Raw genomic sequence first — 115,343 nt, forward strand, 5'->3', positions numbered from 1 at the left:
TGGTTATATTTGAAGCCAAACTAAAAATACACAAAGAATGAGTTTTTTCGCAGAAAAGAGAAGGGAAGTGATGCTGCATATTGAGGGTTACATGCTGGAAATGATGCATACTTACCTGAAACCAATTGATACCAATTGGCAGCCATCTGATTTCTTACCTGACTCTACCAGTGAAACTTTTTATCAGGATATTAAATTATTGCGTGAAAAGGCATCTGACTTGTCTTACGACCTGGTAGCTGTGCTGATTGGTGATACCATTACCGAGGAGGCTTTGCCTACTTATGAATCCTGGTTGAGCATGGTTGACGGGGTTAGCCGTAGTGAAGATGGGGGTTGGATGCGCTGGAACCGCCACTGGACTGCTGAGGAAAACAGGCACGGTGATTTATTGAATAAATACCTTTATTTGTCTGGTCGTGTTGATATGCGCCAGATGGAAATTTCTACACAATATTTAATTGCTGATGGTTTTGACATTGGCACTGGTCATGATCCTTACAGAAACTTTATCTATACCAGTTTCCAGGAGCTGGCTACAAACATTTCGCATAGGCGGGTAGCTTCTTTGGCTAAAAGGGATGGCGATAATTTATTGTCTAAAATGTGTGGTGTGATTGCTTCTGATGAAGCCCGTCATGCTAAGGCATATAAAGACTTTATGTCTAAGATTTTCGAAGTGGACCCTAGTGAGGCGATGATTGCTTTTGAGGATATGATGCGTAAGAAGATTGTGATGCCTGCACATTTTTTACGGGAAATGGGCTTAAAGATTGGGCAGACTTTTGGACATTTTACTGATGCAGCACAGCGTTTAGGGGTGTATACCGCTGTAGATTATGTGGAGATTATGCAGCAATTGATTGATGAGTGGAAGCTTGAAAGTATGAAAGATTTGAATGAAGCAGGTGAGAAAGCCCGTGACTATATTATGGCTTTGCCTAACCGATTGTTAAGGGTGGCAGACCGTATGAAGGAGCCGGGGATTGATTATAAGTTCTCCTGGATACATGCCTAACAATTTTTAAATGTGATAAAAGAAAAAAAGCCTGATTAGGCTTTTTTTCTTTTATGGCTATTTCCGTTATTGATGTTAGCGGCAAATTAATGCGTGATTTCTGTGATGGGCTCACCAACGCAGCCACTCGGCATTTGTATGTGTAGCATAGCAGCAAGTGTGGCCGCAATATCTGTCATATAATGCGTTTGATTGCTTTTTCCTGGCTTTACGTGCCAACCCATGAATACGAGTGGAATATGGGCATCGTATGGATAAATGGCGCCGTGTGTGGTGCCCGTGGAACCACCATCAAACCAGTTTGGCTGAAGAATGAAGTAGACATCACCGCTAAGTTTTGCATTGTATCCGTTAGTGATCCTTTTCTTAAACTCATCTGTTAGGGTAGTTTTGGACAGGTTAGTTAAATCTACTGCGTTTGCAATGCCTTCTTGCTTTTTAAGATAGTCTATGCTTAGCTTTTTAACTTTCTCAAAGTCGGTTTTACCGTCATCCAGCAATGGACGATTATAGATCACCTGGTTGTTCATTACGGCAACTACCAACTCTTTTTTGTTGAATTCTTTTTCCAGCAAAGAATTTAGTGCTTTTGATAAAGCTGTATTGCTGATTAGACCACCTGGTAGCTTTTTTTCTTTTAGGTAAGCCGGCACATGAGCAGCAGCATGATCTGCGGTTAGAAAAAGCAGATAGTTTCCTGTACCTATGGTTTTATCCAGGTAACTGAAAAAATCTGCCATATCTCTGTCTAATCTTAAATAGGTATCTTCTATTTCTACAGAATTTGGACCAAACATATGGCCAATGTAATCTGTAGATGAGCAGCTAACGGCAAGGAAGTCTGTAACTGAACCCTGACCAAGTTTTTCTGCTGCTATGGCCGTTTTAGCCAGGTCTAACGTAAGCGTATTGCCGTATGGCGTAGTTCGGATGAGGTCAAAGTTTTTATCGACCGCGTTTTTTAAACTGTGTGGAAAGGCGGTATTGCCTGCGCCATTCAGTTTTCCCTCCCAGGTAACATCATCTGCCGAACTTTGGGTATAGGTACTAATGGGATAAAGTGTGTTCCAGTCTTGTGCGTAGTACTTGTTAGGGAGCTTTAGTTTGTTGTAATCTGCCAGCCAGACTGGTAATTCTTTCATGTACCAGCTGCTGCTGATCCAATTGCCGATTTTACCATCGTACCAATAGGCAGCATTTGCAGCATGTCCGGCTGGTAAAATGGAACCACGATCTTTAAGAGAGATACCAATTACTTTACTTTTGAAGTTTGTAGCAAGTCTTAGTTCATCCGTAATGGTGGTTACTTTAAGGTTCTTAGGGGACATTTGACCTGCATTGGTGGAGCTGCCTACACTGGTGGCAGTGCTGTCATCTGTGCAGTACATATCGCTTTCTGTGTTGTAATCGTACCAGCTGTTTCCGATAATGCCGTTGATGGCCGGGATAGAACCTGTATATACGGAAGCATGACCACAGGCGGTATAAGTAGGTACGTAGGGAATGAAAGTATTTTCGGCAGAGAATCCTTCATTGATTAATCTTTTAAAGCCTCCGGCACTATACCTGTCATAAAAGCGGTACAGGTAATCCCAGCGCATTTGATCTACTACTAGACCAATGACTAATTTTGGACGGCTAATGGAGGCCGGGGCTGATGTGCCGGGCATTTTCTTTGCCTGGGCCGTTGCAAGGGTGTGGAATGCTATTGCCGCAGTAAATACTAGAAGTAATTTCTTCATTTTTTTTTATTGAAATTTGATTGAAGAGCAAGCCAAATATAGCAACATCTTTAAAATTGAAGATTACCCGGATGTAAAGAGTTTATAACACTTCGGCTACAACAAAGGTACTTCCGCCTACAAAGATTAAATCACCTTCTGCTGCGTTCTTTTTAGCTGCATTCAGGGCATCTATTACGGTGTTAAATATAGATCCGTTGAGGTTGAATGCCTTGGCTTGATTTGCAAGTTCTGTAGCTGGTAGTGCACGTGGAATATTGGCCTGGGTAAAGTAGTAGCTTGCATTTTTTGGTAGGATAGCTAATACACTAGTAATATCTTTATCATTGACCATACCGAATACCATGTGTAATTGTTTGTGTGGGGTATTTTCGATGTTGTAAACTACTTCTGTGATGCCAGCAATGTTATGACCTGTATCGCAGATGATCAATGGATTTTTGTCCAGGGTTTCCCATCTTCCCTGAAGGCCAGTGATTGTCTTTACCGATTTTAAGCCTCTATAAATGGCTTCTCTTGGGATAGTGTAACCTATTTTCCTTAGCTCCAAAACGGATTGTATAACGGTAACCAGGTTTTTGGTTTGGTAGGAGCCTTGAAGATCCAGGTTGATACCGCTATATACCAGTTTATTTTCTTTGTCGGTGACTGAGGTGAACAGGAAATTTGTCTTCTTAAAGGTATCTTTTGTTCCCAGTTCCTGGTCTGCAAAGGTAAGTGGGCTTTTACTTTGGCGTGCTTTGTCTTTAAATACCTGGAAACTTTCCGGATGTTTCTCTCCTATGACAACAGGTATACCTGGTTTTATGATACCGGCTTTTTCTGCTGCTATTTCTGCTAAGGTATCGCCTAATATTTTAGTATGATCAAGACTGATATTGGTGATAACGGAGAGTTGTGGGGTAATGATATTGGTTGAATCCAGCCTTCCACCTAAACCGGTTTCTATGATGGCTACATCCACTTCTACATCTTCAAAATAACTGATGGCCATGGCTACGGTAACTTCAAAGAAGGAGGGCTGAAGGTGGTCTATGAATTTATGGTTTCTGTTTACAAAGTGCTGAACATAGGCTTTGGGAACCATTTTGCCATCTACTTTTATACGTTCTCTGAAATCTTTTAGATGGGGAGAGGTATAAAGACCTGTTTTATAGCCTGCCTTTTGCAAAATAGCAGCAAGCATATGTGAGGTTGAACCTTTGCCATTTGTGCCGGCTATGTGGATGGTTTTAATATAATTTTGCGGATTGCTAAGTTGCCTTAAAATCGCAGTAATGTTAGTGAGGTCTTTCTTGATTGCCGCATCTCCGATTTTAGAGAACATTGGCAATTTTTCGTAGAGATAATCAAGGCTTTGGCTATAGCTTAACACTTATTTTACTTTAAAATTAAAGACTACAACGCCGACCTGAACATCTGGTGCGGAGTCTGACTGATTTAATTGTGCACCCATTACGGCAGCTTTACATTTTTGCCATAAATCTTTGTCACTTAATGTTGTACCCTTAACACCTGGGACAGCATTGATGACGATGCCTTGTTTATTGATGGAAATGCGGACCGCAATTTTTCCTGTCTTTTGTCCATCGTCATTTGGTGTAACGAGGTTTGTAAACCTTCTTAAGGCAATTTGCGTTTCACCAAAACCTGAACCGCCTTCACCATATTGGTTGCTAAGCGGATCTCCGTTTACACTGCCCTGATTACCGGGAGTAGTACCTGTACCATCGCCTCCGCCAGTGCCTTTATTGGCTTTACCTTTGTATAAGGCATTTTGATTAATGACAGGTTTAGCTGGTTTTGTTTCGGTACTTGCCGAAGGTGTGGCTGTACTGTTGGGTGTTTTTTTGGTGTTGATGTTTACTGCATCTTCTGTATTTTGAGTGGCAATATCTTTATCACTAACCTCAGAAACGGATTGTTCTACCGTTTGCTCTTCTGGTACTACCTTATCTGGTTGTTTGCTATTCGCATTTGGGTCTGATGAGGGTTCTTCGATGCTGGTATAATCGGTACCCATGCCGGTAACAGATGTACCGTAGTTGACTACAATTCCCCCCATACCAAGCTCTTCTGCCGGTTCAAAGCTGCTTATCGCGATAAAGTAGCTTAAGGCGATAAAAAACACCATGATGGCCGTAGAAATAGCCAGTGCCTTTGGGTAATTATTTTCTTCCTTTGGGTACGTCATTATTTTTTAGGTTCTACGGCGAGTACTACCTTCAATTTAAGTTGATTGGCTACATCAAACACAAGCATGGTATTTTCTATAGAAACGCCACGGGCCACATAGAGTACCAATGTTAAATCTGGTGATGACTGCTGATATTTCTCTACTTCGGTTTTAAGCTGTTCTAATGTTACCGGTTGTTTTTCTACAAAATACTTTAAATTCTCATCTATAGATACTGTAACGGTTTTTTGTGCATTAGATTGCTGTCCGGATTCAGACCGTGGTAATAATAGCTTAACTACTTGTGGATTGACTACAGCTGAAGCAAGCAGGAAGAACAGCATCAGGAAAAACATGATGTCATTCAGTGCGGAGGTATGTACCTCTACTGTGGCCTTATTTCTTTTTCGCAGATTCATTATTTACCTGGTTCTTCTAATAGATCAATAAATTCTAAAGCATCTGTTTCCATTTTAAGGATGATGCGTTCTACCATCATGTTTAGGATATGGTACAATACATAGGCCATGATACCAATAATTAGTCCTGTAGCTGAGGTAATCATTTTAGTGTACAGACCGCCAGAGATGGTTCCGATTTCGATTGCGCCTTTAATGGATACATCGTGAAAGATGGTAATTACCCCGATGATGGTTCCAACGAAACCTAACATGGGCGCAATTCCGGCAACGATACCCAGGATGCTGATGTTTTTTTCCAGCTTGGACACTTCCAGCTTACCTATATTTTCTATAGCAGCTTCGATATCTTTGATGGGACGGCCTATTCTCCTCAATCCTTTTTCCAGCATTCTACCAAGTGGAGAATTTGAGTTGCGACACAAAGCAATAGCACTTTCCAATCGCCCGTCTTGTATGTTTTGTCTGATCTGCAGCATCAGACTATTTTCTGTTTTGGATGCTTTGCGGATGGTTAGGTACCTTTCAACAAAAATAATGAGGGCCAGAAATGCAAGGAGTGCAAGGGGTATCATTACCCAGCCGCCTTTGAAAAGGAGATCTATAAAATGTAGTTCTTCTTGTGCCGCGGTTACAGCTGGTTTTACAAGGTTTGCAGTATCGGTAAGAAGGCTCCCGGTATCAGTAGGAACTTGTAGTAATGTGATCATATTTTTATAATGGTTTGTGTGTGTTTGTAAAGGTATACATGCCGCTAATGCCCAGCTTTTTTTCTAACGGGATGATCTGTGCATCGGCTTCTTTTTTAGTAGGGAAGGTGGCGATGCTGATTTTCATCTTTCTGCCTTTTTCGCGACTTACTATTTTAGCCCTGATGCCATATTTGGCTTTCATATCTGCTATGAAGGCTGAAGCTTCTGTGCTGCGTATGACTGATGAACCTATAACTTCGTAAGTTGTTGGTAATACAGTTGCCACAGGGATTGGTTCAGCCTTTTTTATGGTATCTGGCTTTATGCTGTCTTGTTTAAGACTTTGTGCTTTAATACTATCTTGTTTTGCCAGTGTATCTATGGAATGTTTTGCAATTACTACTGGTTTTTTTTGTATGGTATCTATTGGGGCAGTGTTTGGGATGCCTACAAGCTTTTCTATGAAACTAGGGAAAAGCAGCGAAAGTGTAAATAGGATAATCAGAAATAGCATCAAGCCCAGCACCGCTTTTAGGTAAAATGGGGTAGGTTTTTCTTCGTTCTGTTCTGCCGAGGACTTGTAGAAGTTTTTTGGCTCTTTTGCTGGTGGTGTTTCATTGATGATGAAAACGGAATCCATAATGCCTCCCGGGTTCGCTTCTTCAATTCTGTTTTCTGTGGTTACTGTTTCCAGTTCTTCTTCAGTTTCAGTTGTACATTCTTCTTCAGCACTTTCTACTTCTACATCTTCTACAGTTTCGATGATTGGTGGGTTTGATACCTCATCATTTTCTTCAAGAGCAGGATCTTTAATTTCTTCTTCCGCCGTAGCTTCTTCTTCCTCTAGATCTTCTACGGTTTCGATGATTGGAGGATTTGATACCTCATTATTTTCTTCAAGAGTAGACTCTTCAACAACAATTTCTTCTTCTGTCAGTTCTTCTATTGCAGGTTCTTCTTCGGCTTCAGTTTTATTTTCTTCTTCAAAAGCAGGCTCTTCAATTTCTTCTTCTGCAGCTTCTTCTTCCTCTAAATCTTCTACAGTTTCGATGACTGGAGGATTTGATATCTCATCGTTTTCTTCAGGAGCAGGCTCTTCAACAATTTCTTCTTCTATCTTCGCTTCTTCGGACTCTAAATCTAAGTCTTGTTCTGTTTCCAGTTCTTCTACTGTTTCAGTTGCGCCTTCTTCTTCAGGAGCAGGCTCTTCAACAATTTCTTCTTCTATCTCAGCTTCTTCGGACTCTAAATTTAAGTCTTGTTCTGTTTCCAGTTCTTCTACTGTTTCAGTTGCGCTTTCTTCTTCAGCACTTTCTTCTTCTGAATCTTCTACGGTTTCAATAGTAGGCAGTTCCTGAGCAGTTTCTGTATCTTCTTCTTTCAGATCAGTAATTTCAGAAAAATCTGGGGCTTCCTGAACTGCTAGTTCTGGTTGCTCTCCTGCAGGTATATCATTAGCGGATTCTGTTGCAGGTAGTTCTAAATTTTCATTTGCTGTTTTCGGAATTGTTACGGCAGCAAGCGAAGGTAATCCATAATAATCAGCAGAATCTGATTCAGTACCCGGCTCATAAACAATGCCTTCATCGGTTGAGACTAGTTTACCCAAGACGCCAAGTGCTGCTTGTTTATTTTCCTGAAGTTGCTGATGCAATTCATCTGCAAATTTGCCGATGAAATAGTTTGCAGAATCAATGGAAATTTTCTTTTCCTGATGGATGTACTCAGCCAATGCATTTTCTTCTGAGATATCAGTCTTGAAATGCAAAGTAAAAGAAGGTGGAATGAACGTATGTGATGATACATCATACCTTCCGGGAGATTTTTTCTTATAAAAAGTCCCTAATCCAATAACCCCAACCTCTTTACGGCTTTGAGCAAGTTTTGCCAGGTAAAGTAATATATCCATTCAGGTAAAAATAAATTTTAATTCTGTATCAAACAATTATTAATTTTAAACCTGTTAAAAAGAGTAGCTTAAACCTCCGAATAGATTGATGCCTACAGCCTGATAATATAGATATTTGCTGTACTTGGTATTGAGCAAGTTGTTTGCTTTTGCAAAAACAGAGAACTGCTGGTTAATCTTATAGCCAGCGCCAATGCCAAGGTCTACAAAGCCTTTTACACTTCTATACACTTCTATATTCTGGTCTGGAATAGTATAAGGCGATGCTGGTGCTGCAGTGTAAGTTTTAGCTTTGCTATCTCCCTGAATAGCAACAGCAGCGTTAAAGTTAAGTTTATCATTATACGTATAAGATAAATTAGAACTAGCCCTAAGCTGTGGTTTAAACCAACTTTCCAGTTCAGAAGCTGGCTTATAATCTTCTATGTTTACTTTACCGGTCCATTTAAGCGCATCACTTACCTGTACAGAAATTTCACCTTCTAAGCCCATCAATTTCATGGTGCCAAAATCATAGATGACATCAAACTTATTAAAGGCATTGAAATTATTGACAAATAAAGGCATTTGCTCTATTTCTTTGTGGTAGAACCTGGCTTTGTAACCAAAACCCGGACCTCCTGTTCCTTTAATACCTCCGCTGATGCTTAATTTTTCAACGCTATTTTGTATTTCGATGTTGCTATTCAGATAAGGGTTTTCATCAGTAAACTGCTTCAACGAATTACGGTTTACATCACCTTTAACTTCTCCAAACAATTGAAGGTAGTCTGGAATGAGAGTAAAATCTGCCGTTACCGCAGGGAAAATGCGACTGCTTGAAAAAGCGCCAAACTCTTGTACAAAGTTTATCCCCGCTGCTATTTTTACACCACTTGCCTGCAGGCGGATATAGGGGTTAATTTTTAAAAGATTATTGCTGATGCTTACTGTTGCGTCTTTGGTGTTCCCGAATTCTGCCGATGCAGCCAAACCTAAATTAAAACTGTTGATGCGTTTGTTTAAGTACCCGTTTAATGCAATGGAACTTTCTTTGGCACTAAACTTATCGCTCCACAAATAACCGTTTGCTTTAGCTGCGTAACTTAAAGCGTCTTCATCTTCTGTGTACTTATTAACTACCTCTCCCTCGGCTTCAATAAAGCTGAAGGCCTGTTTTTGAGGATCAAGGTTAGCTAAAGGATTAGCTTCATCATATCCAAAGAAAGCCAGTCCGTTTCTCTGGTAGTTAAGGCGACCGCTTAGGGTGGCCTGATCTCCAATGCTGCGTCCAAATATGCTTAATTCTTGCTGATTGGCAAGTTGGCCGGGCAGTTCGCCTTTTTGACCAAAGTGTTTAAAATAAGCACCGGCTTGTAAGGCTTCATCACGGCCTATATTCACATAGGCTTCCAATAATGACGTGCTGGCAGAACCTATGGCACCTTTAACGTAATTGTTAACCAAATCAACTGGTTTTTGAGCTGCCAGTTGCTGGGCCTGTAATTTGTTAATGTCTGAATTTAGCTCCAGTTTTCTATCCGTGATACTGTAATTAAATTTAGCTTTATAAGTTGCGATGTTACTTAAGTCAGGACTGCGTCTCAGTTTTACAGCTTCTGCAAGGATGGGTTTGTAAGGACGTACCACCTCAATTTCTTCAGCGATCTTTTTATCGTCTGTTTTTTTATCAGTGGTTTTTGGATCCTGTGCCTTTACGCTAAAAACAAATGCAGTAAGTGCCAGGGTAGTATATATAAATTTGCTCAATCTCATGTTGCTTCGTCTTATTTAATTTTCTCCAGTTTCTGTTTTGCTGTTGCTACAATTTCATCTTTACCATCATAATTGTCTATGATGCTAAGAAGTGTACTTTTAGCCTGCAAATTGTCTTTCAATGCTACGTAGTTATCTGCCAGCAAAATAAATGATTTTGCTACCCAATAATCGTAAGAAGGCATATTATTAATTAAGTCAAAACATGTTTTGGTAGATGTTTTATAATCGCGTTTTGCATATTGCACGGCTGCAAGGTTATATTTAGCTTCTGCGGCAGCCAGCGTTTTTGTTTTAGCGGTTACGCTGTTTAATGCTTTTATAGCCTGTACGGTATCTGTTTTTAATAAGTAAGCTTTTCCGGCATAAAGATCTGAGCTATTTTTTTCTTCTTCAGATGCCTTATCTGACTCTTTTACTAGCTGCACATATTTTAACATATCATCTGGCATGTTTAACGCGTCGTAAGCTTTAAGCAGGTTGTTCAATGCAAAAGAATAGTGTACTTTATAGTCTGCCGTGGTTTCTAAGCGCTTTAAATAAACTATGGCCTCATTGTACTTCTTCTGATCTAAAAACAGCTGAGAGATACTTACCAATGAACGTTCTGTATAATCACTCGTCCAATCGTTTAAAATATATTCGTAATCTGGTATGGCTTCTAGCGGGCGGTTGATTTTTACCAGTGATTCTGCCCGTATAAATTTAGCTTGTTTATCGTGGATTGCTTTTGGAAACTTATCAAAGTAAGCATTAATGGATTCAAATGCACCCTGGAAGTCGCCCTTCATGTACCTGTTGCTGGCCGACTGAAATACAATATTATCTTGTTCTGCTACAGAGTAATTTCCGATAGGAGTAGTATTGGCATAGTTAATAAAACCATTGGCATCGCCTCTGTCTACATAGATGTTTTTTATAGACTCTAAAGCTTGTTTTGCTTCTTCTGTGCTGCCATATTCTGCAATTACTTTTTTAAAGGTTTCTGTTGCCGCCGCGTCCTGGTCCTGGTTATACTGCACCAAACCAATGGTTACCAGGGCTCTTGGGACATAACTACTGCGCGGATATTTACTAATTAAGCCGGTAAGATCGTTTTTAGCCTTGTCCAGATCTCCTTTGTTAAAATACGTATAGGCCATTTCAAAGCCCGCATCATCTGCGTAGTTAGAGGTTGGAAACTGTGCAAGCAAACTTTGCATGGTTCCAATTTTGGCATCGTCCTGACCTTGCAGTCCCTGGATCATCCCTCTTTGAAATAACGCATAATCTTCGCCGGCAAACTTATTGCTGATGATCTTATTGTAATTGTTTAAGGCACTAGGGTAGCTTTTGCTTACAAAATAAGCATCGGCCAATCTGATTGTAGCATCGTTAACTGTTTTTACATCTTTATCATTGCCACTTAAAAAGCGCTCAAAGTAAGTGGCCGCCTTTGCATATTTCTCATCTTCAAAAGCGGCATAAGCAAGGGCGTAGTTGGCAAAGTTATATACAGGTGTTTTCTCAGCTCCCGGCATATCTAAAAACTTCTCAAAGTTACCTACGGCCTCGCCGTACTTACGCAATTCATACGCTGCTTCGGCCATCCAATAAATGGTTAGTGCATGAATTTCCTTGTCTTCAGGGAAGTTTTTAGCCCTTAAAAACATAGATAAAGCATTAGGAAATGCCCTTTCGTTGTAAAACTCTAATCCTCTAAAGTAAGTTACTTTTTGATAAGCTTCTTTAGCTTCTGGAGTTTTGTTAGGAATAGGTTCGAGAATATCAATTGCTGCCTGATAGTTTTTACTGGTCAATAATATCTCTCCTAACAGGGTTTTGGCATCATTTAACTTTTTTGAGGCAGGGAAGGTTTTTAAAAAGTTTTGAGTGGCTTCTAGGGCTTGCTGGTTAAATTCCAGTTCATAACTTAACCTGGCATAATTAAGCCATGCTTCTTCCTGAACATTTTTGTCAAAATCTAACCTTGATGCCCTGAAGAATGCACTTCTTGCCTTGTCTTTATTGTTTAATTTTAACAATGACCTGCCCAGGGTAAACATTCCGTTTTGCAGGTAAACATCATCTGTATTTAACTTTTCAAGAACAGGTACTGATGCAGAAAATTTGCTGAGTTGAAACAAGGTATAACCGTACTGATAAATAAACAGGTTATTTTTAATACCTGATTTGTCTTTTTCGTAATACGCTTTAAAATATTGCTCTGCATTTTTATAATCTGCATTTGCAAAATATGAAGCTGCAATTAAGCTCAACATCTCCGCTTCGTATTGCTGTTTGGAGGTTTTGAGTACTGGTATAGCATAGCTGATTACATCATCGTACCTTTCATCAAGATAATACATTGAGGTAATGTAATAAGGGTAGCTGGCTTCGTAAGTAGGTGAACCTTTCAGTTTTTCGAAATTACTTAATGCTGTTTTATATTCTTTATTAAGGTAATTGATGTAGGCAAAATAATAGGTGGCACTTTCTTTATAAGGACCTTCTACTTTTTTTACAGCCTCAAACAAAGGCTCTGCTTTTTCTATGTCTTTTAACTCAAAGTAAGCATAACCTTGTTTAAACTGATATTCTGTGCGTTGTTTTTGCGATAGGGTAGAGGGATCTGCTTTCTCAAACCACTCCAGTGCCTTTTGATAGTTCTTTTGGGCAAAATACGCTTTACCTACATGAAAGAAAGCCAGTTTTGTATTGGGGTTTAAGGGATAATCTTTAATGAAACTTTGAAATAAACTTTCTGCATCATTGTTTCCAAGTTCAAGCGCACATACAGCAGCATAAAACTTTGCATTTTCTTTTAATAGCGAAAGTTCTGCATTGCTTTCTTGTTGTGTACCGGGTTTTTGCCTGATTTGCTCTACTAACCTAAATTGCTGTGCAGCGGCAACGTATTTCTCGTTGTCCATTAACTCCAATCCGGTCTGATAATTTTTATTGAGGTTTACTAAGGTGCTTAATTGCGCATAACTGGCGGTGAAATTTCCGGCCAGTAGAAGCGGAATAAATAGGTACTTTTTCTGCATCTGTTTCAAATATGATTGGCTAATATAAATATTGTATTCTGTCTTATTCACATAAGAAGTTAACAATTGTTAACAACAAGGCTTTAACGAATTGTTTTAAGCCTTGGTATAAAAAAAGAAAACTAAGCGCGTTGGGAAGCCAAAAGATAAAGCACTGCCATCCTTACTGCCACACCATTTTCTACCTGTTCCAGTATAATAGATTGCTTGCTGTCTGCAACATCACTGGTTATTTCTACGCCCCTGTTTATCGGGCCCGGGTGCATCACAATGATTTCTTTGTTCAGGTTATCCAGAATGTCTTTATTTAAGCCATACATCATTGCGTACTCTCTTTGGGAAGGGAAATATTTGATGTCTTGTCTTTCTAGCTGTATCCTTAGCATATTGGCTACATCGCACCAGTTTAGCGCTTTTACCAGGTTATGCTCTAACTTAACACCCAAACTTTCAATATGCTTAGGGATGAGTGTTGTGGGGCCGCAAACCATTACTTCGGCACCTAGCTTTTGAAGACAAAGGATATTGGATATGGCTACACGGGAATGCAAAATATCACCAACGATAACTACCTTCTTGCCTTCAACCCCACCTAACTTTTGGCGGATTGAAAAAGCATCCAGTAAGGCCTGGGTGGGATGTTCATGTGCGCCATCTCCGGCATTTACAATTTGTGCCTTAATGTGCCTGCTTAAAAACTGTCCGGCACCGGCGTAAGGGTGTCGCATGACTACCATGTCCACCTTCATGGCCAGGATGTTGTTTACGGTATCTATCAACGTCTCTCCCTTGCTTACAGAAGAAGAGGAAGCTGCAAAGTTTACCACATCAGCAGAAAGTCTTTTTTCTGCCAGTTCAAAGGATAGCTTTGTACGGGTAGAGTTTTCAAAAAAGATGTTGGCAATGGTAATGTCTCTGAGCGAAGGAACACGTTTAATTGGCCTGTTGATGACGTCTTTAAAATTGTCCGCAGTTTCAAGAATCAATTCAATATCATTCCGGTTTATATCTTTAATGCCTAAAAGATGTCGGGTTGATAGTTTTTCTGCTGCCATTTTTTACTTATTTCTTTCTGATAATAAAATAACTTTGTCTTCTCCTTCAGTTTCTTTCCAGCTTACGCGAACGAGCTGGGAATCTAAACTATCTACCTGCTGACCGATATAATCGGCCTCTATGGGTACATGCCTTGAAAACCTGCGGTCTATCAAAACCATAAGTTCCACCTTTGCAGGTCTGCCGTAAGCCTGTAATGCATCGAGTGCAGAACGTATGGTACGTCCGGTCCACAAAACATCATCTATAAGGATTACGTTGCGGCCCTCAATAATGAAATCAATGGTATTGGTATTGGCAGGAGCCAGTACATCTTTCCTTCTAAAGTCATCCCTGAAAAAGGTAATGTCTAAATTGCCCTTCTGGATGGAGGAGGTTTTAAGGATATCGGATAGTTCTTGTTGTACGCGGTCGGCAAAGTAACTGCCTCTTGGCTGTATACCAATTAAAACAGAATTTGAAAAATCGGAGTGGTTCTCAATAAGCTGGTGACAAAGTCGCTTAATTGTGATCTGGAATTTTTGACCGTCTAGCAGAGTTCTTTTTTGCATTGACTAAATGATTAAGCAAATATAGAAAAACGAACGGACATGGCAAAAAAAAAGCATCCCGGTTAAGGGATGCTTTTAATATATAGTCAGTTAAAGATTAATTGTTTTTATTCTTGTTTTCTTCACCTTCCATTTGTTGTTTCAATTGTGCAAGCACGCCTAAATCACCTAATGTAGATTTTTCAACAGAATCTTTAACTTTTTTCACTGCACTAGCGTTTGCGCTTGTAGTAGCTTTAGCTTCTTTGCGCTTAGCATTTCTCTCTTCAGTAACTGCTTCAGCTTTTGCCTCTTCCCATATACGGGCATGAGAAACAACGATACGTTTAGCATCTTTGTTGAATTCAATGATCTTGAAGTCATTGGTTTCTTCAGCTTTGATTACAGAACCATCTTCTTTAGCCATGTGTTTAGTTGGTACGAAACCTTCTACACCGTATGGTAAAGCAATAACAGCACCTTTATCAGTTACTTTAACAACTGTTCCCTGGTGGATTGAATCTACTGTGAAGATAGTTTCAAAAGTATCCCATGGGTTTTCTTCCAATTGTTTGTGGCCTAAGCTCAATTTACGGCTATCAACATCTAATTCAAGTACAACTACATCTAATGTATCACCAACTTTAGTGAATTCGTTAGGGTGGTTAACTTTTTTAGACCATGATAAGTCAGAAATGTGGATTAGACCGTCAATACCTTCTTCGATTTCAACAAATACACCGAAGTTAGTCATGTTTTTAACTACAGCAGTATGTTTGCTTCCGATTGGATATCTTTCAGCAACATTTTGCCAAGGATCTTGAGTAAGTTGTTTGATACCTAAGCTCATTTTACGCTCATCTCTGTCTAAAGTTAATACTTCAGCTTCGATCTCGTCGTTCACTTTCAAGAATTCCTGAGGGCTGCGCAGGTTTTGTGACCAGCTCATTTCTGAAACGTGGATTAAACCTTCAACACCTGGAATGATTTCTAAGAAAGCTCCGTAATCAGCAACGGTAACAATTTTACCTTTTACTTTTGAACCAACAGCTAAGTTAGTATCTAAAGATTCCCAAGGGTGAGGAGTCAATTGTTTTAAGCCTAATGCAATACGTTTTTTCTCGTCATCAAAATCAAGAACAACAACGTTGATTTTCTCATCTAAGCTCAATACTTCTTTTGGATGCTCTATGCGGCCCCAAGAAATATCAGTGATGTGAAGTAATCCATCAACTCCACCCAAATCGATGAATACACCGAAGTCAGTGATGTTTTTAACTGTTCCTTCCAATACCTGACCTTTTTCAAGTTTAGATACGATTTCAACTTTTTGACTTTCAAGGTCGTCCTCGATAAGGATTTTGTGAGATACCACAACGTTTTTAAATTCATGGTTGATTTTAACAACTTTGAATTCCATAGTTTTACCTACGTAAACATCGTAATCACGGATCGGTTTGATGTCGATCTGAGAACCAGGTAAGAAAGCTTCAACACCCATAATGTCAACAATAAGACCACCTTTAGTACGGCTTTTAACAAATCCGTTGATGATCCTGTCGTTCTCAAGAGCCTCATTGATAGACTCCCATGATCTTTGGGTTTTAGCTCTTTTACGCGATAAGATCAACTGACCATTAGCATCTTCAGGTGCTTCAACAAAAACATCTACTGAATCGCCAATTTTCAAATCAGGTGTATCACGGAATTCTGAAGTAGATACTAAACCGTCTGATTTAAATCCTACGTTTAATACTACGTCTTTGTTGTTGATTGAAACAACAATACCGCTAATGATTTCACCTTGAGTGATTTGGTTGAAAGTATCGGTATACATGTCTTCAAACTTTTTACGGTCTTCGTCACTGTAATTTCCGAAAGCTTTATCGTCTGCATCCCAGTCAAAGTCTTGATCTGGTGTTGCAAGTGATGATTTGATCTCTTCGATCGACATTGTATCAGCTTCTGATTCAATGTTTTCTTTCTCAGTCAGACGAGCGTCTGTACCTTGTAGTTCGGCTTCTTTTGCCTTTAGTTCTTTTTCTGCTACTTGTTTCTTAGCCATTAAAATTAAATCTCCTTTTCCCGTTAGGGACTGCAAAGATAGAAATTAATCTTTTACATGAAATATTTTTTTGATAAATGTTGCTGATTTATAAGATATTGTACTAAAATACCGCAGGTTTAGGTAATCACTTATCTAAAAAGGACTTGCTTAAACTGAATACGTTCAATGCAGCAACTTAGCTTTATTGAGGAATAAAAGGAGTAACTTTAGTTAAGGCAAACTCTAATTGTTCTGCTTCGGTAAGCGCTGTGTTGTCTAAAATAATGGCGTCCTCGGCCCGGGTAAGCGGGCTTTCTTTGCGTGTAGTGTCTGCGTAGTCACGATGGGCAAGGTTCTCAAATACTTCTTCAAGTGTGGTAGTAGTATCCCCTTTACTTTGCATCTCTTTAAATCTTCGCTCCGCGCGAATTTTAGGATCGGCCGTCATAAATAATTTAACCTGTGCGTCACTAAAAACTGCAGTGCCAATATCGCGGCCATCCATCACAATATTCTTGGATTTGCCCATCCGCTGCTGCTGTTTTACCATCTCCCGGCGCACTTGTTTGTGGGCAGAAACTTCACTAACGTATTCAGAAACCGGCATTTGTCGTATTTCTTCGGATACTTCTTCGCCGTTTAATGTAATATGAGACTGATAGTCACGTGAGTGAAAATTCAGTTCAACATGGCGAAGTGCTTCTTCAATGGCTTCATCATTATCAATTTTTACATCGTTTCTGATAAAGTAAAGCGTAACGGCCCGGTACATTGCTCCGCTATCAATGTAAATGAAACCTAGTTTTTTTGCCAAAGCTTTTGCTAATGTGCTTTTTCCACAGGATGAATATCCATCTATTGCGACAACCAGATTTTTTCTCATTACTACAAAGTTAGCGTTTTAAAGATTTGATGAACAAAGATTGTTAAGAAAGTTTAATTTTGCAGGATGTTACCCGACAAAGAAATCTTATTGAAGTCTGTTGCTTTTAAAACATCCAGAAGTGGGGGTAAAGGAGGACAAAATGTAAATAAGGTATCTAGCAAGGTTGAGCTGATTTTGCATATTGCATCCGCGCCTTTTTTTTCCGGAACGGAAAAAGCTTTGTTGCTGGAGCGTCTTGCAAATCGATTAGATCAGGAAGGTAATCTTCATGTGGTATCCCAGGAAGACAGGAGCCAGTTGGTGAATAAAGAACAGGCAGTTTTAAAACTTATCCGGTTATTGACCTCATCTTTGCATGTAAATAAAATCCGTAAGCAGGTAAAAGTTCCCCGTTCCGTTATTTTAAAAAGAAAAAGTGATAAAAAATCTATTTCCCTTAAAAAGGAAAGCCGTAAAAAACCTGGATTGGATTATTAGTTAAAGCGGTAATACATGGTAATAGCGCCCCATTGGTGCGCCCTTGCTGTGCTTTTAATTTCCTTAGTTTTAAATAGCATGCTGTAATCTACAGTAAAACGTTGTGAACTGTAATTTACACCCAATTGCTGCGCAAAAACGATAGGTTTGGTACCAAACGTAACCGGACTATCATTATTGAACAAGCTGCCCTGTACAGTGGCATCATAAGCCACAAAATTTAGCTGAGGTTTGGCATAAAAGAAAAACTCTCTTTTTATAAGGGCTTTTGTTTTTGCGTTGTTGCCAATAACTGAATTGGTATAGGCCGAGTTGAACAACTGGTTTAAGGCTCCTGCCCTAAATAAAATTCCTGCTCCTGCTCCGTTAAAAGTTGTCCCTAAGTTAGCATAGCTTTCAAAAGAGAAATCAACGGCATCTTCTGCCACTCTGCTTAGTAACTTTGTGTACTGAGCAGATAAGTTAACAGCTAACTCATTTTTGATTTGATATTGCCACCCATCCAACGTATAAAAGCCAACGGTTTTATGAAGTATTTCCTGACCGTCTTCGGCTAATGAATTTGGGCCGGTTGTACCCAGTTCTGCGCTAACTTTTAAGATGCTTTCGTTTGTAGTAAACCAACTTAAGGCAGCCCCTGCGTACAGGTAGCCTGCAAATGGCCGATCTTGCAAAGCCGGATCTGGAGCATAACCCGAATAAGCATTGTACATTTTTTGTCCTACAGAAATTTCGTAAACTTTTTTCTCCAGTCCTGCTTTTAATTGCTGCTGATCTAATGCATGTCTAAAATTGATAAACAATCCATTAGTATAGTAACGGTCTGAGCCCTGGCCCAGATAAGAGTCATTGTCACTTTTAAAACCGAACTCATTTTTATAAGTCTGGGCCTGTACTAAAGCCGATAAAAACAAGAATATAAAGAGTGGCAAAAACCTGTTAGCTGTCATTTTACAAAAGTATATTTTTTTCCTCAATCAATAGGATTGGGCTTTAAAAAGAGCTGGATTAATGAACTTGTTTAATAAATTTTATTAATGCCGTAGCTAGGTCTGAATGGAGTGGAAGATCGGGCGCATTGTATGTTTTTGAGTTTAACTCCCTGTCCTTTGGCGCGGTTTTCATCACATGGTTCATACCGTTAATTATAATCAGACCTGCATCTGGCTTTGCATTCTTCAATTTCTTCGACTCTTCTATCCCAATTTGTAAATCTGTGGTGCCAGCTACAATAAGTACGGGAATTTTGAGTTCGGCAATTTTAGCAGCAGGCTGATATGACATTGATGAAATGAGGAAGGGCTGAATAGGCAGACCAAAAATAGAAGATAAGCTAGTTGGCAATTGTTTATGATAAAGTTTTCCCGCCTGTAAACTGTCTAAAATTTCTACTGTCGTTTTATAATCTGCTGCAGATGCCCTCGCTCTAATTTGTTTTTTTAATATGGTACCAATGTCATTTGCTGCGCCAGACAATGAAATATAAGCGTCCGGTGCGGTTTGCAATGCGGCGTAGAGACCAATGGTTGATCCCTCACTATAACCGGCGACAATAACCTCTGAAAATCGTGGGTCTGCCTTTAATTGCTTAATAAATAACACTGCATCGCTAACAAAATCATCCAGTTTAACATCTTCCTGCGCTTGTGTGCTTGTGCTTTTTCTTACAGATCGCTTGTCATATCTTACAGAAGCAATGCCACTGGCTGCAAGTGCCCTGGCCAGCATTAAAAATGAATTACTCCTTAAAGACATTCCCTGGTTCATGTTCCTGTCTGTAGGTCCGGAGCCTGCAATTAAAAGTACTACAGGCAATTTACCGGTTGTTTTTGTGGTGTCTGGCATTAAAAGCGTACCATATACAGTACCAAAGGCATTATCTACAAAGATATTATCGGGGCTTTCTAACTCTACCGGATCATTTTTATCTGCTTCAATGGCCTGCTGGGTGATGCCTGCAATTTGCCCTTCCTGGATGGTAACCGCAATGTCTACAATAGGCTTTTGAAACCGTAAATAATATCCATAAAAGCCATCTGCTGGAGAACCAACATAGCGACTTCTAACAATATCACCAAGTTGACTTTTGATGGTGCTTAAGAGTTGTTTTGTTCCTGCAGGATCTACAGCTGTTTTCATTTGCATGGTAAAGAGACTGTAAATACTATCTGGCTGATTTGATTTATAATAACGGACAAACTTTGCAAGGGTTTGATTGGAGATTTCTGTTTGGGCCTTTGCCGCAGAAAAGAAGAGGATGAAAAAAGAAATCAGCAGCAATTGTTTCATTTGACAATAGTTTTAATGAAAAAGCCCCGTATAAACGGGGCCTAAATGTACAATTCTAAAGAGAAATTAGGATAGGTTTTCCTTTGCAATCTTGCGTTTAACCGTAAGGTTTTGCGGATTCCTAACTTTTTCTTTTGTCAAAGCCAGGTTGATGACCTCTTTCATGTCTGTTACGTAATGAAAATTCAGGTCTTTTACATAACTTTCTTTAATTTCAAGAATGTCTTTTTTATTGGATTGGCAAAGGATGATATCTTTAATGTTTGCCCTTTTTGCGGCAAGTATCTTTTCTTTTATTCCGCCTACGGGCAATACTTTCCCTCTTAAAGTAATTTCACCGGTCATTGCTAAGTTTAGCTTTACTTTCCTTTGCGTAAAGGCAGAAGTTAGGGCTGTTAACATCGTTATCCCTGCAGATGGACCATCTTTTGGTGTTGCCCCCGCTGGTACATGCACATGAACATCCCATTCGTCAAAAAGATCACCATCAATTTCAAAAAGCTCAGCATGTGCCCGCAAGTAGGCTAAAGCAATAATAACTGATTCTTTCATCACATCGCCCAGATTTCCGGTTAGCGTAAGCTTACCTTTTCCCGGACTTAAGCTGGCTTCAATAAATAAAATGTCTCCACCTACCGATGTCCAGGCAAGACCAGTAACTACACCCGCTACCTCATTATGCTCATAAAGGTCTTTGTCATATATGGGTGCACCAAGAATATTTTCTACATCAGTACTGCTCAGATTAGGTTCGTAGCTTTCCTCCATGGCAATTTTCGTGGCCACGCCTCTCACCAATGATCCTATTTTTTTCTCTAGTCCCCTTACTCCAGATTCCCTGGTGTAATCTTCAATTACTTTCTCAATCAGGTTTGATTTTAAGGCAAAATCCTTAGAACTCACGCCGTGCTGTTCCTTTTGTTTTGGAAGAAGGTACTTCTTGGCAATTTCAATTTTCTCTTCTATCGTATATCCGTTCACCTCAATAATTTCCATTCTGTCCAGTAAAGCGGGTTGAATGTTATTGAGTGAATTGGCGGTTGCAATAAATAAAACGCTGGATAAATCGTAGTCTGCCTCTATGTAATGATCGTTAAAGGCATTGTTTTGTTCAGGGTCCAGAACTTCTAATAGGGCAGATGAAGGATCTCCACGGTGGTCTGAACCTACTTTATCTATTTCATCAAGTACAAATACTGGATTTGAGGCGCCGGCTTTTTTAATGGATTGTATAATCCGGCCTGGCATGGCACCGATATAGGTTTTTCTATGGCCCCTGATCTCTGCTTCATCTCTTATGCCGCCGAGTGCCATCCTTACATATTTGCGGTTTAGTGCTTTTGCAATAGATCTGCCAAGTGAAGTTTTTCCAACACCCGGAGGGCCCACCAGGCAAATAATCGGCGCTTTCATATCACGCTTCAATTTCAATACTGCAAGGTATTCAATAATGCGTTTTTTTACCTTTTCCAGTCCAAAATGATCTTTGTCAAGAATTTTCTGCGCACGTTTTAAATCAAAGTTATCTCTTGTAAATTCATTCCATGGAAGATCTAGCAAAAGTTCCAGGTAATTGATTAAAACAGAATAATCTGGTGCGGCAGGGTTCATTCTGCCTAGCTTTTCCATTTCTTTTTTAAAGAAGTTGGCTGTTTCTGCCGACCATTTTTTCTTATTTGCCCGTAAATTGAGGGCGTTAATCTCCATGTCTGAAGAATTACCGCCAAGTTCTTCCTGTATGGTTTTGAGTTGCTGATTTAAAAAGTAGTCCCGCTGCTGCTTGTCAAGATCTCCGCGTACTTTGCTTTGAATTTGATTTTTAAGTTCCAGCATTTGGAGTTCAAGCGTAAGTAAATCCATTACCATATTTGCCCGCTCTCTCAGGTTGCTCATTTCCAGCATTTTTTGCTTCGCAGAAACATCAGCATTCATATTAGAAGATATAAAGTTGATGAGAAATGAATTGCTTTCAATATTCTTTAAAGCAGAATTTGCCTCACTGGGAATATTTGGAGAAAGCTGGATGATCTGCGAGGACATCTCTTTAATAGAAGCAATAAGTGCCTTAAACTCTTTATCAGACTTAGGTTTTACTTCTTTGAATTTGCCAACTACTACCTTAAAATAAGGTTCTGACTGAACTTCCGAAATGAGTTTAAAACGCTGTTTTCCTTGTATAATTACCGTGGTATTGCCATCAGGCATTTTTAGGATCTTGATGATGTGGGCCACTGTACCCACGCTGTTTAACTGATCAAAGGTGGGGTCTTCAATAGAAAGATCACGTTGCGATACCACACCAATGTAAGTATTGTCTTTGTACGCATCCTTTATCAGTTTTATAGATTTGTCTCTTCCAACGGTAATTGGAATTACTACTCCAGGAAAAAGTACTGTATTTCTTAATGGGAGTATAGCAAGAACCTCAGGTGGTTCTTCGTTATTCATCTCGTCCTCATCTTCCTGAGACATGAGCGGGAAGAATTCGGTGTCTTCGGTTATGATGGGCATTACGTTAAATAAATCAAGCGGATCATTTATACTCATTATTGATTAGGCAGGTGTTTAAAATTAGAAGCGACAGTATGGCAGCTATGTCGTTTGCAAAAATATTAATTATAGTTAATATTTCTAGTTTCAACTGCTATGCCAAAGTGATTTAATTATTTAAAATATGTTAAAAAGTCAGCATCCATAAAAAAATAGACATAGACATCATAATTATCAGCATTCTGCGTTTTCATATTGTGCAACTATTGATTGCCACGCTTAATATAAATTTATATCTTTACTTTTTACTAAGATTTATTTGATGAATTACTTTAAACAAACAATCATACTTTTATTTGTTTTTTCTTCGGCTACCAGTATTGCCCAAAGTGGCGGATACGATAAGCTGGGGATGCAGGCGATGATGAAAGGCGACTATAAATCGGCGATTAACCAGCTTCAAAAAGCGGATGCAAAGAATGCAAATGTTTTAAAGATGTTAGGCTACTCTTATTTTCAGAGTGGAGATTTTGAGAATTCTGTTGATGCTTACAGTAAATTGATTGTATTAAAGCCGTCTGATTATTCTGCTTATTATTACAGAGGCAAAGCGCGCTTAAATATCGCAAATGACCCAAAGGAATCCTTAAATCAGATGAGAGAAGGTTTTTATTTATCAGCTATAAAAGATTTTACAAAAGCCCTTGAAATTAATGGTGAGGAGGATGTACAATTGCTTCAAAACCGCGGAATTGCCTATAAGGATTATGCAATATTTAAATCTTATAAAATTAAGAAATCTGTGGATAAAAATGCTTGTATTGCCACGCTGAACAATTCAGTGTCAGATCTGCAAAAGATATTACTTGTACAGCCACAACGAAAAGATATTCTCTCTTTAATAGATTTTGTTAAAGCGCAAATTACCAGCTTAAAATAAAGGCTTTAAAGCCGTTTAAAATTTCCGGTAACTTGGTATTTTTTTTGAGGCAGCAGTTTCAGGTGCTGAGTTTTTTTGATGCTATACAAGCTGTCAGGAAAATAGCTTAGCGTATCCACAGAGTTATATAAAAGGTTGGTGTTTTTAATTTGGATCTGAATACCCTTTATAACTTTATCTGATCTTAAAATCCTCAATTCCTTTACAGGAACTTTTTCATTTAAGGTGGTGTAAATTTCTATCCCTGGTAGCTTTTTTACCTCAAAAGCACCCATCCAGGCTGTTTTGTTGATGTCTGCATTTGTAAAAGACGCCAGTTCTTTTGACCAGTCTTCAATTTTTAAAAGTTTACTTTCTGCTTCGCCATTTATAGATACTTCCTTGTTAATGGTAGGTTTTTCTTTATTTAAACGTTCGGCTTCTTTTGCAAAATAGCTTTGCAGGTCAAAATAACTTTTACCCATATTCCGCTTTTCATTGTCTGAAGGATTACAGGCAATAAAAAGCGAAATTAAGGCAATCCCTAAGGTTTGTTTTTTCATGTTATACCAAGGCATTTCCAGTCATAATCTCTGGTTTTGGAATGCCCATAATTTTTAGAATAGTAGGTGCTACATCTCCTAGTTTCCCGTCTGCAATTGTAGTGTAATCATGATCTACAAGAATACATGGTACCAGATTAGTGGTATGCGCAGTGTTCACAGAACCATCGTTGTTAATCATAAATTCAGAATTTCCATGATCTGCAAGAATAATGAATGAATAGCCGTTTTCAAGGCCTTTTGTCACCACATCGTGTGCACAACGGTCTGCCGTCTCTACTGCTTTAACTACCGCATCAAATACACCAGTATGTCCAACCATATCAGGATTTGCGAAGTTGAGGCAAATGAAATCGGCCCATCCCAATTCCAGTTCTTTAGTAATTGCATCTGTTATTCCCTGTGCACTCATTTCCGGTTGTAGGTCATAGGTGGCAACTTTGGGAGAAGGGATCATCAGGCGTTTTTCATTTTCAAATGGCTGTTCTCTGCCGCCTGAGAAGAAAAAAGTAACATGCGGATACTTTTCCGTTTCTGCTATTCTAATCTGATTTTTATGATTTTGCTCCAGGATCTCTCCAAGGGTTAAAGTGAGGTCATCCTTAGTAAAGACTACTTTTACATCGCTGAAGTTTTCATCATACGTAGTCATGGTTACGTAATACAATGGCAGTTTATGCATTTCAAAATCAGGGTAGTCATTTTGAGTCAGTACTGCTGTAATTTCTCTTCCCCTGTCTGTTCTGTAGTTAAAGCAAATTACCACATCATCCGGCTGTATCTTTGCTAAAGGCTTGCCATTGGCGTCAGTAACTACAATTGGCTTTACAAATTCATCCGTAACGCCCTCGTTATATGATTTTCCAATGGCTGCCGAAGGATGTTCTGTAGCTTCTCCAATACCTTTTGTCAAAAGGTCATAAGCTTGTTTTATCCTTTCCCATCTGCTATCTCTATCCATGGCATAATAGCGGCCAATTAAACTGGCTATTTTACCAGAAGAGGTTTTTAAGTACTCCGTAAGGTCATTGATAAATCCTAATCCAGAATTTGGATCGGTATCTCTGCCGTCTAAAAAGGCATGAATAAATACATCTTCCAGTCCTTGTTCTTTTGCTACATCACAAAGTCCTTTCAGGTGATTGATATGCGCATGTACTCCACCGTCGGATACCAGGCCAATGAAATGTACCGGCTTGTTATTTTTCTTTGCATATTCAAATGCCGCTACCAGGGTAGGGTTAGTTTTAATAGACCCATCACTAATAGCTTTGTTGATCCGGCCGAGTTCCTGGTAAACAATGCGTCCTGCGCCAAGATTCATATGCCCAACTTCAGAATTCCCCATTTGCCCTGCTGGCAGCCCTACAGCTTCACCAGAGGCTTCAAGCTTTGAGTTCGGATATTTTTGTAAAAGAGAGTCGAAGAAAGGTGTGTTGGCTGCAAAAGCAGCGTCAGATTTATCTTGTTTTCCATAGCCCCATCCATCCAGGATCAGCAGCATTACTTTTTTAGTATTCATTATAACAAATATAACAATATTGACTATTTTTTTAAAGCTATTTCCTTTTATAAATGTTTTCAACTGTAAGCAGGTTGTGTTTCAACGATGCTGGGGGCATGTTAGTGCCTTACCGCCATATGTGGCATAATTTATGCTGCAAAAGAGTAGAATCACAAACACAAATGACTAGGTTATTCATTCCGGCACTAACTATAATTGCATATTTTATGCCCTTAAAATATATGCAAGGGGATATTGTTGACAATTTGCCCGCACTTTTTAAGGCGGGAAATGCTAAAGAACTGGCAAAAAGCTTCTCTTCTTCTGTAGAGTTAAATATACTGAATGAGGATGATGTGTATTCTAAGGCACAGGCCGAGCAAATTTTACGTGATTTTTTTAATAAACATGAACCCGTAAATGCAAGTGTTGTACATGTTATTGATACCAATCCCAACTACCGTTTTAACATTCTTTCTTTGACTACTAAAAGCGGAAAATACCGTGTTTCTGTTACGCTCAGGAAAACTAACAATACCTTTTTTATCACTGAATTGAGAATAGAGCCTGATAAATCGTAACAGTATAAGGTAAAAATGCTATTTTTGGTGTAAAATACTTGTTTTGGATAAGCAACTGATAGACCTATTTATTAAAAATGCCATTGCCGAAGATCTTGGTGATGGTGATCATACATCGCTTTCTACAATACCATCCCATGCTGAAGGGAATGCCAGATTAATTATTAAAGAGCCTGGGATACTTGCAGGTATTGAACTTGCCCTCGAAATTTTCAATCAGGTAGATTCAAATCTTAAAACTGAGGTTTTCTTAACCGACGGCAGTACTGTAAAGTACGGGGATATCGCTTTTACCGTGTCAGGTAACGTTCATTCTATTTTACTGGCAGAACGTTTGGTTTTAAATTGCATGCAACGCATGAGTGGGATTGCCACTAAAACGAATCGTATTGTTGAACTGCTAAAACCGTATAAGGCAAAAATTCTGGATACCCGAAAAACCACACCTGGTTTACGGTATTTGGAAAAATGGGCAGTTCGCATTGGTGGTGGTGTTAACCATCGCATCGGTTTGTATGATATGATCCTGATTAAGGATAACCATGTGGATTATGCAGGTGGCATTGCAAATGCGATAACTGCAGCTAATCTTTACCTGAAAGAAACGGGCAAGCAATTGGAAATAGAAATAGAAGTAAGGGATTTGACAGAATTGGAACAGGTGCTGAGTAAGGGATTTGTAAACCGAATTATGCTGGATAATTTTAGTTTTGATGATTTAAGAGCGGCTGTGTCCATGATTGATCAGCGCTACATTACCGAAGCTTCTGGTGGTATTTTAGAGGAAAATATTGCCGAATATGCTGCATGTGGGGTGGATTACATTTCTATGGGGGCGCTAACTCATTCGGTAAAGAGTCTAGACATGAGTTTAAAGGCCTATTAAGGTATGATATCGATTTATTCAATTTCTGCAGTAATTCTGGCCTATCTTTTTGGCTCTATTCCTACAGCGGTATGGCTTGGGCAGGCATTTTATGGTGTTGATGTTCGTGAATATGGAAGTGGTAATGCGGGTGCTACCAATACCTTCAGGGTTTTAGGTAAAAAGGCGGGTATTGCAGTGATGACTATTGACATCGCAAAAGGCTACACTGCTACAAAACTTGCCTACTATATAGGGCTTTCTGTTACCGGGCCACATCATTCGGCACAATTTGTTAATTATGAACTTGCGCTTGGGCTTACTGCTGTTATGGGACATTTGTTTCCCATATTTGCTGGTTTTAGAGGTGGTAAAGGCGTTGCTACACTTTTTGGAATGATTTTGGCAGTTAACTTTCCGGCAGCTATGCTTTGTGTTCTTGTTTTCGTGCTTGTTTTACTAGTTACAAATTACGTTTCACTAAGTTCTATTTGCGCAGGTTTTACCTTTCCGCTTAGTATAGTGTTCATTTTTCATTCTTCTATAAAGTCTGAAGTTTTGTACGGCATGTGTGTTTGTATATTGATATTGATTACACATCAGAAAAATCTGGAAAGACTGCTCAAAGGCAAAGAATCAAAAGTATATCTGTTTAAAAAAAAGAACAGTCAATAAACCCAGATTAATGAAAACATTTAAATTGATGGCAATTGCTTCGGTATTGCTGGTAACATCCTATTCCTGCTCTACAGTTCCGCTCTCGGGGCGCAGCAGGTTGAGTTTTGTAAGCGAAAGTGAAATGCAAACCGCAGCGGCATCTAGTTATGCTACCTTACTTAAGTCTCCGGAAACTAAAGTACTCAATAATGCAGATGCAGCCAGAGTGAAGCGCATCGGTCAAAAAATTGCTACAGCTGTAACTCAGTATATGAATGCAAATGGATATGGTTCTCAAATTGCAGGCTTTAACTGGGAATTCAACTTAATTGATAGTAAAGAGGTAAATGCCTGGTGCATGCCGGGCGGTAAGGTTGCGGTATATTCAGGTATTTTACCTGTAACAAAAGATGACGCAGGCTTAGCAACAGTAATGGGCCATGAAATTGCACACGCTGTGGCTCAGCATTCTTCAGAAAGGGCTTCTAAAGCTGCTGTTGCTGAAGGATTGGGTGGTTTGCTTGGTGCAGCCGCCGGAAACAAATCAGCTACTACACAGCAGGTAATTAGCCAGGTATATGGCGTAAGTGCACAAGGCTTCTATCTGTTGCCAAATTCACGAACACAAGAGTTGGAAGCAGATCACCTTGGACTTATTTTTATGTCTATGGCAGGGTATAACCCATCAAATGCTGTTGGCTTTTGGCAACGCATGGCTGCAGCTAGTGAAGGCTCTCAGAAACCTGCTGAGTTTTTTAGCACGCACCCTGCGGATGCAACCAGGATAGCGCAAATTCAAAAAGATTTGCCTGAAGCACAGAAATATTTTAATTCATCTACTGGAAAACCAAAATAAGGTTTGTCCCTACAGGTTTAACGGAAAAATAAAGCCCCAATTTTTCAACTGTCTATCTTATGCTACGCAAAATATAGAAGGTTAAAAAATTGGGGCTTTATTTTTTTCTTAATTTTACAACCTATACTGCAATAACTTATAACGTAGCAATGTTTAGCAGGTATTTATAATCTCAGCTGTTAGTGTTTTAAGTATTGCTGAGGCTTTAAGCAAGCATTCTTCATACTCTGCTTCGGCATTTGAAGCGTAGGTAATAGCTCCGCCAACTTGGAAGGACAGATATTTCTTAGTACTGTTGTATAAAATACTTCTGATGATGACGTTAAAGTCAAAATCTCCCTCTGGGTCAAAGTAGCCAAGAGCTCCGGAATAAATACCCCTTCTGCTCTCTTCTTTTTCTTCTATCAGCTGCATTGCCCGTAATTTCGGGGCCCCGGTCATTGAGCCCATTGGAAAGGCATGCTTTACCGCATCCACCACATGAACTGCGGGATCAAGGGTGCAGCTTACCGTAGAAATCATTTGATGTACTTGAGGAAAGGTATAGATGCCAAAAAGCTCTTCAACCTTTACCGTTCCCTTCATTGCATTTTTGGTTAAATCATTTCTAACCAGGTCTACAATCATTACATTCTCTGCCTGTTCTTTGCTGTTGTTTTTTAGGTTGCTTTTAATCAGGTTATCCTCAGCAGGGTAGATACTACGTTTTGCAGTGCCCTTAATGGGTTGAGAATAAAGTTTTTTTCCTCGTTTGCATAAAAACCTTTCTGGACTGGCAGAGAGGACATAGTTGTCTTTTAATTTAAAAAATCCAGAGAATGGGGTAGGAGATAATATATTTAAAGTATGGTAAACGCCGTAAGGGTCTATGCTTGCATTTTTAGCAAAAAACTCCTGGCAGAAGTTGACTTCGTAAATGTCTCCCTTTAAAATGGATGTTTTTAGTTCTTCTATTTTAGTCAGGTAGCTGGCTTTACTTATCCTGCTTTCAATATGAGGCTTTTCTGAAGGCTTTTTCTCCTGTTTTTTATAAGAAGAAATTACTTCAATCAGATTTGCGGGACCCGCAATGATTTCAGGTTTATTGTCTTTTATAAGAAGCAGATATTCAGGGACAAAGAAAAATAAGTCAGGGAAATCCAATTGGTTAAGCTTTGCTGAACTCAGGTTTTCCAGCTCGTTCTTAAGGTCGTAGCTCAGGAAACCGAAGATCCAATGGTTTCGGTTTAAAGTATAGAAGTCCTTTAGGGCATCAAAAGCCTTTCCGTGATTAGTGTTTATTTGTGTTTTAGCGCTTGCCGCAATTATAAAGTCATACCTGGAATACTGATCCTGATAACCATTTGAGTTAAAGCAGCAGCAAACATCAAATTGATTTGCCCACTGTAGTGCTTTTTGCTTAAAGGACGATAATTCTGCTGCTGTCATTTTGCCCAACAAAGGTAAAAAAAAAGGCGGCACCAGGCCGCCTTTTGTATAAGCTTAGTACTAATTAATCCAGAACTAAGGTTTGTGTTCTGTCTGGCCCAACAGATAGGTATTTGACAGGTACTTCCAGTTCTTTTTCTAAAAATGCAATGTAGTCTGCAAGATTTGCAGGTATTTCTTCTACTTTGCTGATTTTGGTTACATCTGTTTTCCAGCCTGCAATTTCTTTTAATACCGGAGTGGGTTTTACCGAGATGATGTCATAAGGCATATAATCTATGGTTTCACCATTGTGCTCGTAATGCGTACAGGCATAAATGGTATCAAACCCATCGAGCACATCAGCTTTCATCATGATCAGTTCTGTTACGCCGTTAAGCATAATTGCGTATTTCAGTGCCGGAAGGTCAATCCATCCGCAACGACGTGCACGCCCAGTTGTAGCGCCAAATTCATGACCTACCTGGCGTAAGTTTTCGCCCACTTCATTGTCCAGTTCTGTAGGGAATGGTCCTCCGCCAACACGTGTGCAGTAGGCTTTGAAAATTCCATAAACATGGCCAATTTTGTTTGGCGCAATGCCAAGACCTGTACAGGCACCCGCGGTAGTGGTATTAGATGAAGTTACAAAAGGATAGGAACCAAAGTCAATGTCAAGTAAAGTACCTTGCGCACCTTCAGCCAAAACTTTCTTTCCTTCTTTTAAATAGCCGTTTACATAATGCTCGCTATCAACATGCGGAATGCTCTTAATGAATTCTATAGCTTCAAAAAATGCAGCTTCCTTTTCAGTAAGGTCAAATTCAAACTCATAATGAGAAAGGATTTCCTTATGTTTTTCAACCAGTTTATTGTATCGTTCCTTAAAGTCGGGAAGCGTAGTATCTCCAATACGTAAGCCATTACGGCCAGTTTTATCCATATACGTTGGCCCGATACCTTTTAGGGTAGAACCAATTTTATCTTTACCCATCCTTTGCTCATTAGCCGCATCAAGCAATTGGTGAGTAGGCAAAATAAGGTGGGCTTTTCTGGCAATAACCAATTTGTTTTTGGCTACAGGATCATGTCCTGCTGCTTTAAGATTGTCTAATTCTCTTTTTAAAATGATGGGATCAATCACTACCCCGTTGCCAATCAGGTTCATGGTTTTTTCATTGAAAATTCCTGAAGGAATGGTATTCAATACAAATTTTTTACCATCAAACTCTAAGGTATGGCCGGCATTAGGTCCGCCTTGAAAACGAGCTATCAAATCATATTGCGGACTTAGTACGTCAACAATTTTCCCCTTGCCCTCGTCGCCCCATTGCAGGCCAAGAAGCACGTCTACTTGCGTCATTATTTTAATTTAAGAAAAGATTATAATTGTGTTGTTAACTTGCATTTTTGATGTCTGCCTTTTCAATCATGGTCGCTTTTGCCTGACAGTCAAAGCAAATGCCATAAAGGTTTAAAGAGTGGTGTTTAATTTCAAATTTCAGTAAATCTCCCACCATACTTTGAATTTGATGTACGCGGGGATCACAAAACTCTACTACTTTTCCACAATCAATACAGATAATGTGATCGTGCTGATGATAGCCGTAAGATTTTTCAAACTGGGCCATGTTTTTTCCAAACTGATGTTTGGTCACTAAATCACAGGATACCAGTAACTCCAAAGTGTTATATACAGTTGCACGACTAACCCTGTATTTTTGGTTTTTCATGTGTATATAGAGGGTTTCTACATCAAAATGATCATCTCTTGAGTAGATTTCCTCAAGGATGGCAAAACGTTCCGGCGTTTTACGTAGCTGCTTGTTTTCGAGGTAGGCTTCAAATATTTTCCTAACCAACTCGCTGTTATGGTTTGTAGACATAGTTTTAAACTCCTTTCAAAGGTATTAATTTTTAAATAAAACAGAATTATAATTGAAAATTAAGCGTCAAAACGTGTCACCGCAGTTATGCCCTTAACTTCCATCAGGTTTTCAATCAGCCTATCCAAATGCTCTTTATCATTTACATATATCATCATCGAGCCGTCAAATATACCATTATCTGTGTCAACAGTAATAGATCGCATGTTTACCTTAAAGTCATTTGAGATTACTTTAGTAAGGTTGTTAATTAAACCCACGTCATCAATACCAATAATGTGCAATCCAGTAAGGAAGGTGAGTTCCTGTTGCCTATTCCATTTTGCCTTTACAATGCGGTAGCCATAATTTGCCATCAGTTGCGCGGCATTAGGGCAGTTGGTGCGGTGAATTTTGATGCCCTCATTAACCGTTACAAAACCAAAAACATCATCTCCGGGGATTGGATTGCAACAGGCAGCCAAATTATAGTCTATTTTTTGAAGGTCTTCACCAATTAACAGTACATCAGATTCTGGACCTTTTACCTTGTTTAACAGGGCTTCAATTTGTTGTCCGTCATTTCTTACCGTGCCGCGGCTTTCAATTTCCTTTTCGCTTGCCAGGTAATCCTTCAGGTCTTTCAGTTCAATTTTACCTTGCGCCACGCCAATAAACAGCTCTTGGGTTGACGGGAGTTTAAAAAAGTAACTCAGTTTATTAAGGTTGTCGGTATTGTAAGTGATTTTGAGCGATTTTAATTTACGCTCAAGGGTTTCTTTACCTTGCTCTGCTATTTTCCTTTTTTCCTCTTTAAGTGAAGATTTAATCTTAGACTTCGCTTTTGCGGTAACTACAATGTTTAACCAATCTTCTTTAGGTGTTTGCTTTCCGGAAGTGATGATTTCTACCTGATCGCCATTTTGCAGCTTGTAAGAAAGCGGCACCAGCTTATGATTAACCTTTGCACCAATACACTTTGCACCAATATCAGTGTGTATTTCAAAAGCAAAGTCAAGTGCCGTAGCGCCAAGTGGTAACTGGATCAACGCTCCCTTGGGGGTAAAAATGAAAATTTCGTCAGAGAAAAGGTTCATTTTAAAATCATCCAAAAAGTCCAGCGCATTCGCTTCAGGATTGTTCAGCATTTCGCGCACCTTCATAATCCACTGGTCAAGGCCATTGTCATTACTGGATTCTTTGTATTTCCAATGTGCAGCAAATCCTTTTTCGGCAATCTCGTTCATACGGAGGGTACGAATTTGAATTTCCACCCATTGCCCCTTGGGGCCCATTACCGTGGTGTGTAAAGATTCGTATCCGTTTCCTTTAGGAGAAGATACCCAGTCGCGCAGACGGTCTGGATTTGGCCGGTATAAATCGGTAACAATAGAGTAGGCTTTCCAGCAATCTGCCTTTTCCTGCTCTGGCGGACTATCTAAAATAACCCTAATTGCAAAAAGATCATACACCTCTTCAAAAGGGATGTTTTTCTTTTTCATCTTATTCCATATGGAATGGATGGATTTTGGGCGACCGTATATATTGGCTACCAGTCCTTGCTCGGCGAGTATTTCTTCTATTGGCTCTACAAATTTCTTTATGAACAGGTTTCTTTCTGCTTTTTTTTCATTGAGCTGTGTAGCGATGTATTTATAAGTATCTGGCTCAAGATATTTCATTGAAAGGTCTTCGAGTTCAGATTTTATGGCATACAAACCAAGCCGGTGTGCAAGCGGGGCATACAGATAGATGGTTTCTGATGCAATTTTAAGCTGTTTTTGACGCGGCATAAAGTCCATGGTCCGCATGTTGTGCAACCTGTCTGCCAGCTTAATTAAAATTACCCTTACGTCATCAGCAAGGGTAAGCAACATCTTCCTGAAATTCTCTGCCTGTAACGAACTGTTGTAGTCAAAAACACCCGATATTTTAGTAAGGCCATCAATAATTTTAGCTGTCTTTTTACCAAACTCACGTTCAATATCTTCCAGTGTAATGTCTGTATCCTCCACCACATCATGTAACAATGCACAAACAATAGAAGTGGTACCCAAACCTATTTCTTCTGCAGCAATTTGCGCTACAGCAATAGGATGGTAAATATATGGCTCGCCAGATTTCCGGCGCATGTCTTTATGGCTTTCTAAAGCCATGTTAAAAGCTTTTCTGATTTCTTTTTTGTCGCCCTTTTGCATGGTAGGCTTACATGCACGCAATAACGCCCTGTAGCGTTTTAGGATTTCCTGTTTCTCTACCTCTAAATCTATGACCAGCGTGTTCTTCATTTGCATTCTCTCGTAATAATCGTAGCTTTTTAATCGTTAAATAGTTACCTTTAGTGAAAGGTGTTCATCTGACAATTTAATAACAAAATTAACAGTTCAGCTGAAAACGAATGTATAAAAATACCCTTAACTTTGAGCAGTATAAATTTATGAATTTTTATAGGTTATTTATTCTGTTTATTGTCATTATTATCCATGCTTCTGCGGAGGCTCAGGAAACGACTGTGCCGTATAAATATGCCACAAAAGGGAAAAATGATACCATTCGGGTGGCGGGTACCAATGAGAATGGCGAAATGATTCCCTGGATTCCTCTGCATGAGGTGCAGATTTATGGCGTGAGGATATTCAAATCTCCTGCAGAACAGGCCGCGTTTAACCGATTGCGGTATAATGTGCTTAAGGTGATGCCCTATGCGCTTTTTGCTAAGCGGCGCTACGAACAACTGGAGCGTGACCTTGCTGGTACTACAGACAAAAAAGAACAAAAAAAGCTGGTTAAAGCATGCGACAATGAAATTAAGCAGATGTTTAACCGGGAAATAAAAGAGCTAACGATTACCCAGGGACAGATCTTAACAAAACTAATAGACCGCGAATTGGGCAGGACTACCTATGATATTGTAAAACAAACCAAGGGCGGGGTAACTGCCTTTTTGTATCAGTCCATTGCCCGGGTGGTTGGAAATAATTTAAAAAACACCTATGATCCTGCTGTAGATAGAGACATTGAATCTATCATTACTTCTTCTGGATTTTATCAATAACAAATGACCGATCATCCTAATAGTATCCACCAGTTTAAGGTAAAGCTGATCAATGGAACGGAAAAAAAACTCTCTGATTATAAAGGTAAGGTAATACTGATTGTAAATACGGCAACGGGCTGTGGCTTTGCCCCTCAATTAAAGGAACTTGAAACCCTTAAAAATCTCTTTAAAGACCAGGATTTTGAAGTGCTTGCTTTTCCTTCTAATGATTTTGGGCGGCAGGAGCCTTTGAATGGTGTTGATATTGAAGAATATTGTGCTGTTAACCATGGTGTGTCTTTTCCAATGTTCGATAAAGTTATGGTCCGGGGATCAGAGGCACATCCCTTGTATCATTTTTTAACAAAGATCTCTACCCCCAGGTGGAACTTTCATAAATACCTGGTCAATAAAGAGGGAGAAGTTGAAGATTACTTTTTTCCTTTCACCAAACCTTTATCTTCAAAAATTAAAAAGAAGATTCAAAAATTACTATAAATATAAAAATGAAGTTAGACTTACTGGTATTTGCAGTTCATCCAGACGATGCTGAACTGGGATGCTCCGGCACCATTCTGAGGCATATTGCTCAAGGTAAAAAGGTTGGTATAATAGATTACACACGGGGGGAACTTGGAACCCGTGGTACTGCCGAAACGAGAGATGAAGAAGCTGCAGATTCGGCAAAAATTATGGGTTTACATGCCCGTGAAAACCTAAGGTTTAAAGATGCGTTCTTTAAAAATGACGAAACGCACCAGTTAGAACTGGTGAAGATGATCCGTAAATATCAACCGGAAATTGTGCTTACCAATGCGCTGGAAGACCGGCATCCGGATCATGGAAGGGCGGGGGATTTGGCTAACGATGCCTGCTTTTTAGCGGGGTTGCCAAAGATTTCTACACAGCTGGATGGATTGGAGCAGGAAGCCTGGCGACCAAGACTAATCCTTCAATATATTCAGGACAGGTACATTAAGCCTGATATTATTGTTGACATCAGCCCATTTATGGATACCAAAATCGAAGCGATAAAAGCATTTAAAACTCAATTTTATAATCCAGATCACCAGGAGCAGGAAACCTACATTTCTTCTCCAGAGTTTTTTGAAAGTGTTATTGGCAGGGCAAGGGAGTTTGGCAAGTCAATTGGCGCTACCTTTGGGGAAGGCTTCACGTCGCGCAAACTTTTAGGAACCGACGATTTGTTTAACCTGAGATAAGGAAACAAAAAGGCATATATTTCGTTTTTTATAAAACTGAATATATGTCTAATTTCTTTTCTTCGTTAAAAAATGCCTATAAGCTGTTCAAAAGTGTAGATCTGGCACAATTAGAAACCCTTTCTAAAAAGGTTGACCTTCCAAAAGTAATCGATTCTTTTTCTCATCTTGATGATACCCAGCTAAACGGACTCATGAAAATGATGGGATCGTCTAAAAAAGTCAAAGAGTTGCCGGCTATAGAAGGTGATTTCTACCATTTGGGGGACGAGGCGCTAAAGGATGATGATCGGGCATTGCAGCTTAGGGTGCGGGCATTTTTGGAAAAAGAAGTTAAGCCTGTTGTAAATGGATATTGGTTAAAAGCAGAGTTTCCGTTTGAACTTATCCCAAAAATTGCGGAACTCAATATCTGCGGGTTAACCTACAATGGTTATGGTTGCCCCAACAGATCAAATTTGATGGAAGGGATGCTTGCTATGGAAATGGCACGGATTGATACGTCAATTTCCACTTTCTTTGGCGTGCAAAGTGGACTTGCCATGGGCTCTATTTATTTACTTGGCTCCGAAGCGCAAAAGCAAGAATGGCTGCCCGCTATGCAACAGTTTAAAACGATAGGTGCATTTGGTTTAACTGAACCCGAAGTTGGCTCAGGAGCGGCCGGAGGGCTTACCACTACAGCTAAAAGGCAGGGAAGTAAATGGATTTTAAATGGACAAAAGAAATGGATTGGTAATGCGACTTTTTCCGACATTACCATCATCTGGGCAAGAGACCTGGATGACAATCAAGTGAAGGGCTTTTTGGTCCGTAAAGGCACTAAGGGTTTTGCGGTAGAGAAAATGCAAGATAAAATGGCTTTAAGGATAGTGCAAAACGGATTAATTACGCTCAGCAATTGCGAGGTAGATGAAGAAGATCGTTTGCAAAATGCCAATTCATTTAAAGATATGGCCAAGGTACTAAAGATGACCAGGGCAGGAGTGGCCTGGCAGGCCGTAGGTTGTGCCAGGGGAGCTTATGAAAGTGCACTGGCCTACACCAGGACCAGAAAACAATTTGGTAAGCCCATTGCTTCTTATCAGCTGATTCAGAATCATTTAGTAGAGATGCTGTCTAATTTAACCGCTATGCAAACTTTGTGTTTTAGGTTGTCCCAATTGCAGGATCAGGGCTTACTTACCGATGAACATGCCTCACTGGCAAAAGTCTTTTGCTCTATGCGTACCCGTGATGTAGTAAGCAGGGCTAGAGAAGTGATGGGTGGTAATGGTATTTTGCTAGAATATGATGTAGCCAGGTTTGTTGCAGATGCAGAAGCTATTTATTCTTATGAAGGTACAAAAGAAATCAATACCCTCATTGTAGGCCGGGCTATTACTGGTTTTTCTGCATTTGTTTAGTCAAACTAACGTTCCCCATAGCGCTTTTTTCGTAAAGCGCTATGCAAGAACTGTTAAAAGCCGGGTCAAAGTTAACCTTGCCAGCGTAAGCTTTTGCAGGTACGGAACTCCCTTCCATAAAATAATAAACTTTAGTATTTCCACCTTTCATGTGTGGCTTGTAATTGCCATACTGCTCCATTTCTGTCCATAGAGTGTCCTTTACCGTTACAATAAAAACATATTGCACAGGGCCGGTATTGTTTTCATTTCTGTAATGTGTAACCTCTTTAAAGCCAGCTTTTAGGTCATTCACGCCAGGCTGTGAGAAGGTGCCTTTAAGCATCCACCCTACAAGGATCAATACTGCTATGGCCAAAATCACATTAAACTTTTTGTTTTTCATTACAAACCAGGTAAAATTTGATTCATTACTTCCAAACCTTCGTCAATATGCTTTTTCTCTATACATAGCGCAGGTCTAAAACGAATGGTCTGATTGCCGCAGCCCAGAAACATCACATTTTTATCCATACCTTTTTGTACAAAAGCGTTTCTCATTTCTTTGCTGGCAAAGTCAAAAGCACATAACAATCCCTTTCCCCGCACGTTGCTCATTTTATCATATTTCTGTGCCAGTTTAGCCAGGCCATCCTGTAAATAATTGCCTACCTCTGCAGCATGGTTACATAGCTGGTCTTCCTCAATAATAGACAATATCTGAGAAGAACGTACCATATCAACAAGATTTCCTCCCCAGGTAGAGTTGATCCTTGAAGACACATTAAATACATTGTCAGGAACTTCATCTACCTTATTTCCCACTAAAATTCCGCAGACCTGCATTTTTTTGCCAAAAGCAATAATGTCTGGTCTGGCTTTTTCGCTAAAATTTTCATGACACCAGAATTTACCAGAAAGACCTACGCCGGTTTGCACTTCATCATATATAAGGAACGCCTCATTATCGTCTGCAAGTTGTTTTAGCTGGATTAAAAATTCTTCCCTCAAATGATTGTCGCCCCCTTCAGATTGTACAGGTTCTACAATGATTGCACAGATGTCATCCTTATTATCAAGAAAGGCTTGTTTAATTTGTGCAATGGAAATTTCTTCAGTTTTGATAGCGGTTTCCAGGTTGTCTCCTTCCAATGGAAATTTAACCTGAGGTACGGAGACCCTTGGCCAATCAAATTTTGCGAACCATTTGGTTTTATCAGGAAGGGTATTCGTTAAACTTAAGGTGTAACCAGTTCTTCCATGAAATGCTTTCTCAAAGTGTAATACCTTAAAGCCTTTTTCTTCCTTATATCCTTTGCCAAAGTTCTTTTGCACTTTCCAGTCCATTGCAACCTTCAGCGCATTTTCAATAGCTAAGCCACCTCCGGCAATAAAAAATGCATGTGGCAGATAAGATGGAATACCAACTCTTGAAAACGTATCTACAAACTGCGCATACTGCTGGGTGTATACATCAGAATTTGAAGGATTGGCAAGTGCCGCCTGGAAAAGGTTTTTCTTAAAGTTCTCATCGTTCAGCATTTTAGGATGGTTGTATCCCAGCGGAACGGAAGCAAAACAGGTAAAAAAATCCAGTAAACGACGTTTGTATTTGGCATCGTAGATGTATGCACCCTGACTTAGTTCCATGTCATAAGTTAAGTCAAAGCCATCCGCTAAGATGTGCTTGCTCAAAGTCTCATTTACCTGGTCAGGAGCTATTGTAAGCTGGTACATATGTTCAATTTTTGGTGTCTCCAAATGTAACAAAAACCGCCTGATTAACAAATTGAGGCACTATTTTGCAAAATCATGGTTTAAAACGTTTAAACTATGATTTTGCCTGAAGACTCATTTTTTTAAATAGGATTTTGATCCATAAGTTTGATAAAATTGATTTTTAAAAACTTCATCAGCGTCGTATTTTCTTTTTAAATTGAAAAAACCATCAGCATTAGGATATGCCTTGCTCATTTGTGCTTTAGTAGCATGTAGGCGATAAGGCAGGTAATAAGTTCCTTTTAAATCCGCTGTAATTTCAATAAGCTTTTGGGTTAAGGTTTTCATTTCTCGTTCTACAGCAGGACTTCGCTGTTGACTAAATAGCATTACAAAGCCAAATACGTCGTTATTTGCATAGGCTAAAAAAGTATCGGAATCACGCTTCACATATCTAATCGTGATGTTTAGTAAATCTGAATTGTATCTCGGTAGTATTTCCCTTAACTGTTTAATAAACGTTGGCGCTGCCTCAATCGGAATAAAATATTCATGTAATATATCAGTATAATCGGGCGCTGTATTTTGAAATACTTCAACCCCTTCGTTCATCAACCTGTTCCTTGTAAACTTTTTATCATTGATCAGAAAGGTTGCAGCTTTTTCAATACTCCAGCGTAAGTTTTTGCCATAATTACTCCCTACAGAACCTCTAAATAGTGTGCGTCGAAAACCAGCCATGTTATTTCCTCTGCTTAATTGTTTAGGTATTGTATGGTCGTCAGTATAGGTACACAGGATTGCTTCTTCCATAAAATGATCTGGGTTCACATTAATCCTCCCATAAGCCATATCTACATTAGGGTTTTTTCTCACCTGCTTGTTAAATTCCTTCACATAGTCATCGCTTTTAATAATGTACTGATGTGCTGTATAGGTTTTGTTGGTGGTAACTTTTAATTCTAAGTCTAATATCACTCCAAATAAGCCATAACCTCCTAAAACCAGAGAAAACAACTCTGCATTCTCCTTTCTGCTGCAATTTAAAATTTCACCAGAAGCATTCATCAGTCTAAATGACTGTACTGTAGAAGATATTGGGCCGGCCATTGCCTGCCAACCATGGCAGTTAACGCTAACAGAGCCTCCAATGGAAAAAGAGTTGTTAGACTGCATCACAAAAACAGATCTATTTTTATCGTCCAGAAATTTAATCACATCTACCCATAATGCGCCAGATCCAACATGTAGAATGTTGTTCGTGCTGTCTAGCCTTAAATAGTTAAAGCCTTTCATATCCAGTAAAATTCCGCCCTTATAAATGGTATGGCCACCCATGCTGTGTTGTGCGCCGGCTATTGCTATATTTTTCTTTCGCAAATGCGCCTTTTTTATCAGTTCTGTAATTTGAGCAGTGGTCGCCTCATGGTTTTCATTAACTTTTATTAGGGTGTCAATTTTTGTTCTATTAAGCCTACTGGCATCTTGAGTAGTGCCGTATTCATTTTGCAGCTTTATAGCGTCATCTTTTATCCAGGTGTACAATAAGAAGCCAATTGGTCTTAAAAGGAATATGAACAGGAGTATAAAAATAAGTGATATAACTTTTTTAAAAACGCTTTTTGATTTCATGATTTTAAAAGAACTTATCTTTCATACCCATAATTCCAAGCAAACCTCCGGTATGGAGTGCTACAACTTTAGCATTTTTGTCCAATTCGCTGGTTGATGCAAGGTCATTAATCGCATAAAACAGTTTTCCGGTGTAAACCGGGTCTAGCAATATCCCTGTATTGGCACTAAAGTTTTTGATAAAAGTGATCAGTTCAGGCTGCGTTTTTGCGTACCCACCAAAATCATAACCGGTATGCAGTACAAGCTGATCAAGATTGCCCAGGTATTTAAACATTTCGGCTGCAATAAAGTCCCCGCCTTTTAATACCGGAATTACGTGAAGTTGGGTTTTAAGACCGGCATCCTGAATGCCTTTGAGCAAGCCTGCGGCAGTAGTACCTGTGCCAGCGGCACAAAATAAATGGTCAATATCCGGGGGCAGTTCTGCTATGATTTCAGCACATCCTTTTACTGCTTCTGCAGAAGCGCCCCCTTCGTCTATAAAATAAGCTTCTGGGTTAGCTCCAAAATATTCGTCAAATAGTTGTTGCTTATTTTTGTAATGCTGCCTGTCTGTAAATATCAAGTTCATGCCAAACAAGCGGCAAAGCGTTAGCATTTCATTGTTTACCTCTTCACCTCTAACAAAAGCAGTGCTGCTAAATTTGTTTCCTGTATTTGAGGCGGCCGATCTTGCGCATCCCGCTGCGGTAGCCACCAGGTGATTTGAATACGCACCGCCAAAGGTTACCAGATGTGTTTTGCCAATTGATGTGGCATCCTGTATAAGATATTTCAGCTTTCGCCATTTATTTCCGGAAATGAAAGGATCAATTAAATCGTCCCGCTTAACCCACAGTTGAGTTAAAATTGGGTGATTTAGATGCTGAAAAGGACTGAATATGTTTGTGAACATTCACAAATATAAACGCTTTTATTTAGTTGTACTTAAGTTTAAAAATGGAGGATTTGAAGATTAGATTACTAGAATAAATCAGCGTGTGTTCCCAGTCTCAATAGTATTAATGTGAACATCTAAATAGAATCAATGAACGACCTTATATTTTTAATAGGTTCATTTAATTCTATGCCATTATGTGCGTTATGAATGGTTTTTACAGTTAAGGCATTTGGTGTCCTATTTGTTGCGTTAATGATTTTAACATTGAATTTCTTCAATATTTCCTTTAAAACTGTGGCTTCTTTATCGGGTATTTGAATTGTTAAAGTTTCCATAGAATTTTTATTTATGAAGCAAATATAGTTATAAAATAAAAGCATTCAAAACTATAGAAATGGAATTGAATTAACCTCTATTAACCCCTAAATAAGTCAACGATGGGTGATTTAGATCCTGAAAAGGACTGAATATGGTTGTGAACATTCACAAATGTATTCTTTTCTTGACATGTGTATAAGCCTTAGAAGTAGATCTTTTTAAGCAGGTAGGGGAAAAAATTCAATAAGATTTTAACGTTTTGCGTAAAGTTTTTCATAAAGGTAGGTTTTGGTTACAAAGTTCCTTGCAACAAAAAACCAGCCAATTTCTTTCTTTAATATGTAATTGTTAAAGATTAGTTTTGCATTCGCTTACTGAGGCCAAAGGGTTCAGTAAAAAAGGCGGATTACAGATGGAAAATAACAACACGGCGCAGGATTTAGAGGAACAGGATTTATACGAACACTTTAATATTGTTGTAGATAAAGGACAATCTTTGCTTAGAATTGATAAGTTTTTGATGCACCGTATGGAAAATGCATCACGTAACCGAATCCAAAATGCCATAGATGCAGGTAACGTATTGGTGAACCAAAAAACAATCAAAGCAAGTTATAAGGTAAAGCCATCAGATGAGATTTCCATTGTATTTCCTCATCCCCCAAGAGATACCGAAGTTTACCCTGAAGATATTCCATTGAATATTGTTTATGAAGATGACGATCTGCTGGTTGTAAATAAACCTCCGGGCATGGTGGTGCATCCAGGATACAACAACTATACTGGTACACTTGTAAATGCGCTTGCTTTCCATTTTGAACAACTACCTCAATTGCCCGGCAATGAAGGCAGGCCGGGTTTGGTACACCGCATAGATAAAGATACCTCTGGTTTATTGCTGATCAGTAAAAACGAGATCACAATGACCAAACTTGCCAAACAATTTTTTGACCATAGCATTACCCGTAAATACATTGCGCTTGCCTGGGGAGATATCGCTGAAAATGGGACAGTTACCGGCTACATTGGCAGGAGCTTAAAAAACAGAATTGTGCAAGATGTATTTGATGATGAAGAAAAAGGCAAGTGGTCTGTAACACATTATACCGTACTGGAGCGTTTAAACTATGTAACATTAATTAGTTGCCAGTTAGAAACAGGCAGAACTCATCAAATCAGGGCACATATGCAACACATCGGCCATACCTTATTTAACGACGCCACTTATGGCGGAGACAAAATATTAAAAGGTACAACCTTTACCAAGTACAAGCAGTACGTAGCAAATTGTTTTGAATTGATGCCCCGTCAGGCACTACATGCCCAAACATTAGGCTTCATACATCCTACTACAAAAAAATACATGGAATTTGAAGCACCGCTGCCAGCAGATTTTGATGCGGTGCTTAATAAGTGGAGAAATTACGTTGTACAGTCTTAAAGAACATATCAGCGCATGCCACAAGAATACATCATACATAATAACGAATTTATTGCTATTGACCAACCTGTTTTAAAGGCCGGCAATCGTGCATTCAGATATGGAGATGGTTTGTTTGAATCCATGCGGATGAGCAACGGTAAGCTCAGGTATGCAGAAGACCATGCCGCACGCCTTGCGGCGGGCATGAACGCCTTAAAGATGGAAGGCGGTGTTTTGTTTGACGATTACTTTCTAAAGCAAAAAACGGCCGAGCTTGTAAAAAGGAATAAACTAAAAGACAATGTACGGTTTAGGCTCTCGGTATACCGAGAAGGAGCTGGTCTATATACCCCAGATAGTAACAAATCCGGGTACCTTTTGGAGGCATCGGCATTACCAGATGGTAATTACGGGCTCAATAAAAAAGGATTGATCATAGACGTTTACGATGAGCTCACTAAGCCGATAAATAAGCTTTCTAACTATAAAACTACAAGTTCCCTGCTGTATGTAATGGCTGGGCTTTTTAAAAAGCAACAGCAGCTAGATGAAGCCATTGTTATTAATGAGAACGGCTTTTTATGCGAAAGCATCAGTTCTAACTTGTTTGTAGTATACGAAAAGCAAATCTATACCCCTGCGCTTTCTGAAGGTTGTATTGCTGGTGTAATGCGTAAGGTGGTGATGGAGATGGCACAATCCAACGGCATCTCAATTGTAGAAGCCCAGATTAATCCAGAAATTTTAAACGAAGCGGAGGAGGTTTTTTTAACCAATGCTGTGGGTGGTATTAGATGGGTGATGGGATACGGCAGGAAACGTTATTTTAATGAGGTTTCCAAGCATTTGAGCAGCTTGCTTAATCACTTACATTAAGTTTTCAAGCTGATATAACAACCATTAAAATGGGCGACATCACTAGAATTACTAATTCAATAGGATTTATTTTTCCAAAGTAATGCTATTTAGCATCGCCTCTACCATTTTTAGAGCCTTATCATTATCAGCGGGATAAAATCTCAAAGATCCGAGAATAGAAGTATTCTCATGACTTTTGTTCACTAATTGAAATGAATATGCATGCCGTGCCCCCAGATTGGAGTACGTAATTAGTACTTCGCCTGCACTTACATTTGTTATGTACGATCTATAATCAGATTGGCCTTTTTTCCTATTCAAATTGTCTAAACGTTTTTTTGAGGGAATTATAAATTCAGATTTTCGCACATTTGTTCCTGAACTCAGCGTAAGTTTCATTGTGCCAATTTCATAATTGATGGGCAAAATTTTATCGACCACGGCTTCAGAGCCAAATGACTCCATATATTTTGCTTTTAGCGCCAAATCAATTTTTCTAACCGCTCCATTTGGTAATTTCATCGTTCCATCTTTGCCAACTTTGAAAGTTTCCTGCGCATGGCAAAATGCACATAATAAAAGTAAGGTGTTAATTAGTATCAATCTCATATTTAAATATTTTTTAATTACAATTTACTGGTCCGTGTGTTGTACATTATTAAGTAATCCAGCCCTCAATGGTATAAAATATGGTGAGTTATTTTGTTTTTCATATACATAGCTAATTGAGAGGTGATCTGCGAATACCTCCCAATTAATTCCAGTTAGCTATAATAGGTTGTCGTTTATTAAATTATAAAGTTGATCTGTCTTTTGACTATCCTGATATTCTTACTATTTACCCATTTCGAAAAGTAAAAATGTTGTCTCCGTAAACCCGATAGTTGAATTTTGAAGTCCCCATTCTGGATAACCGTTTTGCTAAAATTGGCACCGAAAAATTTAAATCCCTTTCCATAGCTTTTTCTCCATCGGGCAACATAATGAAAATGAAATGTATTTGGATCTTCCAGCAATATTATAGTTGTTTTTCCAAATCGTCTTACAGATACTATTCCGGTTTCGTGATTCATGTTAACTGTTTGAAAAGCTTCGGACAAGATATGGTTTACTAATAAGAGAAAATCGGTGCTTAATAAAAACCCGGCTACTAGCCCAACCAATGTCAATAACCAAATATCGGTTGAATAGGAGGAAATGACGATCATGGCACCAATTGCAACGCCCATAGCTAGATATAATGCATAGCAGATCAGTTCTAATGTCGTATACTTAAATTTGCGGTTTAAAAAGCTTTTCGATTTGTTAGTCTCGCGTACAGCCCTGTCTATAAATGTTATCATAACTAACATTATAAAAAATCCTATCACAAGACCCGTGACCGTGCTTCCGCGTAAATTGATAGTTTCTAAGATGAGCATTTAACATATTTGTATGTAAAAATATAAAAAAATGGTCAAAATTGCACCGAGTAGGAAAGATGCTTCAATTCTTGTTGCGGAACTTATCATTCTCGTGCAAAATAGAACTTGATAAATTGGGTATAAGGAGGGGGATTGCCCAAGGAAAGTTGGAAGAAATCAGAAGGTTTATTACGAGTTTACTTCCGGCTTAGTTGTCGATTGTTTGACGATCGACAACTAAGTGACAAAGTAGGGACAATGAAAGGGTAGGAAAAGGGGTAGGGAAAGTGCAACTTACGCCCAACTTACTATCTAGTTAATATTTGCAAGGCTAATAGATGAAATGCAGTAACTATTTACTGTGGGCGTAGATATATAATATTTCATCATTTTTTTCGCCTAGAATGATTGATCCATCTTCAGTCCAATTGCTGAGAACACCAGAAATTTCGGTACTCAGTTTTGGGGTTTTGGTTGATTAGTATCTTAAAAAATTGCGACTTTAGCTTTACAAACGCATTCCCCTTAAAAACTCTTCAATTCCCATTCGCTTTTTACCCTCATACTGTACATCTTTAAGGGTAATAAAACCACCTTTGGCTGCAAATTTTAGAAAAGTCTTGCCATCAGTTAAAAAACCTCCAGCCGCAATGCCTGGTTCCGTCTCTAACAGTTCAGCTTTAAAAATCTTTAAAGTTTTATCCTGTAGTTTTGTAAAAGCAGTAGGGTATGGGCTTAACCCCCGGATTAAATTGTATACTGTTTTTACAGGCTGGTTCCAGTCAATCTGGCAAAAGTCTTTAAATATTTTCGGAGCATGTTTCAGTTCGTCACTTTGTATTTGAGGCTGTTCTGCATATGTACCATCTTCAATGCTTTTTACGGTCTTTACCAGTAAGCCCGCACCTACTACCATTAAGTTGTCATGTAAATCTCCAGCGGTATCATTGGGTTCAATGCTTACCCTTTCTGCTGCAATAACATCGCCTGTATCAATTTCGTGTTTTAGAAAAAAAGTGGTTACACCACTTTCTGTTTCGCCATTAATGATGGCATGATTAATAGGCGCCGCACCACGATATTGAGGTAATAAAGAGGCATGAAGGTTAATGGTTCCTTTTGGTGGCATGTTCCATACTACCTCTGGCAACATCCTGAAAGCCACTACCACCTGTAAATCTGCCTCCAGACTTTTTAATTCGGCTACAAATTCAGGATCTTTAAGTTTTAAAGGCTGCAATACACGGAGCCCTTTTTCTGTAGCATATTTTTTTACCGCACTTTCAGTAAGTTTTTGTCCGCGTCCGGCAGGTTTATCTGCTGCGGTAATTACGCCAACTACATCAAAGCCAGCCTCTACCAAAGCATTTAGTGAAGCCACTGCAAAATCGGGGGTACCCATAAAAACTAATCTCATCCTTCTGTGTTTGTAGATAACAAAATAACTAAATTAAAACGGATATTTTCCTCAAAAATGTATGGTTCAAACTCCTGAAGAGATCAAAGAAATAGGATTGGTTTACATAACCGATGGCATGCCGGGCATTTATAGAAAGGGTAAGCCAGGTAATTTTCATTATGAGGATAAAAACGGCGCCAGCATAAATGATGAAAAGCAGTTGGACAGGATAAAAAAACTGGTGTTGCCGCCAGCATGGACCAACGTATGGATTGCCTCTAAAAAGAATGCGTATCTGCAAGCTACAGGCTTGGATGTAGCAGGAAGAAAACAATACCGATACCATGCAGATTGGACTTCAAGGCGTTCTGATCATAAATATTTTCGGTTGCTTGAATTCGGCAAAGCCTTGCCCATAGCACGTAAAAGAATAGCAAAGGATTTAAAAAGAAAAGAGTTTGACGAGCAGAAGGTTTTAGCGATCTGTGTGCAGGTGATGCAAAAAACGTTGATTAGGGTGGGGAACGAATCTTATGCGCAGATGTATGGCAGTTATGGATTGTCTACCCTTAAAAACAAGCATGCTAAGGTAGATGGCAATACCTTAAAGCTTAAATTTGTGGGTAAAAAAGGGGTGAAACAGGAAGTTGCCCTAAATGACAAAACCCTGTCTAAAATGGTAAAAAGGGTGATGGAGATTCCGGGACAAGATTTATTTCAATATTATACCGACGGTAAGGAACATAGAGCCATAGATTCCGGAAAGATCAACAACTATATCCGTGAAATAACCGGAAGTGATTTCACTGCAAAAGATTTCCGTACCTGGGGTGGAACGCTTGAGGCATTACGGCAGCTTTCCATCTGTACAACTAACGTGGAAGAGCCAGAAAGACCAAAGAAAAAAGTAATTGTACAGGTATTGGATTGTGTAGCCAGTAAGCTGGGGAATACGAGGGCTGTATGTAAAAGTTCTTACGTTTACCCTTTGTTACTGGAGGCTTTTGAAAATGACCAGTTAGGTAAGTATCTTAAAAAGATTAACAAAGAAAAGCCAGAAAGCATAATGGCTATTGAAAATGACGAGAAGGTATTGATGAAATTTTTAAAAGAAGCACAAAAGAACGTAAAGAAATAGATTTCTTGAAGCTGTGCTCTGTCGAGAAGACTCCAGAAGTTGCAGTGTGAAATTCACTGACCCTTTTAATTAAATTCTGTATATTAACGGGCTATATGAGTATGAGTGCCCGAATCAGATTAAATTGATACAGGTAGTATTTGCTAACTTGTATAAGTATTATGATTTGAATACCTTAGGGAACTTAAAATTAAATTTATGGGAGCATGGGGCCACGGACCTTTTGAAGATGATGCAGCACTGGATTTCGTTCGGGAAATAGAGGAAGCAGAAAATCCGAAAGAAATTATAATAGAAGCGCTAGACAACGCTGCAGACGCAGCCTATTTAGAAGCCGATGAGGCTAATGCGGCAATTGTCTCAGCCGCTTATATTGATAATTCAATTAATGGAACAAAATACACCACTCTAGAGATGAGCGAGCCTTATGAGGTAGATAGTTTTTCCACAAGATTTCCTGACCTTGATTTATCTGATCTCAAAAGCAAAGCAGTAGCTGCATTAAAAGTAGTGATTGCTGAAGGCTCTGAGCTAAAAGAACTTTGGGAAGAAAGCCAGGAGCCTGCATGGCTTAACGGAATTGAGGAAATGATTAAGCGCCTTGCCTAAAGTTAATACGGGCAACTAAAAATAAAATTTAATCAGGAGGTTTGACCGGTGCAGATGCATAAGGCATAAGCGGAAAGCATTAAATATAGATTTATGGATAAACTATTGACTGGACAATATGGAATTGACCGTTTTGGTAACCCCACAGTAAAGAAAGGAGGAGCCTCACGATGTTAAGGAATTATATCACAATTTTAATTATGGTGGTTGCAACCATCGTAACAAAGGCACAGGACCAAATACCAAGCATAAAAGGGGAAAGTTCCATATTTAAGATTACTGATAGAGGATCTTATCCGAATATTAGTGATCTTAAGGTATTTATTAAAGATAATGAAGGTTTTGCTATGAGTGGTTATGTATGCTTAAGAGATAATGAAAATAGGATATTGGTTAAAGTCTTTGCGGATAAAAAAGGTGAGGCGAATTTGATGGTTTATGATTTGAAAGATGTGAAAACTATAACTATTGATTACATGGGATATAATAGGGTTGTAATACCAATCGCAAGACTGAGAAACAGAAGTTCGACTATAGAAGCTAAACTTTTTGGGCAGTCTACCTCAGACTAATTCATAGAGGAAACCAAGCCGCAATCATTTCCAGGATACGCGGCTTAGTGCCGATAAGTTGTGTGCTAATCTTTAGGCGGCGTTTTAATAGGGTTTATAATCAGATATTAATTCAATATGGATTTTCCCCATCAGATATTTCAACATTTAACACGCAAAATGTAAATGCCCCAATAAATAAAAGAGTACCAACTACTGGATGTAATTAAAATTATGAAAAAAATTCTATTTTGCACAATCTTAGTGCTTGCGATTTTATCTGCTAGGAATACTATCGCTCAACAACCTGTAAAAATAATTTATTTTTATGCAGATACCTTGAGTATTAATCCAGATCTTAATATAATTGAGATTGACAATGAGGGGCCGATTTTTTATTATAGCTTTCATTGTAAATGCATGCCGCCCTATTTTAATAATTATCTTACATTTATATGTTATGAGCCCAGGGCTAAATCTTTAATCACTAAGGCAAAGCCTCTGCATAAATATATTTCACTCAAGGAACTTCTTGATATCTCGGTTAAAGCGGGTGATGGCTTCGAAAGCTTCTATAAGCTCTCCATAGTTGAACCATTACCAGACGGGAATTATATCGAAAGCAAAGTAAAGATCAAACGATCAAGGAAAGAAATAATTGTTAATTAGTATTGTCTTGAGCTTGCACGGGAAGGTTTGATCGACACTAACGGATGCATTATTGGCAGAAGAATATGACATTGACCATTTTGGCAATCCCAGAGTAAATAAAGGAGGAGCATGAGGATGTTAAGAAATTATATCACAATTTAAATTATGGTGGTTGCAACCATTGTAACAAAGGCACAGGACCAAATACCAGGCATAAAAGGGGAAAGTTCCATATTTAAGATTACTGATAAAGGATCTTATCCGAATATTAGTAATATTAAGGGATATTAATTCAACATGGGTTTTTCCCATCAGATATTTCAACATTTAACACGCAAAATGTAAATGCCCCAATAAATAAAAGAGTACCAACTACTGGATGTAATTAAAATTATGAAAAAAATTCTATTTTGCACAATCTTAGTGCTTGCGATTTTATCTACTAGAAATACCATCGCTCAACAACCTGCAAAAATAATTTATTTTTATGCAGATACCTTGAGTATTAATCCAGATCTTAATATAATTAAGATTCATAACGACGGCCCGATTTTCTATTATAGCTTTCTTTGTAAATGCATGCCGCCCTATTTTAATTCTTATCTCGCATTTCAGTGTTACGAGCCCAGGGGTAAATCTTTAATTACTAAGGCAAAGCCTCTGCATAAATATATTTCACTAAAGGAACTTCTTGATATCTCCGTTAAAGCGGGTGATGGCTTCGAAAGCTTCTATAAGCTCTCAATAGTTGAACCATTACCAGACGGATCTTATGTAGAAAGCAAAGTAAAGATTATACGATCAAGGAAAGAAATGATTGTTAATTAGTATGATCTTAATTCTATTGATTACCTGGGATAATAGGGTTATAATACCAATTGCAAGACTGAGAAACAGAAGTTCGACTATAGAAGCTAAACTTTTTGGGCAGTCTACTTCAGACTAATTGATAGAGAAAGATCTCTCGTCGCTATGCTCTGTCGAAATGACGGCTGTGCAGGTTTAGACTGCTAATCCTTCGGTGGCGTTTTAATGGGGTTTACAGGTTGCTCTCCCTGCTCTCTTTTTTTAGCCGGGTTTTTAAAGTTTGCTTCTTCAGCATTGTAATCCTTATCTTCAGGTTGTTTAACGGCTTTGTTGCCTGCAGGAACTTTTCCTTTTGGAGTTTCTTCTTTAAAGTTACTGCTGGGTTTTTCGTTTGTCTTTTTAGGCTCGCTGTTCATAATATGTAGGTATTGTTAAGGATACAACAGATACTTCTTGCGCATTGTTTTATATTTACTGAGCCCCGGCTCCCAGCTGTCCCTGATTTCTTTTTCAGACTTGCCTGCAATGATCATCTCCCGCACACTTGAAACGCCAAATAAACGATCAATGTTGCCCATTTCCTTGCTCAGCTTGTAATTGAAAAAGTCTGCTTTGTTGGGCGATGCTTTGTACAGTTCTATAATCCAGCTGAGGTTAACCTGTTTTTGTTTTCTAATGAGCGATAAATCATAATCTCTGAGGTCAATTCCATAACATACCTGGTCTCGAAATAGCGGAGTTTCTGACATGCCTTTGATGCTTTTTGGTGTAAATGAAAAGCTGTATTTGCCTTTTAACGCCGGTGAGCCCAGAATGGTGAAAGGAAATTGGGTTCCGCGGCCATGGTTTAGGTACGCCCCTTCAAATACACAGGTAGAAGGGTAGAGTAGGATAGACCTGTTTGAGTTTAAATTTGGCGATGGGTTTACAGGTAACACGTAAGGCATATCGTGCTTGTAATTTGCCACCTTAATTACGGTTATTTTGCACTTTACTTTGTTTTTTAACCAACCCTCACCATTTAACATTTGGGCATACTCTCCAACTGTTAAACCATGTACCATTGGAATAGCTTGTAAGCCAATACCCGAAACCCATTTTGGATCTAGAATAGGCCCATCTATATAAAAGCCATTCGGATTTGGCCGGTCTAAAATCATCACTTCTTTGTCATTTACAACACAGGCTTCCATAACATGCTGCAGGGTATTGATGTAAGTGTAAAAACGGACGCCAACATCTTGGATGTCAAACAGCATGATGTCTACATCTGCAAGGTCTTCTGCGCTAGGTGTACTGTGTTTACCATATAGGGAAATGGTTTTAATACCTGTTTTTGTATCCACATCATCATTAACATGTACACCGGCACTCGCTTTGCCCCTAAAGCCATGCTCTGGTCCAAAGATTTTTACAATATGAACACCCAACTTTAATAAGCTGTCTACCGTAGTTTCTTTGCCTATAATGGATGTTGGGTTAGCTATAATGCCTACCCTTTTGCCTTTTAGCAGGGGTACATAGCGTTCAGTCTGCTCTGCACCGGTGCGTATAGCACTATACTTAGCTGCTTTTGATGAACTATCCTTCTGTGCAGCAGTTAATGAACCTTCTTTTCCTGTATTGTTATGTCTTGTATTTCCGCAGGCATCTAAAGCCAGCAAACCTATTAAAACAGCAATTACGGGTGCCTTCATGTGTGTAATTTTAAATTATATACTTCAAATAGAAATGAATTCAGCATTTTTGCTAATATACAACTTATCGCATAGCATTGAATACAGAATATTTTATTGCCAAACGCATTGCCATTAAGTCCGAACGGACTTTTTCAAAATTGATTGTGCGGATAGCCATATCGGGCGTAATGCTAAGCCTTGCTGTAATGATGCTGTCCATTGCGATTATTAAAGGTTTTAAAACTGAAATCCAGGAAAAGGTACGTGGTTATGTAGGCGATGTAAGGGTTTTTAAGCTGGATACCAATAATTCTTTTGAACAGCGCCCTTTTATCCCTTTGCCCAAGACCATTACTGACCTTAAAAAAAATCCTTTTGTAGCATACATTCAGCCTTACGCCACCAAGCCGGCCATCATATCAGCCAATGAGGAAGTAGAGGGGATTAACTTTAAAGGGGTAGATGCAGGTTATCACTGGGACTACATAAAAAAGCACCTGGTGAGTGGCAGTTTGATAGACTTTACAGATAGTGTTAAGGCAAACGGACAAATCTTAATTTCGCAGTACACGGCAGATAGGTTGAAACTAAAAACGGGCGACGATTTCATCATGCACTTTGTGCAGAATCCGCCACGCAGGCGTAAATTTAAAATTGTTGGTATTTACAATATTGGGGTAGAGGAAATTGATAAAAGTTTTGTGATTGGCAGCATTAACATTATAAGAAGGTTAAACAACTGGAAGCCAAATGAGATTGGTGGCCTTGAAGTGCGGTTAAAAGACTTTGCAAAGTTAACTGTAGCAGCAGATGATATTTATGTAAATCTGGAAATCAATTTAAAATCTGAATCTGTACAGGAATATTTTCCTAATATTTTTACCTGGCTTTCTTTATTGGATGTAAATACAAGGGTTTTACTGATTTTAATGATGATTGTAGGGGTAATTAACATGATTACCGCACTTTTAATCATGATTCTGGAACGCACCAATATGATTGGAATGCTCAAATCTTTTGGGATGACAGATTACAGCATTATGAAGATCTTTTTATTTAACGCCATGTACCTGGTAGGGTATGGGCTTTTGCTTGGCAATGCCCTTGGCCTTTGGCTTGGCTTTTTACAGTACTACACACATATTTTTAGCTTAGACCAGTCTTCTTATTACCTGTCTTATGTGCCTGTAGAATTTCATTTAATGGATATTGTGCTGTTGAATATGGTAACTGTGATTATTTGTTTGGTAGTGCTGATACTGCCCTCTTTATTGGTAAGCAGGATTTCTCCTTTAAAAGCTATAAGGTTTAAATAATGGACTAGCTTGCCGGTCTTAAATTTTGGGAAATAGCAATGATGTTGTATTATTGTATAAAACCTATGATATCGTGACTGAAGACAACAATTCCAGTATAAAGTATCCTGGAGATGCGGGGATAAATGCCGACATTAATTCCATAGCACGCATTTCAATTGTATCCACCATATTGGATGTAGTTTGCCGCACAACCGGGATGGGCTTTGCTGCGGTAGCCAGGGTAACTGATACTAAATGGATTGCCTGCAGTGTAAAAGATGATATCAATTTTGGGCTTAAAACAGGTGGAGAACTGCTACTGGAAACTACCATTTGTAACGAAATAAGAGAAGACAGGCAACTTGTAGTTATTGATCATGTAGATAAAGATGAAAGATTTTGCAAGCACCATACGCCAGCGATGTATGGCTTTCAAAGCTATATCTCGGTGCCTATTTTGCGTAAGGACGGAAGTTTTTTTGGCACTTTATGTGCAATTGACCCAAAACCGGCCTTAATCAACACCGTGCAAATCAGGGGTATGTTTACGCTCTTTGCTGATCTGATTTCTATGCATCTGAGCAGTCAGGATGAGCTTTTGGCCTCAGAGGCCAAAATTCTTGAAGAACAAAAAATAAGTGATAAATTACAGGAAGCCTTACAAACAGGCAATATGGGTACCTGGAGTATTGACCCTAAAACCCTGCATGTAAGTATGTCTGATAACATCAAGGAGCTTTTTGGCTTTTCTTTAACGCATGACATCAGTATGGAGCAGATTATGGAGGCCATTGATCCCGAATACCACAAGCCGCTGACAGATGTGCTTACAAATGCAGTTGAAAAACACAAATCAAGCGATATTACCTATTCTATTACTAACCTGGTAACAAAAGAACGCAAATGGGTAAGGGCAACCGGCAAGGTTTTTTTACACGGAAATGATCCTGTAGAATATTCTGGTTTGGTAATGGATGTAACTGCCGATAAAATGGAAGAGATGCGTAAAAATGACTTTATCGGTATGGTAAGTCATGAGTTAAAAACGCCCCTTACTTCGCTCAACGGTTACATTCAGCTGCTGCAGCGGGTGGCTATAAAAGGTGCTGATACTTTTGCTGCCTCTGCTTTGGGTAAGGCACATGCGCAGATTAAAAAGATGAGCAATATGATCAATAGCTTTTTGAACGTTTCCCGTCTTGAAGCTGGCAAAATTTTAATTCAGAAACATGAATTTCAGCTGGATGAATTGCTTAGGGAGATCATTGATGAAACAGATTTGACCGTAAGTAGCCACATGATCACTTTTTTACCATGTTGTCAGGTTATGATATATGCCGATCATGATAAAATTGGTTCAGTTATTTCAAATTTACTGAGTAATGCGGTAAAATATTCTCCAAAGGGCAAACAGATTACTGTTAAATGTGAAATTATAGAAGATAGCGTTGTGGTGAGTGTAAAAGATGAGGGGATGGGTATTAAACCGAATGACATAAACCGGTTATTTGACCGCTTTTACAGGGTTGAAACCAAGCATACACAAAATATTTCTGGATTTGGAATAGGGCTTTACCTAAGCGCAGAGATTGTTGAGCGCCATGATGGACGCATATGGGTAGAAAGCCAGTCTGGAGTGGGGAGCACATTTCACTTTTCATTGCCGCTGAAAGCGCAGGAAATTGTGTAAATTTGCAGCCTCATCATATTAGAATAGAAAACTGTGTCGTTAGATAAATTAAAACTAAGCAAGGCCCTGGTCACATCAATGACTGATGCCGGGTACTTAACTCCCAAAGAAATTCAAGCCAAAACCATGTCAAGAATCCTTGGGGGACAAGACATCATTGCTGTAGGACCAGAAAAATCTGGTAAAACAACTACGTATGTACTTGGTGTTTTAATGCGGTTAAAATACACAAAAGATGAAGCACCCAAAGTGCTCATTTTGGTAGCAGATAATGAGCGTGGGGCTGCTGTTATAGAGCAGTTTGTTACTTTAAGTAAAAACCGGGACCTCAATATTGTTGGTTTATTTGGTACTGGTGGTTATGAGGCTGAAGTAAGCGAGCTGGCCCTTGGAATTGATATTGTGGTGGCTACGCCAACCCGTGCAAGGGCAGTATACCTAAAACTGGGCTTAAACCTGAGTAAATTGCAAACTTTTATTGTAGATGATGCCGCGCAAATTGTAGCACAAGGCATGCAGCTTCCGGTTTGTGAACTGGCCAGAAGCGCAGGGAAATGTCAGCATTTGATCTTTACAGAGGTAATGCACGATAAATTGTATAAAATGACAGATCAGTTCCTCAACTTTCCTACGCTGATAGAAGTAGAAGATTTTGGGGATACAAAAGCGGAAACAGTGACTCAACTGTTGTACCAGGTGCCAAATTATAAAACGAAGCTCAACTTATTACATAGCCTTTTGCGGGATGATGAAGTGTTTGAGAAAGTAGTTGTATTTGTAAACGGCCGTTTAACTGCTCAAAAGCTTTGTAAAAGCCTGGAAAGTGCTAAGCCGGGTGAGTATGCCATGTATAAACCTTTACATTTTGATGAGGGTGGTTTTGATGATTTTGAAGACTTTAAACAGGTTCCTGAAGCCAGGGTGCTCATTGTGGCCAATGATGGCGCAGGGCTATTGGATTTAACAGGTATTCCTTTTATATTTCATTTTGAGGTGCCTGAAGAAAAAGAAACCTTTTTAAGCCGTATTGTTAAAAACAAAGCGCAGGAAGATGAAGTTGTGGCCATTACTTTTGCTACAGACCTGGAACTTGTTCAAATTAAGAAGATAGAGCAAGCCATAGGGGCTAAAATAGAAACAGCAGAATTGCCAGAAGAGCTTTTAGTAGAGAAAACAGTTAAAAAGCCCAAAGGGATTGATAAAAACCGACTGGTTAAAGCAGACGAAGATATGCCCTTAGGTGGTGGGGCTTTCCATGAAAAAAAGGAAAGCAATTCAAAAAACTACAACTACGGTATTGGGCAAAAGGCAAAAATGACGATGAAGAAAAAGCACAGCTAAAGCTTTTTTGCTTCGTTCCAGTAAACATCCATTTCGGCGAGTGTCATGTCTTGAAGGGCCTTGCCATTTTCATGGGCCTTACTTTCAAGGTATTGGAAACGTTTGATGAATTTTTTATTGGTTTTTTCAAGCGCGTTTTCTGGATTAATGTTAATAAAACGTGCATAGTTGATTAAAGAGAAGAGTAGATCACCAAATTCACTTTCTGCCTTTTCTACATCGATAGCACTATTTTCAACCACATTAAACTCCTCTTTAAATTCCTGAAGTTCCTCTTCTACTTTTTCCCAAACCTGGGTTTTGTTCTCCCAGTCAAAGCCAATGCCCCTTGCTTTTTCCTGAATCCTGCTTGCTTTTACCAGGGCAGGCAAAGAGGCGGGTACTCCTCCTAAAACAGACTTATTGCCTTCTCTAAGCTTAATTTGTTCCCAGTTGCGTTTTACATCTTCTTCGCTGTTCACTTCAACATCACCATAAATATGCGGATGGCGGTTAACCAGTTTGTCACAAACACCGTTAAGCACCTCCAGAATATCAAATTCTCCCTTTTCTGACGCAATGCGGGCATAAAATACCAGGTGCATCATCACATCTCCAAGTTCTTTCTTTACCTCTGTCATATCTCCCTCCAGTATGGCATCAGATAGTTCGTAAGTTTCTTCTATGGTAAGGTGGCGCAGCGTTTCCATAGTTTGCTTTTTATCCCATGGGCATTCGGATCTTAAAGTATCCAGGATAGTGAGCAAACGTGTAAAAGCTGCGGCAGGGTCTGCGGCAGCAACAGGAGGGATGTGATTGGGCATAAAAAATGGTTTATAGAACGCTAAAATACCAAATAATTCAGCTATTCCGCTTCTTCGAACTTTATCTTTTTTGTAATTCTAAATACTTTGCGCTTTCTTTTTGATCCGGATTCTTCCTCTCCAAGCAATATTCCCCAGGGCTTTAGCTCGTCTACCCTATCAAATATAATCTTGAGCATGGCCAGATAAGGGATGCATAAAAACATGCCTGAAATTCCCCAGATCATTTCGCCAACTACAATGCCTATAAAAGCAAACAATGCATTGATCTTTACCTTGCTGCCCACTATTAAAGGCATCAGGATGTTACCGTCTAGCGCATGTATAGCTATAAAAGCAAGTAATACCAGTAAAGCCGTAGCGCCACCCGCGGTAGCAAAGGTGATGATAACACTAATGAGCAAGGCGCTAAAAATACCGAGGTAGGGGATCACATTAAATATCCCTGCAATTAAGCCCAGCAATACTGCATACTTTACATTTAGCATAGAGAGTGCCGCTATGGTTAATGTGGTAACCAGTACCATTTGTAAAAACAGACCCAAAATATAGCGTTTAATGATGTACTGTATTTGCTTCAAAATATCATTTACCCGGCTTGCATGTTCTTCTTTAAATACAGCCGTAATAAAATGAAACAATACCCTGCGGTAATTGAGGATAAAAAACGTAAACAGTATGATAAAGGCGAGGAACAAAAGGGTGGAAGAAACGGTAAGCAGCGTAGCGCCCAGCACAGCTGCGCTTTTGGCAACGGCACCAGCGGCAGTATCGTTTAAATAATCCAGTTGTTTATGTGCGTTTACATGGAAAGTCCTTGAAATCCAGTTCTGGGCGTCGTGAAAAGTCTCCGTTACCTGGTGTTTTAACAAAGGCCAGTCCTTCATCAAATCGCTCAGTTGGCTAGCAAAAAAGAAAAGCACGCCGATAATGATGCCCAGCATAATGCACACTGAGGTAATAGAAGCGATGCCCCGTTTAAACTTTAACTTCTGCTCAAAATAATTGGCCATAGGCAGCAGTATCAACGCCAGCAAAAAGGAGAATAAAAAAGGAGCAAGAATGGTTTCGCCTAATATGGCAATATAAACCAGGCATATAATGGAAACTAGTACCATAGCCAGTTTGGTATGGAAGGGGGTAGAGGAAATTTTTATCAAGCTGTTTAAAATTAAAGTTGGCAGGTATTCATCTAAAAACAAAAGCCCTGCCAGAATTAAATATAACCAGGTGCTTTAGGTTGTTAGGATAATTTTAGGCTTTGACTGCTCTTAGCATTTCTCTTTTTCCTGGAGCTCCGGGCAGTTTCTCTACGGTAAAACCTATCGCTTTTAATGCACGCTTAAGTTTACCCGTGATGGCATAGGTTACAAAAATACCTCCTGGCTTTAAAAATGAGGCGGCATGGGCAATAATTTCATCCGTCCACATCTCTGGCTGGTGTTGTACAGAAAACGCATCATAATAGATGAGGTCAAATTGCTGTGCGCTCTGGTACCTATGTAAATAGGTATGTACAATACGGAGTTTTTGTGCTGGTAAAATATTCACCAATTGCTGTAAGGCTTTGCCATAGTTGAGCGTAAAGCTATCCCAAAGCAGGGCAGGTACATACTTATGGTATGCCGTTGATTCCAGTTCTTCACTTCTTAGGGGAAATGCCTCCAGCGATGTATAGTTTAGCGGAACATGATTTTCTGCGGCATAAGCTGCGCTGAGCAGAAAATTTAAGCCGGTGCCAAAGCCAACTTCGAGGATGCTGATTTCCTGTGCGGGAAAAATGGCGATGGCATGTTTTAAACCTGCGTCTATAAATACGTGTTTGCTTTCCTGTAATGCACCGTGTTTGGAGTGGTAGTGCTCTCCAATAGTTTCATTGTACAGGGTATTGGATCCGTCGGCAGTAGGTGTAATCACATTCATTGTTCAAATTTATCTGAATTACTTAAATTAGCCTTAAATTATTTGTTATGGATGTTGAAATGTTGCGGGATTATTGCCTGAGCCTGCCTGGAAGTACCGAAGAGTTAAAATGGGCTGAGCATTTGTGTTTTATGATCCACGAAAAAATCTACGTAATCCATTCGCTGGATGAAGGCAGGATATCTTTTAAATGTGATCCTGAGGATTTTGAAGCGCTTACGGCAAGAGATGGCATTACGCAAGCCGCACATTTTGCTAAAGGGCAATGGGTTTCTATTGTTTCAACGGAGGTTCTGCCTGCCCCGGAACTGAAAGCGTTAATTCTGAAATCAAGAGAACTTGTTTTAGCAAAACTGCCAAAAAAAATACAGCAGCTATATTTATAACAATTGTTGTAGATCACATTTTCCTGTGCTGTCAAACATTATTTAACCCTTGGCATCGCTATAGATTTGTTTCAAAATAAATCAATAGATTATGAAAAGGTTATTTGTATTTGCAGCAATGATGATTGCTGGATTGAGCGTTTTTGGTCAGTCAACAGGAGCTAAAAATGAATGGAGAATCAGGTTACGTGGTGTAGGCGTAGTGCCGCAGGAAAGTGCGAAAATTGGCGTCATTGGAGGTGATGCAGCTATCTCCAATTCGTTTATTCCGGAACTTGATTTCACTTATTTTTTTAATAAACATTTTGCGGCAGAACTGATTTTGGGTACTACAAGACATAAGGTAAGTACTACAGCTTCAAATTTAACTGCTATAGGAGGCGCCGCTTCGGCAAATGTAGATTTGGGTAAAGTTTGGTTATTGCCACCAACATTGACGTTTCAATACCACTTGCCTGTTGGAAAGTTTAACCCTTATGTGGGTGCAGGAATTAACTACACTATATTTTACGGAGTAGATGAGGGGCCAGTAGTAAAAGGGTTGGATTATAAAAACAAATTTGCTTTCGCTGCGCAGCTAGGTGCAGATTACGACATCAGCAAAAAAATGTTCATCAACGTTGATGTTAAAAAACTGTTCCTTTCTACAGATGTAACTGTTGATGCCTCAAATTTAACCCCCACTTCCAGCCCACAACTTTCTTCTACATTGGCTAATCTACCTGCCGACGTAAAAATCAATCCCTGGCTTATAGGCGTAGGTATTGGTTATAAGTTTTAAAACAAGAAGTATTTGGTTGTATGTAGTTAAGCTGCTTCGCTGGAAGCGGCTTTTTTATTTGTTAAACCAGTAGTAAATTCTGGTAATCCCCAGTGTCCTAACGATGAATCCGGTTAACAATAATGTTTTTATTGACTTCATGGTTTTAGATTGTTTATAGAGTATTAACATATTTTAACATAATTTATTGTGTGCAATGTAAGTTTTATGTTATGTAACCCGCTATACGATCCTAGGTGTATACTCAAAGGGAATCAGTAGCTTTGTACTAAGCAGTATATCCATGGCAGAAACTACAGTACACGATCATACACATCACCACGAAAATGAAGATCACGATCATGCAGATCATGATCATGGTGATGCCTCTTCTTTTAAAACTTATATTCCTGCAATTACAAGTTTTGTGATGTTGTTGTTGGGAGTTGTACTTGACAACTTGATTAAGAATGATTTTTTTAATACTTACCTGCGTTTAGCCTGGTATATCCTGGCTTACTTGCCAGTTGGTTTGCCCGTTTTAAGAGAAGTTTACGAAACTGCATCAAAAGGGCAGATCTTTACAGAATTCCTGCTCATGTCACTCGCCACTATAGGGGCTTTTGGTATTGGTGAATATCCGGAGGGTGTAGCTGTTATGTTGTTTTATACCATTGGAGAGCTGTTTCAGGGTGCTGCCGTGAGCAGGGCCACTAAAAATATTAAAGCATTGCTTGATGTACGTCCGGATACGGCGAGTGTTTACAGAAATTCTGTTTATCAAATTGTGAAACCAGATACCGTGCTTGTTGACGAAACCATTCAGATTAAAGTTGGAGAAAAAGTTCCTCTTGACGGAGAACTGCTTTCGGAAATCAGCAGCTTTAATACTGCCGCCCTTACCGGAGAAAGTAAACCCAGAACGATCAGAAAGGGAGAACCTGTACTGGCAGGAATGCTCAATCTTGATAAAGTGATTGAACTGAAAGTAAAGAAGGAGTTTAAAGACAGCTCATTGGCCAGAATTCTGGATTTGGTTCAGAATGCTACTTCAAGGAAGGCAAAAACGGAACTTTTTATCCGTCGTTTTGCTGCGGTATATACGCCAATTATTTTCTTTTTAGCCTTAGCGCTGGTATTGGTGCCTTTCCTTTTTGTGCCCGATTATCAATTTAAAGTGTGGCTATACCGCGCTTTGGTATTTTTGGTGGTTTCTTGTCCATGTGCATTGGTTATCTCTATTCCCTTAGGTTATTTTGGAGGTATTGGTGCCGCCTCTGCCAATGGGATATTGTTTAAAGGTTCTAATTTTTTAGACCTCATTACTAAGGTAGACACCGTAGTTTTGGATAAAACGGGCACACTCACGCATGGCGTGTTTAAAGTTCAAAAGTTAGTAAGTGCCTTGCCTGAGGATGAATTTTTGGGCTACCTGGTTGCTTTGGAAAGTAAATCTACGCACCCCATTGCCAAAGCCATTGTTGCTTATGCTGCTGCTAAAAATTGGGTGTTTGCTAGTGATATAGCAGAAATTGCGGGCATGGGTTTACGTGGAGTAGTGAATGGAAAAGTTATTCTAGCCGGCAATGCAAGGTTGCTTAAAAAATTCGGCATTGATTATCCTGTTGACCTGGATCAAATTCCGGAAAGCATAGTTATGGTTGCTGTTGATGAGGTGTATGCAGGCTACGTGCTTATTGCTGATGAAATTAAAAGCGATGCGCAAGACACCATAAAATGTCTGCAGGGGGCAGGGATTAAACAAATTGTGTTGTTAAGTGGTGATAAACTATCCATTGTAAAAAAGGTAGCCCAAGAATTGGGGATCCAAACCTATCATGGAGATTTGTTGCCTGAAGATAAGGTGAGCAGACTTGAAGCACTGCAAAAGAATAAAACCGGGAAAATTGCTTTTGTGGGCGATGGCATCAACGATGCCCCTGTATTGGCGTTAAGTGATATAGGAATTGCCATGGGGGCGATGGGGAGTGACGCAGCCATTGAGACTGCAGATGTAGTGATTCAAACAGATCAGCCGTCTAAAATCGTCACTGCGATAGCTATTGGCAAGGCAACTAAAAAGGTAGTATTTCAAAATATTACATTGGCCTTTGTGGTAAAAGCTGCTGTTTTGATTCTTGGTGCAGGAGGTTTGGCCACCATGTGGGAGGCTGTTTTTGCCGATGTTGGGGTAGCGCTCCTGGCCATTTTAAATGCGGTACGCATTCAAAAAATGAAGTTTTTGTAAGTGCGGGATTCTGAACTCAGGTGGCTATAATGTTTGTATTAACTGTTGTAAGTTCATTTTGCTCGCTGCATTAACATTAATGAGTTGATAAGACTCATTGTATCTTGCAGAGCGCCATCGCCATTTAAACTGGTCAATTGTTTTTATATCCCGACTCTGGAACCACCATGCAGTGTAGATTTTATCTTTTCCTTTAACGAGCACACCCGTATAAATTTCATTGCCATTAATCGTTTCTTTTCTAATGTATTTAAAAGTATATCCGCTACCGCTCCAGCAAATTTTCGGATTGTGTTCTGGTGCGTAAAAAGGCGCAGGCTTTATATAAATGAGGCCAGTTTGGCTTTCAAATTTAATAATTCCATTCTTTAAATTTTGCCGGGCAAATCCGCTTATAGGCTTTATAGGTACGCTGGTACCTATAATTTCATCCATAGTTTTAAGGTTGAAAAATGAGATAATTAGGGCGATAAATAGTATAAAATGAATGAGTGGGGATTGTAGGTTAGCTTTTGGTGATTTAAAAACCCAGACATTACTGCAGTCTTCCGCAGGTATAGCCGTTTTCCGAAAAAAGAATTTACTTGCAGACAGCAGCGGAAGAAATACATAAACCGCAAGGCATATGAGCCCGATTACTTCATGTCCAATTGTGCCTTCTTCTATATTGAGTATAACAAGAATAAGAATTCTAAGGAGGTTACATGCCAAATTAAGAAATGTGGTGAAGAAGAGAAATCCAAGAATGTGAGGGAATGCTAAAGATTTTCCGGTATTTTTTTGATAATAAATAAGTATGGATATGCAGAGGATTAGTGAAGTGTTTAACATATTTAGTCCCGCGCATGCCTCATCTACAGAAAAATCCTGTCCGTTAAATTTTATGATGTTCCCTTGACTATGAGCTGGCATTCCTAAAAGAAAGAGTAAGGCTGTGGCTTTTTCTGTGAGCCATAATCTTATGGGGAAGCTTATTGTTGTGCTAATAAACTTGAACACAGGTGAAATGATAAACAGCAGAACGAGCACACAACTATTTAGCTTTCCTTTGTGGCTTTCTATGAGCAATAAGGCGGTAAAAAGCAATGCAATAAAAAGGAGTGTTTTAACGGGAAAAGCCAGTACCAAACCTACGGCTAATAGGGATGGTACCAGGTATCTCCAGGAGCGCTGCTTACTTTTAACACCTAAAAAGTAGGGAAGTAGCAGAAAGCCAAATCCGGCATTCAGATCCCATAAAAAATATACCCTTAAGAGATAGATAGCAAAAAAGGTATAAATTGCGAGAAGGCCGTAATAGTAGTTACGCTGTAACTTTGTCATGATTGCTTTTCCATAAATAAGCCAATACAAATACTGCCATGATGATCAGCATCCACTCGTGTGGCTCGGGTACTGCCCCGGAAGATTTTACAGCTGCATTTTTTAGGCTGTTTTTACTGTCTTCAATATTAAACCGCTCATAGTCCTTCTGTGTCTCCAAAACAATCAGACTAGATACTGGTGAAACTACATATGCGGTTTTAGCTTCTTCTATAATTTCCGGCTGAAGGTAATTTTGGTTAAAATAATTTTTCCCCGCCTTCTTCATAATGTCATTATAGGCATATAGTCTCATTAAATGGTCTGGGGCTGTGCCCGCTGAAGTGTTGGGTATAGACTCTATTACCATTTCTGCACTGCTGATGACGGTTTTATTGTCGTTTTCCTGGTTACTCAAAAACAGTCCGGTATTTAACTGCTGTCTAAGATTTTTAAAATTGCCATGTTCATAGTTTAGCAAGCGAAATTCTTTTAAAGCGCTTAAGTACGGTGAGAGGTTCTCGCCTAAATCAAATATGCGGATATGGGTAGGATGATTAAAATAGTGGGTTAGGCTTTTCTGAAACTCACTGTTTTCAAGATCTCCAAGGCTGGGGGATTGCATTGTGCTTTTAGAGATAATTAAAGCATTTTCTGGATTTTTGATCTTATAAACAGGCATTAGGCTAAAATTCTGTTCATGTAATTGTGAATAGATCTGATTAAAGTTTTGAGGCGTGAGGCGGGTTAGTTTATCACTGAAAACATATACACTTTTTAATTTAATAAGTTCAAGCAATTGCACTGCTTCTTCGTCCGTCCACGAGCTGTTTAAATCTGCATATATTTTTTCCGGATGAAATGATTCGTACTTTTTATCGAGATTTTTGACTTTATAACTCGTTCCGGAAAAAGAAAAAGTTTCTGTGGATAAAGGAATGTTCTGGCAGGAGATTTCCCAATACGGAAGATAATCCCGGTCGCGTTCATAAATGTTTTTTTCGACTTCGTGATAATCCTTTAAATCAAATTTAGATGTAGTATTTGATAACGCTATGCGGACTGTCTCAGAGGTAGATTTGGCAGCCGGACCTTCAAAATATGGGTTTTGATAGGTAAGTTTACCTTCAGTTTTTTTTAAGGGGCTGGTTATTCCTATTTTAAATTTTCTGTTTTCAGCAATTGTACATGGAAAAACCCTAACGGTAATTTTGTTCCCCTCCTGCCAGTGAATGACTGAAGGATCATGTTGTTCAACGCCTACAATTTCCTTATATGCTGTGTCTGCCTTTGCTTTGGAAGTTAAGATCGCTTTTTCTTCCTTGTTATTTATCCAAAGTGAGAGTGAAGTTACTGCAGAACCCTCGGGAAGATGAAAGGTGTAAATTGCCTCCTGATTATTCCAGGCTCGCTTACTTAAGTTGGCGATACTAATGGTTTTTTCGGTATAAGCAAGCCTGTATTCGGGATAAATTTGCACATTGCTGATCACATTGGCCGTTTTTAATTTGTCGCCTGCCCACAAACGTTCCTGTGCCTGATGCCTGGAATCGTACATGGATTGCAGTATTTTTATTTTCTCCCTTTCTCCTAGGTTATTTTTTGTGCCGAACAGGCTGGAAATAATAACCAGGGGATCATGTTTTTTTAGTTCATCGAATGTTGATAGGCCGAAATCTCCCCAGAAGATGCTTTTTCCCAAATTAGCAGTTTTATATACAAGATCTGCCTTGATGAAACGTTCGGTAATGAAAGACTTTTTTAACTCCTGGCTAATGGATATCCAGGGGGGAAGCGTGTTTTTTACCAGAGCATGGTGGTTAAGGATGTAGTTGATTTTGGTATTGGTTTTATGCCATGAGATTGCGAAAAAAGCGCAATAAATTGCGGGCGCTAAAATTCCAGTCAAAAAGGAGTAAAGCAATGTTTTATGTGTTTTTAGCAATCTGAATGTTATAACCGTAGTTATTATAGCCAGGTATAAGGTTACATAGGTATGTAAGGAGATACCCAATCCTATTGCAGCAAAAGCACTGACAATATAAAGGGGTGTAAGATATAGCGAATAGTAGGTAAACAAGAGGATAGAAATTCCCAATAATAAGGCCAGCAGATGTTTTAAGTAAAGAGGGAAATGGTCTTTATAAAGATATAAAAGTAACGTAATGCAGGAGATGCAAATCCAAACGCAAAGCCAGGTTACTGAATTTTCGAATACATTCATTTCCCGGTTTAATGAAAATGCACTAATCAGCCACAAGATGAGCATCAGTATGGTATATTCTATATTGGCTTTGGAGATTTTAGATCCATGGAGTCCCACTGCATTTCCTAAAACCATTACAGTAAATACGGCTGTTAAACCGTAGTTTAAAAAGAAAAGACCAAATTCAAAGCGTTGGTCTAAACTTGTAAGATTATTGTCTGCAATGGTATAAATGCCAGCAGAGATGGCGATGAATGCAATACCAACACTGGTGAGCCAGTCTTTAAAGATGACTTTTGTTTTCATTTTTGTTGTTTTAGAAGTACTTTGTTTTTCAAAGTATATGTTTAAAAAAAATATTATTTCTGCAGTTTTATTAAATTTTCCAGTGCCTGGAGGTGCTTTCTAAATGCAGTTCGGCCTGTTTCTGTTGCAATGTATTGGGTGTTGGGTTTACGCCCGATAAAAGATTTATGTACGGAAAGATAGGCTTCCTTTTCAAGCGCTTTTAAGTGCGAAGCTAAGTTTCCATCTGTAACTTGCAGCAGTTCTTTTAAGGAATTGAAATCGTATTGCTCATTGGCAACCAATACGCTCATGATCTGCAACCGGATGCGGTTTTCAAATGCCTTGTCAAATTCTTTTAAGGGATTTTTCAACTGTCGTATTTAAAATGCATGATAGAACCATAAAGAATATGAAGTATTCCAAAGCCAATTGTCCAAAAGATTATGCCATAACCAGGAAAGAAAGCTGCAACCAGGCCTAATATAATTTCAAAAAAGCCAAGGCCTTTGACATCTGTATAGGTATAGTGACTTCCTGCAACAAGCGACAATCCATAAAATATCAATGAGGCTGGTGCAATTATTCCATATTCACCTCTTAAGATTAAAATCAGGATAAAGACGCCTCCTGTAACCAAGGGGACTGCCATATTGCTCAGCAGACGTTTGCTGCTTACATTCCATACTTGTTCATTTTTCTTACTTGCTTTACGTACAGTAAGCCAGATGCCAGTTGTTAAAGAGAGAAAAAGTACTGCAGCAGCAACAAAACTGAGTTGCACTAAAATTTCAGTTTCATTTGCATAATGACTACGATATCCTGTAATGCCGGAAGCGCCATAGACAATGTTATAGCCTATAAACGCACCAATTATTGCATAAATTCCAGCCATGATACCTGATAAACCACTTAGCGATATAAATTTAGCAGAACGCTCCATTAGGTTCTTTATGGAGTTTATTTCCGAATATACATCTTGTTCTTTCATTTAAAGTACTTTGAGTAGCAAAGTAATGGTAATAAAATGAGATTTGCAAATTAATTTATGTTTAAATGCTAAACCTTAGCTTTCTTGTATGGTAAGCAGCTAAGTCATACATTTGGTTCAACTAATTTATGATGATGAAGAAATTTCTTTTATTATGCCTGCTGTGTCCGCTTGCTTTTTATAGTTTTGCACAGGGTAAAAAGTTTACAGTGCAGGAAGCGATGACAACTGCCAGAGGGGTATTGGCTCCTGAAAACTTACAGCAGCTACAGTTTATATATGGCACAGAGCAATATGTTTATGCCAAGCGCGTAAATAACAACGTAACCTGGATGTCTGGCAGTTATTCAACCAAAACAGAGAAGCCCTATTTATCCCTTACACAACTGAATCAGAAACTAAGGGCAGCAAGGCAAGATACCTTAAAAACCATGCCGATGATACAGTTTAACCAGGCAGCGGAATGGATTTTGTATCTAAATGGTGCTAAGGTTGCTTTTAACCCTTCAACAAACACTTACCGTACAATTTTAACAGCTGAGATAGCCAATAAGACTAATGCTGAAGAAAGTAATGCTGGTTATGTGGCTTATTTGGATGCGAATAATCTTTTTGTGCAAAAAGACAACAAAGCCAGGCAGGTAACCACAGATGGTAGTAAAGATATTGTTTATGCTTCTACCGTACATCGTGAAGAATTTGGTATTTTAAAAGGAACATTTTGGAGCAATACGGGTAAGAAGCTAGCCTTTTACAGAATGGATCAAAATATGGTGGCCGATTACCCGATTATAGACTGGAGCGTGAGTCCGGCTAAAAACCAAAATATCAAATATCCAATGGCAGGAGGGATAAGTCACCAGGTAACCGTTGGGGTGTATAATGCGGAAAACCAAAAACTCGTCTATCTAAAAACTGGCTTGCCCGCAGAGCAATACCTTACCAATATTGCATGGAGCCCGGATGACAAATACATTTATATCGCAGTGGTAAATCGTGCCCAAAACCACATGAAAATGAATATTTACGATGCGGTAACCGGTAACTTTGTAAGAACCATTTTTGAGGAAAAAGATGAGAAATATGTAGAGCCATTAAACCCGGTTATGTTTCTGAAAAATGATCCGGCTAAGTTTATTTGGCAAAGCAACCGAGATGGCTGGAACCATTTCTATCTTTACAGCACCACAGGAAAAATGATTAAACAGCTTACCAAAGGTAGCTGGGAAGTGCTTGAGGGAAAAGGTTTTGACACTAAGGGCGAAAATTTGTTTTATACGGCCACAGAAGAATCACCAACAACCCGGAATTTATATGTTGTAAATCTAAAAAGTGGTAAATCAAGAAGAATTACACGTGGATATGCGGTACACAATGTACAGGTTAGTACATCAGGAAATACCCTGATTGACAATTATAGCAGCACAGAAAACCCAAGGACTATTGCTATACTAGAAACGGCTTCAAGAAGGCCAAGGGTAATCTTGCAAGCCAAAAATCCCCTTACAAATTATGCTTCGGGAACACCGCGTGTGTTCTCTATTAAAAACAATACTGGTGATGACCTGTATTGCAGCATATACCAGCCTGAAGGATATGATGCTGCTAAAAAATATCCGGTAGTTGTTTACTGGTATGGTGGTTCGCATGCTCAATTGGTTACCAATAGCTGGAATGCGGGGGCAGGCGACTACTGGTTTAGGTACATGGCGCAGCAGGGCTATGTGGTATTTACCATGGATACCCGAGGTAGTGACAACCGTGGTAAGGCATTTGAGCAATCTATGTTTCGTAAGGTAGGTGATGTGCAAATGGAGGACATGATGACCGCCGTAGATTACTTGAAAAGTTTGCCGTATGCAGATACAAGTCGTATGGGCTTATTTGGCTGGAGCTTTGGCGGTTTTAATACTATAGATTTTATGGTTAACCACCCCGGGGTTTTTAAAGCTGCAGTAGCTGGCGGAGCCGTAACCAACTGGGCTTATTATGAAATTATGTACGGAGAGCGCTATATGGATACGCCACAGGAAAATCCGGATGGCTATGCGGGAACGGACATGAGTAAGCAGATAGGCAAGCTAAAAGGTAAATTATTGCTGATTCACGGCATGCAGGATCCGGTGGTTGTGCAGCAACATACTGTAGACCTGGTAAGAAGTGCGGTTGATAAAGGAGTTCAGGTTGATTATATGATCTATCCCGGACACGAGCATAATGTAATAGGAAAGGATAGGAGCCATCTCTACCAAAAGGTGACAGATTATTTTGTGGAGAATTTAAGATAAGGCACAAGTTGGGTGCTTAGGCGCCCAGAAAGTTGTTAAAAGATGTTAAAGTGGTTTCACTGATTACTTAAAAGAAATTTTTTCGAATTGTTTTTAAAAATTTGGAAGTTTAAAATTTATCCTTAATTATTGTATTGTAATATAATTTTTACAATGGCAGGGGATTTCTTTAAAACCAGGTATAACACTTCTAAAGGGAAGTTTTATGAGGATAACCGTTTCATATTTTTAATATGGATATGTGTTACTTTAATTTTTGTTGTTGATTCCTGGATCACCAACAGGCTTAACAATTACCTTATTTTTGAAAACACCTTCAGAAACCTTTTGCATCAGCAATCTTTTTATGCTGCTTATCCGCAATATCATGAAGATGTAAACCACTATGGACCGGTGTTTAGCCTAATTGTGGCTCCTTTTGCAGCACTACCCAATTGGATTGGCTTACTTTTATGGAACCTGTTCAACTGTGTTTTTCTTTTCAAAGCAGTGCAAACCTTGCCAGTTAGTGATAAAGAAAAAATGATTTTCGGTTATATCGCACTTCCATGTTTAATTGAATCTATGTTAAACCAGCAGTTTAATGCTGCCGCCGGGGCTTTAATCATTTTAAACTACACCCAGCTTAATAAATCAAGAGGATTTTTCTCTTCTATGTTTATGATGGTGGGGATTTTTGTAAAGCTTTACGGAATTATAGGCCTTACTTTTTTCCTGTTATCAAAATATAGAACCCGTTACGTTTTGTATTCTATAGGTTGGGGCCTGGTATTTTTTGCATTGCCTATACTATTCTCATCTCCTCAATTTGTGCTGCATTCTTATGTAGAATGGTTTAGCGCTTTAATAGAAAAAAATGCCATCAATGTATCTGGCGAAGGGATAGATATGTCTATTATGGGCTTTTTCAGGGCACTTTTTCAAGTGCCTTATTTAAGTAATGGCATACTCATAGGCCTAGGTGCTTTGCTTTTTATTATTCCTTTAGCCAATGTTAGGCATTACGGTAAAAAGAAATACCAATTGCTAATCCTTTCTTCTACCTTACTTTTTCCAATATTGTTTAGCACAGGTGCGGAAGACTGTACGTTCATTATTTCTATAGCAGGGGTAGGCATCTGGTACATTCTGGAAAAAAATAAACTCCTAAAAAATGTATTGCTACCGGTACTTCTTGTTGTAGCCTGCGATTTTCCAATGTTGATTTTTCCGGCATTTGCCAAGAGTCACCCCATACTTTTATCTATGCTCAGCTTTCCTTATTTCCTGGTTTGGATTAGGGTTTTGTATAAAGCATTCAGGTACGAGGCTGTTTTTCAGGAATCCAGAAGGTGGTCTGTAGCGGCAGCATAACAGGGCATGAAATTTTACGAATCATTGGATTAAAAAGCTATTTTTGCATTTTACAAGATATTCGTCTATTATAATGAGCATTTCTACTAAATACGACCCAGCATCAACCGAAGATAAATGGTACAGCTACTGGCTGGACAAAAAATTCTTTCATTCTGAGCCTGACGAGCGTGAGCCCTATACCATAGTGATTCCACCACCAAATGTTACGGGTGTGTTGCATATGGGGCACATGTTAAACAATACCATTCAGGATGTATTGATACGCCGCGCACGTATGCAGGGAAAAAATGCCTGCTGGGTTCCGGGCACTGATCACGCTTCTATTGCTACCGAAGCAAAGGTGGTGGCTATGCTTAAAGAGCGCGGAATCAGCAAAACCGACTTGACCCGGGAAGAGTTTTTAGCTTATGCATGGGAGTGGAAAGAGAAATACGGGGGTATCATCTTAGATCAGCTTAAAAAACTTGGTGCTAGCTGCGATTGGGACCGTACGCGTTTTACCATGGAAGAAGACCTTTCTGAAGCAGTAATAGACAGCTTTATACACCTTTATAAAAAAGGAAGGATTTACCGCGGTATCCGGATGATCAATTGGGACCCCGCAGGTAAAACGGCTGTGTCTGATGAAGAAGTGATCCGTAAGGAAGTAAACCAGAAACTATATTACATTAAATATACCATTGCAGGTAGTACAGCTGCAGAATCGCAGTTTTTAACGATTGCCACTACCCGTCCGGAAACGATAATGGCGGATGCGGCAATTTGCGTCAATCCTAACGACGAACGTTATGCGCATTTAAAGGGTAAGAAAGTGTATGTTCCCCTGATTAACCGGGAAATACCAGTGATACAGGATGAATATGTAACGATGGATTTTGGTACAGGTTGTTTAAAAGTAACTCCTGCTCATGATTTAAACGATTATGAACTAGGTGTTAAACATAAACTCCCGGTAATTGACATCCTGAATGATGACGGAACTTTAAATGAACTAGCGGTAATTCTGGTTGGGGAAGACCGCTTTGCTGCGCGGAAAAAAATTGCCGTATTGCTGGATGAAGCCGGACACCTGGAAAAAGTTGAAGATTATACTTCGCAGGTTGGTTTCTCTGAACGTACCAATGCGGCTATTGAGCCTAAACTTTCTTTACAATGGTTTTGTAAGATGGATGAAATGGCAAAGCCTGCTTTGGCAGACGTATTGAATGGTGATGTAAAACTGATTCCGGAGAAATTTATCAATACCTACCGCCACTGGATGGAAAATGTGCGCGATTGGAATATTAGTCGCCAGTTATGGTGGGGCCAGCAAATTCCCGCATGGTATGACAATGAGGGCAATTGGGTAGTGGCTAAGACGAAAGAAGAGGCACTAACAGAATTTTTAAAACTCAAAGATATTGATGGGGTATTTACCGAGGTAGAAGCCCTTGGTTTCAAAAACCAGTTGTCTCCTTTTGTAAAACAAGATCCGGATGTAATGGATACCTGGTTTTCTTCATGGTTATGGCCGATATCTGTATTTGATGGCTTTAAAAATCCTGATAATCCTGATATTAACTATTACTACCCGACAAATGATCTGGTAACTGCTCCTGAAATTTTGTTTTTCTGGGTAGCCCGTATGATTATGGCCGGTCATGAGTTTAGGGGGCAAAAGCCTTTTACCAATGTATATTTAACAGGAATTGTAAGGGATAAATTAGGCCGTAAGATGTCTAAATCTTTAGGTAATTCTCCTGATCCAATAGACCTGATTGAAAAATATGGTGCTGATGCGGTGCGTGTAGGCATGTTGATGTCGTCGCCTGCGGGTAACGACCTCATGTTTGATGAAAGCTATTGCGAGCAGGGACGTAATTTTGCGAATAAGATTTGGAACGCTTTTAGACTGGTAAAAGGTTGGGAAGTTGACGAAACGTTGGAAAACCCAAATGCGCAAGCCATTAGCTGGTTTGAAAATCGTTTTAACAGTGCATTGGCGGAGATTGAAGCAGATTTTAAACAGTATCGCCTGTCTGAAGCGCTCATGTCTACCTACAAATTGGTGTGGGACGATTTCTGCGCCTGGTACCTGGAAATGGTTAAGCCTGCTTATCAGCAACCTATAGATGCGGCTTCGCTTAAAGCTACTGTAGCCTTTTTTGAGCGCGTATTAAAAATCCTTCATCCTTTTATGCCCTTCTTAACAGAGGAATTATGGCATGACGAGATCTTTGGCGAACGTGGTGAAATGGATTGTATCATTGTGGCTTCATACCCTGTAGTTGCCGAACCGGATGCTGTTTTGTTAAAAGAAGCAGAAGTAGTTAAAGGTGTGGTGGCAGAAGTTAGAAGCGTAAGGAACACCAAACAGATTCCATTGAAAGATGCCTTACCTCTTGCGGTAAAAGTAAACTCTGAGCTGAATTACCAAAACTGGCTTAACATCATTACCAAACTGGCAAACATTGCTGAAGTTACTTTTGTGAATGATAAAATTGCAGGTGCCGCGGCATTTATGGTGGGTACGGATGAGTTTTTTATACAGTTGAACGAAACGATAGACGTAGCAGCAGAACTGGTACGCTTAAATGCAGATTTAGTTTACCTGCAGGGTTTCCTGAAATCGGTAGATGCGAAACTGAGCAACGAACGGTTTGTACAGAATGCTAAACCTGAAATTATCCAGAACGAACGCAACAAAAAGGCCGACGCGGAAGGTAAGATTAAAATTATTGAAGAGAGTCTTTTAATATTACAAGGCTAATCATAATGCACTATACAATGGAAGTTCCTCTACAAAGAGGAATTTTTCATTGGTATGGTCTATCTGTGCATAACAATGTCTTAAACCATTAGTAACTACCAGCCAGCGTGTTTTATGTACAGAATTATACCGGGCGGCCTGATCAAAGGTTGCCTGAGTAATCTTTATTTTTGGGGCTTTGCATTCAATGACCATAATTCTTTCTCCCTTTGCGTTAAAGATCACGATATCGGTCCTTTTTTGGAGTTTGTTTAAACTCAGGCCACCTTCAACCTGGATAAGTGCTTTTGGAAACTTTTTTACCCTGATGAGGTATTGGATAAAGTGCTGGCGCACCCACTCTTCTGGAGTGAGTACCAGGTGCTTTTTCCTGATTTCGTCAAAGATATAGTGTTGATCTTCCTTCAGGGTAATCCTGAAAGCATGCTCTGGAAGGTTAAGAGGTGTGGGAATAAATGCCATTTGTGCAAAAATAACCTTTAATAATTAGTTTTTAGCGGTTACATTTGGATAATTATATGACTGCTTCAGATATTATAAAAGACATTAAAGCAAGGAAGTTTAAGCCTGTTTATTTATTGCATGGCGAAGAGCCCTACTACATTGATCAGATTATTCATTACATGGAAGAGCATGTTTTGAATGACATGGAAAAGGGATTTAACCAAACGGTGCTGTATGGAAAGGATGCGGATATGGCTATGATCTTGAATGCCGCAAAACGTTATCCAATGATGTCAGACTACCAGTTGATTATTGTTAAAGAAGCCCAGGACTTAAAGTGGTCAAAAGAAGTAGAAGGCAGTAGTAAGGAGGCCGAGTTTGTGCAGAGTTATTTCGAGAACCCACTTAGTTCTACCATTCTGGTGCTCGGTTTTAAATATGCCAATTTTGACAAGCGTAAAAAAATCTTTAAGTCGATCTCTAAATCAGGATTGGTATTTCAGTCAGATCCTGTTCGGGATTATAAACTTGCCGGATGGATAGAAGATTTAGTGAAAGAGAAAGGTGCCAAAATAGCTCCTCAGGCTGCGGCCCTAATGGCAGAGTATTTGGGGACTGATCTCTCCAAAATTTCCAATGAATTGGAAAAACTGATGCTGAATGTATCCAGAGAAACCACTATAGATACAGATCATATTCAGAAAAATATAGGGATTAGTAAAGAATACAATGTGTTTGAGCTGCAAAAGGCATTGGCATCACGTAATGTGCTCAAATGCAATCAAATTGTGAACTATTTTGCAGATAACCCGAAAGCCAATCCCATGGTGATGGTAATGGCTAACCTCAATGCCTATTTTACAAAGGTCTTAAAATACCACTATTTGCAAAATAAGCACGACGCTGCTAAGGAACTGGGTATAAATCCTTACTTTATCAAAGATTATGAAAGTGCTGCCAGGAGCTATAATTTGCCTAAAACATTTGATATTATCAGTCTGCTTAGGGAGTACGATTTGAAGAGTAAAGGGGTAGACAGTACAGGCAATATAAGTGATGGCGAATTGCTAAAAGAACTGCTCTTTAAAATGATTCATTAATGTAACTGTAAAGTTATGTTAATGAGTATTGTTGATGCATAACTCTGTATATATTTGCGCGTCATAAACTAACCGACAAATTCATATAGATGAAAGCAACCGTTTTATTCTCATTGCTGGCTCTAACTGCTGTTTCGTATGCCGAGGCACAGAATAAGCCAAAAACTCCACCACAAACCCCACCAACCAAGACTCCGGTGGCCGTAACTGATACCACAAAAAAAGCCGGGCCTGGCCGTCCGCTAATGCCAGGAGCAAAAGCAGAACCAAAACCGTATGCTACGGTAATTACCGACAAAGCCATTACGCGCAGGGGAATGATTACTACCCACAAATTAGAAGACAAGTTCTTTTTTGAAATTGCTGATTCTACTTTAGGCAGGGACATTCTTGTGGTAAGCAGGATTTCTAAAGCAGGTGCAGAAGTACGTTCAGCATCGGGCTATGCAGGAGACCAAATTGGTAGTAGTGTAATCCGTTTTGAAAAAGGGCCTAACAACAGGATCTTTATGCGTAAACTGTCTTTCAGGACTTACGGACCAGACAGTACTGCTTCCATGTACCGCTCATTGCAAAACTCAAATATTCAGGCTATTGCCGCAGCCTTTAACATCGCGGCTTATACTGCAGATAAAAAAGGTAGCGTTATTGATATTACTGATTTCATCAATAGTGATAATGATATTTTCTATTTTTCAGGCTCTTCAAAAGGTCAATACAAAATTGGCGGTTTTCAGTCAGATAAAAGTTATGTAAACAATGTGCGTAGCTTTCCTAAAAACGTAGAAATTACCACAACCAGAACCTATACTACAGCCGGTGGAGCTACTGGTCCGGGTGCACCTATGGGCGGTGGCGGTGGTGGTGGTACTACCACTATGGAATTGAACACGTCATTGGTAATTTTACCAAAAGTGCCAATGAAGCCACGTTATTTCGATCCTCGTGTAGGCTACTTCACTGTTGGCTATACAGATTTTGATGCCAATCCTCAAGGTGTAAAAGAAGTACAGTTGGTGAAACGCTGGAGGTTAGAGCCTAAACCAGCAGATATGGCAAAATACAAAAGGGGAGAACTGGTAGAGCCGGTAAAACCAATTGTATTTTACATTGATCCTGCTACGCCTAAAAAATGGGTACCTTACTTAATGGCGGGTATTAATGACTGGAAAAAAGCCTTTGAGAAAGCTGGGTTTAAAAATGCGATTATTGCAAAGGTTGCCCCAACGGCTGCCCAGGATTCTACCTGGAGCCTGGATGATGCAATGCACTCTGCTATCGTTTACAAACCGTCGGAAATTGCGAATGCAAGCGGACCAAGTATATCTGATCCACGCAGTGGAGAAATCATCGAAAGTCACATCAACTGGTACCATAACGTAATGAAACTGGTTCATGATTGGTATATGATCCAGGCTTCTGCAATTGACCCAAGAGCCCGCAAAATGGCTTTCAGTGATGAGCTGATGGGTGATTTAATTCGTTTTGTGTCTTCACATGAAGTGGGTCACACTTTAGGTCTGCGTCATAACTATGGTTCAAGTTCAACTGTTCCGGTTGAAATGCTAAGAAATAAGGCCTTTGTAGAGGCTAATGGTCATACGCCATCTATCATGGATTATGCACGTTTTAATTATGTGGCGCAACCGGAAGATCATATTTCTTCTAAAGGAATCTATCCAAGAATTGGAGATTACGATTTGTGGGCAATTGAGTGGGGCTATAAATTTATGCCTGAATACAAGACTGCCGCTGCGGAAGTACCAGCTTTAAATAAAATGACCGTAGAAAGCGCTAAAAATAAACGTTTATGGTTCGGTACAGAAACTAATCCTGATGATCCACGCTCTCAAAATGAAGATTTGGGCGATAATGCAATGCTTGCCAGTACTTATGGGATTAAAAACCTTAAAGTAATTGTTGCCAAACTGCCTGAATGGACCAAATCTGCAAATGAAGGTTATGAAGATTTAGAAACCATGTATGGACAATTGACTTCACAATTGGGCCGTTACATGGGACACGTTTCTAAAAATATAGGTGGGGTCACAGAAACTCCAAAAACTATAGAGCAGCCAGGAACTGTTTATGCACGTACGCCTGCTGCTACTCAGAAAGAAGCGATGACATTTTTAGATGTTAACCTGTTTACCACGCCAACCTGGTTGTTAGATAAAACTACTCTAGATAATATAGGCAAAGACCCTATTCAGGTAGTTAATGGCTTACAGGCTCCTGTATTAAATAAATTGCTAAGTTCAAGTACTTTGGGTAAATTGATCAGTGCAGAGGCTACTGATGGTGAATCTGCTTACAAAGTAACAGACTTTTTTACGGATTTACAGGGAAGTATTTTCACTGAACTGAAAAGCAATTCAGCTATTGATGTATACCGCAGAAACCTGCAAAAATCATATGTAGATAAACTGATTGCATTAGTTAATCCTCCTGCTGCACCAGCTGCTCCCGCTATGGGAATGCCACAAATGGGAGGCCGCTCTGCTGGAGCTGCACCTGGTGATATTGCTTCTGTAGCTAAAGCGCAATTACGTGAGTTAGCTGCGGCTGTTAAAGCAGCGGTACCTCAGGCCTCAGGCATGAGTAAGTATCACTTGCAGGATTTAGCCGAGCGCATTGATATGGCTTTAAATCCTAAAGGATAACCGATATTAAATAACTGATATTTACAGGGCGCCGCATTTGCGGTGCCCTTTTTTGTTTGCATATTTTTGCCGAATTTTGCAGCATGAACTACTTTTTGGTAAAATCAGAACCTTTTAAATACAGTTGGGAAAAGTTTAATGAAGATAAGCGTACGTTTTGGGATGGTGTGCGTAATTACCAGGCCAGAAATAACATTAAATTGATGCAGGAAGGTGATTTGGTGCTTTTTTACCACAGTAACGAAGGCAAATGCGTAGTGGGCGTGGCTAAAGTAGTAAAGGAATTTTATCAGGACCCTACTACCTCAGATCCAAATTGGGTTGTGGTAGATCTTGTACCTGTAGAAACATTAAAAAATCCTGTTACCCTTGAGCAAATCAAGGCAGAAGAAAGTTTAAAAGACATTTCGCTGGTGCGTCAGGGACGCTTGTCGGTAATGCAGTTAAAAGCTACAGAATTTGACAAAATCCTTGAAATGGGAAGTTAAATTTTGCTTTATACTGACATTTATTAAACAAAATTTGGTATGCGGTTGTTTATTCCTATATTAGGATAAATTATTTGCATATGAAGTTACTGGTTTGTGTAGTCATCGCCTCTCTTTTTAGTTGTGTTAGCATTAATGCAATAGGTCAGGTTAAGCCTTACATAGCGGTAGTTAATACTGGTAGTAATACCTTTAAAGGTGTGCTTTATGATGTTACTGATCATGGAATTTCTGTAAAAGGTGATACCTCATGTGTTTTCTTTAGTGCCTGTGACATCAAAACCATTAAATTAAAAGTCATTACCGGACGTACCAAATACAAGAAATACCTTACTTACGATCCTTATTACGAAAAGAATTACAGGACTGTTTCCAATAAAATGGTGGCTGTTCGTAAATGGGGAGAAAAAGACCACACCATTGAAGAAGAGTTGAGCTGTAGGATTTTATCAGGTTTTTTAAACTCTGCCCTTAATGGATTAGCGGCTCCTATTAATATGATGAACGGTAGTTCCATTTTTAATGTGAATTACGATCAAAAGAATTATTCCAGAGAAATGCAGAGTTTGGCCAGCCATTCTGTGATGTTTCAAAAAAATCCAGAAACTGCCCAGGAAGTGCAGCAGCTAAAATTTGTCTCTACAAACTAGTCAACGCTGCTTTTTTATTCCTTTTGCTGGCCAGCAGGCCAATGCTCATGATAAGGCTGGAACCCAGTACAACCATAAATAAAAATGATGTACCTACCTGAGGGATTTTAAGTGCGTTTGGCAGGTTAAAATAAAGCAGGATACTGATTAGTCCGCGTGGCGCAATAAAGATCTCATTTCCGCTGTTTTCTTTTCTGAATAATTTAAGATAAGTAAATCTCAATGCAAATATGGTCAATAGAATAATCAGTCCGTTGGCAATTACTATACCATCATTTAGCGCTTTGATGTTCATTGTAAATCCAAAAATTACAAAAAAGAAGGTCCGGATGATAAATGCACTTTCTGCAGAAAGCTGATGCAGCTGCGAAAGATCATTAGACAGATTTTTATAAATAAAAATGCTTCTAAAATAAGCATGCTCTATGGCGTCTGCATTGTTTAAAAATAGGCCAAAAGATAGGATGAGTACTAATGAGGAGAGGTGATAAGATTGCCCAATTGCATATATCAGGATCAGGATGGAGATGATCAGAAAAAATTTAATATGGTGAGAGAGTTTGCCCATCAGGTACATGAGCAATATGCAGGATATTGCGGATAATACGATAATTAATGAGGTACTTAAAGCAAGGCCTGTAAATGAAGATATAGAGAGATGTGGATTTGAGACTGCAAAATTGAAAAGAATGATGCCGAGGATGTCAGAAAAAGAAGATTCATAAATGATAAATTCCTTTCTTTTTCCGCCCAGCACGGCAGCCGATGGTATTGCTATTGCAGAGCTGATGACACTGAAAGGGATGGCATTGGTAAAACATATATATAGATCCTGTCCGGTAATTTTATAGATGATAAAGGTAATTACAGAAACTGTAGCAATGAGAATAAAAAGTGCGGACAAAAACGCGCCTTTTATCAGTTTATTCTTGTCTCTTTCATATTTGAGTTCCAGGGCACCTTCAAAAACGATCAGGATCAAGCCGACGGTGCCAAGGGCAGGAAGGATTTTCAAAAAATCAAAGGTATGCAGGTGCAGTTCATCTACCAGTAAGCGAAGGCCAATGCCTAAAATTAACAACAGCAGTACTGAGGGGAGCTTGGTTTTACTGGCAACCAGGTCAAACAGGTAAGAGAATATGACCAGACCACTCAGTATAATTAGTGTAGTGTATGTAGTCATGTAACATTATTCTTTAAAAAACAGCGCCTTAAGCTCTTTCGCATCATTCGGTAACATTTTTCCTGCCAATACTAAACGGAGTTGTCTGCGCCTTAAAGCACCTGCGTATTGTTCTATTTCTTCTTCAGTTTCGGGTACAAGTTCTGGAACCGGGATAGTAAGCCCGTTAGAATCCAGTGCTACAAAGGTGTAATAAGCTTCGTTAGATCGCATCCTGGTGCCCGAAGGGATATTCTCTGCCCAAACGTCTAATCTAACTTCTACAGAGGTGTTAAACGCACGCGTTACTTTCGCTTCTATTGTAATTACATCACCCAGCTTTATAGGATGTTTAAAAGATACATTATCTACAGATGCTGTAACTACAATTCTATTGCAGTGTTTCTGAGCAGATATTGCAGCGGCTATATCCATCCAGTGTAATAACCTGCCACCCATTAAGTTATTTAAGGTATTGGTATCGTTGGGTAGTACCAGTTCATTCATGATCGTGAATGATACTTGTGGAGATTTCACTTTTATGCTCATATAACCGTAAAAGTAAACAAAAATGAAGGAATTGCGTTATATAGCCTATGATCAATCAAACTCTGCTTCAGTTTTTCCACTGGTATTATAACGACGAAGAAAAATTATGGAAAAAGGCAGCTAAAGAGGCTGCACACTTAAAAGAAATTGGTATTACGGGCGTTTGGTTGCCTCCTGCATATAAATCTACTGAGGGAGATAACAGTACCGGATACGATTGTTACGATTTATATGACCTGGGCGAGTTTGATCAAAAAGGAACTGTGCCTACAAAATATGGGACTAAAGATGATTACGTCAATGCCATAAAGGTACTTCAGGAAAATGAAGTAGCTGTATTGGCAGATGTGGTATTTAATCACAAAGCAGGAGGGGATGAACTGGAGGAAGTGCATGTAAAACGTGTAAATCCGGATAATCGTCTTGAATATACCTCAGATGAATTTACCATAAAAGCCTGGACTAAATTTACCTTTCCTGGAAGGAATGGTAAGTATTCTACTTTTATATGGGACAAGAGTTGTTTTAGCGGCATTGACTGGGCAGAGGATTTGCAGGAGACAGCGGTGTTTTCTATTCAAAATGAATATGGAGAGGGTTTTGAAGAAGTTCCCTCACAGGAAATGGGTAACTATGATTACCTGATGTTTAATGACATAGAATTTAGAAATGAGGCCGTACGTGAGGAACTGAAGAGATGGGGGGAGTGGTATTTTGAAACCTGCGGAATGGCGGGCTTTAGGATGGACGCCGTAAAGCATATTGATCCTGCATTTCTAAATGAATGGATAGACCATATGCGTGGTCATTTCGATAAGGATTTCTTTGTGATCGGTGAAAATTGGGAATTGAATGACATTGAAAATTTAAGGCGTTATGTAGACCAGACCGAAGGCCGGATGCAGCTGTTTGATTCGATGTTACATCACAATTTCTATCAGGCTGCCTTACAAGGATCTGATTATGATCTGAGTAAAATTCTTGAAAATACGCTGATTGAATCTCATCCTCATTTAGCCATTACCTTTGTAGATAATCACGACTCACAACCTTTGCAATCCCTTGAGGCATATGTTGACTTTTGGTTCAGGCCCCTGGCTTATGCGTTAATCCTTTTTCGCGAACAAGGCATTCCTTGTCTATTTTATTCCGATTTATACGGGGCTAAATATGTAGATACAACTGCAGATGGCAATCCGGTTGATGTAGAATTGGTATATCTTGATAAACTGGAGTTAATGAGTACCATCAGGAGAGATCTCGCATATGGAATTCAAACCGATTATCTTGATCATCCAAATTGTATTGGCTGGACAAGAACCGGGGATGAAGAACATCAGGATTCTGGCTTAGCAGTAGTAATGAGTAACGGAGAAGCCGGGAATAAAAATATGGAAGTGGGTAAAGGACATGCCGGAAAAGTTTTTGTGGATGTGGTTGGCGGTCACGAATCAGAGATCACCATAGATGAAGAAGGGCGCGCAGAATTTTATTGCAATCCCGGAAGTGTATCTGTATGGATTAGAAAAAAAGACTAATTGCGAACTAAGGTGCCTATATTGGTATAGCCAATTAGCTCATCCCATCGGCTACCAGGTTTACGGAAATAAACGAAAATCTGGTAGGCGTTTTCAGTTTCAAAAAAGGAACCTTCCAGTGCGGTATCGTCAATTTTTCCTGTTTTATTGTCTCTCCAAACGTATTTGTAATCATATACACCTTGTTTTAACAATAAGTTTCCGTAAAATCGCTTTTTAGAAGGTTGCCAATTTAATTTATTGCTTTCGGTTAAGTTATAATTGTTAAACCGGCCAACAACATATACATCCCCATCTGCTCCTGGTGCGTTAGCACCCAATGTAAACAGCACATGGGCATAATCGCTTTCTGTATCGTTATCCCTGCCGTCCTGATTACGGATAAAAAAGTTTCCATTCTCATCAAATTGGCTGGTGTATTTTCCTGAGTTTCCGCTAATGTCATTAAACAGGATTACGTTTACAGTACTGTCCATGATAATATTCTGAACATTTTGAGCCTTGTAACGAAAGCTACGCGTGTCAAACTTTCTAAACTGATTTCCGGCACGAAAATCATTTGTGTTTAAATCATTGTACACTAAAGTGCCTGGCTTAATAAAAGATGGTCTGGTGTTGGTAATGGCTGTCTGCGGAATGCCGTTTTGCATCACAATAGCCTTAATATCAGTGTATGGGTTTTGTATAGGGTTGGGATGGAAAATAGAAAAATTAATTTTCTGATTCAGATTTCTATCCGGTACCTGATTGCTGGGGACAACTTCTGCGCCAATGGTAACGGTATTTTCAACCACATAAAAACGCTGAGATACTACAGGTTTTTTTAGGTTGCCGTCCAGGTAAACCTTTAATAAGTAGTTGCCCGAGATCTTAATCTTAAGCTGATCGTTAGGCAAGCTAAGTGCATAGTGGGTATATTTTTGAAGTGTATTAGAAGAGTATTGGTAATCCACAATACGATCGTCTGTCATACCCTCTAAATAATCAAGAGGGGATAAACGAGATGACTTCCAGTCGGAAGTACAATGCTCCACTGTGTACCAATAATTTTTGCTGCCACCATTCAAATCATCAAAAGAAAACTTAATCTGTTCGGCAGATTTTAAAGTGATGACGGGCATGGATTGCTCTTTTTGTGAATTATAACACTGTACAGTTTGTATTTGAGCAAGATAAATTTGGTTATCATACACAAAACCCTGTTGTGCAGTAGCTTTGTTAAAAGCCAGGCTAAGTAAAGTCAACAAAAAAAGCAATCCTGCCGTTTTCATAGTTATTTTCCCTCTAATTCCATAATTTCAGAAGCCAGATCTTCCCAAATGCGTTGCGTGGCATCCAGAAGGTTCTTTACCGATTGGTACTTTTTGTTCACTTCTGTCAGCTTGCTTTGGTCACTAAAAACAATTGCAAGTTCGGCTTCTACTGCTTTAACATGGTTTTCAAGATCTGCAATTTCTTTTTCTGTTTTTTGCAATTGGTCGTTTAATTTCTTCAACTGCTGCTGACTATTTGCAGTGGCCGGTTTCTCTGCTGCGGGTTTAGGCTTTTCATCTTTACTTTTATCAGCCTTAACCGGTATGCTGGTAGGCGCAGCAGCAATTCTTTTGCTGTTCCATTCTTCATACTCGGCGTAAGTACCCGGATATTCTTTAATATCCTTGTCTTCAATAAACCAGATTTTGTTGGCTACATTGTCTAAAAAGTACCTATCGTGAGATACAGCAATAAAAGTACCTTCATACTGTGTAAGTGCCTGGATCAATATATTTACAGACTGTATGTCAAGGTGGTTGGTAGGTTCATCTAGGATCAGGAAGTTAGAGTCTGTTGTAAGTGATTTTGCCAAAGCAACCCTGGACTTTTCACCTCCTGAGAGCACCCTGATTTTTTTAAATACATCATCGCCGGTAAAAAGAAAACAACCTAAAATCCCTCTCAGTTCAGTGTCTGAATGTTTAGGTGCAAATGCCTGCAGTTCTTCCAGGATGGTGTTTTCCAGGTGAAGGGATTCCAGCTGATGCTGTGCAAAAAAGGTAGTTGTTACATTATGGCCGGTTTCGCAAATGCCGTCAAAGCCTTCCGCACCGGCTATAATCCGCAATAAGGTGGATTTACCCTTACCATTGGCGCCAATTAAGGCAATTTTATCCCCCTTTTCTATCAAACCATCTGCATTTTCCAGAATATGGATATTAGGATAGCTTTTATTGGCGTTCTCAATTTTAATAACGTGACGCCCTGAGGGTTTAGAAAACTTAAATTTAAAGTTAACAGTAGGATTGTCATCATCAACATCTTCTACACGTTCCAGTTTATCCAGTGCTTTCATTCTGGACTGTGCCATTTTAGCTTTAGAAGCTTTAGCTTTGAAACGTTCAATTAAACGCTCTTCTTGTTTAATTTTAGCCTGCTGATTTTTAAATTCACCTTTTTGAATTTCTCCTCTCAGAGATTTTTCTTCCAGGTAAAATGTATAGTTACCAGAGTAAGGGGTCAGTTTTCCTTTACGGGACTCAACAATTTTGTTTACCACCTTATCCAGGAAGTATCTATCGTGAGATACAATGACGATGGCACCTTCAAAACTCATTAAATAAGTCTCCAGCCATTTAATGGAAGGTAAGTCCATGTGGTTGGTCGGCTCATCCAGTAGTAGGATATCGGGAGTTTGTAAAAGGATTTTAGCCAGCATTACCCGCATTCTCCAGCCTCCGGAAAAGGTATTCAAAGGACGGTGCTGATCTTGGGTACTAAAACCTAAACCCGCAAGAATTTCATTTGCACGGTACTCAATACTGTAGCCGTCTAATGCTTCAAATTCCTGCTGTTTATCACTCAATTTATATAAAACCTCTTCGCTATAATCGGTTTCAATTTTTTTAAGAAGAATTTCAATTTCATCATGCAGTTGGTTTTGGCGCTCAAAAGCCTCCATTGCAACGTGTAAAATGCTATGATGTGAGTCGTAAGAAAGTAAATCCTGGTTCAGGTAACCAATCTTTAAATCCTTTGACATAGATATAGAACCCGAAGAGGGACTATACTCGCCAACAATTATTTTTAATAGTGTAGATTTACCTGTTCCGTTGGCGCCAATTAGCCCAACTCTATCGCCTGGCTTAATGTGCCAGTCTGCCTCATCATATAATGCCCTGGAACCAATCAGGAAAGTTAAGTCGTTTATTGAAATCATGTTGCTGCAAAAATACGGTTTTTAAGGCGCAGTTTCTTCCAGTTTTCCTTCTTTATTTCGCTTTAGCTTTACAATAGGTTTTTCCTGAGTGCCTGTAATGCTCAATGGAATACCCAATATACCAAAAGGAGGCAGGCCCAGTCTGCCTTTAAGGTTTAGCTTGCCAGTTAAACTCACCTGGCCTTCAAAGCGGGGCCTGAAACCTGCAATACGAAGTTTGGTCTGCTCGATAGTCAGGATGTTATTTTTTAAGGTCGATTTAATTTGTACATCAGAAAGATCAGGGTTATTTAAGCTGTCCCGTTTGGTTGCCTTGCTTAGGGCATTCATCATTTTAAAGCCCATTAAGCTCACTTTTTTTAATGAAAGTACACCGCCCCCTTTTAACGACGGTAGTACTGGCGACATTTCTCCATCCAGTTTTCCCGCCATCTGGTAGTCCAGGCCAACTATGCCTTTTACTTTTGACGCAGAGGTGGCCATTTCCCTAAATAAAGGAACTTCTTTATAGGCACGTGCAATGTCAAACTCCTTTGCCAAAACTTTAAAATCAAAGTCTGCTTTTTGCGGATTAATGCTCTGGTAGCTGGCGTCCATAGCTACTTTTGCCCCGGCAAGATTAAAACTCGTTTTTTTGAGCGAAAGTATGCCCTTATTGACCACCATTGATCCTTGTCCATTTCTGATGTCCAGACCATTGTATAAAATATGAGCTGCATTAGCGTGCAGCGTTACATTGAGGTTGTCTGGTATTAAAATTACGCCGCTGTTGCTCGTTGTCGCGGTTGAATTGTCTTGATCTGTAGCAGCATACACCATAAATTCATCAGCCGCAATTTTATCACTTTCCAATTTAAATGTCCCGGTAAGTTTAGCTTTATCATTGAGTGCATAGTTAATCACATTACGTAAAGCACCATTCAATTTAAAATCAGAAGATCCATATGTAGCCTTAAACTCCTCAAAATTCATTTTGTCCTGAACAAAAGAGAATATACCATTCTTAATCAGAAAAGATTTAGGGAAGAGGTCTGACTGCAGGTTAAGATTTTGGATGCTCATTTTTCCGCTATTATTCAGCTTGCTGTAACGCTGTTTCAAAACATCACTTTGCAGCCCTTTAAAATCAACATCAGCCATAATCAGGCCGTTTACCTGGTAGCCTTTTACGGCAAAAAACTTGTACATTTTTCCTACATCAATGGTGCCTTTTGAGCTTACATGATAGGCAATGTTTTCAAAATTGTTTACATCTGCTTTTAGTAAAAATGATTGCCCGGCCATAGTAAAGGATATGGGTTTAATGTTTAATCCGGTGTTTTTCAATGTGGCGTCCCGGTTTACGAGATGAGCGTCAATCTGGATGTGTTCCAGCGCTTCATTAAAATAAGGTGTTTTAATTCTCCCTTCGCTAAGTTTTACCGTTGCCTGGGTAACAGGAAATAACTTTTTAGTTTTATCATATGGCCCCTTACTCTGTATAGCTAAGTTCATGATGCCGCTTAATTCCAGTCCCTTTATAGGATAAATGTTTTTTACATCTGCAAAATTTAGGGCTGCTTTCAATTGCACGTCAAGCGGTGTGTGATTACTAGTGTGGAGGACCAGGTGCCCCTTAAGGAAATTTCGCATCGAAACAATGTCAATGTCTCGCATTATTAGACTGGTGTTTTTGTAGTTCCCGTCAGTGTTTGAACCCTTGATCGCAAAATTAATCTTGTCTACAGCTGCCGGCAGTGCGGCAAATTTGAAATAGCCATTTTTTAAGGTAGAGGATAGCGAGAAGACAGGTATCGTTGCAATTACCGTGTCTACCTTTCTCAAACCGCTTTTTACAACGTTTTTACTGTACTTTCCGTTTGCAGAAAGATGAAGTAGAAAACGGCCTTTCAGCTGCAGGCTGTCCATATTAACTACTTTCGCCCATTTTTCAAGGTCAATATCGGCCCGCGTATTGGTATAAATTTCAGGTTCTTTTAATCCCTTAATTTTGGTTACAGAAGCCACAAAATCTTTACCGATATTAAAGTAAAGGCTATCCATATTAAAATATAAACTATCTGGATTTAAACCCGGCAATTTGGTTTGCAGGTTCAAAAACAGATTACTGATGGGTTCAGGAGCATTTGGATTTGAAATAGAGCCATCTCTTACTTTCATGTTAAAGGTAAGATTGGGCATGGTATTGGTTTTAGCAATGTACTGGCCTTTCAATGCAGCATTAATTTCGGCGTAGCCTTTAATTTTAGTCTTCTTTAAACGGTCGGCAATTTCTGCGGGTAAAGCTGTAAATATGTTTTGCAGGTCAGTTTCTTTAGCGTCGGTTTTAAAATCCATGTCATAACCATCTTTGATGAAAGAAAAGCGACCTACAAAGCGAATGGGCAATGAATTAATGACTAAATTATTGTCGTCAAAAACCAAATCAAGTGAATTTGTATTCACTTTTGTAATCAGTTTTGCATCTAGTTTTTTATTTAACAGATAAGGCGTATTTGCATAATAAAGGTCCATAGCTCCAATAGAGAGCTTACTTTTAAGGTCAAAAATGGCCTTGCTAAAATCACCTTTACCGGTATAATTTAGGTTTTTACTCCGCAGCAGCATCGGCATGGACTTGTCATTGTAAGTTAGGTTGCTATGCTGTATAAAAATCCCCTCAATTTTTATTGCGGTATTTGAAGTATCATTGCTAGTTGCGGTTGGTGCTTTGCTTTCATACACATTGTAATTTGCACGTCCCTGTTCATCTACCAGGACATTAATATTGGCCTCGTCCAGGTAAAATTCATCTACCTTAACCTGATTGCCTAATAACGACAGCAGGTTAATACCCAAAGAAAGTTTTTTAGTTGAAATTAAGGTGTCTTTTTCAAATGGTGCAGCACCCTTAAGTACAAAACTATCCAGGTTTAACGTTAGCGAAGGGAAGTGGCTAAAGAAAGATAAGCTTACATTTTTAAACTTTACTTCCCCCTTAATATTTTTGTTGATGACTTGTGTAATTTGATAGGATATTGTAGAAGGGATAAGATATGGGATAATAAAAAGAAACGCAAATATGGCAATGATGCTTATAAGCAGTATTTTGACGAATTTTTTCAAGATGCTAATGACTTATTAGATGTTTAAACACAAATATAGATTTTTAAATGATGATCAAAATAATAAAATCGTTCCTATCTTCGCTGTATGTACCGTTTAATGAAACCCCTGTTCTTCCAGGCTGATCCTGAGAAAGTCCATCATTTTGTTGTTAAAAACCTCAAGTGGTTTAACGATCATTTTCCGCTGGGTAAAGCAATTCTTCGCAGTAGTTTTGATATTAATGTTAAAGGACTGGAGCGTGAGGTTTTTGGGATTAAATTTAGAAATCCAGTAGGACTTGCTGCCGGCTTTGACAAAAATGGAGAATATATTGAAGCCCTAAGTAATCTGGGCTTCGGTTTTATAGAAGTAGGTACGGTAACTCCATTGCCGCAACCGGGAAATGACTTGCCTAGAATGTTTAGGCTTCCTGCAGATGCTGCCTTAATTAACAGGATGGGATTTAACAATAAAGGTGTAGATACGCTGGCAGAACGCCTGCGTCTCTTAAAGCAAAAGGCTCCTGAAATTGTGGTGGGTGGAAACATAGGTAAGAATAAGAATACACCGAATGAAGAAGCTGTAAACGATTATATCAAATGTTTTGACCGCCTGCATGAGGTTGTAGACTATTTTGTAGTCAATGTAAGTTCGCCAAATACACCTGGACTACGTGAACTTCAGGAAAAAGAACCCTTAAAACAACTTTTAAATAAATTACAAGAACGTAACTTGCTCAATACGGTTCAGCGCCCTATTTTACTTAAAATAGCGCCGGATTTGACGAATGAACAACTGGATGATATTATAGCGATTGTAAAAGAAACAGGCATTGCCGGTGTTATCGCTACCAATACAACTATAGATAGAACTGGCTTATACAGTACAGGGCCGCAAGTTAAAGAAGCAGGCGGCTTAAGCGGTAAACCTTTAACAAAAAGATCAACAGAAGTGATCCGTTATCTTGCTGAAAAATCTGGCAGGGCCTTTCCAATTATTGGGGTAGGGGGCATTCATTCTCCTGAAGATGCCAAAGAAAAAATAGCAGCCGGGGCAGCTTTGGTTCAGCTATATACAGGTTTTATTTATGAAGGGCCTGGAATTGTAAAAAGGATTTGTAAAGCTTTGCTATAATTACTTTTGGTGTACAGCTATAAAGCGGGCAAGCGGCGCCATTCTTGCTCTAAATAAATTTAAGGTATCACCTTTTATGGCAAAACTATCTGTATGTGTCAAAGCATCAAGCATGGCGTTTTCAGTTTCCATGCCATTACAAGCCATTTTTGTAGATATAATTTGTGAAAAAGAAATCCTGCCCGGCTCTTTTAAAACATAGGGGCCAGATAAATTATTGCAACCACCACTCCCGGTTAGTCTTTTGAGTTCATCATTTAGCTGAATGTGTGGTTCCTTATTATTTACACTGCCAATTGGTTGGCCAGCTACTTCTACCAGTTTCCAGTATGTCCCCGTTAAATTAGCATGCTCTTTAGGTAAATCAGCAGCTTTGCGCTTTACACTACAATTTGAAAATAGAAATAAAATTATGATTGCTATTGATCCTTTTAGGGTTAGTTTCATCTGTATATTTTGGTTTTAATGTGTTAAAGCGATCACAGATTTCATCTGTTCTCGAGATGTAAATATGTGGTTTAACATTAGTTTTACAGCAAATACTTTGCCATTCGGATCATTGCACCAATTGCCACTAATTTACTGCAATAGTGAAAGTATACTTATTCAATAGATTATTTACTAAATTAAGTCTATTAATTTGGTAGACTATATTTATTCTAATATATTTACCCCGTCAAATAATTAGATATGGAAACAACCTTTACTCACAATTACGCTAACAGTTTATATGCAGCCAGCCACCTTTTGTCTACAATTCCCCATTGTTGCGGCAGCTGTATGCGCTAACTAAAAAAGGGAGTACAACTAAGTAATCTCCCTTCAAAATTCAATAAAAGAGACAGGCTCGATTGGCGTTGACACCTGTCTTCATTCATCTTTAACTCTTGTAAATTTATGCAAAACAATGCACATTTCAAACGTGCGTTTTCTACCTGGGCTTTTTTCAAAAAATCGTTCTCTGTAGGATTCGTACTGCTCTTCATTTCTTTCCATGCAGATGCCCAGACTCCGTTAATTAATGCAAATATTAGCGGAACAGTGCTGGATGCCCAAACCAAAGAACCCTTACCGCGTGCAGTAGTACAGCTTGAAGGAGTTACCCATAACGTATTAACAGATGACAACGGCAAGTTTAAATTTGTTACGGGGCAAAAATTACCCGCGGTTCTAATTGTCAGTTATATCGGTTACAGCAAGCAACGTGTAACCGTAAATAATTCTCCGGTAGAAATTCTGCTTCAGCCGGATGTAAGACAAATGAACGATGTAGTTATTACCGGGTATTCCAGCCAGAGCAGACAAATCTATACCGGTTCAGCATCGCAAATCAAATCTACTGTACTGGACAACCGTCCCGCTCAAAGTTTCGATCAGTTGTTGAGTGGCCAGTCTGCTGGTTTAAACATTGTACAGCCCTCTGGCGCTTTAAACAGCACTCCGGTATTCCGGATTCGAGGTATCAATTCCATCACATCTTCTGTTTATCCATTGTTTATTGTAGATGGGGTAACTGTTTTTACGGGTTCTGGTGGCGATGCTATTGGCAATAACCCATTATCGGATATCAATCCTGCAGATATTGAAACGATAGATGTTTTAAAAGATGCTTCGGCTACAGCAATTTATGGCTCCCGGGCGGCCAATGGCGTGGTCATTATTACTACAAAAAAGGGAAAACGAGGAGCAGTTAAGGTAGAATATGGCGGCTGGGCCAGCTTCAATAGCCCTTACAATTTACCAAAGCTTTTAAATGCGGAACAATACGTAGCCATAAAGAATGAAGCCCGTGTAAATGCGGGTTTGAGTCCTGGATTTGTACTTGGTAAAAATGCCGATGGCAGTAACGTAGAAACGAACTGGTATGATGTTGCTTACCATACTGCAGTTTCGCAAAACCACAACCTAAGCATTTCTGGTGCTACAGAATTGACCAACTATTTTTTGGGTTTAAATTATACGGATCAGAACGGAATCATCAGGACAAATTCATTTCAAAGAAAGGGTATCAGGCTTAACCTGGAACACCATATCAATAAATTTATCATTGTTGGAACTAACGCTGCTTATAACAATTCTTTAAACAGTGGTCCAAACAGTGGCGCAACGGGACCAAATTCTATCACCTCCTCTTCCGGCAATAGCGTCAATACCCAATACATCGGGCTGCAGCCTCTTGGAAGGCTAACCTACATTTTGCCCCCTAATGTAAACGTGTATAATCCCGACGGATCTTACAACATTAATACTGCAAATGGAAACATAGGTTATGGGCCAAACAGTTCTGCCCTGGGTGTTTTTAATGCTTATAACCTGCAAACTATTTTAGATCTGGACAAAAATACCTCAGAGAGCAATACATTTATTGGAAGTGTTTTCGGTGAAATCTCATTGCTGGATAACTTAAAGTTTAAAACCCTTTACGGCCTTAACAATTTAAATGTAGAAAATCTTTCTTTCAGAAGTCCGCTTAGTGGTGATGGCTTTTCTACAAATGGATCTGCGGCAAACAACATCACTAAGTATGTACGTTCTAACTGGACAAATACGCTTACCTGGGCAACATCTATTTTAGAAAACCACAACTTTAAGGTCCTACTGGGACATGAGATTATCAATACAAAAATCAATGGATGGGGCGCCACCAGAACAGGTTTATCTGATCCGTTTTTTACAAGTTATCAGGGTGGCTTTACCAATATTGTACCTTCAGGAAACATACAGACTGAAAACGCGATCCTGTCTTATTTTAGTAATTTCAATTACGATTATAAGCGGAGGTATCTGCTCAGTTTAAATTACAGGCGTGATGGCTTGTCGGCACTTGCGTCTGGAAACAAATGGGGCAATTTTGGTGGCGGATCTGTGGGCTGGAACGTATCAGAAGAAGCTTTCTATAAGCAACTGTCTTTAGCTAAAACTGTTAATGCCCTAAAATTACGCTTAAGTTATGGAGTTGTTGGAAACAGTAGCCTGGACGATTTTGCTTCCTTAACCCAATACGGTTCTGGTACCTATGCTGGTACGCCAACACTCAATTTTACCCAGGCAGGTAATTCTGCTCTTCAATGGGAATCAAGCAAAAAACTGGATTATGGTTTGGAATTCTCCCTGTTTGATAGCCGCATTAATATTACCGCAGATTACTACAAAAATGATATCGACGGTTTAATTTTAAGCGCCCCACAATCTGCTTCACAGGGTATTCCAGGAAATTCTATCATCGCCAATGTTGGCTCATTATACAATAAGGGCTTCGAATTTGGCATTAATGCACATGTACTAAGTACAGAAGGTTTTAAATGGACGGCAGATTTTAATATCTCAACGCTTCAAAATAAAGTGACGTCGTTGGGGCAGGGTGGTGATATCTATCCAAGTTCCCTCAGCACTTTTGGAATTCAAAATGTAACCCGGGTGGGCTATTCTGTGGGCTCTATTTTTGCAGTCCCTGCAGATGGGGTCAATCCGTCTAATGGAAATAAAATTTACATTAATAAAAACAATGAGCGGGTACAGTACAATGCCGTTAATAAGAGTTTCAGTTACCTGGACGGCTCATCAGCACCAATTATCGATAATTATGCAGATGGTAGAATACAAGGACCTTCGTTACCTACTTATTATGGTGGTTTAAATAATTACTTCTCTTATAAAGGCTTTGATTTCACCCTTGGTATCACTTTTTCTGGAGGCAACAAATTATACAATGGTACAAGGTCTACTATTTCAGACCAGCGTTATTTTAACAATGGCACTTTTATTCTTGATCGTTGGACCAGCCCCGGACAAGTTACAGACATCCCTAAATTGGTTTGGGGCGATAGCTTTACCGGAGGGTTCTCTTCATCAAACAGCTCAAATGTAGAAAAGGGTGATTATGTAAAACTCAAAAACATCAGTATCGGTTATAGGCTTACACTGCCAAAAGAGGGGATAGGCCAATATATCTCGTCAGCCAGAATCTATGGGCAGGCATCTAACTTATGGACTATTACCAGTTATACAGGATCTGATCCCGAAATTTCTATCAACGGAAATTCAATTAACTCTGGTAAAGACCAAAATGTGCCGGTAAATGCACGGGCCTTTACAATTGGTTTAAACCTGTCTTTTTAATCATACTGTTTAATTCATAGCATGAATATCATGAAATTTACAATACTTACTTCATTTATTAAGATACTGGCCGTTTTGGGCATTGTTGTCCTCCAGGTTTCCTGCCAAAAAGAAGCCTTAGAAGTTTCGCCGCTAACCAGTATTTCGGGAGATGATGCCTACAGCACTCCGGCAAAAATTACGGCACAAGTAAATGCTTTATACGGGCAATTGAGCGATGCAAGTTATTTTGGCGGCAGAAATATCATCTTTAACGAGCAGAGGGGGAATGAGTTTAGTCAAAACGATGGCAATAACTCCACAGGTGCAAACGTTTGGAACCAAACCATTTCTGCCTCCGGAGATTTTGTAAATGCCGTTTGGAACGCTGGATACCGAAGTATTAATTCTGCTAATATCTTAATTGATAGGCTAAACACTTCTACTGTAGTTTCTGATGCGGTAAAGAAAAACTATATCGCAGAGGCCAAATTTATCCGGGCTTTTAGTTACTTCGCCCTTGTACAAACTTATGCCAGACCTTTTAACCAAAATAGCAGTAGTTTGGCTTTGCCCTTACGGTTAACCGGCGAAACCGCTGGAGGAAATAATGATTTCGTTTTTAGTACGGTAGCACAGGTTTATACCCAGATCCTAAAAGATTTAAATGAGGCAGAAGCAGACCTGCCCGGATCATATGGAACAGCATTGTTAAATGTTTCCAGGGCACATAAGGCAACAGCAATCGCCCTAAAGACCAGGGTTTACCTGGTAAAGTCTGATTTTGATCAGGTCATCGTTGAAGCCGCTAAACTAGTTCCCGCCCTTGCGCCTTATCAATACAGTTCGGGAACGGTTACCCATAGCCTTGAACCAGATTTAACAAAGCTTTTTAATGGTACTTATACTGGTTCAGAGGCCATATTTACCATTCCATTTGTAATTGCAGCAGAGGCACCCGGACAACAAAGTGCATTGGCCTATAATTACTTATCTCCGGTTTTGTACCTGAATACAAGTGGGGGCATAATTGCAGATCCTGTATTTTCAACAACTTCTGTAGATCAGCGCAAGGCGCTGGTCCAAACCAATGCTGTTGGCCAGCAATTGTTGCGCAAATTTTCTAAGAATTCTGCCCCTCATCTTGATTATGTTCCCTTGATCCGTTATGCAGAGGTATTGCTGAACTATGCAGAGGCTGCAGCTCAAAAGGACCAGCCAGCAAAAGCTTTAACGCTATTGAGTGCTGTCAGAAACAGGTCTAACCCAACTTTTATATATACCACAGGGGTAACCCTTAAGGATGAGTTGCTGCAAACAATTTACAACGAACGCAGAATTGAATTGCTTGGAGAGGGATTCAGGACACCCGATCTTTTTAGGAGAAATCTTGCCCTGCCCGCTAAAAGTGGAAATGCAGGAACAGCACCGCAAATATTACCTACTGCAGCAAACTATGTTTGGCCGGTGCCAAGCGGAGAACTGGCCTATAATAAACTTGCACCGAGATAAATTTTTGAACCCTAAAATATTGATATGAAACCACTAAAAAAAATAAGCCTGCTCTCGTGCTTTCTTTTTGCGCTTGCGGTAAATGGTAAGGCACAAACTATTTATACCAACGGTAAAATTATTACGGTAGATGCTGCCAACACCATTGCAGAGGCAGTGGCCGTAAAAGACGGTAAAATCATTGCCGTAGGTACGCTAAAAGAAGTTGAAAAGGTTAAAGGTGCTGATGCCACCATCGTCGATTTGAAAGGGAAAACGCTTGTTCCGGGATTTATAGACGGGCATAGCCATTTCATGGGGCTAAGCAGGTCAGCGCTTGTCAATGTGGGCTCTCCTCCAATGGGCGAGGTTAAAAACATTGCTGAGCTGGTAGCCAGGATCCAGGCTTTTCAGCGGGAAAAGAAAATTCCTGCGGGGGAATGGATTGATGCTTATGGCTACGATCAGGACCAGCTGGAAGAAAAAAGACATCCGCGAAAGGAAGATCTGGATGCAGCCTTTCCAAATAATCCGGTTACCATTACCAATATCAATGGGCACATGTCTGTATCCAATTCCTATGCTTTGAAGGTTTCTGGCATTACCGCGAAAACAGAGAATCCTGCAGGGGGTGCTATTGAAAGGCAAAAGGGAAATAATGAACCTACAGGCTTATTGCAGGAAGGTGCAACAAGGTTGTTAAAACGTCCTGCAAAACCTGCGGCAACTTTTGAAGAGCAATTAAAAGATTTGAAGGAAAAACAGTTGTACTATGCCAGCAATGGTATCACTACGGCACAGGATGGCTATACTAGTTTTGAATCGTTAAGCCTGCTAAAGAAAGCAGCAGATAAAAAAGCATTATTTATTGATATAGAAGTTTTACCTGGGTACCCAACACTGGACAAGGTTATTGCAGATCCGGCCTACAAATTTGGCGTTTTAGAGAACCACCTAAAACTTGCCGGAACTAAACTTGTTGCTGATGGGTCACCCCAAGGTAAAACGGCTTTTTTTAGCAAATCTTACCTGGTAGAGGTACCTGGCTGTAACCATGATGAATGTACCGGCTTTCCCAATATCAACCAGCAACAATTTAACGATGCCATCCAAAAGGCGTTTAAAAATAACATCAGGCCTTTTGTGCACTGTAATGGTGACGCCACTATTGACATGTATTTGAAAGCGATTGAAACAGCTAATCATGACTTAAATACAAACAGTAATGGCCGGCGTCCGGTAACCATTCATTCGCAGTTTGTAAGGGCAGATCAATTAGACAGCTATAAGAAGCTGGGGATTATCGCCGCTATGTTTAGTAACCACGCTTATTTCTGGGGTGATGTACATACCCGGAATTTAGGTCCGGAGCGTGCAAATTTCTTAAGCCCGCTTAAAACAGCTATAAAAAAAGGAGTAGTTGCTACCAATCATACAGATTATCCGGTAACGCCAATAAATCAGATTTTCTTGTTGTGGACTTCTGTCGTTCGTGAATCGCGTTCGGGCAAGACCATTGGTGCTGATGAACGGCTAACTCCACTAGAAGGCTTACGTGCCATCACTATTAATGGCGCTTATGAATACCAGGAAGAGCAATCGAAGGGCTCAATTGAAAAAGGAAAGCTAGCAGATTTTGCCATTTTATCCGGTGACCTCACTACGGTTGATCCTTCAAAAATCAAAGATTTAGTAGTGTTAGAGACAATTAAAGAAGGTAAGACGATATATAAAAAGCAATAATGGGAGAAAAAAAGAAATGGGAAACGGCGGCTGTACGTACAGTAGATCGTCTTGCAGAGATTGGTTGGTTTGACGATGTGATTGGCGGCGATACTGAATATTTAGGCATTTTAGATCATACCCGTCGCAGCAGTTTTGAGCATTGTAAAGAGATTGCCCTGCAGGCAGAAGCTTCAGGATTTAAAAATATCCTGCTGCCAACGGCCTATACAGTTGGCCAGGAAGCCATCACCTTTGCCGCTGCAATTGCCCCTTTTACCAAAAAGATTAAATTGCTGGCAGCTATCCGTACTGGAGAGATCCATCCACCAACACTGGCCAGGGCACTTGCCAACATAGATCATCAACTTCAGGGGCGATTTGCCATTAACATTATCAATTCTGATTTGCCAGGGCTGCGGGAAAAACCCGAATTGCGCTATCAGCGGTGTATAGAAACTATTGAGATTTTAAAGCAGGCCTGGACAGCAGACCGGATTAAGTATAAAGGAGAGATTTATGATTTGGATCTTCCTTCCGACCCTGCAAAAACCTATCAACAGAATGGAGGACCATTGCTTTACTTTGGCGGAACCTCTGATGGATCAAGAGATGTATGTGCCCGGCATTGTGATGTGTTCTTAACCTGGCCAGAGCGGGAAGAAAGTTTATACGCCACCATTCAGGATATGACTGCCAGGGCTGCTGCGTATGGGCGCAAGATCGATTTTGGCCTTCGTATTCATGTGGTGGTGAGAGAAACTGAAGCGGAAGCTAGAGCCTACGCTAAAAAGCTGACTTCTAAATTAGATGAAAAAAAGGCTTTGGAAATCAGAAGCCGCGGAGAAGATTCCAGGTCATTGGGGGTATTGCGTCAGGACGAGCTTAGAAAAGAAGCTGACGAAGACGGTTACATAGAGCATTTGCTATGGACAGATATTGGAAAGGTATTTTCTGGTTGCGGTGGCGGACTGGTAGGCAGTCCGGAGCAAATTATCGAAAAAATTAACCGCTACATGGATATGGGGTTTCGGGCATTTATCTTTTCCGGATTTCCTTTGCAGCAGGAAGCAGCGTATTTTTCAAGACTTGTGCTGCCGCATTTGCCTAATGTTTCCTTATCAGAAGTGCAGGGCCGGATTCCGAAAAACACTCCGGTTACGCCATATACAACAGCAGATTTAACCTAGAAATGAGCATATGACAGAGATACCAAATGGGAAAAATAGCCTTAAAAGAGAAATCGGATTACTGGATGCCATATTTTTAGTGGTTGGGAGTATGATCGGATCTGGAATATTTATTGTCGGTGCAGACATTACACGACATACGGGCTCACCTTTCTGGTTTATTGCAGTCTGGGTAATTGGTGGCGTTATGACTTTAATTGCGGCTTTAAGCTATGGAGAGTTGAGTGCCATGTTCCCTAGAGCTGGAGGACAGTACATATATTTAAAGGAAGCCTACAATCCACTTGTTGCATTTGTATATGGCTGGAGCCTTTTTGCAGTTATCCAAACAGGTACAATAGCTGCGGTAGGCGTGTCGTTCTCAAAGTTTCTGGCTTATTTTGTTCCCGGGCTAAGCGAAGATTTAGTGTTGTTTAACATTGGGAGCCTTAGCGTATCGCCGGCACAGGGTTTTGCCATTTTGTTGCTGGTGTTCATTACATACATCAATACAAAAGGGGTAAAAGGGGGTAAAATCATTCAAAGTATTTTTACAGCTACCAAAATTCTCAGCATTGCGGGGCTCATCATTTTTGGTTTTATTCATTTAAAGACAGAGGTATGGCATGCCAACTGGTCTAACTGGAAATTTCAGAGTCTGAGTAAATCGGGTGTATTTACCAATTATCCTAGTTTTCCTGCGCTTGCAGGTGCTTTGGCTTCCGCACTGGTTGGAGCAATTATGAGTTATGAAGCCTGGAACAATGTCACATTTGTAGCAGGAGAGATCCGCGATCCAAAAAGAAATATCGGGAGAAGTCTTTTGATTGGGACGGTGTTGGTTACGCTGATTTATGTGCTTTTAAATTTAATGTTTACTGCTGTACTGCCTTTGCATGAAATTGCCGCTACGGAAAAAGACCGGGTTGGTTTAGCCGCCTCGCAAGTTATTTTTGGAATAGATGGTACAATTGTGATTGCTATTTTAATTATGATAGCCACCTTTGGTTGTAACAACGGACTAATTTTGGCGGGGGCAAGGGTATATTACAGTATGGCTAAAGATGGACTCTTTTTTAACAAAGTAGCGCAGCTAAATAAGCATGCTGTACCTGCCTTTGCTTTGTGGCTTCAATGTCTGGTCGCGTCTTTGTTGTGCCTGAGTGGAAAGTATGGTGATTTGCTGGACATGATTACTTTCATTGCCGTACTCTTTTATGTGTTAACTATACTTGCCGTATTCTTACTTCGGGTCAGAAGGCCAGCTGCAGAGCGGCCTTATAAGGCCATCGGCTATCCCTTTTTGCCCGCATTGTACATTTTAATGGGAAGTAGCTTTTGCATTTTGCTGATTATTTATAAGCCTGGGTTTACCTGGCCTGGTTTAATCATCGCCACCATCGGGATTCCCCTGTTTTACATCAATGAGGCTTTTAAAAAGAAAAGTAAATCTGTTTAAATAAATAAAGCCGGGTTCCTCAACCCGGCTTCCTCAAAACAAAACATAGACCTAACCAAAAATCTAATATCTATTTAACCACTTATTTATGGTTTCTGTGCCGGACCACCCGACCAGTTTAAAGCTTCTTTTATGGAGTTCATTTTTCCTGTACGTACCAGATAGGTGATGATAAATGCGATTAACATAAGCGATCTATTTAACTAAGCCAGCAAATCGCTGATAAAATGCCGTTGGGCTATTTTCATTTTTAGGCTCGTACTTACCTGCAATAATCGGTACGTAAATCACTCTTCTTCTGCTTTCTTCGCCACTTACGGCCGACTGCGCAACACGGTGCCATAACCTGCCATCGTGTATCGTTAAATCACCTGCGGTTGGTGTAATGGCCACTTCATTGGCATCTGCCTTGTTGTCAAGAAAATACTTTTTATGAAAAAGCATTTTATACAAACTTTGTTTGTGCGTGCCAGGTAAAACCCTTAGGCCTCCGTTTTCAGGTTTCAAACTGCTTAAATGGATGCCCACATTTAGCATTGGGTTTAATTTTTGGCCATGAAATATATCTCTTAAACCATCTGTATGCCAGCCCATTTGTGTAAACTTACTTTCTGGTCCATTTACGTAATGGTTTAAAACCATCCCATCTTTCTCTTCTGTACCTAATCTTGCCCCTTCTCCAATCAGGCTTAGCAACACTTCAAAACGAGGATCTAGCGCAAGCTCTGAAAACAAGTTATGCTGCTGATTTAGAAACGCAAAGCGCTGCACAATGGGTTGGCCATCGAGGTCTTTGCCATATTTAATAGGGATTCCATTTACCTTAACTTTATCATTCGCTAACCAATTTTTCTGTACTTCTGCAGAAGCATTGATGATGTCCTGAACGGTTTCTGGTGTAATGAAGTTCTTGAAATGTATAAATCCATTTCTGTCAAAAAATGCGCGTTGTTCGTCTGTGATATGGTCACCTAAGGTGAATTTTGAATATGAAGTATCCATTGTAATTTAAATTAGTAGATTGGAAAAAAATAAAATGAGGGTTGCCCGGGAAACTTGGCCTTAGCAAAAACAACAGCAACAACATGCCTTTGCCGAGATAGGCATTCGCATTCGTGATGCATTGAATATGTGTGTTGCTTTGATCATCTATTTAAATCTACTAATTTGGTAGACATTACAAATGTAGGTAAATATTCGATATATCAAATATTTTTTAAAATAAATTTTTAACGCTTATATAAGTTGGCTGCAATGTGTTCTATGGCAAATTTTGGTAAAATATTTACGCCAAATACAGAGAGCTTATTTAAAATTCCAGGTATAATTTCCGCTTTTTTATTAAACATTCCCTTTAGTCCTGCCTTTGCAACAACTACCGGCGACATGTTAAACTTCTCTGCAAGATCAGCGAAAGCATCCAGCCCTGCACGTGAGGCGAAGCCAGTATTGGTGGGGCCGGGGCAAAGGCAACTTACAGAAACAGAAGTGTCTTTTAATTCGAAGCGCAGTGCCCTGCTGTAAGATAGTACAAAAGATTTGCTGGCTGCATAAACAGCAAGGGAAGGGACGGCCTGGTAAGCTGCTGTACTAGAAAGATTTAATATGTAAGATTGTGCTGTTTCTTTTAGCTGGGGTAATAAAAGATGTGTTAGCTCTACAACGGCGTTGATGTTCAGGCTCAGCATATTCATCTGGCCCTGGATTTCTAAATCGGCAAAATTTCCCCAGAGGCCATATCCAGCATTATTGATCAATACAGATAGGGTAGCTGATTGGCTCCTGCTCCATTCAGCCACCTTTTGTGCCGATCCTGTTTCAGAAAGATCGCAAACAAAATAACTCGGAAGATTGCCATATTGTTGCTCAATTGACATAGACAGCGATTTTAATTCCTGCTCCGAACGTGCAACCAGTAAGAGTTTGTAGCCTGAATGTGCCAGTAAAAGGGCTATTTCTTTTCCAATGCCTTTACTTGCACCAGTTATTAAAGCAAATTTATCCATAATGGGGTTGTGAAAGGACTAAAGTAGGATTTACTTTTTTAAAAGTCTTGCAGTAACTATTAATGCAGCACTAAATATTATGAAAACCAGGAGTATGCCTAATGAATTCAGCATTACCTGGAGGTAGCCAAACTTTGCTGCGTTTACAAAAGGATAGGGGTAATAACCTGAAATTGCACCACGGATAAGGCTGTAAAAGAGATATAAAAGCGGGAAAACCGCCCATGATAGCAGGTTTTTCCAGGCAATGGTTTCTTTTGAAACAAAAAAGATCCAATACAACAGATACGCAATTGGACTGAAAGTATGGAGCAGAAAATCTGTTAGTTTAAATAAACCATCCAGTTGCCAGAGGCCTTTAAGCAGCACAACGTAAATCAAACCTACAATCAAAATGTAAACTGCTATGGCAGTTTGCGTAGTGCTTTTAGCAAAGAACTTCCCCCAGGAAGAGCCCGGCTTTAAAAGAATTGTCGTTATAGCTATCGCAATCAGTAAATTCGTTTCTATAGTAAAATAACTGATGATTTGTAGCACTGCACCAGCAAAGGTTCTGTCTTTATCCAAATATAGCCTTGTAGAGATGTAAAACTGGAGTATTAAGGCAAACCAAAGCACTAAGGCATAAATAGTGGCGTAGAGAGATTTAAGTGATGTTTTCATCATAGTAGCGTATTTGCCCGCAAAATAAGAATTATGACGTTAAAGTTTTATTTTTGATTAGGCGAGGGAATGCCTTACTTTTGTTGAAAATAGTATAAAAAGGCTTTAAATAGCCTTAGAAATGGAACAAATACCAAGTATTAAAGAATCAAAAATAAGCGATGTTTCTCAGGCGCAACTCGGGTTAGCATTAGCTTTCCCTCTTTTTACCATTGTGGCCCTGGGCATAGATTCTGTTTATTTTTTTTATCATTATTTTGACGGCCGCCAAATTACTAATCTATTGGCGGTAGGCTATTTCTTGCTGATGTATTTTACATCAGGGATACATCTGCGTAAATTGATGTTTGTAATGGTTTTTCTCTCCTATTTGGGCGAAATCATTTTCTGTAAGTTATTAGGCATGTACAGCTATCGTGCAGAAATGATACCATTGTACGTGCCTTTTGGCCATGCCATAGTGTATGCATCCGGTTATATTTTTGCTAAAACTTCTTTTGCAGATCGGAAGGATAAAGAACTACGGGTGTTTTTTGCCGTTAGTTTTGTTATTATCTTTCTATTTGTGGGGATCACTTTTAGTGACATCTTTACCTTAATTTTCGGGCTCTTTTTTTTTCTCCTTTTAAAAAGAAAGCGATGGGAAAATATGTACTACTTTATTGCACTTTGTGTAATCATGATTGAACTGGCAGGTACCTACTTTAAATGCTGGGCCTGGACACCCCGGATCTTTGGCTACCTGCCTGCAGCCAATCCACCTATAGGTGCCGTATTCTTCTATGCCGGTGGAGACGTGCTTTTGGCAAAGATAGTAGCACTATGGGATCGAAAAAATCCCGTATCTAAGATTTAATACTAATTTTGTTGAGCACAGCCATCACTATTTTCAAATCACACTTGGCATGAATAAATCATGATAGCTTCATCACCATTGAAAACAAATTTATACCGATGAAAAAAAATAGCCCTTGTACCCTTGACACCTGCTTCATGTGCCGCCTCTCATTGAAGGAATGGCATCCAGCAATTGCAAGTCACAGGAAAAACTTCATTGCTAAAAAAGGTGAGGTTATTATCAGAGAGGGTGATCCTGTAACTGGCGTTTATTTTGTAAACGCTGGTAATGTAAAAGTTCATAAACAATGGGGCGATAAGGAACTCATTTTACGTTTCGCAAATGACGGTGCTATATTTGGACATAGGGGCATCAGTAGCAGCATTTCTACCTATCCAATATCTGCCACCGCTTTAGAAACAACCAGCCTTTGTTTTGTTGACATAGAATTTTTTAAAGCTACCATAAAGGTAAATCATGAATTTGCCTACGGTTTGTTGATGTTTTATGCCGATGAACTGCATGCCTCCGAAAAGAAAATGAGAGATTTAGCACTCATGTCGGTAAAAGGCCGGTTAGCGGTAGCCATTTTAGGCCTTAAGCATCAGTTTGGATTAAATGAGCAGGGATATTTAAACTTAGACCTGAGCCGTCAGGATTTAGCGGCCTTTACCGGAGCCACTTACGAAACTGTTTTCAGAACGATGAACGAACTGCTCGCTGAAAAGCTGATCAGCGTTCAAGGTAAGATGATTCGTGTTGAAGATGAACAGGGATTAACAGAGTTGAGTACTAAATAAATTTAGAGCTGCATGTTAGGCATAGTTTTATGTGGTGGGCAAAGTTCAAGAATGGGCACAGATAAAGGATTATTGAGACATGAAGGTCATCTTTGGGCCAATCTGGCAGCCAATAAACTTCAGACTTTAAATATATCCGTAAAATTATCCGTTAATGATAGGCAGCAAGAAATGTATTCAGCTTTTTTTGATCAGGAAGACCTGATTACCGACCACGCCGAGCTAGAAATCAAGGGCCCCTTGTTGGGCTTGTTGTCAGCACACAAGCTGGCGGCGGAGCAAGATCTTTTTGTATTGGCTTGCGACTTGCTTTATATGGAGGGTAAATTGATGGAGAAACTACGGTATTCGTTTAACTCCCATCCGGGTTCGGATGCCTACCTGTTTACAAAAAATGGGCGGCAAGAGCCTATGTTCGGTATTTATACTGCCAAGGCACTGAAAAAAGCCTTGCAGATGTATCAAGCGAAAACCTTAGATAGGCATAGCATGAAATTTATCCTCGCTAAGCTAAATGTCTTTGAAATTGAGCTGGAAGAAATGGATTATCCATCCTTCAGAAACCTGAATACCAATGACGATCTTAAGGGCTTTTAAATTTGCAGATCTGCCAGGCTAATTTTTATAAAATCAGATTTTTCAGCCTCGCACAGCGCACAGCAATAGTCTTCAGGTAAGTCTCCAAAAGCAGTTCCCGGATTAATGTTTTGCCCTGCATCTCCCATGCTTTCGTCGTAAACTGTAAAACAAGCCTTGCATTGGTATACAAATTCATTTTCTTTTGGTAGCAACTCATCAATTGGAGCAACTCGGTGAAATGGTTTAGCATTCAGTGTACTCAATCTATATTTTTGAAACTTATAAATGGATCTTCGCAATTGCTCAGGAAGTATAAAGGCAGGGTTTCCCTTGCTAAAAATCTCACCTGTTCGTTCATTAGGGTTAAAATCCTTTGCGCACAAGATGTCATAAACCGGGAGCAATTTTAAGCCCAGGAAATTAAAGAAGTATCTTTTTCTAATTAGGATACTGCTAAATACCTCACTTTTTTTCCTTGTTTTTATCCCAAAGCAAATACCATAAGTTCTGGTATCTTCAATGCTTAAATGTTTTACCAGAAAGTTTTTTAATGCCAATCCTTCCATGCAATTGTCTTCTACCTGAAAGTTAAGCTCATTAGCAGCATGTCGCATGTTGATCATAAATTCCTCTAGCAGGGCATTCCATTTACTTTTGTCTTTTTCTTCTATTCCTTTTACAATGATAGATTTCCAGGGCGTGCAACACATCTGCCCCAATTTTGTATCCAGGCAAAGCTCACACATTTTCTTTAAAAACTGGATGCTAAACAATTCATCGCGTCTGTAAATGCCCAGCCAGTACTTATTGTTGTAACGATTTAAGCCCTCATAATAAGGAAGATTAAATGAAGAAAGGGGCGCAGCATGTTCGGCAGGCTTCAAGATGATGTTGTCATGGTTTAATAAACTGAAAAGTTCTTCCCCTTTGGCAGATATATTGTCAATAAAAAGATCTGGATGGCCGATAATCAGGTTTTCGAGCGCCCTGGTTACACGGTCAATATGATTGGTGTAGCACAGCTGGCTCCACTCAAATGTGACATTAGTTTTCGGGAACCTGATAATCAAATGCCAGTAGTGTTCTGATTGTGAGGATGCAATCCAGTTGATATTTCCGGTAAGCATAGGGGTAAAGCTTTGGTCACTGTCGCAAATGTTCACCTTAAGTGATGGCTTGTAATCAATTTCATCAAGGATATCTTTATAAACCCCTTCTGTTAACCAGGTGTTTTGAGTAAAAATTTCCTCGGCAGGATAAGAGCTGATGATGTTTGGCGATTTATTGTTGTCAACCTGATAGTCAATTGCAAGTAAATCCAGCTCTGCATAAAATGAAGCAGAATGGTAAGTGCTTACATCTACCAGCAATTGTTGACGGAGGCCAAAGCGTACATACTGTACCCGGGCATTCCTGGCTGCAAAAAGAATGTTGTGCAGTTCACCTGGTGAAATTATGCCTCCCGGAAAATTGATGATTACCGTTTGATGCATATTAATCGCTTAAGAGACCAAATTCTTTAAATGCTATAGGAAAGTTTTTGTTTTCATGCCCAGGTCTGCAGAGTTTTAACAGCGCAAAGCGTTGAATGTTAGTTAGTTTTTGCCATTGCGAAATAGAAATCTGAAGTTCCAGTTCTTCAGATTTTTCTTTAAGTAGTTGAGGGATACTTTTCAGGTTGCCCCATTCTGGTTGGGGGTCAATATTGAGCGCTGTAGCCTCGTTACCTGTATATTTTGCAATCAGACCAATCAAAAACTGGTGGTAGTATTTCGTTTCTGAGCTGGTATGTATAGGCAGTAGCGCCAGTTGTATCCGCTCGGCAGGATGAAATTTGCTCCATTCCGACAACTTAAGTTTTATCCCGGCAGCATCCATTTTAAAACGGACTGTCATGGGGATACACCTCACATTTTCTTCTATAAAATCTTCTTCAAACTTAAAGTATTCAATCTCTTTAAGGTTTTTAAATTCCGAAGGACCAAGTTTTACTTTTCTCATGTTTGTCAATTATTTATGTTCTTGCAATACCGCATCTAAAATTGCCTTAACTTCTGGTCTGCAGCTTCCACAACCCATTCCAGCCCCGGTTAGCTGGCAAAGCTGTAAGTGGTCTTTGCAACCTTCTTTTATTTTATGGATCAAATTACCTTCCCCTACATTGTTACAGCTACAAATTGTTTTACCAATTATTGGCGCTGCGGTTTTGCCACTTCTTAGCAGTTGAATCCTCTTTTCACTTAGTTCCAGTTTGTTTTCAATCAGGTTCCTGAATTCTAGAAACTCGCTTTTATCGCCAATTAAGATGGCGCCCACCAGCCTGTCCTGATGCACAATGCATTTTTTGTAGTATCGCTTTGCTTTATCTATAAAAACAATCTCTTCATAACCAGGGTCGTTTGCCGGTACCTCTGCTAAGCCTAAAGAGCACAATTCCAGGCTGTGCATTTTTAAAATGTTCATGAGCAAACTGCCCTGGTAGTATTTTGCAATATCGCCACATAGAAATCGGGCAACAATTTCAGCCTGTTGTTCTGCGGCGGCGGTAATACCATACAGTTGACCTTTAAATTCAGCAATTTCTCCAATGGCATAAATGTCATTTTCATTGGTCCTCAGGTATTCATCTACTACAACTCCTCTTTTACAGTCTATCCCCGCCGCTTTAATGATTTCTGTATTCGGAACCGTACCTATAGCAATAACCAATGACTCGCATGCGATCATTAGGCCGCTTTTAAGGCGGATTCCTGATATGCTTTTTTCCCCGATTACCCGGTCTACCTCGTCATTATACAAAATTTCAATGCCTTTGCTGCTTAGTTCTTCATGCAACAACTGACTACCTAAAGCGTCAAGCTGGCGCCCCATAAGCCTGGATATTCGTTGGATGATGGTGACCTGAGATCCCGTTTCACTAAGTGATGCAGCCAATTCTATACCCAGTAAACCTCCGCCAACAATAACTACCTTGTTGTTTGTCCTGGAAAGATGCTTCCTGAAACTGTCCGCATCGTTACGGCTGCGCATGCTAAAAATGCCCGCTAGTTTTGGAAGGTCTTTTAGCGCAAATGCCCTGCTGCCTGTTGCAAGAACCAGTACGTCGTAATGGTGTATAACGCCATTGCAATCCGTCACTGTTTTCGCTTCTTTATCTATCCCTTCAATTCCAATACCCCTGTGTAATTTGATACGGTAATCCGTTTCTTCCAGGTCGCTCATTTTAATAAGGTTCTCCCAGTTTAAAGTACCAATGATATAGTCAGGTAAAAGTACCCTGTTGTAAAATGGGAAATTCTCTTTACTGAAGATTTCAATTTCATCTTCCGTATTTAAGGCCCTGTAGCTTTTTACAAACCCGCATGCTCCAGCGCCTGCGCCAATTACAATAATCTTTTGTTTTGCTTTCTGATAGGTTTTTACCTGCACCGCGGTAAATTTAAAATCTGGTTCTTTACTTAAGGGATCAACCAGGTTATTGGTTAAATTATTAACCCTGTTTAAATCGTTATCTAAAATCCTGCCCCAGTGCATCGGCATAAAGACTACCCCGGGCTTAATGTCGCTGCATAGTTTTGCTTTTACACGTACATTCCCCCGCAGGCTGCTCACTTCAATTACCTCATTGTCTTTGATATTTCTGCTGGCAGCATCAAAGGGGTTAATTTCTAAAAATGACTCACTAATGTGCTGGTTCAGCTTATTTACTTTTCCGGTTTTGCTTCTGGTGTGCCACTGATCCCTGATCCTGCCTGTTGTTAAAATAAGGGGATGTGCCGGGGTTAAAGGCTCAGATTGATTGCGATCACCAAAAGATAGGATGTTGGCTCTGCGGTCGGTGGTAAAAAATTGGTGGTCTGTAAATAACCTTGCTGTACCAGATGCTGCGGTACCATTTGTGTAGGGCCATTGTACGGCTCTTCTTTCCTTTAAAATTTGATAATTGAGGCCGCTGATGTCAACATTTGTCCCTTTGGTCAGTGCGGCATGCTCATCGTAAATCGCCGCTGCATTTTTAAAGTCGAAGCCATTATAGCCCATTTTTTTCGCAAAGCGACAAATGATCTCGGCGTCTGCTAAAGCCTCACCGGGGGGCTCTGTAACCTTAGTGAGGTGGGAAATGTAGCGGCCAGCATTAGTCATAGTTCCCTCTTTTTCCGTCCAGGCTGCTGCAGGGAGTACCACGTCAGCGTATTTTAAGGTTTCTACCTTGTTGCTGATGTCTTGAACCACTACAAATTTAGCTTTCTTTAAGCCCTGTTCAGCACTGCGAACATCCGGTAGGCTTACCAGGGGATTTGTGCATAAAATCCATATGGCTTTAAGTTTCCCTGTGTTTAGCTCATCAAACATTTCTGTCGCCGTAAGGCCAGGTTTAGCTTGAATGCTGCCCAGGGGGATTTGCCAGAATTTTTCTACTTCATTTCTGTGCAATTCATTTGCAAGTACCCGGTGTGCAGGCAGCAGGTTACTTAAGCCGCCAACCTCTCTGCCACCCATAGCATTAGGCTGTCCTGTTAGCGAAAAGGGACCGCTTCCCGCTTTGCCAATGTGTCCAGTAATGAGGTTTAAATTAATTAAAGAAAGGTTTTTATGGGTGCCAACTACGCTTTGGTTAAGTCCCATGGTCCACATGCTAATGAAGCCCTTTGCATTTCCAATGTAGCTTGCAGCCAGGCGGATCTCGTCTTCCTCAATGCCGCAAATACTGGCCGCATCGGCTATAGAGGTTTGGAAAACGGTTGACTGGTACTCCTCATAGCCATTTGTATGCTTGCCAAGAAAATCAAAATCAACCTTTCCGGCTTCAATTAAACAACGGCCAATAGCGTGGTGGAGGGTAATGTCACTACCTGGATTAAGCTGGAGGTGAACGTTGGCTATAGCACAGCTCTGTGTTTTTCTTGGATCGCTAACAATTATTTTTAGCTCAGGATTCTTCTGCTTTGCTGCCTCTACCCGGCGCCACAGGATGGGATGGCACCAGGCAGGGTTTGCACCGGCAACAAAAATACAATCGGCAATTTCAATATCATCGTAACTAATGGGCACGGTATCTTCCCCTAGACTCATTTTGTAACCAACAACAGCACTGCTCATACACAGGCGACTGTTGGTATCGATGTTGTTGCTGCCGATAAAACCTTTAATCAATTTGTTAACTACGTAATATTCTTCTGTTAAACACTGTCCGCTGGCGTAAAAGGCAACGCTATCCGGGCCATGTTTTTCAATCAGGGCTTTAAAAACGGCAGCAGTCCGGGTTAAAGCCGTGTCCCAGCTTACCCGTTGTAAAGGCATATTTTTGTTATAGCGCATTTCCGGATATAGCAACCTATCACTTTTGTCATTTGCCGTGTAATGCAGGTTCATCCCCTTGCTGCACAACATTCCCTTGTTTACAGGATGGTTTTCGTCGCCTTCAACGGAAATATTGCCCTGATGGTCTTCCTGCACTATAATACCACAGCCAACGCCACAGTAACAGCAGGTAGAGGTTTTTAGGGGCGATATTTTGTTTTCCTTTTCCAATATAGGCTTTACTTAACTGTGCTTAGTGTCAATTCTTCTATATGAACCGTTTTTTGAGCCATTATCGTTCTAAAAACAAGTACAGCGATGCCAATGCCAAGGATAATAAATCCCAGAAGGGTAAAGGCTGTGGTGTAATCAATGGTGTTGTTGCCAGCGTGAATGGCTTTTGCTTTAAACATAAATGCAATCAGCATTGCACCGATGTTCCCGCCTGCGCCAACAATTCCGGCTACACTTCCAACGGCCTTAGGGTTAATGAAAGGAACCAGGCTATAGGTAGCCCCGTTGGCCATTTTTAAACTTAGCCCAAACAGAAACATCATAAAAATAGCCATGCCAAGGTTGCCCGACTTCGCAAACCAGATTAAGCCAATTCCCTCAATTAACAGTAATACAGCAAGCAGTAAGGTTTTGCCGTGAAATCCCCAGCGATTACCAATTTTGTCTGCAAAAATTCCGCCCAAAGGTCTGGCAAAGATGTTTATCCAACCAAAAATACCCGCAACCAATCCTGCAATGGCTATAGTGGCCCCAAAAGAATCTGTAAAAAATATGGGTGCAAAATTGTCTACCGTAATTTCAACACCAAAACAGGCTGCATAAGCTACGGTTAAAATCCAGGTGCGGTAATCTTTAGCTGCAATTAAAAAGGTGTTTTCCGTTGTTACTGAACCTGCTTTTTCAAGCATTTTAAAATCTCCTTCCGGACTGTCAAGAGTATACCTGTGGTATAGAAATGCACAAACTAAAAGCATTATCCCAGGTACAATCATGGCAAAACGCCAGCTGTCTGCGGCGCTGCAAAAGCCAAGGGCTGTAAATCCTGATGCAATTAGCGGCATAAATACGTTGGCAGCACCACCTCCCGCATTTCCAAAACCTCCCGCTGTTGCATTAGCGGTGCCTTTAATGTTGGGTGCAAACATGATGGAAGTGTGGAACTGTGTAATTACAAAAGATGCGCCGATGATACCGATGGCCAAACGGAAAAGTAAAAAGGAGGTGTAAGACTGGCTGGTTCCGATGAGCAGGACCGGAACGGCACAAATGACCAGCAGCCAGGTGTAGATGATTTTAGGACCATAACGATCAATTAGCCGGCCAATCAATAGCCTGGCAATAATGGTGGCCGAAACCGATGCGATCTGGATATTGCCCACCTGGTCTTTGGTTAAATGCAGTTGCTCCCTGGCAATTTTCATCAATGGCGCCATGCCAAACCATGCAAAAAAACAAAAGAAGAAAGTGAGCCAGGTAATGTGAAAGGTTTTCATTTGAACCCCTTTAAGCGAAAAAATGTTGAGCTTGTCTAGTGGTTTACTGATGGAGTTAAGCATAACATTATCTTTTAAAATTTATAACCTAAACCTAAACCGGGATTCCATTTGCCATCTTTTACAGCTGTTTTGGCATTGTAATAAAATGGTATTTGCAAAGCAAGATGACCAAATGCAGCCGTTAGGCCAAAGCCCAAATTAGGGGTAACTATGCTGTTTTTCGGGGCGCCTGTGCTTACTTTATCTTCCTTGACTCTTAAGCTGGGCAGCAAGCCAATCAGTACTGCATAAGGTTTTTTGCTAAATTTAATTGCCGGGCCTGTACAGTTGATGAAAGCCCCATGATCTACATATCCTGCAACCAGTGTGCCTTCAAATAAAACCGCTTTGGTTTGACAACTTGCGGAAAATGAGCCTAAGCCGATGGTCAGGCAGCTGGCTAATGTTAAAAAGTAAAAATTCTTCATAATTTAAGTTTTTAGGGTGCTGGTTTAGGATTTAGGGGTTGTACAGATGTACACGGTATCGTTTTCTACCTTTACGGCATAGGTTTTAATGGCACATTCATCACCGCTTAAGCAAGCGCCAGTGCTTAATGAAAATGTCTTTTTGTGGAAAGGGCAGGCTACCTTAGGTTCATCGGTAGTAGAGCCAATCATGCCACGGCTTAATGCCATTTGTTTTCGGTGCGGGCACTCATTCTGCGTGGCAAACCATTCATTTCTACGGGTAAAGTAGAAAAGTGCAATCTGCTCCTCACCATTTTTTACGCAAACCCCGCCATTTTCAACAGCGTCTTCCACGCGGCAGGCGGCAATCCAGTTGTTTGATTTTTCTGTCATTTTGTGTAGGATTTAGGTGGTTATATTCCATTCTGCGGTTCGCTTCTGTCCGCGCATTTCAACAAATTCTATGGTAGGATCTTTGTCTTCCGGCGCATTAACAAAGTGCGAAAAACGTTTTCTGATGGCGGGGTTTTCAACGGCTTCTTTCCATTCGCATTTGTAAGCCGTAATCAGATTTCCAATTTCTCTTTCCCATTGTGCGGCCATTCCTAAACTGTCATTGATGATTACATTTTTCAGGTAATCTATACCGCCCTCCATTTTGTTCAGCCAGGTTGCTGTACGCGTTAGTGGATCGGCCGTGCGGATATAGAACATCAAAAACCTGTCAATGTATTGGATGCAGGTGTCGCTATCCAAATCGGTTGCTAAGAGTAGCGCATGCTGAGGTTTGCTCCCCCCGTTTCCACAAACATAAAGGTTCCAACCTTTTTCCGTAGCTATGATGCCAAAGTCTTTGCTTTGTGCTTCTGCACATTCCCTGATGCAACCACTCACGGCAGACTTAAACTTATGTGGGGCGCGAATCCCTCTGTATCTTTCTTCGATCCTTATGGCAAAACTAACGCTGTCATGTAATCCAAATCGGCACCAGGTGCTGCCCACGCAGCTTTTTACAGTCCTTAAGCCTTTGCCATAAGCATGACCACTTTCAAAGCCTGCAGCAATCAGCTCTTCCCAAATCACCGGAAGGTCGTTAAGGTGTGCGCCAAACATGTCAATACGCTGCCCGCCCGTTATTTTGGTGTATAGATTGTATTTTTTTGCTACCTCGCCAATTACAATCAGTTTGTCGGGTGTAATCTCTCCGCCAGCAACCCTGGGTACCACAGAGTAGGAGCCTCCCTTTTGGATGTTGGCCAGAAAACGATCGTTACTGTCCTGAGCTACGTCATTTCCTTTTTTAAGGATCATCTCGTTCCAGAGGCTGGCCAGGAGCGAAGTAACCAGAGGCTTGCAGACTTCACATCCGTCATTTTTGCCCAGAGCGTCCAGTACTTCATCGTAGCTTTTTAATTCATGGATATGGATCAGGTCAAATAATTCCTGTCTGCTGTAGTTGAAATGTTCGCAAATCACATTTTTAATGTATTTGCCTTGAGATTTAAGACTGTAGGTCATCAGGTCCTTCACCATCGGTATACAACCACCGCAACCTGTGCCTGCTTTGGTGCATTTTTTCAGTTCATCAATATTTTCACAACAGCCATTTTCTACGGCATTACAGATGTCTCCTTTGGTCACCCCCTCACAGCTACAAATTAGTGCTGAATCTGGTAATCCTGTAATTCCAGCGCCTGAAGAACTGTCGGAACCTCCCCGACTCCCTAAAATCAGTTCTTCCGGATTTTCCGACAAGATCATTTTATTATCGGCGGTCTGTAGCAGCATATTGTAGGCCGATGCATCACCAATTAAAATGCCACCCAGCAGGTGCTGCCCATCGTTGCTGATGTTAATTCTTTTGTAAATCCCTTTGTGTTTGTTTTCAAAAACAATGGTGCGGCAATCCGGCTCCGTAATAAAGTTATCCCCAAAACTGGCCACATCTATCCCAATCAGTTTAAGTTTGGTACTCATGTCAAAGCCCCTGAAGGTTTTGCTGCCGGCACAAAGGTTAGTCGCCAGTACTTCGGCCATTTCATATCCTGGAGCGATCAAACCATAAATCATGCCCTCGTGCAGTGCACATTCCCCTATGGCATATATGGCAGGATCACTTGTGCGCATGGCTTCGTTTACCACAATGCCCCCGCGCAAACCCGTTTCCAGTCCACAGGCTTTAGCCAGTTCATCTCTTGGTTTTATTCCTGCAGAAATTACCAGCATGTCTACATCAAGTACACTGTTGTCGCTGAATTTAAGTCCTGTTATACCATTTTCACCTTCAATGCTGCTGGTGTTTTTGTTCAAATGAATTTGTAAACCCAGATTGGCCAATTTAGATGCCAGCATATTGCTACCTGCGGCGTCAATTTGCCTGGGCATTAATCCTGGGGCAAATTCTACAATACTCGTTTGCTCAATGCCCAGATCTATTAATGCCTTTGCGGCTTCCAATCCCAATAATCCACCACCAATAACTGCCGCTGTTTTTGCTTTTCTGGCATAATTGCTAATCAGGTCCAGGTCTTCAAGTGTTCTATACACAAAAACACCTTCTTTTTCAATACCGGGAATGTTTGGAACAAAAGCTGCGGAGCCCGTGGCAAAAACAAGTACGTCATAAGGATGAGCTGAGCCATCGGCACTGTAAGCTATTTTTAGCTCCCTGTTGATGTTAACAATAGGACGGTTTAAGTGTAAGGTAATGTTCTGCTCCTGGTACCAGCTTTCGGTAGAGAGCGAAAGATCATCTGCGGTCTTGCCGGCAAAGTATTCACTAAGGTGAACGCGGTCATAAGCTCTGCGGGATTCCTCTCCAAAAACAGCAATTTCAAAATCTGGAGATTTAGCGCGTATTTTTTCGCAGAATTTATAGCCTACCATTCCATTTCCAATCACGATTATTTTTAATGCAGTCATAATTTTAAAGATTTTGTGATTTATGGTTCAAATTTTTTGTGTTTTTCTGTAGTTTTTAGTTTTAGTGTAGATTTTTTAATGTTTTTTGGTGTTTTTATGTGTGTTTGTTTTGTTTAGTATGATTTATAATATTCAAATGTATTGTTTTTAAAATAAAAACAATAATAAATATGATTTATATCATAAAATATTGTGATTTATGGATTTTATTTATCAATTTTACCATTAGTCAATTAAATAATGTCATTATGGAG

The 115,343-nt window shown here is 39.7% G+C and carries 96 protein-coding genes (1 of these 96 running past the window's edge); 41 read left to right on the forward strand and 55 right to left on the reverse strand.

The annotated features are described in order from the left end of the window. The first annotated feature begins 37 nt into the window (after positions 1-37). Positions 38-1,018, forward strand: a complete 981-nt coding sequence (locus tag LPB86_RS12465; protein ID WP_230644340.1) for an acyl-ACP desaturase — start codon at positions 38-40, stop codon at positions 1,016-1,018. Positions 1,019-1,104: 86 nt separating this feature from the next. On the opposite strand, the gene pafA is transcribed toward LPB86_RS12465, so the two are convergent. From pafA to cmk, 12 genes are all read right to left on the reverse strand, one after another. Then, complete coding sequence (gene pafA / locus LPB86_RS12470; RefSeq protein WP_230644343.1) at positions 1,105-2,760, reverse strand: alkaline phosphatase PafA; 1,656 nt, start codon at positions 2,758-2,760, stop codon at positions 1,105-1,107. A gap of 82 nt (positions 2,761-2,842) precedes the next feature. Next, positions 2,843-4,087, reverse strand: a complete 1,245-nt coding sequence (locus LPB86_RS12475) for a folylpolyglutamate synthase/dihydrofolate synthase family protein (protein WP_230644346.1) — start codon at positions 4,085-4,087, stop codon at positions 2,843-2,845. Positions 4,088-4,135: 48 nt separating this feature from the next. Next, positions 4,136-4,954 (reverse strand): energy transducer TonB, encoded by an 819-nt coding sequence (locus LPB86_RS12480; protein ID WP_230644350.1) that lies wholly within the window; start codon positions 4,952-4,954, stop codon positions 4,136-4,138. After that, positions 4,954-5,355, reverse strand: coding sequence for a biopolymer transporter ExbD (locus tag LPB86_RS12485; protein WP_230644352.1), 402 nt, complete (start codon positions 5,353-5,355; stop codon positions 4,954-4,956). The genes LPB86_RS12480 and LPB86_RS12485 overlap by 1 nt, the downstream gene beginning before the upstream one ends. Then, entirely contained in the window at positions 5,355-6,065 is a 711-nt protein-coding gene (locus LPB86_RS12490; protein WP_230644355.1) for a MotA/TolQ/ExbB proton channel family protein, read from the reverse strand. The genes LPB86_RS12485 and LPB86_RS12490 overlap by 1 nt, the downstream gene beginning before the upstream one ends. A 4-nt stretch (positions 6,066-6,069) precedes the next feature. Next, positions 6,070-7,956 (reverse strand): hypothetical protein, encoded by a 1,887-nt coding sequence (locus tag LPB86_RS12495; protein ID WP_230644358.1) that lies wholly within the window; start codon positions 7,954-7,956, stop codon positions 6,070-6,072. Between the two features lie 54 nt (positions 7,957-8,010). Then, on the reverse strand, positions 8,011-9,711 hold the full coding sequence (locus LPB86_RS12500; RefSeq protein ID WP_230644360.1) for a TonB-dependent receptor: 1,701 nt from the start codon (positions 9,709-9,711) through the stop codon (positions 8,011-8,013). An 11-nt stretch (positions 9,712-9,722) separates the two neighbouring features. Beyond that, entirely contained in the window at positions 9,723-12,740 is a 3,018-nt protein-coding gene (locus LPB86_RS12505; RefSeq protein WP_230644362.1) for a tetratricopeptide repeat protein, read from the reverse strand. A 122-nt stretch (positions 12,741-12,862) separates the two neighbouring features. Continuing rightward, positions 12,863-13,795 (reverse strand): aspartate carbamoyltransferase catalytic subunit, encoded by a 933-nt coding sequence (locus tag LPB86_RS12510; RefSeq protein WP_230644365.1) that lies wholly within the window; start codon positions 13,793-13,795, stop codon positions 12,863-12,865. Positions 13,796-13,798: 3 nt separating this feature from the next. Next, positions 13,799-14,347: a bifunctional pyr operon transcriptional regulator/uracil phosphoribosyltransferase PyrR gene (gene pyrR, locus LPB86_RS12515; RefSeq protein ID WP_230644368.1), complete on the reverse strand. Its 549-nt coding sequence runs from the start codon at positions 14,345-14,347 to the stop codon at positions 13,799-13,801. A gap of 97 nt (positions 14,348-14,444) precedes the next feature. After that, complete coding sequence (rpsA, locus tag LPB86_RS12520; protein ID WP_230644371.1) at positions 14,445-16,391, reverse strand: 30S ribosomal protein S1; 1,947 nt, start codon at positions 16,389-16,391, stop codon at positions 14,445-14,447. Positions 16,392-16,575: 184 nt separating this feature from the next. Next, complete coding sequence (cmk, locus tag LPB86_RS12525; protein WP_230644374.1) at positions 16,576-17,256, reverse strand: (d)CMP kinase; 681 nt, start codon at positions 17,254-17,256, stop codon at positions 16,576-16,578. Between the two features lie 66 nt (positions 17,257-17,322). Here cmk and LPB86_RS12530 point away from each other — a divergent pair, with 66 nt between their 5' ends. Then, entirely contained in the window at positions 17,323-17,736 is a 414-nt protein-coding gene (locus LPB86_RS12530; RefSeq protein ID WP_230644377.1) for a peptide chain release factor-like protein, read from the forward strand. Here the strand turns inward: LPB86_RS12530 and LPB86_RS12535 are convergent. The 3 genes from LPB86_RS12535 to lon form a co-directional block, all read right to left on the reverse strand. Continuing rightward, entirely contained in the window at positions 17,733-18,686 is a 954-nt protein-coding gene (locus LPB86_RS12535; protein WP_230644380.1) for a lipid A deacylase LpxR family protein, read from the reverse strand. The two genes, LPB86_RS12530 and LPB86_RS12535, sit on opposite strands and share 4 nt — an antisense overlap. A 58-nt stretch (positions 18,687-18,744) precedes the next feature. Then, positions 18,745-20,025 (reverse strand): serine aminopeptidase domain-containing protein, encoded by a 1,281-nt coding sequence (locus tag LPB86_RS12540; RefSeq protein ID WP_230644383.1) that lies wholly within the window; start codon positions 20,023-20,025, stop codon positions 18,745-18,747. A 66-nt stretch (positions 20,026-20,091) separates the two neighbouring features. Further along, on the reverse strand, positions 20,092-22,572 hold the full coding sequence (gene lon, locus LPB86_RS12545) for an endopeptidase La (protein WP_230644386.1): 2,481 nt from the start codon (positions 22,570-22,572) through the stop codon (positions 20,092-20,094). Positions 22,573-22,837: 265 nt separating this feature from the next. Between lon and LPB86_RS12550 the strand changes: the two genes are divergently transcribed. Then, positions 22,838-23,455: a tetratricopeptide repeat protein gene (locus LPB86_RS12550; RefSeq protein ID WP_230644390.1), complete on the forward strand. Its 618-nt coding sequence runs from the start codon at positions 22,838-22,840 to the stop codon at positions 23,453-23,455. A 5-nt stretch (positions 23,456-23,460) separates the two neighbouring features. Here LPB86_RS12550 and LPB86_RS12555 read toward each other — a convergent pair whose 3' ends face one another. Both LPB86_RS12555 and gpmI read right to left on the reverse strand, forming a co-directional pair. Continuing rightward, positions 23,461-23,997, reverse strand: a complete 537-nt coding sequence (locus LPB86_RS12555) for a hypothetical protein (RefSeq protein WP_230644393.1) — start codon at positions 23,995-23,997, stop codon at positions 23,461-23,463. A gap of 1 nt (position 23,998) precedes the next feature. Next, the gene (gene gpmI, locus LPB86_RS12560; protein WP_230644396.1) at positions 23,999-25,519 is read right to left on the reverse strand and encodes a 2,3-bisphosphoglycerate-independent phosphoglycerate mutase; all 1,521 of its coding nucleotides are present in this window, start codon (positions 25,517-25,519) and stop codon (positions 23,999-24,001) included. 164 nt (positions 25,520-25,683) lie between these two features. Here gpmI and LPB86_RS12565 point away from each other — a divergent pair, with 164 nt between their 5' ends. The 4 genes from LPB86_RS12565 to LPB86_RS12580 are packed head-to-tail and all read left to right on the forward strand — an operon-like array spanning position 25,684 to position 28,460. After that, positions 25,684-26,082, forward strand: a complete 399-nt coding sequence (locus LPB86_RS12565; RefSeq protein ID WP_230644399.1) for a DUF4783 domain-containing protein — start codon at positions 25,684-25,686, stop codon at positions 26,080-26,082. A 43-nt stretch (positions 26,083-26,125) separates the two neighbouring features. After that, positions 26,126-26,968 (forward strand): carboxylating nicotinate-nucleotide diphosphorylase, encoded by an 843-nt coding sequence (nadC, locus tag LPB86_RS12570; protein ID WP_230644402.1) that lies wholly within the window; start codon positions 26,126-26,128, stop codon positions 26,966-26,968. A gap of 3 nt (positions 26,969-26,971) precedes the next feature. Next, complete coding sequence (gene plsY, locus LPB86_RS12575) at positions 26,972-27,622, forward strand: glycerol-3-phosphate 1-O-acyltransferase PlsY (RefSeq protein ID WP_230644405.1); 651 nt, start codon at positions 26,972-26,974, stop codon at positions 27,620-27,622. 10 nt (positions 27,623-27,632) lie between these two features. Continuing rightward, positions 27,633-28,460 carry a M48 family metallopeptidase gene (locus LPB86_RS12580; RefSeq protein WP_230644408.1) on the forward strand — a complete coding sequence of 276 codons (828 nt, stop codon included), beginning with the start codon at positions 27,633-27,635 and terminating at the stop codon, positions 28,458-28,460. A gap of 153 nt (positions 28,461-28,613) precedes the next feature. Here LPB86_RS12580 and LPB86_RS12585 read toward each other — a convergent pair whose 3' ends face one another. From LPB86_RS12585 to LPB86_RS12600, 4 genes are all read right to left on the reverse strand, one after another. Continuing rightward, complete coding sequence (locus LPB86_RS12585) at positions 28,614-29,888, reverse strand: anthranilate synthase component I family protein (RefSeq protein WP_230644411.1); 1,275 nt, start codon at positions 29,886-29,888, stop codon at positions 28,614-28,616. Between the two features lie 64 nt (positions 29,889-29,952). Further along, positions 29,953-31,230, reverse strand: a complete 1,278-nt coding sequence (locus tag LPB86_RS12590) for an adenylosuccinate synthase (protein WP_230644414.1) — start codon at positions 31,228-31,230, stop codon at positions 29,953-29,955. Positions 31,231-31,264: 34 nt separating this feature from the next. Beyond that, the gene (locus tag LPB86_RS12595) at positions 31,265-31,753 is read right to left on the reverse strand and encodes a Fur family transcriptional regulator (protein ID WP_230644416.1); all 489 of its coding nucleotides are present in this window, start codon (positions 31,751-31,753) and stop codon (positions 31,265-31,267) included. Positions 31,754-31,812: 59 nt separating this feature from the next. Further along, the gene (locus LPB86_RS12600) at positions 31,813-34,020 is read right to left on the reverse strand and encodes a bifunctional (p)ppGpp synthetase/guanosine-3',5'-bis(diphosphate) 3'-pyrophosphohydrolase (RefSeq protein WP_230644419.1); all 2,208 of its coding nucleotides are present in this window, start codon (positions 34,018-34,020) and stop codon (positions 31,813-31,815) included. Positions 34,021-34,130: 110 nt separating this feature from the next. On the opposite strand from LPB86_RS12600, the gene LPB86_RS12605 reads away from it, so the two are divergent. From LPB86_RS12605 to LPB86_RS12620, 4 genes are read left to right on the forward strand one after another with little or no spacing between them, the layout of a single operon-like run. Then, entirely contained in the window at positions 34,131-34,787 is a 657-nt protein-coding gene (locus LPB86_RS12605; protein ID WP_370632818.1) for a DUF4294 domain-containing protein, read from the forward strand. A gap of 3 nt (positions 34,788-34,790) precedes the next feature. Beyond that, positions 34,791-35,267: a glutathione peroxidase gene (locus LPB86_RS12610; RefSeq protein ID WP_230644422.1), complete on the forward strand. Its 477-nt coding sequence runs from the start codon at positions 34,791-34,793 to the stop codon at positions 35,265-35,267. A gap of 8 nt (positions 35,268-35,275) precedes the next feature. After that, positions 35,276-35,992, forward strand: a complete 717-nt coding sequence (gene bshB1 / locus LPB86_RS12615) for a bacillithiol biosynthesis deacetylase BshB1 (RefSeq protein WP_230644425.1) — start codon at positions 35,276-35,278, stop codon at positions 35,990-35,992. A gap of 44 nt (positions 35,993-36,036) precedes the next feature. After that, entirely contained in the window at positions 36,037-37,398 is a 1,362-nt protein-coding gene (locus tag LPB86_RS12620; protein WP_230644428.1) for an acyl-CoA dehydrogenase family protein, read from the forward strand. Here the strand turns inward: LPB86_RS12620 and LPB86_RS12625 are convergent. The 5 genes from LPB86_RS12625 to LPB86_RS12645 form a co-directional block, all read right to left on the reverse strand. Next, positions 37,373-37,783 carry a hypothetical protein gene (locus LPB86_RS12625; protein ID WP_230644432.1) on the reverse strand — a complete coding sequence of 137 codons (411 nt, stop codon included), beginning with the start codon at positions 37,781-37,783 and terminating at the stop codon, positions 37,373-37,375. The two genes, LPB86_RS12620 and LPB86_RS12625, sit on opposite strands and share 26 nt — an antisense overlap. Continuing rightward, entirely contained in the window at positions 37,783-39,114 is a 1,332-nt protein-coding gene (gene lat, locus LPB86_RS12630; RefSeq protein ID WP_230644435.1) for an L-lysine 6-transaminase, read from the reverse strand. Before lat ends, LPB86_RS12625 begins: the two co-directional genes overlap by 1 nt. Before the next feature lie 114 nt (positions 39,115-39,228). Further along, a complete protein-coding gene (locus LPB86_RS12635) occupies positions 39,229-40,728 on the reverse strand; it encodes an FAD-binding oxidoreductase (RefSeq protein ID WP_230644438.1) in 1,500 nt (499 codons plus the stop codon). A 4-nt stretch (positions 40,729-40,732) separates the two neighbouring features. Next, entirely contained in the window at positions 40,733-41,626 is an 894-nt protein-coding gene (locus LPB86_RS12640; protein ID WP_230644441.1) for a 1-aminocyclopropane-1-carboxylate deaminase/D-cysteine desulfhydrase, read from the reverse strand. Between the two features lie 119 nt (positions 41,627-41,745). Further along, complete coding sequence (locus LPB86_RS12645) at positions 41,746-41,946, reverse strand: hypothetical protein (protein WP_230644443.1); 201 nt, start codon at positions 41,944-41,946, stop codon at positions 41,746-41,748. 395 nt (positions 41,947-42,341) lie between these two features. Between LPB86_RS12645 and LPB86_RS12650 the strand changes: the two genes are divergently transcribed. Continuing rightward, entirely contained in the window at positions 42,342-43,370 is a 1,029-nt protein-coding gene (locus tag LPB86_RS12650) for an RluA family pseudouridine synthase (RefSeq protein WP_230644447.1), read from the forward strand. Between the two features lie 15 nt (positions 43,371-43,385). Continuing rightward, on the forward strand, positions 43,386-44,228 hold the full coding sequence (locus LPB86_RS12655; RefSeq protein ID WP_230644450.1) for an aminotransferase class IV: 843 nt from the start codon (positions 43,386-43,388) through the stop codon (positions 44,226-44,228). A gap of 66 nt (positions 44,229-44,294) precedes the next feature. Here LPB86_RS12655 and LPB86_RS12660 read toward each other — a convergent pair whose 3' ends face one another. From LPB86_RS12660 to fmt, 3 genes are all read right to left on the reverse strand, one after another. Then, positions 44,295-44,819 (reverse strand): hypothetical protein, encoded by a 525-nt coding sequence (locus LPB86_RS12660; RefSeq protein ID WP_230644452.1) that lies wholly within the window; start codon positions 44,817-44,819, stop codon positions 44,295-44,297. Between the two features lie 179 nt (positions 44,820-44,998). Continuing rightward, positions 44,999-45,553 carry a hypothetical protein gene (locus LPB86_RS12665; protein WP_230644454.1) on the reverse strand — a complete coding sequence of 185 codons (555 nt, stop codon included), beginning with the start codon at positions 45,551-45,553 and terminating at the stop codon, positions 44,999-45,001. 568 nt (positions 45,554-46,121) lie between these two features. After that, positions 46,122-47,030, reverse strand: coding sequence for a methionyl-tRNA formyltransferase (gene fmt, locus LPB86_RS12670; RefSeq protein ID WP_230644456.1), 909 nt, complete (start codon positions 47,028-47,030; stop codon positions 46,122-46,124). Between the two features lie 61 nt (positions 47,031-47,091). Here fmt and LPB86_RS12675 point away from each other — a divergent pair, with 61 nt between their 5' ends. The 4 genes from LPB86_RS12675 to LPB86_RS12690 all read left to right on the forward strand — a co-directional run bounded on the left by LPB86_RS12675 (position 47,092) and on the right by LPB86_RS12690 (position 49,979). Next, the gene (locus tag LPB86_RS12675) at positions 47,092-48,150 is read left to right on the forward strand and encodes a DNA topoisomerase IB (protein WP_230644458.1); all 1,059 of its coding nucleotides are present in this window, start codon (positions 47,092-47,094) and stop codon (positions 48,148-48,150) included. Positions 48,151-48,348: 198 nt separating this feature from the next. After that, on the forward strand, positions 48,349-48,759 hold the full coding sequence (locus tag LPB86_RS12680) for a DUF4259 domain-containing protein (protein ID WP_230644460.1): 411 nt from the start codon (positions 48,349-48,351) through the stop codon (positions 48,757-48,759). Positions 48,760-48,959: 200 nt separating this feature from the next. Beyond that, a complete protein-coding gene (locus tag LPB86_RS12685; protein ID WP_230644462.1) occupies positions 48,960-49,331 on the forward strand; it encodes a hypothetical protein in 372 nt (123 codons plus the stop codon). A gap of 213 nt (positions 49,332-49,544) precedes the next feature. Next, the gene (locus LPB86_RS12690) at positions 49,545-49,979 is read left to right on the forward strand and encodes a hypothetical protein (protein WP_230644465.1); all 435 of its coding nucleotides are present in this window, start codon (positions 49,545-49,547) and stop codon (positions 49,977-49,979) included. Between the two features lie 992 nt (positions 49,980-50,971). On the opposite strand, the gene LPB86_RS12695 is transcribed toward LPB86_RS12690, so the two are convergent. Together LPB86_RS12695 and LPB86_RS12700 are read right to left on the reverse strand one after the other, a co-directional pair. Continuing rightward, positions 50,972-51,184 (reverse strand): hypothetical protein, encoded by a 213-nt coding sequence (locus tag LPB86_RS12695; RefSeq protein WP_230644468.1) that lies wholly within the window; start codon positions 51,182-51,184, stop codon positions 50,972-50,974. A 15-nt stretch (positions 51,185-51,199) separates the two neighbouring features. Then, on the reverse strand, positions 51,200-52,465 hold the full coding sequence (locus LPB86_RS12700) for an exo-beta-N-acetylmuramidase NamZ domain-containing protein (RefSeq protein WP_230644472.1): 1,266 nt from the start codon (positions 52,463-52,465) through the stop codon (positions 51,200-51,202). 77 nt (positions 52,466-52,542) lie between these two features. On the opposite strand from LPB86_RS12700, the gene LPB86_RS12705 reads away from it, so the two are divergent. The 3 genes from LPB86_RS12705 (at position 52,543) to LPB86_RS12715 (ending at position 56,776) form a co-directional block, all read left to right on the forward strand. Continuing rightward, complete coding sequence (locus tag LPB86_RS12705) at positions 52,543-53,763, forward strand: FtsX-like permease family protein (protein WP_230644476.1); 1,221 nt, start codon at positions 52,543-52,545, stop codon at positions 53,761-53,763. A 25-nt stretch (positions 53,764-53,788) separates the two neighbouring features. Next, on the forward strand, positions 53,789-55,435 hold the full coding sequence (locus tag LPB86_RS12710; protein ID WP_230644479.1) for a GAF domain-containing sensor histidine kinase: 1,647 nt from the start codon (positions 53,789-53,791) through the stop codon (positions 55,433-55,435). 78 nt (positions 55,436-55,513) lie between these two features. Continuing rightward, complete coding sequence (locus tag LPB86_RS12715) at positions 55,514-56,776, forward strand: DEAD/DEAH box helicase (protein ID WP_255695557.1); 1,263 nt, start codon at positions 55,514-55,516, stop codon at positions 56,774-56,776. On the opposite strand, the gene mazG is transcribed toward LPB86_RS12715, so the two are convergent. From mazG to mnmD, 3 genes are all read right to left on the reverse strand, one after another. Then, complete coding sequence (mazG, locus tag LPB86_RS12720; RefSeq protein WP_230644483.1) at positions 56,773-57,579, reverse strand: nucleoside triphosphate pyrophosphohydrolase; 807 nt, start codon at positions 57,577-57,579, stop codon at positions 56,773-56,775. The two genes, LPB86_RS12715 and mazG, sit on opposite strands and share 4 nt — an antisense overlap. A 41-nt stretch (positions 57,580-57,620) precedes the next feature. Further along, entirely contained in the window at positions 57,621-58,739 is a 1,119-nt protein-coding gene (locus LPB86_RS12725; protein WP_230644486.1) for an AI-2E family transporter, read from the reverse strand. Positions 58,740-58,833: 94 nt separating this feature from the next. Then, the gene (gene mnmD / locus LPB86_RS12730; protein WP_230644489.1) at positions 58,834-59,502 is read right to left on the reverse strand and encodes a tRNA (5-methylaminomethyl-2-thiouridine)(34)-methyltransferase MnmD; all 669 of its coding nucleotides are present in this window, start codon (positions 59,500-59,502) and stop codon (positions 58,834-58,836) included. Positions 59,503-59,549: 47 nt separating this feature from the next. Here mnmD and LPB86_RS12735 point away from each other — a divergent pair, with 47 nt between their 5' ends. The 3 genes from LPB86_RS12735 to LPB86_RS12745 all read left to right on the forward strand — a co-directional run bounded on the left by LPB86_RS12735 (position 59,550) and on the right by LPB86_RS12745 (position 62,896). Further along, positions 59,550-59,888 carry an MmcQ/YjbR family DNA-binding protein gene (locus LPB86_RS12735; RefSeq protein ID WP_230644491.1) on the forward strand — a complete coding sequence of 113 codons (339 nt, stop codon included), beginning with the start codon at positions 59,550-59,552 and terminating at the stop codon, positions 59,886-59,888. A gap of 91 nt (positions 59,889-59,979) precedes the next feature. Further along, complete coding sequence (locus LPB86_RS12740) at positions 59,980-60,669, forward strand: OmpW family protein (RefSeq protein ID WP_230644492.1); 690 nt, start codon at positions 59,980-59,982, stop codon at positions 60,667-60,669. Positions 60,670-60,952: 283 nt separating this feature from the next. Continuing rightward, a complete protein-coding gene (locus LPB86_RS12745; protein WP_230644494.1) occupies positions 60,953-62,896 on the forward strand; it encodes a heavy metal translocating P-type ATPase in 1,944 nt (647 codons plus the stop codon). Positions 62,897-62,920: 24 nt separating this feature from the next. Here LPB86_RS12745 and xrtN read toward each other — a convergent pair whose 3' ends face one another. From xrtN to LPB86_RS12765, 4 genes are read right to left on the reverse strand one after another with little or no spacing between them, the layout of a single operon-like run. Then, on the reverse strand, positions 62,921-64,219 hold the full coding sequence (gene xrtN / locus LPB86_RS12750; protein WP_230644496.1) for an exosortase N: 1,299 nt from the start codon (positions 64,217-64,219) through the stop codon (positions 62,921-62,923). Beyond that, a complete protein-coding gene (locus tag LPB86_RS12755; RefSeq protein ID WP_230644498.1) occupies positions 64,200-66,710 on the reverse strand; it encodes an XrtN system VIT domain-containing protein in 2,511 nt (836 codons plus the stop codon). Before LPB86_RS12755 ends, xrtN begins: the two co-directional genes overlap by 20 nt. Positions 66,711-66,763: 53 nt before the next feature. Further along, the gene (locus tag LPB86_RS12760; protein ID WP_230644500.1) at positions 66,764-67,063 is read right to left on the reverse strand and encodes a transcriptional regulator; all 300 of its coding nucleotides are present in this window, start codon (positions 67,061-67,063) and stop codon (positions 66,764-66,766) included. Further along, positions 67,060-67,680, reverse strand: a complete 621-nt coding sequence (locus tag LPB86_RS12765; protein WP_230644502.1) for a hypothetical protein — start codon at positions 67,678-67,680, stop codon at positions 67,060-67,062. The genes LPB86_RS12760 and LPB86_RS12765 overlap by 4 nt, the downstream gene beginning before the upstream one ends. Positions 67,681-67,808: 128 nt before the next feature. Here LPB86_RS12765 and LPB86_RS12770 point away from each other — a divergent pair, with 128 nt between their 5' ends. The 3 genes from LPB86_RS12770 (at position 67,809) to LPB86_RS12780 (ending at position 74,073) form a co-directional block, all read left to right on the forward strand. Next, positions 67,809-69,968 (forward strand): DPP IV N-terminal domain-containing protein, encoded by a 2,160-nt coding sequence (locus LPB86_RS12770; protein WP_230644504.1) that lies wholly within the window; start codon positions 67,809-67,811, stop codon positions 69,966-69,968. Positions 69,969-70,121: 153 nt separating this feature from the next. After that, entirely contained in the window at positions 70,122-71,321 is a 1,200-nt protein-coding gene (locus LPB86_RS12775; RefSeq protein WP_230644505.1) for a glycosyltransferase family 87 protein, read from the forward strand. A gap of 73 nt (positions 71,322-71,394) precedes the next feature. Then, positions 71,395-74,073 carry a valine--tRNA ligase gene (locus tag LPB86_RS12780; RefSeq protein ID WP_230644507.1) on the forward strand — a complete coding sequence of 893 codons (2,679 nt, stop codon included), beginning with the start codon at positions 71,395-71,397 and terminating at the stop codon, positions 74,071-74,073. Here the strand turns inward: LPB86_RS12780 and LPB86_RS12785 are convergent, their stop codons facing one another. Beyond that, complete coding sequence (locus LPB86_RS12785) at positions 74,074-74,535, reverse strand: type I restriction enzyme HsdR N-terminal domain-containing protein (protein ID WP_230644509.1); 462 nt, start codon at positions 74,533-74,535, stop codon at positions 74,074-74,076. A gap of 56 nt (positions 74,536-74,591) precedes the next feature. On the opposite strand from LPB86_RS12785, the gene holA reads away from it, so the two are divergent. The 4 genes from holA (at position 74,592) to LPB86_RS12805 (ending at position 79,418) form a co-directional block, all read left to right on the forward strand. Beyond that, the gene (gene holA, locus LPB86_RS12790; protein WP_230644512.1) at positions 74,592-75,617 is read left to right on the forward strand and encodes a DNA polymerase III subunit delta; all 1,026 of its coding nucleotides are present in this window, start codon (positions 74,592-74,594) and stop codon (positions 75,615-75,617) included. Between the two features lie 89 nt (positions 75,618-75,706). Further along, positions 75,707-78,280, forward strand: coding sequence for a zinc-dependent metalloprotease (locus LPB86_RS12795; protein WP_230644514.1), 2,574 nt, complete (start codon positions 75,707-75,709; stop codon positions 78,278-78,280). Between the two features lie 83 nt (positions 78,281-78,363). Beyond that, entirely contained in the window at positions 78,364-78,768 is a 405-nt protein-coding gene (locus LPB86_RS12800) for an EVE domain-containing protein (RefSeq protein WP_230644516.1), read from the forward strand. A gap of 80 nt (positions 78,769-78,848) precedes the next feature. Next, positions 78,849-79,418 carry an SHI family protein gene (locus tag LPB86_RS12805; protein WP_230644518.1) on the forward strand — a complete coding sequence of 190 codons (570 nt, stop codon included), beginning with the start codon at positions 78,849-78,851 and terminating at the stop codon, positions 79,416-79,418. On the opposite strand, the gene LPB86_RS12810 is transcribed toward LPB86_RS12805, so the two are convergent. Beyond that, positions 79,408-80,601, reverse strand: coding sequence for a sodium:proton antiporter (locus tag LPB86_RS12810; RefSeq protein ID WP_230644520.1), 1,194 nt, complete (start codon positions 80,599-80,601; stop codon positions 79,408-79,410). The genes LPB86_RS12805 and LPB86_RS12810 overlap by 11 nt on opposite strands. A gap of 6 nt (positions 80,602-80,607) precedes the next feature. Then, positions 80,608-81,129 carry an acyl-CoA thioesterase gene (locus LPB86_RS12815; protein WP_230644522.1) on the reverse strand — a complete coding sequence of 174 codons (522 nt, stop codon included), beginning with the start codon at positions 81,127-81,129 and terminating at the stop codon, positions 80,608-80,610. A 47-nt stretch (positions 81,130-81,176) separates the two neighbouring features. On the opposite strand from LPB86_RS12815, the gene LPB86_RS12820 reads away from it, so the two are divergent. Continuing rightward, positions 81,177-82,667, forward strand: a complete 1,491-nt coding sequence (locus tag LPB86_RS12820; protein ID WP_230644524.1) for an alpha-amylase — start codon at positions 81,177-81,179, stop codon at positions 82,665-82,667. Here the strand turns inward: LPB86_RS12820 and LPB86_RS12825 are convergent. From LPB86_RS12825 to LPB86_RS12835, 3 genes are read right to left on the reverse strand one after another with little or no spacing between them, the layout of a single operon-like run. After that, entirely contained in the window at positions 82,664-83,938 is a 1,275-nt protein-coding gene (locus LPB86_RS12825) for a DUF5103 domain-containing protein (RefSeq protein ID WP_230644526.1), read from the reverse strand. The genes LPB86_RS12820 and LPB86_RS12825 overlap by 4 nt on opposite strands. 2 nt (positions 83,939-83,940) lie before the next feature. Beyond that, complete coding sequence (locus LPB86_RS12830) at positions 83,941-85,860, reverse strand: ABC-F family ATP-binding cassette domain-containing protein (RefSeq protein ID WP_230644528.1); 1,920 nt, start codon at positions 85,858-85,860, stop codon at positions 83,941-83,943. A 21-nt stretch (positions 85,861-85,881) separates the two neighbouring features. Continuing rightward, positions 85,882-88,965: an AsmA family protein gene (locus tag LPB86_RS12835; RefSeq protein ID WP_230644530.1), complete on the reverse strand. Its 3,084-nt coding sequence runs from the start codon at positions 88,963-88,965 to the stop codon at positions 85,882-85,884. 87 nt (positions 88,966-89,052) lie between these two features. Between LPB86_RS12835 and LPB86_RS12840 the strand changes: the two genes are divergently transcribed. Continuing rightward, complete coding sequence (locus LPB86_RS12840) at positions 89,053-90,081, forward strand: quinone-dependent dihydroorotate dehydrogenase (protein ID WP_230644532.1); 1,029 nt, start codon at positions 89,053-89,055, stop codon at positions 90,079-90,081. On the opposite strand, the gene LPB86_RS12845 is transcribed toward LPB86_RS12840, so the two are convergent. Next, complete coding sequence (locus LPB86_RS12845) at positions 90,082-90,528, reverse strand: META domain-containing protein (RefSeq protein WP_230644534.1); 447 nt, start codon at positions 90,526-90,528, stop codon at positions 90,082-90,084. 450 nt (positions 90,529-90,978) lie between these two features. Between LPB86_RS12845 and LPB86_RS12850 the strand changes: the two genes are divergently transcribed. Genes LPB86_RS12850 through LPB86_RS12870 form a run of 5 tightly spaced genes read left to right on the forward strand, consistent with a single transcriptional unit; the run spans position 90,979 to position 100,020 of the window. Further along, positions 90,979-94,200: a SusC/RagA family TonB-linked outer membrane protein gene (locus LPB86_RS12850; RefSeq protein WP_230644535.1), complete on the forward strand. Its 3,222-nt coding sequence runs from the start codon at positions 90,979-90,981 to the stop codon at positions 94,198-94,200. A gap of 30 nt (positions 94,201-94,230) precedes the next feature. After that, on the forward strand, positions 94,231-95,691 hold the full coding sequence (locus tag LPB86_RS12855) for a RagB/SusD family nutrient uptake outer membrane protein (RefSeq protein ID WP_230644537.1): 1,461 nt from the start codon (positions 94,231-94,233) through the stop codon (positions 95,689-95,691). Between the two features lie 24 nt (positions 95,692-95,715). After that, positions 95,716-97,413: an amidohydrolase gene (locus LPB86_RS12860; protein ID WP_230644539.1), complete on the forward strand. Its 1,698-nt coding sequence runs from the start codon at positions 95,716-95,718 to the stop codon at positions 97,411-97,413. Continuing rightward, positions 97,413-98,582, forward strand: a complete 1,170-nt coding sequence (locus LPB86_RS12865; protein WP_230644541.1) for an LLM class flavin-dependent oxidoreductase — start codon at positions 97,413-97,415, stop codon at positions 98,580-98,582. The genes LPB86_RS12860 and LPB86_RS12865 overlap by 1 nt, the downstream gene beginning before the upstream one ends. A gap of 10 nt (positions 98,583-98,592) precedes the next feature. Beyond that, positions 98,593-100,020, forward strand: coding sequence for an APC family permease (locus tag LPB86_RS12870; protein WP_230644543.1), 1,428 nt, complete (start codon positions 98,593-98,595; stop codon positions 100,018-100,020). Positions 100,021-100,215: 195 nt separating this feature from the next. Here LPB86_RS12870 and LPB86_RS12875 read toward each other — a convergent pair whose 3' ends face one another. From LPB86_RS12875 to LPB86_RS12885, 3 genes are all read right to left on the reverse strand, one after another. Further along, positions 100,216-101,022, reverse strand: coding sequence for a phytanoyl-CoA dioxygenase family protein (locus tag LPB86_RS12875; protein ID WP_230644544.1), 807 nt, complete (start codon positions 101,020-101,022; stop codon positions 100,216-100,218). Positions 101,023-101,249: 227 nt separating this feature from the next. Then, positions 101,250-102,026 (reverse strand): SDR family oxidoreductase, encoded by a 777-nt coding sequence (locus tag LPB86_RS12880; protein WP_230644546.1) that lies wholly within the window; start codon positions 102,024-102,026, stop codon positions 101,250-101,252. Between the two features lie 30 nt (positions 102,027-102,056). Then, positions 102,057-102,692, reverse strand: coding sequence for a Pr6Pr family membrane protein (locus LPB86_RS12885; protein ID WP_230644548.1), 636 nt, complete (start codon positions 102,690-102,692; stop codon positions 102,057-102,059). 118 nt (positions 102,693-102,810) lie between these two features. Here LPB86_RS12885 and LPB86_RS12890 point away from each other — a divergent pair, with 118 nt between their 5' ends. The 3 genes from LPB86_RS12890 (at position 102,811) to LPB86_RS12900 (ending at position 104,924) form a co-directional block, all read left to right on the forward strand. Beyond that, positions 102,811-103,545 carry a hypothetical protein gene (locus tag LPB86_RS12890; protein ID WP_230644550.1) on the forward strand — a complete coding sequence of 245 codons (735 nt, stop codon included), beginning with the start codon at positions 102,811-102,813 and terminating at the stop codon, positions 103,543-103,545. 98 nt (positions 103,546-103,643) lie between these two features. Further along, a complete protein-coding gene (locus tag LPB86_RS12895) occupies positions 103,644-104,327 on the forward strand; it encodes a Crp/Fnr family transcriptional regulator (protein WP_230644552.1) in 684 nt (227 codons plus the stop codon). A gap of 12 nt (positions 104,328-104,339) precedes the next feature. Next, positions 104,340-104,924: a molybdenum cofactor guanylyltransferase gene (locus LPB86_RS12900; RefSeq protein ID WP_230644554.1), complete on the forward strand. Its 585-nt coding sequence runs from the start codon at positions 104,340-104,342 to the stop codon at positions 104,922-104,924. On the opposite strand, the gene LPB86_RS12905 is transcribed toward LPB86_RS12900, so the two are convergent. From LPB86_RS12905 to nirB, 7 genes are read right to left on the reverse strand one after another with little or no spacing between them, the layout of a single operon-like run. Continuing rightward, the gene (locus LPB86_RS12905) at positions 104,921-106,399 is read right to left on the reverse strand and encodes a rubredoxin (RefSeq protein WP_230644556.1); all 1,479 of its coding nucleotides are present in this window, start codon (positions 106,397-106,399) and stop codon (positions 104,921-104,923) included. The genes LPB86_RS12900 and LPB86_RS12905 overlap by 4 nt on opposite strands. A 1-nt stretch (position 106,400) precedes the next feature. Further along, a complete protein-coding gene (locus tag LPB86_RS12910; protein ID WP_230644558.1) occupies positions 106,401-106,907 on the reverse strand; it encodes a nitrate reductase associated protein in 507 nt (168 codons plus the stop codon). A gap of 9 nt (positions 106,908-106,916) precedes the next feature. Then, on the reverse strand, positions 106,917-110,438 hold the full coding sequence (locus LPB86_RS12915) for a nitrate reductase (protein WP_230644560.1): 3,522 nt from the start codon (positions 110,436-110,438) through the stop codon (positions 106,917-106,919). A gap of 8 nt (positions 110,439-110,446) precedes the next feature. Beyond that, a complete protein-coding gene (locus LPB86_RS12920) occupies positions 110,447-111,778 on the reverse strand; it encodes an MFS transporter (RefSeq protein ID WP_230644562.1) in 1,332 nt (443 codons plus the stop codon). 11 nt (positions 111,779-111,789) lie between these two features. Then, the gene (locus LPB86_RS12925; protein WP_230644564.1) at positions 111,790-112,185 is read right to left on the reverse strand and encodes a hypothetical protein; all 396 of its coding nucleotides are present in this window, start codon (positions 112,183-112,185) and stop codon (positions 111,790-111,792) included. 24 nt (positions 112,186-112,209) lie between these two features. Next, positions 112,210-112,560 carry a nitrite reductase small subunit NirD gene (nirD, locus tag LPB86_RS12930; protein WP_230644566.1) on the reverse strand — a complete coding sequence of 117 codons (351 nt, stop codon included), beginning with the start codon at positions 112,558-112,560 and terminating at the stop codon, positions 112,210-112,212. A gap of 12 nt (positions 112,561-112,572) precedes the next feature. Then, positions 112,573-115,089: a nitrite reductase large subunit NirB gene (gene nirB, locus LPB86_RS12935; RefSeq protein ID WP_230644568.1), complete on the reverse strand. Its 2,517-nt coding sequence runs from the start codon at positions 115,087-115,089 to the stop codon at positions 112,573-112,575. 170 nt (positions 115,090-115,259) lie between these two features. Here nirB and cobA point away from each other — a divergent pair, with 170 nt between their 5' ends. Then, a protein-coding gene (gene cobA / locus LPB86_RS12940) for a uroporphyrinogen-III C-methyltransferase (RefSeq protein ID WP_370632820.1) crosses the window boundary here: on the forward strand, positions 115,260-115,343 show its beginning. It continues 759 nt past the right edge of the window; only the first 84 of its 843 coding nucleotides appear in the window; its start codon is at positions 115,260-115,262; its stop codon lies beyond the right edge, outside the window.

The organism is Pedobacter sp. MC2016-14, from assembly GCF_020991475.1.
Classification (GTDB): domain Bacteria; phylum Bacteroidota; class Bacteroidia; order Sphingobacteriales; family Sphingobacteriaceae; genus Pedobacter.

What these genes read in the sequence shown, in the direction of transcription:
- LPB86_RS12880 (WP_230644546.1), bottom strand. Translation starts at nt 102,026, where the DNA reads ATGGATAAATTTGCTTTAATAACTGGTGCAAGTAAAGGCATTGGAAAA.
- lon (WP_230644386.1), bottom strand. Translation starts at nt 22,572, where the DNA reads ATGAGTATAAATGATCCGCTTGATTTATTTAACGTAATGCCCATCATA.
- lat (WP_230644435.1), bottom strand. Translation starts at nt 39,114, where the DNA reads ATGTACCAGCTTACAATAGCTCCTGACCAGGTAAATGAGACTTTGAGC.
- LPB86_RS12580 (WP_230644408.1), top strand. Translation starts at nt 27,633, where the DNA reads ATGAAAACATTTAAATTGATGGCAATTGCTTCGGTATTGCTGGTAACA.
- LPB86_RS12610 (WP_230644422.1), top strand. Translation starts at nt 34,791, where the DNA reads ATGACCGATCATCCTAATAGTATCCACCAGTTTAAGGTAAAGCTGATC.
- LPB86_RS12640 (WP_230644441.1), bottom strand. Translation starts at nt 41,626, where the DNA reads ATGTTCACAAACATATTCAGTCCTTTTCAGCATCTAAATCACCCAATT.
- LPB86_RS12830 (WP_230644528.1), bottom strand. Translation starts at nt 85,860, where the DNA reads ATGATTTCAATAAACGACTTAACTTTCCTGATTGGTTCCAGGGCATTA.
- LPB86_RS12490 (WP_230644355.1), bottom strand. Translation starts at nt 6,065, where the DNA reads ATGATCACATTACTACAAGTTCCTACTGATACCGGGAGCCTTCTTACC.
- LPB86_RS12595 (WP_230644416.1), bottom strand. Translation starts at nt 31,753, where the DNA reads ATGTCTACAAACCATAACAGCGAGTTGGTTAGGAAAATATTTGAAGCC.
- LPB86_RS12495 (WP_230644358.1), bottom strand. Translation starts at nt 7,956, where the DNA reads ATGGATATATTACTTTACCTGGCAAAACTTGCTCAAAGCCGTAAAGAG.
- nirD (WP_230644566.1), bottom strand. Translation starts at nt 112,560, where the DNA reads ATGACAGAAAAATCAAACAACTGGATTGCCGCCTGCCGCGTGGAAGAC.
- LPB86_RS12485 (WP_230644352.1), bottom strand. Translation starts at nt 5,355, where the DNA reads ATGAATCTGCGAAAAAGAAATAAGGCCACAGTAGAGGTACATACCTCC.
- LPB86_RS12910 (WP_230644558.1), bottom strand. Translation starts at nt 106,907, where the DNA reads ATGAGAAAAGTAAAACTTGGTCCTTCGGAATTTAAAAACCTTAAAGAG.
- LPB86_RS12550 (WP_230644390.1), top strand. Translation starts at nt 22,838, where the DNA reads ATGAATTACTTTAAACAAACAATCATACTTTTATTTGTTTTTTCTTCG.
- LPB86_RS12700 (WP_230644472.1), bottom strand. Translation starts at nt 52,465, where the DNA reads ATGAAGGCACCCGTAATTGCTGTTTTAATAGGTTTGCTGGCTTTAGAT.
- LPB86_RS12565 (WP_230644399.1), top strand. Translation starts at nt 25,684, where the DNA reads ATGACTAGGTTATTCATTCCGGCACTAACTATAATTGCATATTTTATG.
- bshB1 (WP_230644425.1), top strand. Translation starts at nt 35,276, where the DNA reads ATGAAGTTAGACTTACTGGTATTTGCAGTTCATCCAGACGATGCTGAA.
- LPB86_RS12755 (WP_230644498.1), bottom strand. Translation starts at nt 66,710, where the DNA reads ATGAAAACAAAAGTCATCTTTAAAGACTGGCTCACCAGTGTTGGTATT.
- LPB86_RS12855 (WP_230644537.1), top strand. Translation starts at nt 94,231, where the DNA reads ATGAAATTTACAATACTTACTTCATTTATTAAGATACTGGCCGTTTTG.
- LPB86_RS12510 (WP_230644365.1), bottom strand. Translation starts at nt 13,795, where the DNA reads ATGGCAGCAGAAAAACTATCAACCCGACATCTTTTAGGCATTAAAGAT.
- LPB86_RS12695 (WP_230644468.1), bottom strand. Translation starts at nt 51,184, where the DNA reads ATGAACAGCGAGCCTAAAAAGACAAACGAAAAACCCAGCAGTAACTTT.
- LPB86_RS12690 (WP_230644465.1), top strand. Translation starts at nt 49,545, where the DNA reads ATGAAAAAAATTCTATTTTGCACAATCTTAGTGCTTGCGATTTTATCT.
- LPB86_RS12820 (WP_230644524.1), top strand. Translation starts at nt 81,177, where the DNA reads ATGATCAATCAAACTCTGCTTCAGTTTTTCCACTGGTATTATAACGAC.
- LPB86_RS12715 (WP_255695557.1), top strand. Translation starts at nt 55,514, where the DNA reads ATGACTGATGCCGGGTACTTAACTCCCAAAGAAATTCAAGCCAAAACC.
- rpsA (WP_230644371.1), bottom strand. Translation starts at nt 16,391, where the DNA reads ATGGCTAAGAAACAAGTAGCAGAAAAAGAACTAAAGGCAAAAGAAGCC.
- LPB86_RS12745 (WP_230644494.1), top strand. Translation starts at nt 60,953, where the DNA reads ATGGCAGAAACTACAGTACACGATCATACACATCACCACGAAAATGAA.
- LPB86_RS12505 (WP_230644362.1), bottom strand. Translation starts at nt 12,740, where the DNA reads ATGCAGAAAAAGTACCTATTTATTCCGCTTCTACTGGCCGGAAATTTC.
- LPB86_RS12800 (WP_230644516.1), top strand. Translation starts at nt 78,364, where the DNA reads ATGAACTACTTTTTGGTAAAATCAGAACCTTTTAAATACAGTTGGGAA.
- LPB86_RS12660 (WP_230644452.1), bottom strand. Translation starts at nt 44,819, where the DNA reads ATGAGATTGATACTAATTAACACCTTACTTTTATTATGTGCATTTTGC.
- mnmD (WP_230644489.1), bottom strand. Translation starts at nt 59,502, where the DNA reads ATGAATGTGATTACACCTACTGCCGACGGATCCAATACCCTGTACAAT.
- pafA (WP_230644343.1), bottom strand. Translation starts at nt 2,760, where the DNA reads ATGAAGAAATTACTTCTAGTATTTACTGCGGCAATAGCATTCCACACC.
- cmk (WP_230644374.1), bottom strand. Translation starts at nt 17,256, where the DNA reads ATGAGAAAAAATCTGGTTGTCGCAATAGATGGATATTCATCCTGTGGA.
- LPB86_RS12900 (WP_230644554.1), top strand. Translation starts at nt 104,340, where the DNA reads ATGTTAGGCATAGTTTTATGTGGTGGGCAAAGTTCAAGAATGGGCACA.
- LPB86_RS12815 (WP_230644522.1), bottom strand. Translation starts at nt 81,129, where the DNA reads ATGAGCATAAAAGTGAAATCTCCACAAGTATCATTCACGATCATGAAT.
- LPB86_RS12500 (WP_230644360.1), bottom strand. Translation starts at nt 9,711, where the DNA reads ATGAGATTGAGCAAATTTATATATACTACCCTGGCACTTACTGCATTT.
- LPB86_RS12770 (WP_230644504.1), top strand. Translation starts at nt 67,809, where the DNA reads ATGATGATGAAGAAATTTCTTTTATTATGCCTGCTGTGTCCGCTTGCT.
- LPB86_RS12925 (WP_230644564.1), bottom strand. Translation starts at nt 112,185, where the DNA reads ATGAAGAATTTTTACTTTTTAACATTAGCCAGCTGCCTGACCATCGGC.
- LPB86_RS12865 (WP_230644541.1), top strand. Translation starts at nt 97,413, where the DNA reads ATGGGAGAAAAAAAGAAATGGGAAACGGCGGCTGTACGTACAGTAGAT.
- LPB86_RS12825 (WP_230644526.1), bottom strand. Translation starts at nt 83,938, where the DNA reads ATGAAAACGGCAGGATTGCTTTTTTTGTTGACTTTACTTAGCCTGGCT.
- LPB86_RS12645 (WP_230644443.1), bottom strand. Translation starts at nt 41,946, where the DNA reads ATGGAAACTTTAACAATTCAAATACCCGATAAAGAAGCCACAGTTTTA.
- LPB86_RS12585 (WP_230644411.1), bottom strand. Translation starts at nt 29,888, where the DNA reads ATGACAGCAGCAGAATTATCGTCCTTTAAGCAAAAAGCACTACAGTGG.
- LPB86_RS12840 (WP_230644532.1), top strand. Translation starts at nt 89,053, where the DNA reads ATGTACCGTTTAATGAAACCCCTGTTCTTCCAGGCTGATCCTGAGAAA.
- LPB86_RS12885 (WP_230644548.1), bottom strand. Translation starts at nt 102,692, where the DNA reads ATGATGAAAACATCACTTAAATCTCTCTACGCCACTATTTATGCCTTA.
- LPB86_RS12785 (WP_230644509.1), bottom strand. Translation starts at nt 74,535, where the DNA reads ATGGCATTTATTCCCACACCTCTTAACCTTCCAGAGCATGCTTTCAGG.
- LPB86_RS12890 (WP_230644550.1), top strand. Translation starts at nt 102,811, where the DNA reads ATGGAACAAATACCAAGTATTAAAGAATCAAAAATAAGCGATGTTTCT.
- LPB86_RS12795 (WP_230644514.1), top strand. Translation starts at nt 75,707, where the DNA reads ATGAAAGCAACCGTTTTATTCTCATTGCTGGCTCTAACTGCTGTTTCG.
- LPB86_RS12625 (WP_230644432.1), bottom strand. Translation starts at nt 37,783, where the DNA reads ATGAAAAACAAAAAGTTTAATGTGATTTTGGCCATAGCAGTATTGATC.
- LPB86_RS12680 (WP_230644460.1), top strand. Translation starts at nt 48,349, where the DNA reads ATGGGAGCATGGGGCCACGGACCTTTTGAAGATGATGCAGCACTGGAT.
- LPB86_RS12895 (WP_230644552.1), top strand. Translation starts at nt 103,644, where the DNA reads ATGAAAAAAAATAGCCCTTGTACCCTTGACACCTGCTTCATGTGCCGC.
- nirB (WP_230644568.1), bottom strand. Translation starts at nt 115,089, where the DNA reads ATGACTGCATTAAAAATAATCGTGATTGGAAATGGAATGGTAGGCTAT.
- LPB86_RS12810 (WP_230644520.1), bottom strand. Translation starts at nt 80,601, where the DNA reads ATGACTACATACACTACACTAATTATACTGAGTGGTCTGGTCATATTC.
- LPB86_RS12685 (WP_230644462.1), top strand. Translation starts at nt 48,960, where the DNA reads ATGGTGGTTGCAACCATCGTAACAAAGGCACAGGACCAAATACCAAGC.
- LPB86_RS12735 (WP_230644491.1), top strand. Translation starts at nt 59,550, where the DNA reads ATGGATGTTGAAATGTTGCGGGATTATTGCCTGAGCCTGCCTGGAAGT.
- LPB86_RS12635 (WP_230644438.1), bottom strand. Translation starts at nt 40,728, where the DNA reads ATGAAATCAAAAAGCGTTTTTAAAAAAGTTATATCACTTATTTTTATA.
- LPB86_RS12905 (WP_230644556.1), bottom strand. Translation starts at nt 106,399, where the DNA reads ATGCATCAAACGGTAATCATCAATTTTCCGGGAGGCATAATTTCACCA.
- LPB86_RS12655 (WP_230644450.1), top strand. Translation starts at nt 43,386, where the DNA reads ATGCCACAAGAATACATCATACATAATAACGAATTTATTGCTATTGAC.
- LPB86_RS12875 (WP_230644544.1), bottom strand. Translation starts at nt 101,022, where the DNA reads ATGGATACTTCATATTCAAAATTCACCTTAGGTGACCATATCACAGAC.
- holA (WP_230644512.1), top strand. Translation starts at nt 74,592, where the DNA reads ATGACTGCTTCAGATATTATAAAAGACATTAAAGCAAGGAAGTTTAAG.
- LPB86_RS12675 (WP_230644458.1), top strand. Translation starts at nt 47,092, where the DNA reads ATGGTTCAAACTCCTGAAGAGATCAAAGAAATAGGATTGGTTTACATA.
- LPB86_RS12540 (WP_230644383.1), bottom strand. Translation starts at nt 20,025, where the DNA reads ATGAAACAATTGCTGCTGATTTCTTTTTTCATCCTCTTCTTTTCTGCG.
- LPB86_RS12860 (WP_230644539.1), top strand. Translation starts at nt 95,716, where the DNA reads ATGAAACCACTAAAAAAAATAAGCCTGCTCTCGTGCTTTCTTTTTGCG.
- LPB86_RS12870 (WP_230644543.1), top strand. Translation starts at nt 98,593, where the DNA reads ATGACAGAGATACCAAATGGGAAAAATAGCCTTAAAAGAGAAATCGGA.
- xrtN (WP_230644496.1), bottom strand. Translation starts at nt 64,219, where the DNA reads ATGACAAAGTTACAGCGTAACTACTATTACGGCCTTCTCGCAATTTAT.
- plsY (WP_230644405.1), top strand. Translation starts at nt 26,972, where the DNA reads ATGATATCGATTTATTCAATTTCTGCAGTAATTCTGGCCTATCTTTTT.
- LPB86_RS12850 (WP_230644535.1), top strand. Translation starts at nt 90,979, where the DNA reads ATGCAAAACAATGCACATTTCAAACGTGCGTTTTCTACCTGGGCTTTT.
- LPB86_RS12590 (WP_230644414.1), bottom strand. Translation starts at nt 31,230, where the DNA reads ATGACGCAAGTAGACGTGCTTCTTGGCCTGCAATGGGGCGACGAGGGC.
- LPB86_RS12600 (WP_230644419.1), bottom strand. Translation starts at nt 34,020, where the DNA reads ATGAAGAACACGCTGGTCATAGATTTAGAGGTAGAGAAACAGGAAATC.
- LPB86_RS12740 (WP_230644492.1), top strand. Translation starts at nt 59,980, where the DNA reads ATGAAAAGGTTATTTGTATTTGCAGCAATGATGATTGCTGGATTGAGC.
- LPB86_RS12765 (WP_230644502.1), bottom strand. Translation starts at nt 67,680, where the DNA reads ATGAAAGAACAAGATGTATATTCGGAAATAAACTCCATAAAGAACCTA.
- LPB86_RS12475 (WP_230644346.1), bottom strand. Translation starts at nt 4,087, where the DNA reads ATGTTCTCTAAAATCGGAGATGCGGCAATCAAGAAAGACCTCACTAAC.
- LPB86_RS12920 (WP_230644562.1), bottom strand. Translation starts at nt 111,778, where the DNA reads ATGCTTAACTCCATCAGTAAACCACTAGACAAGCTCAACATTTTTTCG.
- LPB86_RS12480 (WP_230644350.1), bottom strand. Translation starts at nt 4,954, where the DNA reads ATGACGTACCCAAAGGAAGAAAATAATTACCCAAAGGCACTGGCTATT.
- LPB86_RS12805 (WP_230644518.1), top strand. Translation starts at nt 78,849, where the DNA reads ATGAAGTTACTGGTTTGTGTAGTCATCGCCTCTCTTTTTAGTTGTGTT.
- gpmI (WP_230644396.1), bottom strand. Translation starts at nt 25,519, where the DNA reads ATGAATACTAAAAAAGTAATGCTGCTGATCCTGGATGGATGGGGCTAT.
- LPB86_RS12780 (WP_230644507.1), top strand. Translation starts at nt 71,395, where the DNA reads ATGAGCATTTCTACTAAATACGACCCAGCATCAACCGAAGATAAATGG.
- LPB86_RS12665 (WP_230644454.1), bottom strand. Translation starts at nt 45,553, where the DNA reads ATGATAACATTTATAGACAGGGCTGTACGCGAGACTAACAAATCGAAA.
- LPB86_RS12650 (WP_230644447.1), top strand. Translation starts at nt 42,342, where the DNA reads ATGGAAAATAACAACACGGCGCAGGATTTAGAGGAACAGGATTTATAC.
- mazG (WP_230644483.1), bottom strand. Translation starts at nt 57,579, where the DNA reads ATGCCCAATCACATCCCTCCTGTTGCTGCCGCAGACCCTGCCGCAGCT.
- LPB86_RS12530 (WP_230644377.1), top strand. Translation starts at nt 17,323, where the DNA reads ATGTTACCCGACAAAGAAATCTTATTGAAGTCTGTTGCTTTTAAAACA.
- LPB86_RS12535 (WP_230644380.1), bottom strand. Translation starts at nt 18,686, where the DNA reads ATGACAGCTAACAGGTTTTTGCCACTCTTTATATTCTTGTTTTTATCG.
- LPB86_RS12465 (WP_230644340.1), top strand. Translation starts at nt 38, where the DNA reads ATGAGTTTTTTCGCAGAAAAGAGAAGGGAAGTGATGCTGCATATTGAG.
- LPB86_RS12845 (WP_230644534.1), bottom strand. Translation starts at nt 90,528, where the DNA reads ATGAAACTAACCCTAAAAGGATCAATAGCAATCATAATTTTATTTCTA.
- pyrR (WP_230644368.1), bottom strand. Translation starts at nt 14,347, where the DNA reads ATGCAAAAAAGAACTCTGCTAGACGGTCAAAAATTCCAGATCACAATT.
- LPB86_RS12555 (WP_230644393.1), bottom strand. Translation starts at nt 23,997, where the DNA reads ATGAAAAAACAAACCTTAGGGATTGCCTTAATTTCGCTTTTTATTGCC.
- LPB86_RS12620 (WP_230644428.1), top strand. Translation starts at nt 36,037, where the DNA reads ATGTCTAATTTCTTTTCTTCGTTAAAAAATGCCTATAAGCTGTTCAAA.
- LPB86_RS12775 (WP_230644505.1), top strand. Translation starts at nt 70,122, where the DNA reads ATGGCAGGGGATTTCTTTAAAACCAGGTATAACACTTCTAAAGGGAAG.
- fmt (WP_230644456.1), bottom strand. Translation starts at nt 47,030, where the DNA reads ATGAGATTAGTTTTTATGGGTACCCCCGATTTTGCAGTGGCTTCACTA.
- LPB86_RS12605 (WP_370632818.1), top strand. Translation starts at nt 34,131, where the DNA reads ATGTATAAAAATACCCTTAACTTTGAGCAGTATAAATTTATGAATTTT.